This window comes from uncultured Thioclava sp. (genome assembly GCF_913064665.1).
GTDB classification, from domain to species: Bacteria; Pseudomonadota; Alphaproteobacteria; order Rhodobacterales; family Rhodobacteraceae; genus Thioclava; species Thioclava arctica.
In genome coordinates, this window is sequence record NZ_CAJYBT010000012.1 from 1 (window position 1) to 98169 (window position 98169).

General features: G+C 60.6%; 92 protein-coding genes and 3 tRNA genes. 51 read left to right on the forward strand and 44 right to left on the reverse strand.

What is annotated here, in order from left to right:
- From QZ571_RS06865 to QZ571_RS06875, 3 genes are all read right to left on the reverse strand, one after another.
- Positions 1 to 730, reverse strand: a 730-nt coding sequence (locus QZ571_RS06865) for a tyrosine-type recombinase/integrase (RefSeq protein ID WP_295532975.1), incomplete at its 3' end; no start/stop codon positions are given.
- Positions 727 to 2313: a tetratricopeptide repeat protein gene (locus QZ571_RS06870; protein WP_295532976.1), complete on the reverse strand. Its 1587-nt coding sequence runs from the start codon at positions 2311 to 2313 to the stop codon at positions 727 to 729. The genes QZ571_RS06870 and QZ571_RS06865, both read right to left, overlap by 4 nt.
- On the reverse strand, positions 2303 to 2467 hold the full coding sequence (locus QZ571_RS06875) for a hypothetical protein (RefSeq protein ID WP_295532977.1): 165 nt from the start codon (positions 2465 to 2467) through the stop codon (positions 2303 to 2305). The genes QZ571_RS06870 and QZ571_RS06875 overlap by 11 nt, the downstream gene beginning before the upstream one ends.
- Before the next feature lie 190 nt (positions 2468 to 2657).
- Between QZ571_RS06875 and QZ571_RS06880 the strand changes: the two genes are divergently transcribed.
- The 3 genes from QZ571_RS06880 to QZ571_RS06890 all read left to right on the forward strand — a co-directional run bounded on the left by QZ571_RS06880 (position 2658) and on the right by QZ571_RS06890 (position 4462).
- Complete coding sequence (locus tag QZ571_RS06880; protein ID WP_295532978.1) at positions 2658 to 3233, forward strand: shikimate kinase; 576 nt, start codon at positions 2658 to 2660, stop codon at positions 3231 to 3233.
- Positions 3226 to 4338, forward strand: a complete 1113-nt coding sequence (gene aroB, locus QZ571_RS06885; protein WP_295532979.1) for a 3-dehydroquinate synthase — start codon at positions 3226 to 3228, stop codon at positions 4336 to 4338. Before QZ571_RS06880 ends, aroB begins: the two co-directional genes overlap by 8 nt.
- Before the next feature lie 47 nt (positions 4339 to 4385).
- A tRNA-Arg gene (locus QZ571_RS06890) sits at positions 4386 to 4462 on the forward strand.
- Positions 4463 to 4587: 125 nt separating this feature from the next.
- Here the strand turns inward: QZ571_RS06890 and QZ571_RS06895 are convergent.
- Positions 4588 to 5322 (reverse strand): cyclic nucleotide-binding domain-containing protein, encoded by a 735-nt coding sequence (locus tag QZ571_RS06895; protein ID WP_295532980.1) that lies wholly within the window; start codon positions 5320 to 5322, stop codon positions 4588 to 4590.
- Between the two features lie 240 nt (positions 5323 to 5562).
- Between QZ571_RS06895 and QZ571_RS06900 the strand changes: the two genes are divergently transcribed.
- The 13 genes from QZ571_RS06900 to QZ571_RS06960 all read left to right on the forward strand — a co-directional run bounded on the left by QZ571_RS06900 (position 5563) and on the right by QZ571_RS06960 (position 21054).
- The gene (locus QZ571_RS06900; protein WP_295532981.1) at positions 5563 to 6927 is read left to right on the forward strand and encodes a nitrate/nitrite transporter; all 1365 of its coding nucleotides are present in this window, start codon (positions 5563 to 5565) and stop codon (positions 6925 to 6927) included.
- Between the two features lie 63 nt (positions 6928 to 6990).
- The gene (locus QZ571_RS06905; RefSeq protein WP_295532982.1) at positions 6991 to 8382 is read left to right on the forward strand and encodes a NarK family nitrate/nitrite MFS transporter; all 1392 of its coding nucleotides are present in this window, start codon (positions 6991 to 6993) and stop codon (positions 8380 to 8382) included.
- A gap of 67 nt (positions 8383 to 8449) precedes the next feature.
- Positions 8450 to 12178: a nitrate reductase subunit alpha gene (locus QZ571_RS06910; protein ID WP_295532983.1), complete on the forward strand. Its 3729-nt coding sequence runs from the start codon at positions 8450 to 8452 to the stop codon at positions 12176 to 12178.
- Positions 12175 to 13698, forward strand: a complete 1524-nt coding sequence (gene narH, locus QZ571_RS06915; protein WP_295532984.1) for a nitrate reductase subunit beta — start codon at positions 12175 to 12177, stop codon at positions 13696 to 13698. Before QZ571_RS06910 ends, narH begins: the two co-directional genes overlap by 4 nt.
- Positions 13695 to 14417, forward strand: a complete 723-nt coding sequence (gene narJ / locus QZ571_RS06920) for a nitrate reductase molybdenum cofactor assembly chaperone (RefSeq protein WP_295532985.1) — start codon at positions 13695 to 13697, stop codon at positions 14415 to 14417. The genes narH and narJ overlap by 4 nt, the downstream gene beginning before the upstream one ends.
- 11 nt (positions 14418 to 14428) lie before the next feature.
- Entirely contained in the window at positions 14429 to 15193 is a 765-nt protein-coding gene (gene narI / locus QZ571_RS06925) for a respiratory nitrate reductase subunit gamma (protein WP_295532986.1), read from the forward strand.
- A 4-nt stretch (positions 15194 to 15197) separates the two neighbouring features.
- Positions 15198 to 15995, forward strand: a complete 798-nt coding sequence (locus QZ571_RS06930; protein ID WP_295532987.1) for a peptidylprolyl isomerase — start codon at positions 15198 to 15200, stop codon at positions 15993 to 15995.
- Between the two features lie 3 nt (positions 15996 to 15998).
- Positions 15999 to 16619, forward strand: coding sequence for a carbonic anhydrase (locus tag QZ571_RS06935; protein ID WP_295532988.1), 621 nt, complete (start codon positions 15999 to 16001; stop codon positions 16617 to 16619).
- A gap of 40 nt (positions 16620 to 16659) precedes the next feature.
- On the forward strand, positions 16660 to 17202 hold the full coding sequence (locus QZ571_RS06940) for a DUF2478 domain-containing protein (protein ID WP_295532989.1): 543 nt from the start codon (positions 16660 to 16662) through the stop codon (positions 17200 to 17202).
- Positions 17203 to 17443: 241 nt separating this feature from the next.
- Complete coding sequence (locus QZ571_RS06945) at positions 17444 to 18058, forward strand: TetR/AcrR family transcriptional regulator (RefSeq protein ID WP_295532990.1); 615 nt, start codon at positions 17444 to 17446, stop codon at positions 18056 to 18058.
- A 62-nt stretch (positions 18059 to 18120) separates the two neighbouring features.
- Positions 18121 to 19209: an efflux RND transporter periplasmic adaptor subunit gene (locus tag QZ571_RS06950; protein WP_295532991.1), complete on the forward strand. Its 1089-nt coding sequence runs from the start codon at positions 18121 to 18123 to the stop codon at positions 19207 to 19209.
- A complete protein-coding gene (locus QZ571_RS06955) occupies positions 19206 to 20342 on the forward strand; it encodes an ABC transporter permease (RefSeq protein ID WP_295532992.1) in 1137 nt (378 codons plus the stop codon). Before QZ571_RS06950 ends, QZ571_RS06955 begins: the two co-directional genes overlap by 4 nt.
- 4 nt (positions 20343 to 20346) lie before the next feature.
- Positions 20347 to 21054: an ABC transporter ATP-binding protein gene (locus QZ571_RS06960; protein WP_295532993.1), complete on the forward strand. Its 708-nt coding sequence runs from the start codon at positions 20347 to 20349 to the stop codon at positions 21052 to 21054.
- Positions 21055 to 21276: 222 nt separating this feature from the next.
- On the opposite strand, the gene QZ571_RS06965 is transcribed toward QZ571_RS06960, so the two are convergent.
- The 5 genes from QZ571_RS06965 to QZ571_RS06985 all read right to left on the reverse strand — a co-directional run bounded on the left by QZ571_RS06965 (position 21277) and on the right by QZ571_RS06985 (position 25837).
- The gene (locus QZ571_RS06965; RefSeq protein ID WP_295532994.1) at positions 21277 to 22242 is read right to left on the reverse strand and encodes an FAD:protein FMN transferase; all 966 of its coding nucleotides are present in this window, start codon (positions 22240 to 22242) and stop codon (positions 21277 to 21279) included.
- Positions 22223 to 24430, reverse strand: a complete 2208-nt coding sequence (locus QZ571_RS06970) for a PepSY domain-containing protein (RefSeq protein ID WP_295532995.1) — start codon at positions 24428 to 24430, stop codon at positions 22223 to 22225. Before QZ571_RS06970 ends, QZ571_RS06965 begins: the two co-directional genes overlap by 20 nt.
- Positions 24431 to 24445: 15 nt before the next feature.
- Positions 24446 to 24916: a DUF2271 domain-containing protein gene (locus QZ571_RS06975; RefSeq protein ID WP_295532996.1), complete on the reverse strand. Its 471-nt coding sequence runs from the start codon at positions 24914 to 24916 to the stop codon at positions 24446 to 24448.
- Positions 24917 to 24937: 21 nt separating this feature from the next.
- Entirely contained in the window at positions 24938 to 25375 is a 438-nt protein-coding gene (locus QZ571_RS06980) for a hypothetical protein (RefSeq protein ID WP_295532997.1), read from the reverse strand.
- Between the two features lie 168 nt (positions 25376 to 25543).
- On the reverse strand, positions 25544 to 25837 hold the full coding sequence (locus tag QZ571_RS06985; protein WP_295532998.1) for a PepSY domain-containing protein: 294 nt from the start codon (positions 25835 to 25837) through the stop codon (positions 25544 to 25546).
- 136 nt (positions 25838 to 25973) lie between these two features.
- Here QZ571_RS06985 and QZ571_RS06990 point away from each other — a divergent pair, with 136 nt between their 5' ends.
- Positions 25974 to 26633 carry a response regulator transcription factor gene (locus QZ571_RS06990; RefSeq protein ID WP_295532999.1) on the forward strand — a complete coding sequence of 220 codons (660 nt, stop codon included), beginning with the start codon at positions 25974 to 25976 and terminating at the stop codon, positions 26631 to 26633.
- A complete protein-coding gene (locus QZ571_RS06995) occupies positions 26630 to 27967 on the forward strand; it encodes an ATP-binding protein (RefSeq protein WP_295533000.1) in 1338 nt (445 codons plus the stop codon). Before QZ571_RS06990 ends, QZ571_RS06995 begins: the two co-directional genes overlap by 4 nt.
- 45 nt (positions 27968 to 28012) lie before the next feature.
- On the opposite strand, the gene QZ571_RS07000 is transcribed toward QZ571_RS06995, so the two are convergent.
- Both QZ571_RS07000 and QZ571_RS07005 read right to left on the reverse strand, forming a co-directional pair.
- On the reverse strand, positions 28013 to 29491 hold the full coding sequence (locus QZ571_RS07000; RefSeq protein WP_295533001.1) for an NAD-dependent succinate-semialdehyde dehydrogenase: 1479 nt from the start codon (positions 29489 to 29491) through the stop codon (positions 28013 to 28015).
- A 1-nt stretch (position 29492) separates the two neighbouring features.
- A complete protein-coding gene (locus tag QZ571_RS07005) occupies positions 29493 to 30770 on the reverse strand; it encodes a 4-aminobutyrate--2-oxoglutarate transaminase (RefSeq protein ID WP_295533002.1) in 1278 nt (425 codons plus the stop codon).
- Between the two features lie 172 nt (positions 30771 to 30942).
- Here QZ571_RS07005 and QZ571_RS07010 point away from each other — a divergent pair, with 172 nt between their 5' ends.
- The 4 genes from QZ571_RS07010 (at position 30943) to QZ571_RS07025 (ending at position 33574) form a co-directional block, all read left to right on the forward strand.
- On the forward strand, positions 30943 to 31485 hold the full coding sequence (locus QZ571_RS07010) for a cupin domain-containing protein (protein ID WP_366929939.1): 543 nt from the start codon (positions 30943 to 30945) through the stop codon (positions 31483 to 31485).
- A 181-nt stretch (positions 31486 to 31666) separates the two neighbouring features.
- A complete protein-coding gene (locus QZ571_RS07015) occupies positions 31667 to 32431 on the forward strand; it encodes an ABC transporter ATP-binding protein (protein WP_295533004.1) in 765 nt (254 codons plus the stop codon).
- Positions 32406 to 33020: an energy-coupling factor transporter transmembrane protein EcfT gene (locus tag QZ571_RS07020; protein ID WP_295533005.1), complete on the forward strand. Its 615-nt coding sequence runs from the start codon at positions 32406 to 32408 to the stop codon at positions 33018 to 33020. The genes QZ571_RS07015 and QZ571_RS07020 overlap by 26 nt, the downstream gene beginning before the upstream one ends.
- Before the next feature lie 2 nt (positions 33021 to 33022).
- A complete protein-coding gene (locus QZ571_RS07025) occupies positions 33023 to 33574 on the forward strand; it encodes a biotin transporter BioY (protein ID WP_295533006.1) in 552 nt (183 codons plus the stop codon).
- A gap of 157 nt (positions 33575 to 33731) precedes the next feature.
- Here QZ571_RS07025 and nagA read toward each other — a convergent pair whose 3' ends face one another.
- From nagA to QZ571_RS07045, 4 genes are all read right to left on the reverse strand, one after another.
- Positions 33732 to 34877, reverse strand: coding sequence for an N-acetylglucosamine-6-phosphate deacetylase (nagA, locus tag QZ571_RS07030; protein WP_295533007.1), 1146 nt, complete (start codon positions 34875 to 34877; stop codon positions 33732 to 33734).
- Positions 34877 to 35908 (reverse strand): SIS domain-containing protein, encoded by a 1032-nt coding sequence (locus QZ571_RS07035; protein WP_295533008.1) that lies wholly within the window; start codon positions 35906 to 35908, stop codon positions 34877 to 34879. Before QZ571_RS07035 ends, nagA begins: the two co-directional genes overlap by 1 nt.
- Entirely contained in the window at positions 35905 to 36642 is a 738-nt protein-coding gene (locus tag QZ571_RS07040) for a GntR family transcriptional regulator (protein ID WP_295533065.1), read from the reverse strand. Before QZ571_RS07040 ends, QZ571_RS07035 begins: the two co-directional genes overlap by 4 nt.
- Positions 36643 to 36728: 86 nt before the next feature.
- Positions 36729 to 37574, reverse strand: coding sequence for a BadF/BadG/BcrA/BcrD ATPase family protein (locus QZ571_RS07045; protein WP_295533009.1), 846 nt, complete (start codon positions 37572 to 37574; stop codon positions 36729 to 36731).
- Between the two features lie 145 nt (positions 37575 to 37719).
- Here QZ571_RS07045 and QZ571_RS07050 point away from each other — a divergent pair, with 145 nt between their 5' ends.
- The 6 genes from QZ571_RS07050 (at position 37720) to QZ571_RS07075 (ending at position 43846) form a co-directional block, all read left to right on the forward strand.
- On the forward strand, positions 37720 to 38658 hold the full coding sequence (locus QZ571_RS07050; protein WP_295533010.1) for an N-acetylmuramic acid 6-phosphate etherase: 939 nt from the start codon (positions 37720 to 37722) through the stop codon (positions 38656 to 38658).
- 32 nt (positions 38659 to 38690) lie between these two features.
- Positions 38691 to 39944 carry an ABC transporter substrate-binding protein gene (locus tag QZ571_RS07055; protein WP_295533011.1) on the forward strand — a complete coding sequence of 418 codons (1254 nt, stop codon included), beginning with the start codon at positions 38691 to 38693 and terminating at the stop codon, positions 39942 to 39944.
- An 82-nt stretch (positions 39945 to 40026) separates the two neighbouring features.
- Positions 40027 to 40944: a carbohydrate ABC transporter permease gene (locus QZ571_RS07060; RefSeq protein ID WP_295533012.1), complete on the forward strand. Its 918-nt coding sequence runs from the start codon at positions 40027 to 40029 to the stop codon at positions 40942 to 40944.
- Positions 40945 to 40957: 13 nt separating this feature from the next.
- On the forward strand, positions 40958 to 41800 hold the full coding sequence (locus QZ571_RS07065) for a carbohydrate ABC transporter permease (protein ID WP_295533013.1): 843 nt from the start codon (positions 40958 to 40960) through the stop codon (positions 41798 to 41800).
- Positions 41797 to 42837 carry a Gfo/Idh/MocA family oxidoreductase gene (locus tag QZ571_RS07070; protein WP_295533014.1) on the forward strand — a complete coding sequence of 347 codons (1041 nt, stop codon included), beginning with the start codon at positions 41797 to 41799 and terminating at the stop codon, positions 42835 to 42837. Before QZ571_RS07065 ends, QZ571_RS07070 begins: the two co-directional genes overlap by 4 nt.
- Before the next feature lie 13 nt (positions 42838 to 42850).
- Positions 42851 to 43846 (forward strand): ABC transporter ATP-binding protein, encoded by a 996-nt coding sequence (locus QZ571_RS07075; protein WP_295533015.1) that lies wholly within the window; start codon positions 42851 to 42853, stop codon positions 43844 to 43846.
- Positions 43847 to 43928: 82 nt separating this feature from the next.
- Here the strand turns inward: QZ571_RS07075 and QZ571_RS07080 are convergent, their stop codons facing one another.
- From QZ571_RS07080 to iolD, 6 genes are all read right to left on the reverse strand, one after another.
- A complete protein-coding gene (locus QZ571_RS07080) occupies positions 43929 to 45662 on the reverse strand; it encodes an AMP-binding protein (protein WP_295533016.1) in 1734 nt (577 codons plus the stop codon).
- Between the two features lie 310 nt (positions 45663 to 45972).
- Entirely contained in the window at positions 45973 to 46974 is a 1002-nt protein-coding gene (gene iolG / locus QZ571_RS07085; protein ID WP_295533017.1) for an inositol 2-dehydrogenase, read from the reverse strand.
- 1 nt (position 46975) lies between these two features.
- A complete protein-coding gene (locus QZ571_RS07090; RefSeq protein ID WP_295533018.1) occupies positions 46976 to 47806 on the reverse strand; it encodes a class II fructose-bisphosphate aldolase in 831 nt (276 codons plus the stop codon).
- Complete coding sequence (locus tag QZ571_RS07095) at positions 47803 to 48645, reverse strand: 5-deoxy-glucuronate isomerase (RefSeq protein ID WP_295533019.1); 843 nt, start codon at positions 48643 to 48645, stop codon at positions 47803 to 47805. The genes QZ571_RS07090 and QZ571_RS07095 overlap by 4 nt, the downstream gene beginning before the upstream one ends.
- 12 nt (positions 48646 to 48657) lie before the next feature.
- Positions 48658 to 49635: a 5-dehydro-2-deoxygluconokinase gene (gene iolC, locus QZ571_RS07100; protein ID WP_295533020.1), complete on the reverse strand. Its 978-nt coding sequence runs from the start codon at positions 49633 to 49635 to the stop codon at positions 48658 to 48660.
- Entirely contained in the window at positions 49635 to 51503 is a 1869-nt protein-coding gene (gene iolD / locus QZ571_RS07105) for a 3D-(3,5/4)-trihydroxycyclohexane-1,2-dione acylhydrolase (decyclizing) (protein WP_295533021.1), read from the reverse strand. Before iolD ends, iolC begins: the two co-directional genes overlap by 1 nt.
- Before the next feature lie 129 nt (positions 51504 to 51632).
- Here iolD and QZ571_RS07110 point away from each other — a divergent pair, with 129 nt between their 5' ends.
- From QZ571_RS07110 to QZ571_RS07120, 3 genes are read left to right on the forward strand one after another with little or no spacing between them, the layout of a single operon-like run.
- Positions 51633 to 52742, forward strand: a complete 1110-nt coding sequence (locus QZ571_RS07110) for a Gfo/Idh/MocA family oxidoreductase (protein WP_295533022.1) — start codon at positions 51633 to 51635, stop codon at positions 52740 to 52742.
- 13 nt (positions 52743 to 52755) lie between these two features.
- Positions 52756 to 53649 (forward strand): TIM barrel protein, encoded by an 894-nt coding sequence (locus QZ571_RS07115; protein ID WP_295533023.1) that lies wholly within the window; start codon positions 52756 to 52758, stop codon positions 53647 to 53649.
- 12 nt (positions 53650 to 53661) lie between these two features.
- The gene (locus tag QZ571_RS07120) at positions 53662 to 54819 is read left to right on the forward strand and encodes a Gfo/Idh/MocA family oxidoreductase (protein ID WP_295533024.1); all 1158 of its coding nucleotides are present in this window, start codon (positions 53662 to 53664) and stop codon (positions 54817 to 54819) included.
- Here QZ571_RS07120 and QZ571_RS07125 read toward each other — a convergent pair.
- Positions 54816 to 55814: a LacI family DNA-binding transcriptional regulator gene (locus QZ571_RS07125; RefSeq protein WP_295533025.1), complete on the reverse strand. Its 999-nt coding sequence runs from the start codon at positions 55812 to 55814 to the stop codon at positions 54816 to 54818. The genes QZ571_RS07120 and QZ571_RS07125 overlap by 4 nt on opposite strands.
- Positions 55815 to 56001: 187 nt before the next feature.
- Between QZ571_RS07125 and QZ571_RS07130 the strand changes: the two genes are divergently transcribed.
- The 3 genes from QZ571_RS07130 to QZ571_RS07140 all read left to right on the forward strand — a co-directional run bounded on the left by QZ571_RS07130 (position 56002) and on the right by QZ571_RS07140 (position 58939).
- A complete protein-coding gene (locus QZ571_RS07130) occupies positions 56002 to 56952 on the forward strand; it encodes a sugar ABC transporter substrate-binding protein (RefSeq protein ID WP_295533026.1) in 951 nt (316 codons plus the stop codon).
- A gap of 78 nt (positions 56953 to 57030) precedes the next feature.
- Positions 57031 to 58152 carry an ABC transporter permease gene (locus QZ571_RS07135; RefSeq protein ID WP_295533027.1) on the forward strand — a complete coding sequence of 374 codons (1122 nt, stop codon included), beginning with the start codon at positions 57031 to 57033 and terminating at the stop codon, positions 58150 to 58152.
- A gap of 1 nt (position 58153) precedes the next feature.
- Positions 58154 to 58939 (forward strand): ATP-binding cassette domain-containing protein, encoded by a 786-nt coding sequence (locus QZ571_RS07140; RefSeq protein WP_295533028.1) that lies wholly within the window; start codon positions 58154 to 58156, stop codon positions 58937 to 58939.
- A gap of 380 nt (positions 58940 to 59319) precedes the next feature.
- Here the strand turns inward: QZ571_RS07140 and QZ571_RS07145 are convergent.
- The 11 genes from QZ571_RS07145 to QZ571_RS07195 form a co-directional block, all read right to left on the reverse strand.
- Positions 59320 to 59395, reverse strand: a tRNA-Phe gene (locus QZ571_RS07145).
- A 100-nt stretch (positions 59396 to 59495) separates the two neighbouring features.
- Complete coding sequence (yacG, locus tag QZ571_RS07150) at positions 59496 to 59687, reverse strand: DNA gyrase inhibitor YacG (RefSeq protein WP_295533029.1); 192 nt, start codon at positions 59685 to 59687, stop codon at positions 59496 to 59498.
- Entirely contained in the window at positions 59684 to 60718 is a 1035-nt protein-coding gene (locus QZ571_RS07155; protein WP_295533030.1) for a ribonuclease E/G, read from the reverse strand. The genes yacG and QZ571_RS07155 overlap by 4 nt, the downstream gene beginning before the upstream one ends.
- Complete coding sequence (locus QZ571_RS07160; RefSeq protein WP_295533031.1) at positions 60715 to 61287, reverse strand: nucleoside triphosphate pyrophosphatase; 573 nt, start codon at positions 61285 to 61287, stop codon at positions 60715 to 60717. The genes QZ571_RS07155 and QZ571_RS07160 overlap by 4 nt, the downstream gene beginning before the upstream one ends.
- Before the next feature lie 9 nt (positions 61288 to 61296).
- Positions 61297 to 61515 carry a translation initiation factor IF-1 gene (infA, locus tag QZ571_RS07165; RefSeq protein ID WP_010397442.1) on the reverse strand — a complete coding sequence of 73 codons (219 nt, stop codon included), beginning with the start codon at positions 61513 to 61515 and terminating at the stop codon, positions 61297 to 61299.
- A 214-nt stretch (positions 61516 to 61729) separates the two neighbouring features.
- Positions 61730 to 62182 carry a low molecular weight phosphatase family protein gene (locus tag QZ571_RS07170; protein ID WP_295533032.1) on the reverse strand — a complete coding sequence of 151 codons (453 nt, stop codon included), beginning with the start codon at positions 62180 to 62182 and terminating at the stop codon, positions 61730 to 61732.
- Between the two features lie 3 nt (positions 62183 to 62185).
- A complete protein-coding gene (locus QZ571_RS07175; protein ID WP_295533033.1) occupies positions 62186 to 62662 on the reverse strand; it encodes a UPF0262 family protein in 477 nt (158 codons plus the stop codon).
- On the reverse strand, positions 62662 to 63972 hold the full coding sequence (hisD, locus tag QZ571_RS07180; RefSeq protein WP_295533034.1) for a histidinol dehydrogenase: 1311 nt from the start codon (positions 63970 to 63972) through the stop codon (positions 62662 to 62664). The genes QZ571_RS07175 and hisD overlap by 1 nt, the downstream gene beginning before the upstream one ends.
- Positions 63973 to 64147: 175 nt before the next feature.
- Positions 64148 to 64624 carry a DUF2948 family protein gene (locus tag QZ571_RS07185; RefSeq protein ID WP_295533035.1) on the reverse strand — a complete coding sequence of 159 codons (477 nt, stop codon included), beginning with the start codon at positions 64622 to 64624 and terminating at the stop codon, positions 64148 to 64150.
- 52 nt (positions 64625 to 64676) lie between these two features.
- Positions 64677 to 65945, reverse strand: a complete 1269-nt coding sequence (murA, locus tag QZ571_RS07190) for a UDP-N-acetylglucosamine 1-carboxyvinyltransferase (RefSeq protein ID WP_295533036.1) — start codon at positions 65943 to 65945, stop codon at positions 64677 to 64679.
- Positions 65946 to 66116: a hypothetical protein gene (locus QZ571_RS07195; protein WP_295533037.1), complete on the reverse strand. Its 171-nt coding sequence runs from the start codon at positions 66114 to 66116 to the stop codon at positions 65946 to 65948. It abuts the gene before it with no gap.
- A gap of 118 nt (positions 66117 to 66234) precedes the next feature.
- Here QZ571_RS07195 and QZ571_RS07200 point away from each other — a divergent pair.
- From QZ571_RS07200 to QZ571_RS07250, 11 genes are all read left to right on the forward strand, one after another.
- Positions 66235 to 66309 (forward strand) — tRNA-Thr (locus tag QZ571_RS07200).
- A 32-nt stretch (positions 66310 to 66341) separates the two neighbouring features.
- Positions 66342 to 66578 (forward strand): hypothetical protein, encoded by a 237-nt coding sequence (locus QZ571_RS07205; protein WP_295533038.1) that lies wholly within the window; start codon positions 66342 to 66344, stop codon positions 66576 to 66578.
- A 387-nt stretch (positions 66579 to 66965) separates the two neighbouring features.
- Complete coding sequence (locus tag QZ571_RS07210) at positions 66966 to 68585, forward strand: peptide ABC transporter substrate-binding protein (protein WP_295533039.1); 1620 nt, start codon at positions 66966 to 66968, stop codon at positions 68583 to 68585.
- 67 nt (positions 68586 to 68652) lie between these two features.
- Positions 68653 to 69576, forward strand: coding sequence for an oligopeptide ABC transporter permease OppB (gene oppB, locus QZ571_RS07215; RefSeq protein ID WP_295533040.1), 924 nt, complete (start codon positions 68653 to 68655; stop codon positions 69574 to 69576).
- Position 69577: 1 nt separating this feature from the next.
- A complete protein-coding gene (locus tag QZ571_RS07220; protein ID WP_295533041.1) occupies positions 69578 to 70501 on the forward strand; it encodes an ABC transporter permease subunit in 924 nt (307 codons plus the stop codon).
- A 1-nt stretch (position 70502) separates the two neighbouring features.
- A complete protein-coding gene (locus tag QZ571_RS07225) occupies positions 70503 to 71471 on the forward strand; it encodes an oligopeptide/dipeptide ABC transporter ATP-binding protein (protein WP_295533042.1) in 969 nt (322 codons plus the stop codon).
- Positions 71468 to 72481, forward strand: a complete 1014-nt coding sequence (locus QZ571_RS07230) for an oligopeptide/dipeptide ABC transporter ATP-binding protein (RefSeq protein ID WP_295533043.1) — start codon at positions 71468 to 71470, stop codon at positions 72479 to 72481. The genes QZ571_RS07225 and QZ571_RS07230 overlap by 4 nt, the downstream gene beginning before the upstream one ends.
- Positions 72482 to 72627: 146 nt before the next feature.
- The gene (locus tag QZ571_RS07235) at positions 72628 to 74595 is read left to right on the forward strand and encodes a bifunctional 2',3'-cyclic-nucleotide 2'-phosphodiesterase/3'-nucleotidase (RefSeq protein WP_295533044.1); all 1968 of its coding nucleotides are present in this window, start codon (positions 72628 to 72630) and stop codon (positions 74593 to 74595) included.
- A 212-nt stretch (positions 74596 to 74807) separates the two neighbouring features.
- A complete protein-coding gene (locus tag QZ571_RS07240; protein ID WP_295533045.1) occupies positions 74808 to 75995 on the forward strand; it encodes an efflux RND transporter periplasmic adaptor subunit in 1188 nt (395 codons plus the stop codon).
- A gap of 7 nt (positions 75996 to 76002) precedes the next feature.
- Positions 76003 to 79104: an efflux RND transporter permease subunit gene (locus tag QZ571_RS07245; protein ID WP_295533046.1), complete on the forward strand. Its 3102-nt coding sequence runs from the start codon at positions 76003 to 76005 to the stop codon at positions 79102 to 79104.
- 109 nt (positions 79105 to 79213) lie between these two features.
- On the forward strand, positions 79214 to 82198 hold the full coding sequence (locus tag QZ571_RS07250) for a methyl-accepting chemotaxis protein (protein WP_295533047.1): 2985 nt from the start codon (positions 79214 to 79216) through the stop codon (positions 82196 to 82198).
- 326 nt (positions 82199 to 82524) lie between these two features.
- Here the strand turns inward: QZ571_RS07250 and ilvD are convergent, their stop codons facing one another.
- The 6 genes from ilvD to QZ571_RS07280 form a co-directional block, all read right to left on the reverse strand.
- Positions 82525 to 84360 (reverse strand): dihydroxy-acid dehydratase, encoded by a 1836-nt coding sequence (gene ilvD / locus QZ571_RS07255; RefSeq protein ID WP_295533048.1) that lies wholly within the window; start codon positions 84358 to 84360, stop codon positions 82525 to 82527.
- A gap of 98 nt (positions 84361 to 84458) precedes the next feature.
- The gene (locus tag QZ571_RS07260; protein WP_295533049.1) at positions 84459 to 84962 is read right to left on the reverse strand and encodes a gamma-glutamylcyclotransferase family protein; all 504 of its coding nucleotides are present in this window, start codon (positions 84960 to 84962) and stop codon (positions 84459 to 84461) included.
- 235 nt (positions 84963 to 85197) lie between these two features.
- On the reverse strand, positions 85198 to 85965 hold the full coding sequence (locus QZ571_RS07265) for a hypothetical protein (protein ID WP_295533050.1): 768 nt from the start codon (positions 85963 to 85965) through the stop codon (positions 85198 to 85200).
- Positions 85962 to 87917, reverse strand: coding sequence for a DNA topoisomerase IV subunit B (parE, locus tag QZ571_RS07270; RefSeq protein ID WP_295533051.1), 1956 nt, complete (start codon positions 87915 to 87917; stop codon positions 85962 to 85964). The genes QZ571_RS07265 and parE overlap by 4 nt, the downstream gene beginning before the upstream one ends.
- A 116-nt stretch (positions 87918 to 88033) precedes the next feature.
- The gene (locus tag QZ571_RS07275; protein ID WP_295533052.1) at positions 88034 to 88384 is read right to left on the reverse strand and encodes a hypothetical protein; all 351 of its coding nucleotides are present in this window, start codon (positions 88382 to 88384) and stop codon (positions 88034 to 88036) included.
- 204 nt (positions 88385 to 88588) lie between these two features.
- Entirely contained in the window at positions 88589 to 89248 is a 660-nt protein-coding gene (locus QZ571_RS07280) for a glutathione S-transferase family protein (RefSeq protein WP_295533053.1), read from the reverse strand.
- A 141-nt stretch (positions 89249 to 89389) separates the two neighbouring features.
- On the opposite strand from QZ571_RS07280, the gene ppk2 reads away from it, so the two are divergent.
- From ppk2 to QZ571_RS07305, 5 genes are all read left to right on the forward strand, one after another.
- The gene (gene ppk2 / locus QZ571_RS07285) at positions 89390 to 90421 is read left to right on the forward strand and encodes a polyphosphate kinase 2 (RefSeq protein WP_295533054.1); all 1032 of its coding nucleotides are present in this window, start codon (positions 89390 to 89392) and stop codon (positions 90419 to 90421) included.
- Between the two features lie 79 nt (positions 90422 to 90500).
- Complete coding sequence (locus QZ571_RS07290; RefSeq protein WP_295533055.1) at positions 90501 to 91100, forward strand: cyclopropane-fatty-acyl-phospholipid synthase family protein; 600 nt, start codon at positions 90501 to 90503, stop codon at positions 91098 to 91100.
- A 232-nt stretch (positions 91101 to 91332) separates the two neighbouring features.
- Complete coding sequence (locus QZ571_RS07295) at positions 91333 to 91779, forward strand: cytochrome c (protein ID WP_295533056.1); 447 nt, start codon at positions 91333 to 91335, stop codon at positions 91777 to 91779.
- A 15-nt stretch (positions 91780 to 91794) separates the two neighbouring features.
- The gene (locus QZ571_RS07300) at positions 91795 to 92388 is read left to right on the forward strand and encodes a cytochrome b/b6 domain-containing protein (protein ID WP_295533057.1); all 594 of its coding nucleotides are present in this window, start codon (positions 91795 to 91797) and stop codon (positions 92386 to 92388) included.
- Positions 92389 to 92463: 75 nt separating this feature from the next.
- Positions 92464 to 93828: an MATE family efflux transporter gene (locus QZ571_RS07305; protein WP_295533058.1), complete on the forward strand. Its 1365-nt coding sequence runs from the start codon at positions 92464 to 92466 to the stop codon at positions 93826 to 93828.
- Here the strand turns inward: QZ571_RS07305 and QZ571_RS07310 are convergent.
- The 4 genes from QZ571_RS07310 to QZ571_RS07325 form a co-directional block, all read right to left on the reverse strand.
- Entirely contained in the window at positions 93821 to 95032 is a 1212-nt protein-coding gene (locus tag QZ571_RS07310) for a UbiH/UbiF family hydroxylase (protein WP_295533059.1), read from the reverse strand. The two genes, QZ571_RS07305 and QZ571_RS07310, sit on opposite strands and share 8 nt — an antisense overlap.
- Before the next feature lie 106 nt (positions 95033 to 95138).
- Positions 95139 to 95321, reverse strand: a complete 183-nt coding sequence (locus QZ571_RS07315; RefSeq protein WP_295533060.1) for a hypothetical protein — start codon at positions 95319 to 95321, stop codon at positions 95139 to 95141.
- 195 nt (positions 95322 to 95516) lie between these two features.
- Positions 95517 to 95750 carry a hypothetical protein gene (locus QZ571_RS07320; protein ID WP_295533061.1) on the reverse strand — a complete coding sequence of 78 codons (234 nt, stop codon included), beginning with the start codon at positions 95748 to 95750 and terminating at the stop codon, positions 95517 to 95519.
- Positions 95751 to 95863: 113 nt separating this feature from the next.
- Positions 95864 to 96514 carry a pyrimidine 5'-nucleotidase gene (locus tag QZ571_RS07325; protein ID WP_295533062.1) on the reverse strand — a complete coding sequence of 217 codons (651 nt, stop codon included), beginning with the start codon at positions 96512 to 96514 and terminating at the stop codon, positions 95864 to 95866.
- Between the two features lie 95 nt (positions 96515 to 96609).
- Here QZ571_RS07325 and QZ571_RS07330 point away from each other — a divergent pair, with 95 nt between their 5' ends.
- Positions 96610 to 97263, forward strand: a complete 654-nt coding sequence (locus tag QZ571_RS07330; RefSeq protein WP_295533063.1) for a GntR family transcriptional regulator — start codon at positions 96610 to 96612, stop codon at positions 97261 to 97263.
- A gap of 7 nt (positions 97264 to 97270) precedes the next feature.
- Here the strand turns inward: QZ571_RS07330 and QZ571_RS07335 are convergent.
- Positions 97271 to 98169 (reverse strand): glycosyltransferase family 2 protein (locus tag QZ571_RS07335; protein ID WP_295533064.1); only part of this gene is annotated, 899 nt, incomplete at its 5' end.

Genomic DNA, 98169 nt, shown 5'->3' on the forward strand with positions numbered 1-98169 from the left:
CAATATCCGTGAGCAGCCGATGAAAGCCTGGCCGCGTCCGATGGCCCTCTTTGCCGCTTGAGGGGAACAAGAACCGCGACGGCGGGATGCGGCGTTTGACGCGTGCCTCTTCCTCGGCGGTGTCGCGAGCGCGCAGCCAGTCGGCCAGCGCCTCACGGGCAGGGGGCGAAAGCGGCACCATGCGCTCTTTGCCTCCCTTGCCGGAAATCAGCAACATCCGGGGATCGCCCCGCGCCGCCGCAACGGGCAGGCCGACCAACTCGCTGACCCGCATGCCAGTGGCGTATAGCAGTTCCATCAAGGCGCGGTTGCGGATCTGGTCGCGCAGCGAGCGGCCCTGATCGCGCGACGCTTCCAGCAGGGCTTCGACCTCGTCTATGCTCAGCGTTTTGGGTAAGCGCTGGGCCCGCCCCGGCCCGGAAATGCGGATCGCAGGGTCATCGCTGCGCCAGCCTTCCTCATAGGCAAAGCGAAACATTTGCCGGATCGCGCTAAGCCTGCGTGCGCGGGTTGATTTGGCCAACCCATCGGCCTCGCAGCGGATCAGGTAGGTCTCGATATCGCCGCGTTGCAGATCGGCCAGACACAGGGATTTGGCCTGCGTGAAGCCAAGGAAATCGGTCAGATCGCGCGCATAGCTTTCAATCGTGTTGCGTGCCGAACCGGCCTCGGCGGCTTGCGCCTCAAGGAAGGCGGGCAACCAATGGGGGTCGGGGGGCGCCTCACTCATCCGCGTCGATCCAGCACGATTAACTCAATCGCCGCGCGTCGCGCCGTCGATTCCAGCCCCGCCAGACGCAGCAATTTCAGCCCATCGACCAAGCGCGGATAATCTCCGCGCGCGCCCTGCGCCACATCGTCGATCGCATGCAACAGCGCCGCGCCCAGTTGATCGGGCAGTAGCCCTGCATAGCGCGCAGGCACCGCGCCGGGCGCTGTGTCAAAGACGTCCTTGAGCGCGCGGGTCAAATCATCTTGGGCGGGAATGCCGGCGGACTGACCCTTGGCAAACCCGCTCAGCAAGGCCGCATTCGCCCCGGTGCCAGAGCCATCATTCGCGATCTCTTCGTAATCCGGCGTCAAAAGTCCCAGATCATGGGCGATCCGACCTGCGTCTCCGGGCAGGTTCATCGCCGCCAATCGGGTGCCGTATAGCGTGCCCAACATGGGTTCCAGCTCTTGTTTGGACATTTCACGCCACGCGCGGGGCAGGGCCTTGGCCACCGCTGCGTTGTCCTGAGCGTTCATCGCCTTGTCCAGCGCCGTGATGGCACTGACCCGATCCCAAAGCGCGCCAGAGGCCGCAGCCTTGCGTTCGGTATAAAGCCCCAAAAGCCGGTTCGGGTCGATCACCCCGGCGCGCGCCAGACGCTCTGCTGCTTCAAGCTGCGCCTTCCAGCCGTTGTTTTCGGTCAGATCGGCATGCGCAAAGGCCAGCGGCAACATCGAGGTCGCAAGCGGCTGGCCAATCGCCTCCATCATTTTGAAGCTAAGCGGGGTCACCGGATCAGGGGGCGTCAGATCATCGGCACCATCAGCCAATTCGGGATCAAGAAATTGCGCGATCAATTCGGCCTGATCCTCTGGAATCTGTCCAAGCGCGCGGCCCGTGCCATAGGTCAGTTCGGCGGTGTCCCAATGGCCTGTGCGCGCCAGACAAAAAATGCGCGCCGGATATGAGGGCGCGATGGCGGGCGTGCGCTCCATCACGCGGCAGGCCTCGGTTTCATTGCCCAGCAACAGCGCGACGTCAAAGCGCCGCCGGAAAATCGCCGGATTGGTCGGGTCCGCCTGTTCCAGTAAGGCATGGGCTTGCTGCAACGCGCCCATATCCAGCAGGCGATCCACCCGCGCCAGAAACAGCATGTCGCGCTGGGCGGGTGTGGTGATCTGCGGTGGGTCCAATTCGGCCAATAGCAGCGTCATCAGCAGATCATGCAATGCGGGCAGGTTGTCATCAGGGGTGTTGCGCAGCGCCCGCGCCAGTTCGGGCGCAGGCGTGCTGCCCCAAAGATTGGCGGGCAAGCCGGTGCGGGCCTCTGACAATAGCCCCAGCCGATCCGCCGAGGGCGCATCGAGCGACAAAACCGAGATGTTTTCGATCCCGCCTGCGCCGGAAACGGGGGGGTGGGTGGAGGCGCCGGGGTGCACCGCTGCGGGCGTGACAACCGAACGCGACAGCCAGTCGATCGCTGAAAGCGGTTTCGTATCGCGCGCCTGAGCAGTTTGCGTTTGCGCGAGTGCTGGTGACGCCGCGGCGGCCCCGCCCAGCACCAGCGCAATCAGAAAAGCAAAACTGTGCTTAATTCCCACCCGTATCCCCGCCGCTGCCAAGGCCCCCCGGCAAGGTGACCTCGATGCGCTGTTGTTGCGCATCGGGTTTCATGTCGCCCAAGTAGGCATAGCCGATGATCCCGATCGCGCCGAGCACCAGAAGGATCACGACGAGCTTGAAGATACGCCCCATAGTCTCACTTTCAGCCGGATTGTGGCGCGTCCCGAAGCGGCGCGTCGTTCTTAGTTGCGGTTTCACATTGATCATATATGGCTTTTCAGGGAAGTTCACGCCATTCAAGGGGTCTCATTTCACGATTGTGCAAGGCTCCGCCGATGGGGCAAGGCGCAGGCCGGAACGGGATTGACACGAAGGAGCGGCAGTGACGGTGGATCAGCAGGGCTCTGGGGGCACGCTAAAGCGTTCTATTGTGCTTGTGGGCATGATGGGCTCGGGCAAGACAGCGGTGGGCACCGCGCTTGCGCGGATGTTAAATGTGCCATTTCTGGACAGTGATCACGAAATCGAGCGCGCCGCGCAAATGAGCGTTGCCGAGATTTTCGCCCGCGATGGCGAGCCATTTTTTCGGGCGCGCGAATCAGAGGTGCTTGAGCGGCTGCTGTCAGGGCCGCCCGGTGTGATCTCGACCGGAGGCGGGGCGTTTCTGGCCGAGTCGAACCGCGCATTGATCGCGCGGCTGGGCGTATCGATCTGGTTGCGCGCCGATCTGAATCTATTGTGGAACCGGGTGCGCCACAAAAACACCCGCCCGCTGTTGCGCACCGCTGACCCCAAGGCCACGCTGAGCGCGCTTTTAGAGGCCCGCGAGCCCCATTATTCCCAAGCCCAGCTTGTGGTTGAGGCAGAGCCCGAGTTGTCGATCACCGATATGGCCAAGAAAGTGGTTCAGGCAGTCAAACAAGTGGATGGGCTGATTGAGGAGAGAAACGATGCGTGAGATTGTGCCAGTCAGCTTGGGGGCGCGGTCCTATGAGGTGCGCATCGGCACTGGGTTGCTGGCCAATGCCGGGGCCGAGATTGCGCCGCTCTTGCGCCGCCCGCGCGTGGCTGTGGTTGCCGATGAAACGGTCGCCGACCTGCATCTAGACGCTTTGCGCGCCGGGCTTGGCGATATCGAGATGGTCGCGCTGCGTCTGCCCCCCGGCGAGGGCACGAAAAGCTGGCCGCATTTCACCCGCACCGTCGAATGGCTGCTGGAGCAAAAGGTCGAACGGCGCGATATCGTCATTGCGTTTGGTGGCGGTGTGATCGGCGATCTGGTGGGCTTTGCAGCGGCTGTTTTGCGCCGGGGCGTGCGCTTTGTGCAGATCCCGACGAGCCTGCTGGCACAGGTCGATAGCTCGGTCGGCGGCAAGACCGGGATCAATGCGCCCCAAGGCAAGAACCTGATCGGTGCGTTTCATCAACCCAGCCTCGTTCTGGCCGATCTTGAGGTGCTGGGCACGCTGAAGCCGCGCGATTTTCTGGCGGGCTATGGCGAGGTCGTGAAATACGGGCTGCTCGGCGATGCCGCGTTTTTCGATTGGCTCGAGGCCAACGCCCCCGCGATGGCGGCGGGCGATATGGCGGGGCGGATGCATGCGGTCAAACGCTCGGTGCAGATGAAGGCCGAGATCGTGGCGCGCGATGAGACCGAACAAGGCGACCGCGCGCTTCTCAATCTGGGTCACACCTTTTGTCACGCGCTCGAGGCCGCGACGGGCTACGGGGATCGGCTGCTGCATGGCGAAGGCGTGGCGATTGGTTGCGCGCTCGCCTTTGAGCTTAGCCAACGTCTGGGCCTGTGTTCGCAAGAGGCCCCCAGCCGCGTGCGCGCGCATCTGCGCACGATGGGGATGAAGGTTGATTTGGGCGATATTCCGGGCGACTTGCCGGGCACTGACGCGTTGATCGCGTTGATGGCGCAAGACAAGAAGGTCGAGGACGGCAAGCTGCGGTTTATCCTTGCGCGCGCAATTGGGCAAAGCTTTGTCAGCGCAGATGTGCCGCGTGATGTTCTGGCGGGCGTTCTGGACGATGCGCTGGCAACCCGCAGCGCCTGAGATTTTCCGTTGCGGCGCGCGCGTGGCTCGACTATATCCGCGCTCAGGCACCCATAGCTCAGCTGGATAGAGCGCTGCCCTCCGAAGGCAGAGGCCGTAGGTTCGAATCCTACTGGGTGCACCATTCTTTTCGATCGCTCATCTTGTGTGTTGCGCGTCTTGAATTAACGCATGCGTCCACACCTGCGTCGAAACGGTCTGCAAAACCAGGTGGCGATGCCATTTTGGGATCTGTTTAAATCCGCAAACCTATCCCGCGGGCGCTGACGCCTGAAGCGCGCAAGGCGTGTCGATCAAGTCAGTGGGCTTTGCCAAACCTTCCAGATCGCTTGGGTCTGCGATCGTCACACGGCTCCCGTCGATTGCGACCCCATAGGGTTTAAGCTGTCGGATCGCGCGGCTCAGGTTTTCAGGGGTCATCCCAAGATTTGAGGCGAGGCGGCGCTTCTCGAGTCCAAGCTCGAAACTCTCGAGGTTTCCGGCAAGTTTACGCGCGGACAAAAGATGGTTCGCCAGCCGTTCAAGCGAGCTGCGCAATTTCAGGTTCTTGGTGGCCATGATGTTGGCTCGATAACACTGGGCCAGCTCTGTCACGACCGCACGCGAAAAATCCGGGTCAAGATCGAACACCGCGCCGACGTCTTCAGAGGGAACCAGAATGATGCGCGATTTTTCAAGGGTGCGGGCCGACATAAGGTAGCGCGCACGTCGAATGGTGGCGGCAAGAATGAACGTCGAGGTTGGTTGAAGAACGGCCATAGTCGTCTCTCGCCCGTTCCAATTTGCGAACAACTCGACGGAGCCAGAGACCAGCACATGAAGAAAATCGCTCGTATCCCCTTCGGTAATCAATTCGATCATCGGCGGGAAATTTTGCACATAGGCACCGCGCATCAACAGAGAAAAGCGAGCGTCATCAAGGCCTGAGAACAGGTCGAGGGACCGGATCTCTTCCGATTCGCGATCGCTTGTGTGGATGACCATCATGTACCTCCGGCTGAAATTAGGCGCCTTTGACCAAACAAATGTCAAGCGCGCTATGGGTCGATTGCTATCGCTGGTTTGATCTGCGTTCCGTTTGGTTGTGATAAATGTAAGGCAATGAATTATTTATATAATTTGGTGAATTTCTTTGATTTGCATCAACATATCTGGCGAAGCAACGCTGTTGAGGTGGCCCCGGGTTAACCGGCGAAAGGTCGGTCCAAATCTTGGAGAGACATCATGCACACACTCGATGGCGTCACGCGCACGGAACAATACCGGGCCTTGGGCCTCAGTACCTTCGCCTTCACCGTCTGCTTTGCCGTCTGGACGATTTTTTCGATCATCGGCGTACGGATCAAACAGGAACTCGGTCTGAGTGACACCCAATTTGGCCTGCTGGTTGCAACGCCGGTTCTGACCGGTTCGATTAGTCGGATTTTTCTGGGCGTCTGGACCGAGCAATTCGGCGGACGGATCATGTTTCCGTTGCAGATGCTGATCACGGCCGTTGCCGTCTGGCTGCTGGCAACCGTCCATACCTATGAGATTTTCTTGCTGGCTGCGTTGGGGCTGGGGCTTGCGGGTGGCTCGTTTATCGTGGGCGTGGCCTATACGTCCCGTTGGTTTGAAAAAGAGCGTCAGGGCACGGCCTTGGGGATCTTTGGCGCAGGCAATGTGGGCGCTGCGGTGACGAACTTTGCCGCACCTTTTCTTGTGGTGGCTTTGGGTTGGCAAGGGACGGCCAAGGTCTACTCCATCGTGTTGGTCGTGACTGCCGTGCTGTTCTATCTACTCGCCAAGACCGATCCGGTTCAGACCGAGCGCAAGAAAACGGGTGCCAAGCCGGTCTCGGCAAGCGATCAGCTTGCACCACTCAAGGATATTCAGGTCTGGCGCTTTGCCACCTATTACTTCTTCGTCTTTGGTGGGTTTGTCGCGCTGGCCTCGTTTCTGCCGCGCTACTATGTTGGCGCTTACGGTTTGCCGCTGACCACAGCGGGCGTTTTCGCAGGGTTCTACTCGCTGCCCGGTTCGGTTTTCCGCGCCCTCGGGGGGTGGATGTCGGACAAATGGGGCGCGCGCTCTGTGATGTATCTGACGTTCCTCGTCTCGCTCGTGGTGCTGTTTATCATGAGTTACCCGGAAACGAGCTACACCGTATCTGGCATCCACGGGCCGATCACCTTCACCTTCGGGCTGAATGCGACGATGTTCATGGGAATGACGGTGCTGCTGGGGTTTGTAATGAGCCTCGGCAAGGCGGCGGTCTACAAACATATTCCGGTCTATTATCCCCATCACGTCGGTTCGGTTGGTGGCCTTGTGGGCATGATCGGCGGCCTTGGTGGATTTTTCCTGCCGATCTCGTTTGGCTTCCTGCTGGATTTGACCGGGGTCTGGACGGCGCCCTTCATGCTGATGTTCGTGCTGGTGCTGGTCTCGACGATCTGGATGCATGTCGCGATCCGGCGGATGGAGCATGCACGTCACCCGGGTCTGGCCGACGAAAAATACCTTTCAGACGTGCCCGAAGCCCCGCTTTCCCAAAGCCGTTCCGGTGCACGTGATGCCGGGCGCGCAATGCCGCAACCCGCGAAGTAACGAGTTTCCAGCGGGCCGCGCCCTGCGGCCTGCATCATCAAAGCACTCTATAGGAGCCGCATCATGGCGAGCACCAATCTCTCCCCGACAAATGGCCACGTCCTGACCGACTGGCATCCCGAAGACCCCGATTTCTGGACCACCCGCGGTCGCGCGATCGCGACCCGTAACCTGTGGATCTCGATCCCCGCGCTCTTGCTGGCCTTTTCGGTCTGGATGGTGTGGTCGGTGGTTGTCGCGAAACTGCCCTCAATCGGGTTTGACTACACGACCGATCAGCTGTTCTGGCTGGCGGCACTGCCCGGCCTGTCAGGCGCGACGCTGCGCATCTTTTACAGCTTCATGATCCCGATCTTTGGCGGGCGCAAATGGACGGCGCTGTCCACCGCGACCCTGTTGTTGCCCGCGCTTGGTATCGGTTTCGCGGTGCAGAACCCGAACACGCCCTATTCGATGTTCCTGATCCTCGCGCTGATGTGCGGCTTTGGCGGGGGCAACTTCGCCTCGTCGATGGCCAATATCGCCTATTTCTACCCGAAGGCGCAAAAGGGTAACGCGCTGGCGATGAATGCGGGGCTGGGCAACCTTGGGGTTTCGGTGATGCAGTTCGTCGTGCCGCTGGTCATCACCTTTGGGGTGTTCGGGGCCATCGGTGGCGCGCCGCAGCAGCTTGCCAATGGGGGCGAGTTGTTCATGCAAAACGCCGGGTTCATCTGGGTGCCCTTTATCGCCATCGCTGCCGTTGTGGCGTGGTTCGGGATGAATGACATTGCCTCGGCGACCGCGTCGTTCAAGACGCAGTCGGTGATTTTCGGGCGCTTCCATAACTGGGTGATGTCGTTTCTCTACACCGGGACATTCGGCAGCTTCATCGGCTATTCGGCGGGCTTCCCGCTGCTGATGAAAACTCAGTTTCCCGATGTGAACGTGCTGCAATACGCGTTCCTCGGTCCGCTTGTCGGCGCGCTAAGCCGCTCGGGCACGGGCTGGATTTCCGACCGTTTCGGCGGCGGGCGCGTCACGCTGTGGACCTTTATGGGAATGATCATTGCGGTCTGGGGTGTGTTGCAATTCCTGCCCTCTGGCGCGGATGCCGGGAATTTCTGGGGCTTCTTTGCCTGCTTCATGGTGCTGTTCTTCCTGACCGGTGTGGGCAACGCCTCGACCTTCCAGATGATCCCCACGATCATGCGCCAAGAAGTGCCGCGCTTGAACCCCGGGCTCGATCCGAAGGCTACGTTGAAGCAGTCTGAAATGGAGAGCGCAGGGATCATCGCCTTCACCTCCGCAATCGCGGCCTATGGCGCCTTTTTCATCCCCAAGGCCTACGGCATTTCGATCGATTACACGGGCGCGCCCAACGCCGCGCTGTGGGGCTTTATGATCTTCTACGCGATCTGCGTGGTGGTGACTTGGTTCTTTTACAGCCGCAAGGGCGCCCCGGCTCCCTGCTGACATCCTGTGACGCGCGCCCCGGCGTCTCGTGGCGCGCGCCCTTATCCTGTTCCCGAGGAGACGAGATATGAGCAACCTGCTCGATAGATTGAACTTTTTCCAGTCCAGCGAACTGGAGCAATTTTCCAATGGTCACGGCCATGTCACCCGTGAGAACCGCGACTGGGAGGACACGTATCGCAACCGCTGGCGGCACGACAAAATCGTGCGCTCGACGCATGGTGTGAACTGCACCGGGTCGTGTAGCTGGAAGATCTACGTGAAATCCGGGATCGTCACTTGGGAGACGCAACAGACCGACTATCCGCGCACTCGCCCCGGCTTGCCCAACCATGAACCGCGCGGTTGCTCGCGCGGGGCAAGCTATAGCTGGTATCTTTATAGTGCGGCACGTCTCAAGCACCCGATGGTGCGCGGTCGCCTGATGCGGATGTGGCGCGAGAAGCGCAAGACATTGGCCCCGATTGCGGCCTGGGAGGCGATCCAAAGCGATCCGATCCTGCGTGCGGAATACACCAAGACCCGCGGCAAGGGCGGGTTCGTGCGCGCAAGCTGGGATGAGGCGACCGAAATCGCCGCCGCCGCCAATGCCTATACCGCCAAGAAATACGGCCCCGACCGGGTGTTCGGGTTCTCACCGATCCCGGCAATGTCGATGGTGTCTTACGCGGCGGGCGCGCGTTACCTGTCGCTGATGGGTGGCTCGGTGCTGTCGTTTTACGACTGGTATTGCGACCTACCGCCAGCCAGCCCGCAGACTTGGGGCGAGCAGACCGACGTGCCGGAATCAGCCGATTGGTTCAACGCGGGCTTCTTGCTGATCTGGGGGTCGAACGTGCCTCAGACCCGCACGCCGGACGCGCATTTCTACACCGAAGCGCGCTATCGCGGCACCAAGTCAGCGGTGATCTGCCCCGATTATTCCGAAGCGTCGAAATTCGGCGATATCTGGCTGAACCCGAAACAGGGCACCGATAGCGCGCTGGCGATGGCAATGGGCCATGTGATCTTGCGCGAGTATCACCTTGATCGTCAGACCGAATATTTCGAAGATTATGTGCGGCGCTATTCCGACATGCCGATGCTGGTGGTGTTGGACAAAAAAGGTGACCGGCTTATCCCCGGCAAGCAATTGCGCGCCTCTGATCTGGCTGACGGGCTGGGCGAGGCGAACAATCCCGAATGGAAAACGGTCGCCTTTGATGAGACCAGCGGCCAGATGGTCGCGCCCAATGGCTCGATCGGGTTTCGCTGGGGCGAAAAGGGCAAGTGGAACCTTGAAGAGCGTGCGGATAAAGCCAACGTAAAGTTGCAGCTCAGCCAAATTCTTGAGGGCCAACACGATGCCGTCGTCGGTGTCGATTTCCCTTATTTCGGCGGCGCGGCCAGCGAGAACTTTGTCAAATGCGAACACCCCGAGGTGCTGACTCGCAACGTTCCTGTGCGTCGCGTCACGCTGGCGGATGGCCGCGAGGCGATGGTGGCCACGGTGTTCGACCTGCTTTGCGCCAATTACGGTCTGGACCGTGGCTTGGGAGGCAAATGGGTCAGCCATGATTTCAACGAGGATCTCCCCTACACCCCGAAATGGGCCGAGAAGATCACCGGCGTGAAGGCCGAAAAGATCATCGCCGTCGCGCGTGAATTCGCGGGCAATGCCGAGAAGACCAATGGCAAGTCGATGGTGATCCTTGGGGCCGGTATCAACCACTGGTATCACATGGACATGGCCTATCGCGGCATCATCAACATGCTGGTGATGTGCGGTTGTGTTGGCCAGGAAGGTGGCGGCTGGAGCCACTATGTGGGTCAGGAAAAGCTGCGCCCGCAGACCGGCTGGTTGCCGCTGGCTTTCGCGCTGGATTGGTCACGCCCGCCGCGCCAGATGAACGGCACTTCGGCGTTCTACGCCCATTCCGATCAGTGGCGTTATGAGACGTTGAGCGCGAGTGAAATCCTCTCGCCGACCGCGCCTGAGGGCGATTGGAACATCTCGCTGATCGATTACAACGTGCGCGCAGAACGCATGGGCTGGCTGCCCTCGGCACCCCAGCTCAAGACCAACCCGCTAGAGGTTGCGAAGGCTGCGAAAGCCGCGGGCGTCGATCCCAAAGAGTATGTGGTCGACAAGCTGAAATCGGGCGAATTGCAGATGTCGTGCGAAGACCCGGATGCGCCCGAGAACTGGATGCGCAACCTTTATGTCTGGCGTTCCAACTTGCTGGGGTCCTCCGGCAAGGGGCACGAATATTTCGTGAAACACCTGCTGGGCACCGACAGCGGCATCATGGGCAAGGATCTGGGCGAAGAAGGCCGCGCCAAGCCCAAAGAGGTCGCTTGGCACGACAAGGCCCCCGAGGGCAAACTCGACCTGTTGGTGTGCATCGACTTCCGGATGTCCACCACGGCGGTCTACTCCGATGTCGTGCTGCCCACGGCAAGCTGGTATGAGAAGAACGACCTCAACACCTCGGATATGCACCCGTTCATCCACCCGCTGCAGGCGGCGGTGGACCCGGCCTACGAGTCGAAATCGGATTGGGAAATCTTCAAGGCGATCGCCAAGAAGTTCCAAGAGGTTTCGAAAGGTGTGCTCGGTGTTGAGACCGATATCGTTCAGGCACCAATCCTGCATGATACGGCGGGCGAGTTGGCCCAGTCCGACGTGCTGGATTGGAAGAAGGGCGAGTGTGAGATGCTGCCGGGCAAAACCGCGCCCAATTATGTCACGGTCGAACGCGACTATACCGCGATCTATGACCGCTACATCGCCGTTGGTCCGTTGCTCGACAAGCTGGGCAATGGCGGCAAGGGGATCGGCTGGGATACCAAGCACGAGGTCGAAGAACTGCGCCAACTCAACGGTGTCTGGGAGGATGGTCCCGCGAAAGGCTGCCCCAAGATTGTTACCGATATTGATGCAGCTGAAATGATCTTGATGCTCGCGCCCGAGACCAATGGCGACGTTGCCGTGAAAGCGTGGGGAGAGCTTGAGAAACCCACGGGTCGTGAACACGCCCATCTTGCGAAGGGGCAGGAACACGTCAAGATCCGGTTCCGCGACATCGCCGCTCAGCCGCGCAAGATCATCTCGTCACCGACATGGTCAGGCATCGAGAGCGACGAGGTCTGCTATAATGCCGGTTATACCAACGTGCATGAGCTGATCCCGTGGCGCACCCTGTCGGGTCGCCAGCAACTGTATCAGGATCACCTGTGGATGCGCGCGTTTGGTGAGGGTTTCGTGTCTTATCGCCCGCCGGTTGATCTGAAAACGGTGACCAAGGACGTGATCGACGGCGATGAAAAGCATGTCGTGCTGAACTTCATCACGCCGCACCAGAAATGGGGCATCCACTCGACCTATACCGACAACCTGCTGATGCTGACGCTCAACCGTGGCGGGCCGGTGGTCTGGATTTCGGAAATCGATGCCGCCAAGGCGGGAATTGTCGATAACGACTGGATCGAGGCCTACAACGCCAACGGTGCGCTGACGGCGCGGGCGGTGGTGTCGCAGCGGATCAAGGAAGGCTCGGTCTTCATGTATCACGCGCAAGAAAAGATCATGAACACGCCGGGATCGCAGAAGACCGGACTACGCGGGGGGATTCACAACTCGGTCACCCGCACCACGCTCAAACCGACCCACATGATCGGCGGCTACGCCCAGCTTTCCTATGGCTTCAACTACTATGGCACCGTCGGCGCCAACCGCGACGAATTCGTCATCGTCCGCAAAATGCACAAAGTCGACTGGCTTGACGAGCCCGCTACCCAGGAGGCGGCCCAATGAGAGTACGCGCACAAATCGGCATGGTGCTGAACCTCGATAAATGCATCGGGTGCCACACCTGCTCTGTGACCTGCAAGAACGTCTGGACCAGCCGCGACGGCGTTGAATACGCATGGTTCAACAACGTGGAAACCAAGCCCGGGCTTGGCTATCCGACCGATTGGGAGAACCAGAAACGCTGGAATGGCGGCTGGAAACGCACCCGCAGCGGCAAGCTGATCCCGCGGCAGGGCTCGAAATGGCGGATCGTGGCGAATATCTTTGCCAACCCCGATCTGCCTGAAATCGACGACTATTATGAACCGTTCGATTTCGACTACGAGCATCTGGCCAACGCCCCCGAAATGAAGGCGTTTCCGACCGCGCGCCCGCGCTCCAAGATCACCGGCGAGCGGATGGAGAAGATCGAGAAGGGGCCGAACTGGGAAGAAATTCTGGGTGGCGAATTTTCCAAACGCTCGGGGGATTATAACTTCGAGGGCATCCAGAAAGAGATCTACGGCGAATACGAAAACACCTTCATGATGTATCTGCCGCGCCTGTGTGAGCATTGCCTCAACCCGGCTTGCGCGGCGTCCTGTCCTTCCGGCGCGATCTACAAGCGCGAGGAAGACGGCATCGTGCTGATCGACCAAGAGAAATGCCGTGGCTGGCGGATGTGCGTGTCCGGCTGCCCCTACAAGAAGGTCTATTACAACTGGTCGACTGGCAAATCCGAGAAATGCACGCTGTGCTATCCGCGCATTGAATCGGGCAATCCGACCGTGTGTTCGGAAACCTGCGTCGGGCGCATCCGCTATCTTGGCGTGATGTTGTATGACGCCGACAAGATCGAAGAAGCGGCCAACGCACCTGAAGAGAACCAACTCTACAACGCGCAGCTCGGGGTGTTCCTTGATCCCAGCGATCCGGTGGTGATCGAGGCGGCGCGTGCCGATGGTGTGCCCGAAGACTGGATCAAATCCGCCCAAGCCAGCCCGATCTGGAAGATGGCGATGGACTGGAAGGTCGCCTTCCCGCTGCATCCCGAATATCGCACGCTGCCGATGGTTTGGTATATCCCGCCGCTCTCGCCGATCCAGAACGCGGCAGAGGCCGGGGCGATCGGCATGGATGGGGCGATGCCCGATGTGCGCAACCTGCGCATCCCGCTGCGCTACCTCGCCAATATGCTGACGGCGGGCGACGAAGAGCCGATTGCCACTGCGCTTGAACGGATGCTGGCGATGCGCGCCTATATGCGTGCCAAGACCGTGGACGGGGTGATCGACGAAGGGATCGCCGCGCGTGTCGGGCTATCTCCGGCGATGATCGAGGACATGTATAAAATCATGGCGCTTGCCGATTACGAGGACCGTTTCGTGATCCCGACCACGCATCGCGAACAGGTCGAGGTCGCCTATGACATTCGCACCGGCGAGGGCTTTACCGATTGCAACAGCTGCTCGACGGGGATGTCGAAAGGCTCGCTGTTTGGCGGCCAGAAACGACCGCTGAAAATGCCCCAGGAGGTGCAATGATGGACGCCGTTTTACAAGATCGCACACTCAAGGCGCTGTCGCTTTTGCTGTGCTACCCCACGGCCGAGTTGCAAGGCGCGATGTCGGAAATCGGCGGTGTTCTGGCCGCCGAGACCCGGCTGACCGCAGCGGCGCGCAGGGATTTGCGCCCGTTGGTAGATGCCCTCGCGACGCGCGATCTCTTTGATCTGGAGGAAGAGTTCGTGATGCTGTTCGATCGCTCGAAAAGCCTGTCGCTCAACCTCTTTGAGCATGTTCACGGTGAAAGCCGTGATCGCGGCGGCGCGATGGTCGATCTGCTGGAAACCTACCGCGCCGCTGGCTTTGAACCGGCAACGACCGAGTTGCCCGACCACCTGCCAGTGCTGCTGGAATTCCTTGCGACCCGCCCCGCCGGGGAGGCGCGCGATATGCTGGCGGATGCGGCCCATATCTTGGCCGCAGTGGCGCAGCGCCTTGAGCAACGACAAAGCACCTATGCCGGAGTCTTTACGGCATTGGTGCAGCTTGCCAAGGCCGAGGTCGACGAAGACGCGGTTGCCGAGATTCTCGCGCGGCCTGATCCGGACCCGACCGATCTGGAGGCGCTCGACAAGATTTGGGAAGAGACCGAAGTCACCTTTGGCCCCGACCCGAATTCTGGCTGCCCGCAGGTGCGCGACATGCTTGCGCAGATGGACACACCCAAACCCCGCCCGGCCGATACCGCGGCTGAATAACGGAGGCTCAGATGAATACGTTTCTCTTCTTGATCTATCCCTATATCGCGTTGTCGGTGTTGTTTCTCGGCTCGATCGCGCGCTATGACCGTGACCCTTTCACCTGGAAAAGCTCATCGAGCCAGTTGCTACGCGGCAAACAGTTCCGAATCGGCTCGATCCTGTTCCATGTTGGCATCCTGACGATCTTTTTTGGCCATCTCGTGGGGCTTTTCACGCCGCTGCCATTGCTTGCCGCCTTGGGTGTCAGTCACGAAGCCAAGCAGATCCTTGCGATGGTTGTCGGGGGTGTTGCGGGTCTCGCGGCGATCATTGGCGGTGCCATGCTGTTTCACCGTCGCTGGACCGACCCGCGCATTCGTATCAACTCTTCGTTTGCCGATATCGCCATCTTGGGGCTGTTGCTGGCGCAGCTGCTGTTGGGGCTGTTCACGATCTTTATCTCCGCGCAGCATCTTGATGGCGAAGAAATGGTCAAGTTCATGCATTGGGCGCAGGGCATTGTGATCTTTCACCCCGTTCCTGTGGATCAGATTTCCAGCGTCTCGATTATCTTCAAGCTGCATATCTTCATGGGGTTGACGATCTTCCTGCTGGTCCCGTTCACGCGGCTCGTTCATATCGCCTCGGGGTTCTTTGCGCCGATGCGATATTTCTTACGCCCGGGCTATCAAATCGTGCGGACGCGTCGCACCAAACCGCTGCCGCCGCGCTCTGACTCGGATATCACGCAAGCGCGTATTGCGGCGGCCAAACGGCCCTCAGCGGCGGAGTAAAACCATGAACAAGCCACTGTTTCCCGATGTCGTGGTGAATGGTCAGATCATTCCCTCGACCGCGATTGCCGCCGAAACCCAAAACCACGAGGGGCCGCGCGATAAGCCCGGCATCGCGTGGCGCAAGGCGGCCAATGCGCTGGCGGTGCGCGCGCTGCTACTTCAAGAGGCGGCGCGGCGCGGGATCGATCCCGATCCCCAAGAGGTCGGCCCCGGTCAGACCGAAACCGAGGACGAGGCGCTGATCCGCGGTCTTCTGGAGGCGGCAATTGACGTGCCCGCCCCCAGTGAGGAAACGATCCGCCTTGAATGGGAGCGCGACCCAACGCGCTTTCGTGCGCCCCCGCTGTGGGAGGCGGCCCATATTCTGGTGGCCTGCGATCCGCGCCAAGAGGATATCCGTGACATTGCTGAAAAGCGTGCGCGCGATCTGGCGGCAAAGGTCATCGCCAAACCCAAAAGCTTTGCGCATGTGGCGAAGGAAAACAGTGATTGTTCGTCGCGCGGCGAAGGCGGGTTTTTGGGGCAGCTTGGGCCGGGCGATACCGTGCCCGAATTCGAGGCAGTGCTGCGCCGCCTGAACGTGGGCGAAATCACCGCCGAGCCGGTTCTTAGTCGCTTTGGCTGGCATATCATCCGTCTTGATGCCGCAGCCGAGGGCGTGCCGTTACCCTATGACGCCGTGCGTCCGCGCATTGCCGAGGCGATGGAAAAGGCCGCCTGGACTGTTGGCGCGCGCGATTTCATTGCTGAATTGGCCGCCGCAGCCGAAATTTCGGGTGCAGAATTGCGCACGGGGTGAGGGATGCTGAGTGACCTGTTCTCGCGCAACCGCGTTTGGTCGCAACAGCGTAAAGCCGAGGAGCCGGGCTATTTTGATCGCCTTGCTTCTCGGCAAAACCCGGAATTTTTCTGGATCGGATGTTCGGATAGTCGGGTGCCTGCGAATGTCGTGGCGGGTCTTGATCCAGGCGAGGTGTTCGTGCAGCGCAATGTCGCCAATATCGTTCACTCCAGCGACATGAACCTGCTCAGCGCGCTGGAATTTGCGCTTGAATCGCTGCATATCCGTGAGGTCATTGTGTGTGGCCATTACGGGTGCGGAGGCGTGCGTGCGGCCACTGAGGACATGCTGGGCGGGTTGACCGATCACTGGCTGGAACCGATCCGACGCTTGGCGCGGGCTTACGCGATTGATCTTGGGCAGCTGCCCGAGATCGAGGCGCGCCGCGATCGCTTGGCCGAGCTGAACGTGGTCGAGGGCGTGCGCCGTATCGCCGAAACCCCGATCCTGCAACGTGCTTGGGCGGCGGGTCACGGGGTCAAGGTGCACGGGCTGATTTACGGGCTCAAGGACGGGGTGCTGAGCGATCTTGACTGCACGATCACCCGCGCGAGCGTCTTCTCGGATGCGCCAGAGGGCTGAGCGGATGCTGCAAATGCAAAAAGTGGAAAGGACGCCTGTGATGTTTCCGATTGCAACGGTCAGTTGCCCCGGCAGAGGTGACGCGGATTTGCTGCTCAGCCGGTTTGCGCAGTATTTGATCGCTTCAGGGCTGCGGGTCTGTGGCACGGTTCAGATCAATACCGAACGCGCGAAATCGCATGCCTGCGACATGGATATTCAGGTGCTGCCCGATGGGCCGGTGTTGCGGATCTCGCAGGCGCTTGGGGCTGGGTCGCGTGGCTGCCGGCTTGATCCGGCCGCACTGGAAACGGCTGTGCATGCGGTCTCTGACAGGCTTGAGGGGGCGGATGTTCTCATCATTAATAAATTTGGGAAGATGGAGGCCGAGGGACGTGGGTTTCGCGCGGTTATGGCCGAATCGGTGGCGCTGGGCATTCCGATCTTGACCGGATTGAATGGGCTGAACGAGGCCGCATTCGCGCAGTTTGCAGATGGTTATGCGCAAGCATTAGCCCCTGAGATGGGGGCGCTGTGTCATTGGCTCGACAGCTTCCAGTCGATAGCGATTTCGGCGGGGCGCACAGAGCAGATGACGATTTAACGGCTGAAACTGGATCAAAGCTGACCTGATCGCGGATCAGACTCACGCATCGTCCGTTAGCCGTTTCGGTGCAATTTTTCGCGGGCCTCTTAACGCGTGCAATATAACCACGCCCTGTTTGTCAGTCGCAGGCCTTCACCCCCCTCAACGTAGTTTCTACATCTAAGCTTCCCTTGACATTCAGATTGGATTTCGCCAATTAGTAAGTGAGTAATAACTAACTAGTGAAGGGCGGTCCCCTATGCTCGTGCGCAAGTCCGCAAATGAACGCAAATCCGAGATCGTGACCGCCATGCTGCGCCTTGCAGACGAATTAGGCCCCGACCGTCTGACCACGCAATCCGTCGCCGATGCTGTCGGTGTTACGCAGCCCGCGATCTTTCGCCATTTCGCGACCAAGCAAGACCTGTGGCTGGCAGTGGCCGAGATGATTTCAGATCACCTGACAACGGCGTGGGCCGAGGCGTTGGGAACGTCTTACGATCCGATATCGCGCATCAAAGCCTTGATCCTCGTGCAGTTGCGCCAGATCGAGGCGATGCCCGCCATTCCATCGATTCTGTTTTCGCGCGAACTGCAGGTTGAGAACGACAGTTTGCGCACTTCAGTTCAGGGGTTGATGACCCAACTGATTGGGTTGCTGCAAACTGAACTGCTTGCGGGGCAGGCGGCGGGTGTCTTCAATCCCGCTTTGTCGCCCAAGGATGGGGCGCTTTTGCTGATTTCTTTGGTGCAGGGCCTGACGATCCGCTGGACGTTGGGAAAACGCGATTTCGCCTTGGTACCAGAGGGGCGGCGCTTGCTGGATGCGCAGTTGGGCCTGTTGCGAAACACACAAGCTGAGCTATCCCAATGACGCGTCGCAGGATTTTAGGGCTCGCGATTGCCGCAGTCCTCGTTTTCGCCGGATGGTTCATCTTGACCGAACGCCCGATCAGCGTCACTGCCGCCAATGTCGAAAAAGACGTGCCCGTGCGGGTCTACGGCTTGGGCACGATTGAGGCGCGGATCGTTTCGGATTTGGGCTTTGAGGTGGGCGCAGCATTGACCCATCTTTACGCCGATAATGGGGATAGCGTCGTAGCCGGACAAGTTCTGGCCCGTCTGAGCTCCGAGGAACAACAAGCGAGAGTCGCGCGCGCAGAGGCCGCAGTTGCGGCGGCTGCCGCCACGCTTGGCAAGGCTGAGGCGAATGAGATCCGCGCACGCGCGATCCTCACTCAGCGCGAGGCGACGAATGCGCGTCAGCAGGCCCTAGTTGGACGCAGCACTGTATCGACCCAAGCCGCCGAGGAGTCACAAAGCGATGTGGCGGTGGCGGCAGCCGATTTGACGGTCGCGCAAAGCGACATCGAAGTCGCGCGCTCGTTGCTCAGTGACGCCAAAGCTGCGCTGCAATACGAACGGGTGTTGCTTGATCAACACGAGCTACGGGCCCCCTTCGATGGGGTCGTCGTCGAACGTCATGCCGAGGCGGGAACCGTGGTCAATGCCGGTGAGCCGATCTTTACCTTGATGGATCCTGCAACCGTTTGGACGCTCGCTTATGTGGATGAGGCCCGCGCCGGGGCGCTCGCCATCGGACAAAGCGCTGACGTGCGGTTGCGTTCGCTGCCCCATCAGGTGTTTCACGGAAAAATCGCGCGGATCGGTATCGAAAGCGACCGTGTGAACGAAGAACGCCGGGTCTGGATCTCATGTGAGCAATGTCCCACGCAAGTCTTTCTCGGAGAGCAGGCAGAAGTGCAGATCACGGTTGCCAAACTGGCCGAGGCATTGCTGATCCCTGAGATCGCGATAACCGGGTTTGACGGCGACACCGGGCGTCTCTGGATTGCGCAAGATGGCCGCGCGCATCAGGTGACCGCCAGCTTCGGGCACCGCACCGAGGACGCGCGCGTCGAGTTGCTCAGCGAACTCCCCAAGGGCGCACGCGTCATTGTAAGACCGCTCAAAGGGTTGTCAGAGGGCCGCTTGGTGCGCGTCGCTGAAGGGGATGCGTCATGAACCTTGCGTATCGTGACGTGCGTCACAACCTTTTCCGTTTCGTTCTGACCTGTTTGGGGCTGAGCCTTTTGATGGCGGTCGTGCTGGCAATGATCGGCATCTACAACGGTCTGGTTGCAGATGCGCTCAATATCGTGAAGGCACCCAAAGCGGATCTTTGGGTCGTTGAGGCTGGCACGCAGGGGCCGTTTGCCGAGGCGTCCAGTATTCCCAGTGAAACACGCAACGCCATTGCGCGACTGCATGGCGTGGCGGCGGCGGGCAGTTTGACCTATCAGACCGTCGAGGCACCCTTCCGGGGGGACACCTTGCGGCTTTATGTCATTGGGTATGAGCCAGGTTATCCCGGTGGTCCCGAGATCATTTCTGAGGGGCGATCGATTGAGAAATCTCATTTCGAGATCGTCGTCGACGACAAATCCGGCCTGAAAGTTGGCGATGTGATCCGGCTGGGACGGAACCCGTTTACTGTGGTCGGGCTGGTCAAAGACACGATGAATTCAGGGGGCGATCCGGCAGTGTTCATCACGTTGCGTGATGCGCAGGTGCTGCAAACGCAACTGGCCCCTGCTGCGCAACGCGTGCAGGTCGCGCGCGATCAGGGCGTTTTCAAAACGCAAGACAATGTCGCGGCGGTCATTGCCAAGCTGGAACCCGACGCAGACCCCCAAGCCGTGGCGCAAACAGTGCGGCAGTGGAAACATCTCTCGGCGCTGACCCAAGGCGATCAGGAATCCATTTTGCTGCTCTCTGTGGTGGACCGCGCAAAGCGTCAGATCGGCTTGTTTCTGGGTATTCTTCTGACGGTTTCAGCCGTGGTGATTGCGCTGATTATTTACACCATGACGATGGAAAAGCTCAAACAAATCGCGACGTTGAAGCTGATAGGAGCGCCTGATCGCACCATCGTGGGCTTGATCGTGCAGCAATCTGTGGCGCTTGGCGCGGTCGGCTGGAGCTTTGGCTTGGTCCTCATACTGCTTGTCAAAGACTATTTTCCACGCCGCGTCGTGCTGGAACCGATCAACGCTGCGGCCCTTGCCGGAATCATTCTGGTGGTATGCATCGCGGCAAGTGGCCTTGGCGTGCGTGCCGCGCTTAAGGTTGATCCGGCAACGGCGATCGGAGGGTAGGGGGATGACCGTGGATACGCGCCGCGTGATCGTTAATGTTGCGAATGTCTCCAAGCACTATGGCGAAGGTGATGCACGAGTTGACGCTTTGAAAAGCGTTGATCTGTCGGTGCATGCGGGCGAGGTGGTGGCGCTGCTGGGGCCTTCGGGATCGGGCAAGACGACGCTGTTGAATATCATCGGCTGCATCATCGACCCGAGTGCGGGCAAGGTCATTCTGGATGACGAGCTGGTGTATGATGACCGTTGGCTGCGCGGCGATTTGCGCAAGCTTCGGCTCGACAAGATCGGGTTTATCTTTCAGTTCCACAATTTGCTGCCCTTCCTGAACGCGCAAGACAACGTGGCTCTGGTGTTGAAGCTGGCGGGCAAATCCTCAGCCGAGGCCCAAAGGCGCGCCCTTGAATTGCTCGACTATCTGGAGGTGGGACATCGCAAGGATGCCATGCCAGCCCTTCTGTCAGGCGGCGAGGCGCAACGCGTGGCGATCGCGCGTGCCTTGGCCAATAGCCCGCGCATCATTCTGGCCGATGAGCCCACAGCCGCGCTTGACAGCAAGCGCGCGGGAGTCGTGATGGATCTGCTGCGCAAACTTGCCGCCGAGCATGATGCCTGCATCATCGCCGTGACCCATGACGAGAAGATCTACGACCGTTTTGATAAGGTCTTCCATCTGCGTGATGGGCAGCTTGATCGGGGGGAGGCGATGTGAAGATAGTATCAATCTCAGACACCTCCCCCCTCAAAGCCGGGGTAGGCGTCTTGCGGTCCTTTCAGCACCCTCGGGACGCGGCTGTCGCAACGGATAGTGGGCGTTCATGACTGTCGTTGTTGGGTGGCCGAACCACGCTGCTTTGAATTTGCACGGCATCGTCCTGCCACACGAAATCGCCGAGGCGACGAGGGAGCTATCCCTTTCCGACGTCATCATACCCTATTCCCGGCCGCTGGATTTGCCTCGGTTTCCTTCCCGCGTGTCGGAATGGTCCGTCTTGAAGCGGTCTTTTTCTGACAAGAACACGGCCTCAACACCCAATCGATCAGCCAGGTCGCGCCCTGCGGCCTCGCCCAGGACCATGAACGCGCTGGCCAGTGCATCGGCCTCGACGCAGCTTGACGCCAGAACGGTAACCGAGGCGGGGCCGTCGATCAGCGGCGCGCCGCGCGCGGGGTCCATCGTGTGGCCCAACCGCTGCGCACCGACCTGCACCCAATGGCGGTAGTCGCCCGAGGTCGCAATCGCCGTGTCGCACAGCTCAAAGACGGAATGCACGGCGCGGATGTCCGGGTCGGGACGTTCCAGCGCCACGCTCCAGCCGCGCCCCTTGGGGCCATTCCCAAGCGCGCGCAATTCGCCGTCGATCGCGGCCAGCGCGTTGGGAATGCCCTGCGCGCCCAGCACCTCGGTCAACCGGTCCACGCCATAGCCCTTGGCGATGCCCGACAGATCCAGCGTCATCTCGCCATGTTTGCGTGCGCGCAGATTGGCGCAATCCAACTCCAGCGTGGTGAAACTTGGCTGGCGTTTGCGCGCCAACGCGGCGCGGATCGCCTGCGCGTCTGCCGGGGCGGGGCCAAAGCCCCAAGCGGCAATCGCATCGCCCATCGCGATCTCGAATGCGCCATCGCTGAGCCGCCCTATCTTTAGCGCCGTGTCCAGAACCGCCATCAGTTGCGCGGGCAGGTCCACCCATGACCCAAGGGGGGCCGCGTTCAGGCGCATCAGATCGCTCTCAGCGCGCCAAGTCGACATTTGCGCATCGACCTGCGCAACCGCCTGTTGCAGGGCGTCTTGCAGCCCATCGCGGTCCTCGGGAGCGGTGGGCGTCACAACCGACCAGCGCGTGCCCATCGTGGCACCGTTCAGCGCAAATCGGTCTTTAGTAGACGTCTTCGGCATATCGTCCCTCGGCTTTGAGCGTGGCGGGGCTTTGCCCGCTCGCGGACAGCATTTCGGCTAAGGTTTCGCGCACGCCCGCCGCCATTTCGCGCCCACCACACACCATAATCTGCGCGCCGCCCGTCAGCAGTTGCAGTATTCGACCGGCGTTGATTTTAAGGCTGTCTTGCACATAGTGATGCGGCTCTTGGCGGGAATAGGCGGTTGTCAGGGTCGCAAGCTGCCCCGCGCTCTGCCAGTTGAGCAGTTCCTCATCATAAAGCAAATCGCTGGTTGGCGTGCGTGCGCCAAAGAACAGGTGCATCGGGCGGCGCTTGTGATTGGCGCGCACGAATCCGGCCAAGGGGCCAATCCCGGTGCCCGCGCCGATCAAGATCACGGGGGCGCGTCCGGGGGCGGGGCGAAAATCGGGGTTGCGGCGCAAGAAGGCGGCGACACTCTCGCCCGAGGTCATCGTCGTCAACTGCCCCGAGCACAGCCCACCCTCATGCTGGCGCACGCAAATCTCGATGAACCCATCCGCGCGCGATGACGCCAGCGAATAAAACCGTGGCACGGTCGAGCCTTTCGGCACAATGCCCAACAGATCGCCCGCCTCGAACCGGGCAAAACCCTGAGAGGTCAGGCGTTGCCACAGGCTGCGCGGGGGCAGGGCAAAGCGCAGAATGGCGGTGGGGGCGCCCACGGCCTTGCCGTAATCGCGCCGCTGGATCAGGCGCAGCGCCTCGGTGCGCGGTACTTCGGGAAGATGCGACAGCTCAAGCGGCAGACCAAGGGCCGCGCCAAGATCATGCCCCCAACGCGCGAAATCTTGCGGCGATTGGCGGTCCACCGTGGCCAAGGGGAGCAACTCGGGCCAGCCGATATCTTGCGCCGCGCGCGCCAAATCCTGCGCAAAGCCGCAAAACTGCGGAAAAGAGCGATCGCCAAAGCCCAGGATGGTGAGCGGCGCGTGCGGGGCTGCGGGCAATGCGCGGATCCGCTCGATCACGCCGCGTGCCGCACTTGGGGGGGCGCCCTCGCCATAGGTTGCGGCCAAGATGATGAAGCGTTTGGCGTGGCTATAGCGTTTCGGGTCAAACTGGCTCAGCGGGGCGACATGGACGCCCTGACGCTGCGCCTTGAGCGCGTCACGCAGGGTGCGCGCAAACCCCCAGCTTGTGCCCCCTTCCGAGGCGACAAGCACGACCGTCTCGGCGCTGCCTGCGGCTGTGTTGCCCTTGATCCGGCTGGCCTTGCCGCGCTGTGCCAGCCATTGCACGACCCCTGTCAGCGCAAGCGTCGGCACACTCAGCGCCATCAGGCCAAGGATCAGCCCCAGCACAGATGCGCCGCGCCCGGTGTGCAACAACATGATAATGTTGGAAATGCGCGTCCAGATGCCGGGCGTGGCCGAAGACAGCACCTTGCCCGTGCCCGGATCGACCAATGCGGTGCCACCATCCGTCTTGAGAGTATAGACATCGGTGGGATCGCTGGGCGAGGGCAGCGAGAGTTTTTCCAGCGCGGAAACCTTTGTGCTTGCTAGGATCGGTATTTGCGCAACCGGCAGCGCGGTCCCCCCCGGCGTGGCGCTGGCAAAACTGGGCAGCGCGCTGTCATCGGGGATCATCGAAAACGTCAGCGCGGTCAGCCAGAGCGCCGTCAGCGAGGACAACACCAAGCCCCCGACCGCAAAGCGCGCCAGTTCCACATGGATGCGTCCGGGCCACGGGCCACGGGTGGGCCCGAACCAACGCCGCCAGCCGCCCATCCGGCGCGCCACCAGCGCCGCGCCCGACAGCGTCAGCACCAGCATTGCCACCGCGCCCGCTGCCGTTACCCACCGCCCGGCATTACCCAGAAACAGCGAGCGATGCAGATCGGTCAGCCACAGCTCCACCCGCGACGGATCGGCTGACCCGGCATCCTTGCCCGTTGCCGGGTCGATTACGGCCGCACCCGGCGCACCCGCCTTGAACCAATAGGCCTCGATCTGGCCCGATGGCGTGCGCCGGATCTGCTCAAGCCCCGGATGATTGACCGCGACCTGTTGGGTCAGCGCCGCGACCGTCAAATCCGCCGAGGCCTGAGGGGCCCTCAGATGATCAAGCGCGGGAAAGACCGAAAGCGCGGCCCCGCTGAGCGACACGACAATCACAAGCAGGGCCGCGATCAGACCGGGCCAGCGGTGGGTTAGACGCAACATGCGATATCCTCTGGATCACTCGGTAATGGTCAGGCTCTTGATGTAGCGGCGCCCGCCAATGGCTTTGCCAAGATTGGCCTTGCTCAAGGGCACCACGATTTCCTTGGGGCTTTCGGGCATGTTCTCGACCGCCGCATCGACATGCAGAACATAGCCCGCATCAAACAGCGCATCTTGTAGATCAAGCGTCACCTTGACCGAACGCCCGGAGCCGACCGAGGCCCCGGTTATGCCCGAAACTTGCGCGGCATCCCCGCCCGTTGCCTGATACCAGCCGCTGAGGTGGCGGTAGTAGCGCGCATTGCCTCCCGCCATCCACAGGCTGCCGACATAGGCCCCATTCGCGTTCGTCACATACATCGCGAAATAGGCGTTATTGCCATAATAGTTGGTCATCTGGGTGCTAAAGGTGACAGGGCGCGCAGAGGCGAGACCGGGCACGGTGAGCGCGGTTGTCAGCGCCAAAGTGGTCATCAGAGTTTTCATCGGTGTCTCCTGGCTGCGCGATCAGTTCGCTTGAACTTGCGGCGGGGTGGCGTTGTTGAACAAACCGTTCGCAGGCGGTGGCGCGGTGCCAGCGGGCGCGGGGTTCATGGCTTTGCTGCCCATGCCGCCGTCATCGTCATCTTCGTCGTCGTTTTCATCGTCGTGATGTTTCTTACGGCTCTTGAACCAGTGCTCGTCGCTATCGTTATCAGCGAGCACGATATGGGCGGCGGGCGCGTCGGTTTGTGCGCTGGTAATCGCGGCAGGGCTGGTTACGACCTGCGCAGAGCCGACCAGTGCAGACCCTACCAACGCAGCCGTGCTGGATGTCGATTGCATCAGCGTCGCCGTGGGCGTGACAGTGACGTCAGGTGCAGGGATCGGGGCTGCGGACAATGCGCCAAAGACGCTTGTGCCGACAGCGGCGGTCAGGGCGAGAAGGGCAAATGCGGATTTCATGGACGATTTCCTTTGTCTGTGGCGTTTCCTTGGGCCGACCATGAGGGCTGAGTCTGATCGGAGCCTGAAGCGTTGCGCCGCAGCGCTTCAGGTTCGTGTCAGGTGGGCGCGTCGATCACAAACTTGGGGGTAAATCGACGCGCCCTGCCCCGGGGAACGGGCCCGGGATCAGTCGTCGTCCTGGCGCTCTGGCTCCAAGACGCGCAACGTGCCGGGATCGAGGCGCAGCTCAACCCGGTTGCCTTTTGCGTCACGCGCTTTGACCTCGTAGCAGCCATCGTCGATCTTGATACGGCGTACTGTCAGGCCGCGCTTTTGCATCAGCGCATTGACCGCTGCTATCGGTTGCCAATCTGCCATCGGGACGCGGCAATCATGCTCAGAGGCCAGCGCAGCCGTGCCCATGCCCGTGGCAAGAACCAAGGGCAGGGCAAGACGACGAAGACGAAAAAGACGCGGCATGAAGGGCTCCGGTTCAGGTCGGTTGACGCTGATGTGGCGCATGAAGCTGACGCCAACCTGAAGCGGGGGGCGCGTCGGGTTCAGCTTGCGGTCAGCTTGGCACACGATAACCTGTACCGGCCGCTTGGAGAGTTGAATGCGCATTTTGCTAATCGAAGATGATAGCGTGCTTGGCTCTGCCGTGCGCGACCAGATCGCAGCCGATGGACATTCGGTCGATTGGATGAAGCGGCTCGATGAGGCGGGCGATGCGATGGCGGTGGCGGTCTTTGACCTTGTGCTGCTTGATCTGATGCTGCCCGACGGGCTCGGGATTGGCTTTCTGCGCAAGCTGCGTGCGCGCGGCGATGTCACCCCGGTGATCATCATGACCGCGCTTGATCAGGTGTCTGACCGGATCGACGGGCTGAATGCGGGCGCGGATGATTATCTGGTCAAACCCTTTGATCTGGAAGAACTTTCGGCCCGTATCGGTTCTGTTGCGCGCCGCTATGCGGGCAATCCCAACCCGACGATCACGCATGGCCCGCTTGAGATTGATCTGGCGGCGCGCACGATCTACCGCGATGGCAATCCGGTCGCGCTGACGGCGCGCGAATGGGTGCTGTTTGAGGCCTTTCTGAGCCGCCCTGACCAGTTATTGTCCAAAAAACAGCTTGAAGAGCGGTTCTATTCCTTTGACGCCGAGATCGAGAGCAACACCGTCGAGGTGCATGTCAGCCGCCTGCGCAAGAAACTGGGGGCAGGTGTGATCGTGACCGAACGCGGGCTTGGTTATCGGTTGGGCCGACGATGAGGTGGCCGCACTCGCTCCAGATCAGGCTGGGTCTTGCGGTGGGGGTGGTTGTGACCCTGCTTTGGGTCGCGAGTGCGTTGGTGACAGCGCAACTGATGCGCGGCGAGATGAACGAGGTGTTCGATTCTGCGTTGCAAGAGACTGCGCAACGGATTTTGCCGCTTGCGGTTGGGCAAATCCTTGGCCGTGAGGGTGTGACGGGGGCGCAGACCGTGCCGATAGTTCGCCCCCATGAAGAGCATTTCACCTATGTCGTGCGCGATGCGTCGGGCACTGTTTTGCTGCAGTCGCATATGGCGCAGCCCGCGCTGTTTCCTCCCTATTCGGGGCCCGGATTTTACGACACGCCCAAGCTGCGCATCTATTCCGATTCAGCGCTGCGTGGCAGTATCACGATCTCGGTCGCCGAACCGCGCACGCATCGCGATAACGCCGCGCATGAGGTGCAGATGGGGCTATTGGCGCCGCTGGGGCTGATCATTCCGTTGTCGCTTGGGGCGATTGCGCTGGTGTTGGGGCTGGGCTTTACCCCGCTGCGCCGGTTCCGGTTACGCTTGGCGGCGCGCGGAGCGGCGGATCTTTCTGCGGTGGAGACCCGCGATCTGCCCGCCGAGGTGCAGCCTTTGGGCGAGACGCTGAACGCGCTGTTAGCCCGGCTGGATGCGGCGTTTCAGGCCGAACGCCATTTTGCGGCCAATGCCGCACATGAGTTGCGCACGCCGCTGGCCGGGGCCATCGCGCAGACGCAGCGGTTGCGCTCAGAGACGACAGACCCCGCAAGCGCCGCGCGTGCTGGCGAGATCGAGGCCGGGTTAAAGCGGCTCACCCGGCTGTCCGAGGGGTTGATGCAACTGGCACGTGCCGAGGGCGGCAAGCTGCGCAATGAGGATATGCGCGATCTGCGCCCGATCCTGCGCTTGATGGCCGAGGACACTGCGCGTCTTGCCGGGGCGCCGCCGGTTCAGCTTGAGCTGCCCGAGACTGAGGTGCGCTCTGATCTTGATCCCGACATCTTCGGCATCTTGTGTCGCAACCTGATCGAGAACGCGCTACGCCACGGCACGCCGGGCGCGCCGGTGGTGGTGCGCCTGACGCAGGCCGGTCTGCTATCGGTTGAGAATGATTGTGACCCGCTGCCCGCCGAGGTGCTGGCCCAGCTTGGCAACCGGTTTGAGCGCGCGCCCGGATCGGGTGTTGGCAGCGGTTTGGGGCTTGCCATTGTGCACGCGATCATGGAGCGCGCGGGCGGCACGTTTGATGTAAAATCCCCCGCGCCGGGGCGCGAGCGCGGCTTTGTTGCGCGCGCCGATCTGCCGCTGCGCCTGCACCACTAGATACGCGGGGTGCAGGCGCTTGCGAGCCGTCTTATTCTGGCGCGCTTAGCTGATCCCGCCGATGCAGACGTTCTTGATTTCGAGGAAATCCTCGATCCCGTATTTTGAGCCTTCCCGGCCAAGACCGGATTGCTTGATGCCGCCAAACGGGGCGACCTCGGTTGAGATCAGGCCGGTATTCACCCCGACCATCCCGCTTTCCAAGGCTTCGGCCACGCGCCACACACGCGCCAGATCCCGGCTGTAGAAATACGAAGCAAGCCCGAATTCGCTGTCATTGGCCAGTGCGATCACTTCGCTCTCGGTCGTGAAGGGCACAAGGGCGGCCAGCGGGCCAAAGGTTTCCTCGTGACAGACGGACATGTCTCGGGTCACGTTGCGCATGACGGTCGGCGCAAAGAATGTGCCCCCCAAATTAGAGCGCGTGCCCCCGGTTGTCACCTCGGCGCCTTTTGCCAAAGCATCCGAAATATGCGCTTCGACTTTCGCGACTGCGGCCTCGTTGATCAGGGGGCCGGTGGTTACGCCTTCGTCAAAGCCGTTGCCCACGGACAGATCGCGCACCTTGATTTTGAGCTTTTCGGCGAAGGCGTCATAGACCCCGGCCTGCACATAGATGCGGTTCGCGCAAACGCAGGTTTGCCCATTATTGCGGAACTTGGCGATCATTGTGCCTTCGACCGCCGCGTCCAGATCCGCGTCATCAAAGACGATGAAAGGCGCGTTGCCGCCCAGTTCCAACGACATTTTTTTGATTGTGCTGGCGCATTGCTCCATCAGGATTTTGCCAACGCGGGTCGAGCCGGTAAAGGTGATCTTGCGCACTTTGGGATTGGCGCAAAGCTCGAGTCCCACGCCCGAGGCGTCGGTTGATGGGATCACGTTGAACACACCGGCGGGAATGCCCGCGCGATGTGCCAGCACCGCCATTGCCAGCGCGGAAAGCGGGGTCAATTCAGAAGGGCGCGCCACAAAAGTGCAGCCTGCCGCCAGCGCCGGGCCAACTTTGCGCGCGATCATCGCATTGGGAAAGTTCCACGGCGTGATCGAGCCGACAACCCCCACGGGCTGCTTGAGCACCATGATGCGTTTATCGCGCTGGTGGCCGGGAATGACATCGCCATAAACGCGTTTGGCCTCTTCGGCGAACCATTCGATGAAGGACGCGCCATACAGGATCTCGCCGCGCGCCTCGGGCCAGGGCTTGCCCATTTCGGCCGTCAGGATCGTTGCCAGATCATCGGCGTTCTCGACTATCAGATCGTGCCAGCGCCGCAGGATCGCGCCACGCTCTTTGCCGGTCTGCGCCGCCCAAGCAGGGCCGGCGGCATAGGCTGCGTCAATCGCGCCTGCAGTCTCGGTCACCGACAGGTCGGCAACCTCTGCCACCAGCGCGCCGGTGGCAGGATCGTAAACGCCAAAGCGGGTATCGCCTGCGTGCCACGTGCCGTTCACATAGGCCCGCGTTTCCAGCAGCGAGGGGTCTTTCAGCGACAAAGCACGCGGCGTGAGATCAAGCGTCATGTCAGGCACCTTTCACGGCGTCGATCGACGCTTCCAGAATATCCATGGCCTCGGCGAACACCTCATCAGGGATGGTGAGCGGCGCGAGGAAACGGATCACGTTGCCATACACACCGCAGGTCAACAGAACGAGCCCGCGCTCCAGCGCTTCGGCGCGAATGGCGTTGGCCATCTCGGGGTTGGGGGCTGAGCCATCTGCGGTGTTGAACTCGGCTGCGATCATGAAGCCGGGGCCGCGCACATCGACGATTTCGGGCACCCGCGAGCGGATCTCATTCAGCCGCTGTTTCAGGCGAGACCCCAGCGCGTTGGCGCGGTTGCACAGGTCTTCTTCCTCGATCACGTCAAGCACGGCATTGGCCGCAGCGATGCCCAGCGGGTTGCCACCATAGGTGCCCCCCAGACCGCCCGGTTGTGCGGCATCCATAATCTCGGCGCGCCCGGTGACCGCCGCCAGCGGCAGACCGCCCGCAAGACCCTTGGCCATGGTCGTGAGGTCGGGCACCACGTCATAGCCCTCCATCGCGAACAGGTTGCCAGTGCGCGCAAAGCCGGTCTGGATTTCATCGGCAATCATCAGGATGCCATACTCGTCACATAGCGCGCGCAGGGCGCGCATCAGTTCGGCCGGTGCGGGGTAGAACCCGCCTTCGCCCTGAACGGGTTCCACAATGATTGCAGCCACGCGATCGGGGTCCAGATCGGCCTTGAACAGCTTTTGAATGCCCGAAAGCGTGTCTTCGGTGCTGGTTCCGTGCAGTTCAATCGGGAACGGGACGTGATACACATCGGGCATCATCGCGCCGAAGTTTTTCTTATAGGGGGCAACCTTGCCGGTCAGGCTCATGCCCATGAATGTGCGGCCATGGAACGCACCGCCAAAGGCGATGATGGCGGGGCGGCGGGTGGCGGCGCGCGCGATCTTGATAGCGTTCTCGACGGCCTCGGCACCGGTGGTCACGAAGACGGTTTTTTTCGCGAAGTCGCCCGGCACTTTTTCGTTCAGCCGCTCGGCAAGCCGGATGTAGTTTTCATAGGGCAGGACCTGGTGGCAGGTATGGGTGAACGCCTCGGTCTGAGTGCGCACCGCTGCCATCACCTTGGGGTGGCAATGGCCTGTGTTGACCACGGCAATCCCGGCCGCAAAGTCGATATAGCGCCGACCTTCGACGTCCCAGACTTCTGAACCAGAGGCGCGTTCGACATAGATTTGAGTCTGCATTCCAACACCCACCGAAATGGCGGCATCGCGGCGTTTGGAAATCTCTGCGTTTTTCATCTGGTGGTTCCTCTGGGAAAGGCATGAGCGCCCGGTGAGTCGATCTTTGCACGATAAAGCGTCGAGGGAACTAAAATAGTCTGTTTCTTTTGTGCGCTAACTTGCTGTAATAATTGGGATGGAATTATTATGATGGTGAATAATGAACAATCCAAACGCCGCGCAGGAAGACATCGAGATCGGACAGCGTTTGCGCTTCATGCGCGAGCGTGCCGGATTGTCGCAACGCGAGCTGGCCAAGAAGACCGGGGTGCCGAATTCGACGATCTCCTTGATCGAGTCGGGCAAGATGAATCCGTCTGTCGGGGCGCTGCGCCGTGTCTTGATCGGCATCCCGATCAGCCTGTCGGAATTCTTCGCGTTTCAGCCCGATCCCGAGAAGGTCAGCTTTTATGCCGCAGGCGATCTCAGCGAGATTGGCAAGGGCAAGCTGTCGCTCAAGCAGGTCGGGTCAAGCCTGTTCGGGCGGGCGTTGATGATCTTGTATGAAACCTATGACCTTGGGGCGGATACGGGCCGGGTCATGTATGGCCATGAGGGCGAAGAGGGGGGCATTGTTCTTGCGGGGCGTGTCGAGATCACGGTGGGTGCACAACGCAAAATCCTTGGCCCGGGGGATGCCTATTATTTTGACAGCCGTGCGCCGCATCGCTTTCGTCAGGTCGGCCCGGAAAAAAGTATCATCGTCAGCGCCTGCACGCCGCCAACCTTTTGAGCGGCGTCGCGGGTGCGGCTCTGCGTCAAGGACCTGTCTGAAGAGCGGGCTTGCGTATCGGGCGTCAAAACGGGATGAGCCTTGCGTAAATCAGTGCGTGCAGGCAGATGGTGCGTAGAAATGCGTTGCAGATGACGTTGGGAGCGTGTCGCAACCGAAAAACCCGGATTGGGGCGGGAGAATGACGTTGAACCGCATGACGGCCAAGCAGATGCAAGAGGCACCCGAGGCGCAGCTGACCCTTGCCGATGTCTCGGTGCGCATCGAAGAGCGCCCCGTGCTGAACCAACTCAGCCTCGATGTCTCGTTTCGTCGCCTTGGAATTGTCGGGCGCAACGGCTCAGGGAAATCCACCTTTGCACGCCTGCTTGCCGGGTTGATTGCGCCGCAGGACGGGCTGGTGCGTCTGAACGGAGTCGATGTTTTCGGGGATCGCCGCGCGGCGCTACGAGAAGTCGGGATTTTGTTTCAAAATCCCGATCACCAGATCATTTTTCCCACCGTTCTTGAGGAGGTCGCCTTTGGCCTTGCGCAACTCGGGCGCAAAGCAAAGCAGGCCGAACGCGACGCCCATGAAATCCTCGCGCGGTTCCAGAAATCGCAATGGGCGCAGATGCCGATTTCAACGCTCTCACATGGGCAGAAACACCTTGTCTGTCTGATGTCCATCGTTGCGATGTCCCCCAAGGTGGTGGTGCTGGACGAACCTTTCGCGGGGCTCGATATGCCCACGAAAGCGCAGCTAAGCCGCTATCTGCAACTGTTTGGCGGCACGGTAATTCACATCTCGCATGACCCCAAAGATCTGGCAGACTGCGAGACGGTCCTGTGGTTGGAAAAGGGGCAGATTGCGCGTGCCGGTGCCGCGCCGGATGTTCTGAACAACTATCTTGAGGCAATGACCAAGCTGGGAGAAGGTGATGATATCTCTGACCTCTCCCGTTAGAACGCGCGCCCATGATATGCCTGCGGCGCTCAAGCTGGGGCTGTTGTTTCTGGCCACGGTGATCTTGGCGAGCACGTCAAACCTGTGGTTTCACGGCGCGGTTTTTCTGGCCACGGTGATCTTGTATCTGCTTCCGGGCTGGCTGTTTTTCAGCGTGGGCCTGCGGCGGCTTTTCATTCTTTGGCCCTTCGTCGTGGTTGTTCTGGCATGGCACATCTGGAGCGGCGCGACGACTGCGGGGCTTGTCATCGTTTTGCGCATGATGAGCGCTGTGGCGCTTGCCAATCTGGTGACGATGACCACGCGTCTGAGTGACATGATGGCGGTGGTGCACAGGCTCACGGCGCCCTTCGCGCGATTTGGCTTGAACCTGCGCGCGCTCGAAATTTGCATCGCCCTTGTGATCCGCATGATCCCCGTTTTGGCGCAAAAGGGACAGTTGCTATCGCAAAGCTGGCGCGCGCGCTCGACGCGAAAGCCGCGCTGGCGCATTGTTTTACCGCTTGCGCTATGCGCACTTGAGGATGCGGATCACGTAGCAGAAGCCCTTCGCGCCCGCGGTGGGTTGATCGACTTGCAGGAGAGATGAGAATGGAAAAGACTGTCGCCAATGTGGCGTTATTTGCGGCGCTGATCGCAGTTCTGGGGTTGGTGCCCAATATCACGCTTGGATTTGGCGTGCCGATCACGGCGCAAAGTCTGGGTGTCATGCTATGCGGCACGGTTTTGGGCGCACGGCGCGGGGCGATGGCGGTGCTTGTCTTCTTGCTGCTTGTCGCGCTTGGCTTGCCGCTTTTGTCTGGCGGACGTGGTGGGCTTGGAGTCTTTGCGGGGCCGACCTCGGGCTTTTTGTTTGGCTGGGTCGTGGCGGCCTTTGTCACCGGCTTGATCGTTGAGAAGTGGCGCGGCGCGCCCTTGGTGCTTGTGGCGAGCGTGGCCTCGATCATCGGGGGAATTGCTGTGCTTTATGCCTTTGGGATCGTTGGTATGTCCCTCGTGCTTGGCAAAACCATTTCGGAAGCGACGCTTTTGGTGTTGGCGTTTATTCCGGGGGACATCGCCAAAGCCATCGTGGCCGGACTGTTGACCGCATCACTGGCGCGCGCCCGCCCAAGCAGTCTTTTGTCGCGTCAGGCGCGATAAAGCGGCGGAAGATTTGGGGCCAGTTGAGGTGCGATCGGTGGGCCGAGCGCACCTCTCACCACCCGGAATGCTTAGCTGACAACTCCAGCTTCAAAGGATGCCGTTGTCAGGGGCAGAGCAATCACAGACTCGGCGGCAGATGCACACCCTCAGCCCGTCACAAGGGTGCGCCGCCGTGCCAGCTTTGCCGCAGTTTCAGCCCGTCATCCAGATGCACGAAATGCGCTGCGGCCCACGGGCGCAAAGTGCCGCAGGATGCACTTAGCCCGATGCAATCGGCGGGGGCCCGTGTCGCCATACCAAGCGCCGTAACCAGATCAAGCCCGATCCGGTGATGCATGTTTGAAATGGCCTGTGGCAGGGTCACATCGGCACCGGCCAACGTCCCGTCGGCCAGCGTCAGCCGCCCGTCACGGCGTTCGATCCAGCGATCATTCAATGTGAAACCAGACAGATCTGTCCCCGCCACCGCCATCGCATCTGTCACCAGAAACAGCCGCTCTGGCGCCCTTTTGGCCCGCAGCGCGACTCCCAGCGCGGGAGCCGAGACATGGACGAGATCCGCGATAATCCCGGCCGCCACGCCGCTGTCGAGGGCCGCGCCCACCAGCCCCGGCGCGCGATGGCCAAGCTGGCTCATGGCATTGTAGAGATGGGTCACGCAACGCGCCCCCGCGCCAAATGCCGCCATGGCTGTGTCGTAGCTGCAATTGGAATGGCCAAGGCTCACGATCACCCCGGCGCGCGTCAGTGCTGCGATTTGATCGGGGCGTACCGTTTCCGGGGCCAGCGTCACCATCAGCGCGGGCATCTGCCGCGCTGCGGCGCAGATCATGTCCAGATCGACCTGTTGCATCGGGCGGATTAGCTCGGGCGCATGCGCCCCCTTGCGGTTCGGGTCAAGATGCGGCCCCTCAAGATGCAGCCCCAAGAACCCCGGAACCTGCGTCCGCGCAGCCGCGATCCCGGCCTGCAACACCGCGCCCACCGTCTCGCGCGTGGAGGTGATCAGCGTCGGAAGTAACCCTGCCGTGCCCAGCCGCAGATGCGCGTTGCAAATGGTGCGGATCTCGGTCGTGGCATCGCCTGCGCCCAGCATCACCCCGCCACCGCCATTGACCTGCAGGTCCAGCAGCCCCGGCGCGAGGATACCGCCAGCCAGAGCCACATGCTGGCCCGCAGGCGTGGCGGCGGCGGGCATGATCGCTGCGATGCGATCCTCTTTGATCACCAGCACATGATCGCAAAACATCGTGGCACCGTCAAAAATCCGCGCACCAGAATAGACCGTAAGCTGCGTCATCACACGGTCTCCGTGACCTTGCGCAGATGCGGCGGCGTGTCGGGATGGAAACCGCGCCGCCGTGACAGAGCCTCGACAAAGGCATAGAAACTCACCACCGGCACCAGTGGCGCGACCAGCGGATGCAAACCGCTCACCGAAGGTAGGATCACCGCCCCCGCGGTCTTGCCCGGCGCAGTTAGGAACACATCCGCCCCTTGCGCGACCAGCCGCTCGGCCGTTGCCTCGAGCCGGTCGAGGGCCGCATCTTCCACCGCCAGCGCCAACACTGGAAACCCTGCCTGCACGATGGCAGCGGGCCCGTGCAGCACCTCGGCTGCCGAGAAGCTCTCGGCGTGGAGCCCCGAGGTTTCCTTGAATTTCAGCGCCATTTCGTTGGCGATGGCAAAACCGGGGCCGCGCCCGAGCACGTAAAGCGACTGGCTGCGCACCAGCCGATCCGAAAGAGGCGTCCAGTCGCAGGAAATCGCGCGCTCGAATACGTCGGGCAGCCCGGCCAGCGCTGTGCCCAGTGCTGCGTCCTGACGCCATTCTGCCAGCAGCGATAGCCCCGCGACGATTGAGGTCACGAAGCTCTTCGTCGCCGCGACCGAGCGTTCCGGTCCCGCGCGCAACGCCAGCGAATGATCGGCAGCCTCGGCCATCGGCGACGCGCCGTCATTGGTGATGGCGCAGGTCAGTGCGCCGCCCGTCTTTGCCGCGCGCAACAATTCGACAATGTCGGGGCTGCGACCCGATTGCGAAATCCCGATGCAGCCCATGCCACCCAGTCGCAGCTGCGCTCCGTAGATCGAGGCGACCGAGGGTCCGACCGAGGCCACCGGCACGCCCGCCGCCAGTTCGATGGCATATTTCAGATAGGTCGCGGCATGATCCGACGAGCCTCGCGCCACCGTCACGATGCAATGGGGATCAAGCGCACGCAGCGCCTCTCCGGCAAGCGCGCGCTCCGCTGAACCTTGCTCCAGAAGCCTGCGCGTGGCCTGCGGGATCTCTTCGATCTCGCGCCGCATCAACGTCTTTTCCGTCATGTGCCATTCCTTTCCGGTGCCGTTGACAGCAGCAATTCCGCTGTAAAATCATAAGCATCACCGCGATAGATCGAGCGCGTGATCTCCGCTACCCGCCCGGATGGCAGATATGAGACCCGCTCGATCTGCAGGCCCGCAGCCCCTTCGGGCGATTCAAGAAGTGCGGCGGTCTCGGCGTCGATATTGGTCGCCGAGATGCGCTGCACCGCGCGCACCGGGCGCATTCCGCGCGAGCCAAGATATTCATAAAGCGAGTCCCCGACCGCGCCTGGATCGGGCAGGATCGTCTCGGGCAGCGCGGCCCGCTCAATCGCCAGTGGCACCCCGTCCGAAAGACGCACCCGCGCCAGCCGCGCGACCCTTTCATGCGCCTTCAGGCCCAGCACCATCACCTCATCCGTCGACGGTCGCACCAAGGCGCGCTCCAGCCAGATCGCACGGGTCTCGCGGCCCCGTCGCGCCATGTCCTCGGTAAAGGAGTTAAGCTGCGAGAGCGCCATCTCCACCTTCTCGACCCGCGGCGCCACGAAGGTCCCCGAGCCACGCCGCTGCACCAATTTGCCCGCCGCGACCAGTTGCTCGACCGCTTTGCGCACCGTCACTCGCGACAGGCCCGACATCGCGGCGATATCACGCTCGGCTGGCAGGCTCTCGCCCGGGCGCAACGCACCGCTCTCGATCGCCTCGGTGATGCGCGCGCGCAATTGCAGATAAAGCGGGCCAGCGCCGGGCATATCGAACCCCTCGGCGGAAAAGATCCGCGCGCTGACATCGCCCAACTCCGGCGCTTTCATGCCCTGATCACTCATGTGCTTATCACTCATGTCACGCCCCCCGCGCGCGCCAGCATCAGCGCCCCGTCAAGCCCGGTTCCGCGCGGTTCAAGTAAATCGACGCCCAGTCGATCACCCAGACGCGCGGCAAAGATCGGGCCGAGCCCGCCTGTGAAACAGACCGGAAGCCGCGCTGCTTCGGGTTGCAAATGTTCGATCCGGCGCAGCACCCAAGCCTCGGCTTCGGCCAATAGCGCCTGAACTGCAGAATCCTCGGGTCGTTCGAGCATACGGCGCGCGTGCTGGGCGAAATCGACAGGGCGCGCCGAGGCCGCAAATCCCGCCATGGCTTCGGCCCCGCCCATATCGTCCAGCAGGTCGCGCAGGAATGGCGTCATCTCGATCAACCCGTCATGCGCCCAAAGCGCGCGGCTCATCATCGCGCGCCCCAGCCAAGCGCCGCTGCCCTCGTCCCCAACCGCAAGCCCCCAGCCGCCCGTCATCCGCAGATCGCCTTTCACGCGCCGGGCAAAGACTGATCCGGTTCCAAGCGCCGCGACGATCCCGTCGCGCCCGGCCAGCGCACCTTCGGCCGCCGTTTGCGCGTCCCACAGGACGCGCGCGCTGGCAAAGGGCAACTGTGCGGCCAACGTCTGCGCGGCTGCGGCCAGATTGCCGCCCGCTAGACCCAGCACGGCGTGCAGATCCTCAGGTTTGCCCGCATCGCCAAGCGCCATGCGCGCCGCTGTCAGGATATTGGCGCATGCGCCTTCGGGGTCTGACACGATATTGGCCGGACCGGCCTCACCGCGTCCGATCACGTGACCGGCATCGTCGCCGATTACCGCGCGACACCCGCTACCACCGCCATCGATTCCCAGAAATATGCGCATGCGCCCTCCATTGAGCGAGACCATACCAAATGAATACCATTTCGCAAGATGGATGAGGTGCATCGGGTGAATTTCACAAAATTCTCCTTTCATCTGGACAATTGGTATTATTTTGGCATCATTCGCCACCAAGGGGGAGATTCGCATGACCGCACAGCCTGCCAGCGCGCGCCATACCGAAGACCGGCACGAAGGATCGGCCGGGCTTCACGCATTGCCGCCGCGCGAGGTGATGGCGCGGCTGCTTTCGGCTCAGCTTGACTCGCTCGGTGCGCTGCAATTTGAGCTGCCCGCTCTTGCGGATGCCGCCGCGCGCGCGGCGCAAGCGTTGCAGGCGGGCGGCAAGCTTGCTTATGCGGGCGCGGGCAGTTCGGGGTTGATGGCGATGGCCGATTGTCTTGAACTCGCGGGCACTTACGGCATCGCGCCCGCGCGCACGCCGATTTTGTTCGCGGGCGGCACAGCGTCCCTGTCGCACATGATCGGCGCGGTCGAGGATGATCCCGAATTGGCCCGCGCCGATCTTGCAACTGCTGCGCTTGGCCCTTCGGATGCGGTGATCTGTGTCTCGGCGTCGGGGCGCACGCCTTATACGCTTGTCGTGGCCGAGGGGGCGCAGGCCGCCGGTGCCAGCGTGATCGGAATTGCGAATGTCGTGGGCTCGCCGCTGTTGGAGCGCGCCGATATCGCCATCGCCCTAGAGACCGGGGCGGAGTTGGTTTCGGGATCGACCCGGATGGCGGCGGGCAGCGCGCAGAAGATCGCGCTTAACATGATATCCACCCAGATCGGGCTGCTGCTCGGCCATGTTCATGACGGCTACATGGTCAATCTCACGGCCGATAACGCGAAGCTGCGCGCCCGCGCCACCGGCATGGTGGCCGCGATCGCGGGCACCCCGCCCGAGGTCGCGGCGCACGCGCTTGATCTGGCAGGCGGCGCGGTCAAACCGGCGGTGCTGATCGCGACCGGGGCCAGCCCGGAGCTGGCGCAAGACCTGCTAGCGGCAAGCGGCGGGCATCTTGCGGCAGCGCTTGACCGTCTAAAACTCAAACTAGAGGCCGCAAAGGCCCAATCCATTTAAAGGGCCTATTGGCCCGCAACCCGGAGGTAACTATGAAATCCTACGCAATCGCAGCTATTTTGCTGGGCACGGCACTGGCTGGCAACGCAGCACTGGCCGAGACCACGATCACCATCGAGAGTTGGCGCAATGACGACCTGCCCATCTGGCAGAAAGAGATCATTCCCGCCTTCGAGAAAGACCATCCAGATATCAAGGTGGTCTTCGCCCCCTCTGCGCCCACCGAATACAATGCCGCGCTGAACTCCAAGCTTGACGCGGGCACAGCGGGCGACCTGATTACCTGTCGGCCCTATGACGCCTCGCTGGCGCTGTACAAGAAGGGCCAGCTTGCCGATCTGAGCGACATGGCCGAGATGAAGAACTTCCCCGAGGTGGCCAAATCCGCGTGGCAGACCGATGACGGGGCCCATACGTTCTGCATGCCGATGGCCTCGGTGATTCACGGATTCATCTATAACAAGGATGCCTTCGACGAACTGGGCATCACCCCGCCCAAGACGGTGGACGAATTCTATGCCGACCTCGACAAGATCAAAGCCGATGGCAGCTATATTCCGCTCGACATGGGAACCCATGACCAGTGGGAAGCCGCGACGATGGGCTATCAGAATATCGGCCCGACCTATTGGAAGGGCGAAGAGGGCCGCAAGGCACTGATCGCGGGCACCCAAAAGCTGACCGATCCCGATTGGGTCGAACCGCTCAAGCAACTCGCGAAATGGTCGAACTACCTTGGCGACGGCTATCAGGCGCAGACCTATCCTGACAGCCAGAACCTGTTCACGCTGGGCCGCGCAGCGATCTATCCTGCTGGCTCGTGGGAGATTCCGGGCTTTGAGGCGCAGGCCGATTTCAAGATGGGGGCCTTCGCGCCGCCGGTGCAGAAAGTTGGCGACACCTGCTACATCTCGGACCAGCCCGACCATGCGATGGGGCTCAACGCGGCGAGCAAGAACAAGGACGCGGCGATGACCTTCTTGCAATGGCTGGGTGGTCAGGACTTCGCGCAGATCTATGCGAACTCTCTTCCCGGTTTCTTCGCGCTGAATTCGGCCCCGGTCGATCTGAAAGATCCGCTCGCGCAGGAGTTCCTGAGCTGGCGCAAGGATTGCAAATCGACGATCCGCTCGACCTATCAGATCCTTTCGCGCGGCACGCCGAACCTGGAGAACGCGACCTGGGCGGCGTCGGCCAATGTGATGAACGGCACCCAGACGCCCGAAGAGGCAGCCGCCGATCTGCAAAAGGATCTGGCGAGCTGGTATAAGCCGCAGCAAAACTGAGCCGAACCGGGCGGGCGGCATGTGCCCGCTCGCCCGGTCCCCGCGCCGTTTTCCAATCATCGAAACCGAAAGGGCTGAGCTGATGTCCGAGCGCACGCCATTCCGCTGGCATATCGCGGTATTTCTTGCCCCGGCGGTGGTGATTTACACGCTGGTGATGATCATCCCCCTTTTCGCGACCCTTGATCTGTCGCTGTATTCCGCGACAGAGACGGGCACGAAATTCGTCGGTTTGGAGAATTTCCGCACGCTGTTCGGCGATGCGCACTGGGCCGAGCAGTTTTGGAATGCGTTTTGGAACAATGTCTGGTTCTTCCTGATCAACATGGCGGTTCAGAACCCCGTCGGGATCGCGCTGGCGGCGCTTTTGTCGCTGCCCCGGTTGCGCTTTGCCGCGCTTTATCGTTCGGCCATCTTCGTGCCCACGATCCTGAGTTTCGTGATTGTCGGCTTCGTTTGGAAGCTGATCCTGTCGCCAATCTGGGGCATCGCGCCCTCGATGCTGGCCGCAATCGGACTGCGTCATCTTTTTGAGCCGTGGCTCGGGCAAGAGACAACCGCGCTGACCACCGTTGCGCTGATCTCGGTCTGGCAGTTCATTGGCATTCCGATGATGCTGATCTATGCCGCGCTGCTGTCGATCCCCGAAGAGGTGATCGAGGCCGCCGAGGTCGACGGTATCACCGGGATGGCACAGTTCTGGAAGATCAAGCTACCGTTGATCCTGCCCTCAATCGGGATCATCTCAATCCTGACCTTCGTGGGCAATTTCAACGCGTTCGATCTGATCTATGTCGCGCAGGGCGCGCTGGCCGGCCCAGATTTCTCAACCGATATTCTGGGCACGTTCATGTATCGCACCTTTTTCGGCTTCCAGCTCCAGCTTGGCGATCCGAACATGGGCGCGACCATTGCCTCGGTGATGTTCTTCATCATCCTGATCGGCGTGTGTCTTTACCTGTTCGGCATCCAGCGGCGGCTGCGTCGCTACCAGTTCTGAGGAGCGACGAGCCATGAGCATAAGCGCAAGAACCTCAATGCCGCGGACGGTGGCGGTGCACACCGCGCTGATCCTTTACACGCTGATCGCATTATTCCCGGTCTTCGTGATCCTGATCAACTCGATGAAGTCTCGCAAGGCGATCTTCCGTGAGCCGCTGGCCCTGCCGGGCCCCGACACGTTCGATCTTGTCGGGTTCCAGACGGTGCTCACTCAGGGCAATTTCCCGCTTTATTTCGGCAATTCCATGATCGTGACGGTGGTGTCTCTGGCGCTGGTGCTGGTCTTCGGGGCGATGGCGGCCTTTGCGCTGTCGGAATATCGCTTTCGGGGCAATTTTTTGATGGGGCTTTACCTTGCCATCGGCATCATGATCCCGATCCGGCTGGGCACGGTGGCGATCCTGAAGCTGATGGCGGCGGCGCATCTGACAAACACGCTGACTTCGCTGATCCTGGTCTATACGGCGCAGGGCCTGCCGCTGGCGATCTTCATCCTGTCGGAATTCATGCGCACGGTGTCGGACGACCTCAAGAATGCGGGTCGGATCGACGGGCTGAGCGAATATTGGATCTTCTTCACCCTCGTGCTGCCGCTGGTGCGCCCCGCAATGGCGACGGTGGCGGTGTTCACGATGATCCCGATCTGGAACGATCTGTGGTTCCCGCTGATCCTTGCGCCCTCGGAATCCACCAAGACCGTCACCTTGGGCGCGCAGACCTTTATCGGCCAATATGTCACCAACTGGAATGCGGTTCTGGCCTCGCTGTCTTTGGCGATCTTGCCGGTGCTGGTGCTGTACATGATCTTCTCACGGCAACTGATCCGTGGGATCACCTCGGGAGCGGTTAAATGAGTATTCGAAGCCTCGTTGTCGGCCTTGGTAATATGGGGCTGTCGCATGCGCTGGCCTATCATGCGAACCCGGAGTTCGAGGTGGTGGGGCTGGTCAACCGCTCCGCGCCCGCTTTGCCCGATGCGCTGACTGGCTATCCGCTGAGCCACGATTTCGCAGCCGCACTGGCCGAGCTGAAGCCGGATCTGGTGGCCATCGCCACCTATTCGGACAGTCATGCGGATCTGGCCGTCGCGGCGATGCAAGCAGGCGCGCATGTCTTCGTCGAAAAGCCGCTCGCCACCACGGTGGAGGATGCGCTGAGGGTCGCGCGCACGGCTCGCGATACGGGCCGCAAATGCGTCGTGGGCTATATCCTGCGCCATCATCCAAGCTGGCAGCGGCTGATCTCGGAGGCGCGGGATCTGGGCGCGCCCTATGTGTTTCGGTTCAATCTCAACCAGCAATCCACCGGCCCGACATGGGAAGTGCATAAGGCGCTGATGCAGTCCACCCCGCCCATCGTCGATTGCGGCGTTCATTATGTCGATGTGATGCTGCAAATCACCGATGCCCGCCCCCGCGAGGTGCGTGGCATGGGGGTGCGGCTGTCGAGTGAGATCGCAGAGGATATGTATAATTACGGCCATTTTCAGGTGCTTTTCGAGGATGGCTCGACCGGCTGGTATGAGGCCGGCTGGGGACCAATGATCTCGGACACGGCGTTTTTCGTGAAAGATGTCGTCAGCCCCAATGGCGCGGTTTCGATCCGGATGCCTGAAAGTGCGAAATCCGATGATATCGAGACCCATACCAAGACGTCTACTTTGCGACTGCACCGTGTGGGGCAGCCCGATCAGGGTATTTCGATGGCGGATGAACCGGGTCATCAGGCGCTCTGCGATCGCGAAGCGGCATTTGTTGCGCGCGCCATCGCCGAGGATCTCGACCTTTCGCGCCACCTGAACGAGGCGGTGACATCGCTCGCCGTCTGCCTTGCCGCTGATGACAGCGTGCGCTCGGGGCGCGCGGTCACGCTTGACCCGATCCAGATTTGAAGGAGACCCGCGTATGGGTTCGCTGACACTTAGCAACGTGACCAAGAGCTTCGGCAAGACCGAGGTGATCAAGGGCGTCGATCTTGAGGTGCAGGACGGCGAGTTCTGCGTCTTCGTCGGCCCCTCGGGGTGCGGGAAATCCACCCTGCTGCGGATGATCGCGGGGCTTGAGGACGTGACCTCGGGCGATGTGATGATCGACGGCAAACGGGTCAACCTGCTGCCGCCGAGCAAGCGCGAGATCGCGATGGTGTTTCAAAGCTACGCGCTTTATCCGCATCTCAACGTGCGCGACAATATGGGGCTGGCGATGAAACGCGCCGGGGCCAGCAAGGCCGAAGTCACGCAGGCGGTGACCAATTCGGCGCAGATGCTGTCGCTCGAAACGCTGCTGGATCGTCGCCCGGCCGAACTGTCGGGTGGGCAGCGCCAGCGCGTCGCCATCGGTCGCGCCATCGTGCGCCGCCCCAAGCTGTTCCTGTTTGACGAGCCGCTGTCCAACCTTGACGCGGCGCTGCGCGTGGCCACCCGGATCGAGATCGCACGACTGCATTACGAACTGGGCGCAACGATGGTCTATGTCACCCATGATCAGGTCGAGGCGATGACACTGGCGGACCGGATCGTGGTGCTCAATGCGGGCAAGGTGGCGCAGGTCGGGCGCCCGATGGAGCTATATAACGATCCGGCCAACACCTTCGTTGCCGGGTTCATCGGCTCGCCGCAGATGAATTTCCTCAAGGCTGGCGCGCTGGGGCTGCAAGGCGAGACGGTGGGTATCCGCCCCGAGCATCTTGTTATCGGCGACAGCGGCGAGATCGACGGCACGATTAGCCATGTCGAGCATCTCGGCGGCGAGACCAATGTATATGTCAAAACCGGGCCGCACGGGCTGTTGACGGTGCGGCTGTTTGGCGAGCATGATTTCGATATCGACGCTGGCGTGAAAATCAGCCCCGACCCGGCGCGGCGTTTTCACTTCGACGCCGAAGGCCAGCGGATGCGTTAAAGGCGCATATCCCAAAGCGCGACCAACTTGGCTTTGCTGCTCCGCGCCCGAGCCTCATATCGTCGGACGCGGAGCGGACAGGTCAGGCGGTTTGCTCCACCTCCAAGCCCAATTCCTCGATCATCGCATCGCGCATGACGAATTTCTGAGGCTTGCCCGAGACCGTCATCGGCAAGTCGTCCTTGAACCGGATCACCGCAGGCACTTTGAAATGGGCGATCTGGTCACGACAGAAATCCTTGATGTCATCTCCGCAAAGCACAGCCCCGGCGCGCGCCACGATCCAGGCGGCAACGATCTCTCCATATTTGTGATCGGGAATGCCAAAAACCTGCACCTGACTGATATCGGGATGGGTGTAGAGAAACTCCTCGATCTCGCGCGGATAGACATTTTCGCCGCCACGCAGGATCATATCCTTTACCCGGCCCGTGATGTTGCAGTAACCCTCGGCGTCGATCCGCGCGAGATCGCCGGTTTGCATCCAGCCCTCGGCATCCAGCGCTTCGGCGGTGCGCTCGGCTTCGTCCCAATAGCCGCACATAACCGAATAACCGCGCGTCAGCAGCTGCCCCTGCTCGCCGACATTGGCGAGAGAGCCGTCCTCGCGCACGATCTTCACCTCCAGATGCGGCTGAACTTGCCCGACCGACGTGACCCGCTTTTCCAAGGGCGTATCGGTGGCCGATTGGAACGAAACCGGGCTCGTCTCGGTCATGCCATAAGCGATCGTCACTTCAGACATGTGCATCTTGGATTGCGCCTGCTTCATCACCTCAATCGGGCAGGGGGCCCCCGCCATGATGCCGGTGCGCAGCGATGAAAGATCGTGTTGCGCAAAGCCCGGATGTTCGAGCATCGCCACAAACATGGTGGGCACGCCGTAAAGCGCGGTGCAGCGTTCGGCTGCGACACAAGTTAGCGTCGCTTGGGCGTCAAACCCCTCGTCAGGCACGACAATGGTTGCCCCCTTGGTCACGCAGCCCAGCGTGCCCATCACCATTCCGAAGCAATGATAAAAGGGCACCGGGATGCAGATCCGGTCAGCCTCGGTCGCGTTCATCGCGTTGGTCACGAAATGCGCGTTGTTTATGATGTTGCGATGCGTCAGCGTCGCCCCTTTGGGCGCACCTGTTGTGCCGGACGTGAACTGAATGTTGATCGGCTCATTGCGATCAAGCCGCTCGGTTATGGCGTCAAGTTCGCTTCGGTCATAGTCGTCGCCCATCGCCTCAACATCCGCAAAGCGGTAGCAGCCGGGATGATGCGCCGCGCCCAACACAATCACATCGCGCAGATCGGGCAGCTTGCGACATTCGAGTTGCCCGGGTTGTGAGCGCGCAAGTTCCGGGGAAAGCCCATTGATCATCGCCACATAGTCAGAGCTTTTGAACGTCTCTGCCAGCACCAGCGCGCGACAGCCCGTCTTTCTCAGCGCGAATTCCAGCTCGTGAAGGCGATAGGCCGGGTTGATATTGACGAGGATCACGCCGATCCGGGCAGTCGCAAGTTGCGTCAGGACCCACTCTGAACGGTTGGGCGCCCAAATCCCAAGCCGGTCGCCATGCCCCAGACCAAGCCGCAACAATCCCGAAGCGAGCCGATCAATCCGCGTCGAAAACTCTGCCCAAGTCCATCTGACGCCCTCTGCGGCAAACACAACCGCTTCGCGCTCGGGCCAGAGATTGGCGGTCCGGATCAGCACCGCCGGAATTGTGTCTTCGATCAATGGGGTATCGGTTGGCCCTGCGACATGGGCCAAGCCGCGTTGCGGGATGACGCCACAGCGTTGGCTCCCGTTGCTATCAGTCTGCATGATTTCCTCCTCTTGCGCCCTATCGCCAGTTCAGCAAACCGACGACCCTCCAAGGGCTGCCCACATTAAATGAACAATGGTTCAATTCTTGCAAGACTCAGATCGTGAGACAAGGATTTCATGGCGAGGTCGCGAAAGCGTGTTCAAGCCCGCGCAAGCGCGCCACGTTAGGAAGCGAGCGCGCTTGATCATGCGTGGAGGTCAAATGGTCGCCCTGAGGGTGAGCATCGCCATGCCCGGGGATCGCTGCAAAAGGGGCATCACCGGGCAGCCGGTTATAAGGTCAACCTATCGGGTGTCAGGTTGGTTTTCAGCCCTCATTTGCCAACGAGACTGGTCGTCCCTGTGCCAAAGACAAAGCGGCTGCATCGGCCAGTTCTTGCGCGCGCAGCCCATCGAGAATGCCGGGCGTAATCGAGCCGCCCTCGCTCACCGCATGCAGGAAATAGGCCATCTCGGCACGATAGGCGGCGGCGTAGCGTTCTAGGAAAAAATGCTGTGCGGGGGCTTTGCGAAAGCCCGCATCGGTTGCGATCTCGACCGTGTTTTCAAGCATGTTTTCTGCGCGTAACATGCCGCGCGCGCCATGCACCTCAATGCGTTGATCATAGCCATAGCTGGCACGGCGCGAATTCGAAATCTGGCAGATCTTGCCCGAGGCCGTTGTCAAAACCACCGCCGCTGTGTCGACATCCCCAGCAGCCCCAATCGCGGGATCAACGAGTGCCGCGCCCGTGGCATAGACCGAGACCGGTTCGTCCCCGCACAGCAGAAACCGCGCCATGTCGAGATCATGGATCATCATATCGCGAAACAGCCCGCCCGAGCTTTGGATATAGCTGATCGGCGGCGGTGCGGGGTCGCGCGACAGGATCGTCACGATCTCGACTGCGCCGATTTCGTCAGCCGCGATCCGGGCTTGCAGATTGGCGAAATTCGGATCGAAACGGCGGTTGAAGGCGGTCAGGAAGGGCACGCCCGCGCGCTCCACGGCCTTGATGCAATCCTTGATGCGCGCAGCCGACATATCCACTGGTTTTTCGCAAAATATCGCCTTGCCCGCAGCGGCGGCGGCATGGATCAGATCGTAATGCGTGTCAGTCGGCGTGCCAATCACCACGGCATCGACGTCACTGCTTTCGATCAGCTCTAACGACCCCATCACGCGAGCCCCGCTGCGCGCGGCCAGCACCGCAGCCGGTTCGGGAAACGCATCCGCGACGGCTGTGATCCTTGCGCCGTCGATCTGACGGATTGAACCGGCATGGACCTGACCGATCCGTCCACATCCCAAAATCCCGATATTGAGCATTCTACTCTCCCTTGAACGCTTGCAGCACCTGACGCGTGGCTGCGACCAGAGGTTCATGCGTTTCCTTCAAAATCTGTACCCGATCAAAGCGGTCCGGATCGGCATTGACCGCGTGTCGCAGTGCAGCGCCAAAGGCCATGCGCAGCTCGGTTCCGATATTGAACTTGCAGATTTTCGAGCCGCGCGCCAGCGCCCGGCGCTGCGCCACCGGCACGCCCGAGCCGCCATGGATCACCAGCGGCACCTCGGTCAGGGCCTCAATGGCGCGGATGCGGGACTCATCCAGCCCGCCCTCTTTACCCTGCTGCAAATGCACATTGCCCACAGAAATCGCCATCGCATCGACGCCTGTTTCGCGGGCGAAACGCGCGGCTTCGTCTGGGTCGGTGCCGGCTGATCCTTCGCCGCCCGAATACCCGACAAAGCCGATCTCTCCCTCGCAGGAGACGCCCGTCGCATGGGCCAATTCCGCGATTGCCGCCGTCTCGTCGATATTTTGCGCCAGCGGCTTTCGTGAGCCGTCAAACATCACCGAGGTGAAGCCGCACTCAATGGCCTCCTTGCACTCCTCAAAGGTGTAGCCGTGATCGAGATGGGCGACGACGGGCACGCTGGCCCCCTCGGCCAAGTAGCGAAACATCTGGCCGAGAATCGGCAGCGGCGTGTGGGCGCGGCACGATGGCCCGGCTTGCAGGATCACCGCAACGCCCTCGGCCTCGGCGGCGGCGACATAGGCGCGCATATCCTCCCAGCCCAGCGTGACCAATCCGGCCACCGCATGGTGCTGGCGCAGCGCGGGCTGCAAGACATCGGCAAGGGTTACAAGGCTCATTTGAACTTTGCCACCATATCCATGATTCCCGGAATGGTGTGCAGTTGGGCGGCATGGGTGGGTTGGAAATACTGCTTCAGGCTGCGCTGGCTCAGCCCGCCAAGGATGGTGAAGTAATACATCTCGTAGCCCGGCAGCACGGCGCAGGGGTGATAGCCCTTATCGATCAGGATCGTCGAGCGATCCATGATATGATAGGCATCGCCCGGCTTGTTATCCTCGCGCTGCAGCATCTGTAGCCCCGAGCCGTAATCGGGGCGGAAGCGGAAGTTGTAGGTCTCGTCATGGCGCGTCTCGTCGGGCAGACGGTCAGTGTCATGCTTGTGGCTTGGGAAACCAGACCAGCCGCCTTGCCCCACGGTGTACAGCTCACTCACCAGCAGACGACCGACCTTGTCGTGATGCTTGCTGCCAAGGATATGCTTGATCTTGCGATGGGTTTTGGTGTCATCCGAGCCGTATTGCACCTTATCAAGCGCATCGGCGCGCACATCGAAGGGTTCAAGCACCTTGTCGTATTTCGCCCCTGCGATGAAGGTCTCCGTGCTGTCGGTAAGACAGGTGATGCGCACGCGGGCGCCGACGGGAACGTAAACGCCCTCGGGCTCGCCATCCCAGACATCCACGGTGCGGTTGCCGATCCCTTCATACACTGCGCCTTCGACATCCACATCGACCGTGCCGGTGGCGGGCACCACGCAGGTTTCATAGCCGGGCACGGCATAGTCGAAACTCTCGCCCTTCTTCAGCTTGATGATGTTGAAATAGTTCAGCGGGACGAGGTCGTGATCGACATCCACGATGGGCTTGTTCTGGTTGTCATGGGGCGCGATATGCATGGCGTCTCCTATTCAGCTTTGTGTTGGGCCGGGATGGGTGGCGAGATAGGCATCCAGCTCGGGTGTGTCGGGCATGGCGGGGGCGCAGCCGGGTCGCGACACGACGATCGAGGCGCAGGCCGAACCGCGCAGCACCGCCTCGCCCAAGGGGCGCCCCCGTGAGAGCGCGTCGAGGAACCCGGCCATGAAGCTGTCGCCCGCCCCGGTGGGTTTGAGCGCGGTGGTGGGGAAGATGCCGCTGCGCAGCGCTGCGCCATCGGCAAACGTGACCGAGCCTTGCGGCCCCATCTTATAAACCACGATCGCCGCACCCGAGCCCGCCAGGTCGCGCGCCTTGTCCATGCCCTGCGCGATCCCACCAGCCATGAAGCCGAACTCTTCGTCATTGCCCACGATCACGTCAGACAGCGCTGCGGCGCGCGAAAGAACGTCTTGCGCGACCTGCGGAGAAGGCCAGCTATAGGGGCGGTAATCGACATCGAAAATGATCGCCAGCCCGGCCGCGCGCGCCATTTCAAACGCCCGAAACGCGGCACTGCGCGAGGGTTCAGCGGCAAAGATGGTGCCCGCCGAGACCAGCGCGCCATAGCGCGAGAAATTCACCGCCTCGACATCGGCCAGGCTCATTTGGAAATCGGCGGCATTGTTGCGATAGATGACGCTTTGATGCTCTTGCATGCGCGTTTCATAGAGAGCCAGAGAGGTGCGTTGCTCGCCCCGGATGCGCTTCACCAGCGAACGGTCCACGTCATAGGCATCAAGCTGAGCCTCGCAATACCAGCCCACCGCGTCATCGGACACGCAGGTCATCAACGCCGCCTTGCAGCCCAGCTTGACCAGCCCCGCCGCAATATTAGCCGCACTGCCGCCCATCGCGACCATCATGGTTTGGGCCTCGCGCAGACGCGCGCCGGGCGGGTCCGGTGTCAGGTCCATGCCCACCCGGCCGAGCACGAGGAAATCGCGCTTGGCGATTGCGGCGAGCACCATCACACGCCCTGCCGCTGTTTGTGGCGACTGGATTCCCAGTCCTCATGCGCGTCGCGCACCTTCGCGCTGTCAGACACTTGCGGCGTGCCGACCTCCCACCAAGCATGGCCTTGCGTGGTCCAGCCCTCGTAAGGATCGACATCCATCACGATCACATAGGTTTTCTCCGAGGCCTTGGCGCGCCGAAAGGCCTCGGCTAGATCGGCGGGGTTGGCGACTTTTTCTGCCGCCGCCCCCATCGCCGTCGCATGGGCCACGAAATCAACGCCGAACGGTTCGGGGATGGTCGGACAATCGGCAAGCAGGTTGTTGAAGCTCTCGTTGCCGGTGTTGTTTTGCAGCTTGTTGATCACCGCAAAGCCGCCATTGTCCAGCACCAGCACGATCAGCTTTTTCTGGCTGAGGACCGAGGAATAAATATCGGAATTCAGCATCATGTAGGACCCGTCGCCGCAGAAAGTGATGACGTCCTGATCGGGTTCCCGTTCGGCCTGCGCGATGCGAGCGCCCCAAGCGCCTGCGATTTCGTAGCCCATGCAGGAAAAGCCGAATTCCACATCGACCGTGCCGGTATCCAGCGTACGCCAATTCGCCGTGACTTCGGCAGGCAGCCCGCCAGCAGCGGCCACCACACGGTCGCGCGGATCGCAGAGCGCATTCACCACGCCAATCGCCTGCGCATAGGAATTGGGGCGATTGCCGGCGGCAACGTTCTTGGCAACATACGCATCCCAAGTCTTGCGCTCATCCTGCGCCCCGCTGACCCACTTGGGGGGCGCAGTATAATCGAGCGCCTCTGCCAGCGCCGCAAGCGAAACGCGCGCATCGCCCACCACCGGCAGGGAGAAATGCTTCATCGCGTCATGGCGCGCGGCGTTGATCGCAATGATCTGCGCATCCTGCGCAAAGGCGGTCCACGACCCGGTTGTGAAATCTTGCAAGCGCGTGCCGATGGCAAGGATCACATCGGCCTGCTCGGCAATCGCGTTGGCGCTGTCTGATCCCGTCACCCCGATCGGTCCGATATTGAGCGGATGCGTGGCCGTCAGATTGGCGCGCCCGGCGATGGTTTCGACCACGGGGATCTGGTGGGTCTCGGCGAATTGGGTCAACGCTTCGACCGCGCGGGAATATTGCACCCCGCCGCCTGCGATGATCATCGGGCGCTTTGCCGTTTTCAGCAGCGCCACCGCATCCGCGATTTCGGCGGGGTCGGGGGCCTGACGGCGGATGCGATGAACCTTCTTGGCAAAGAATGGGGCCGGATAGTCATAGCTCCAGCCCTGCACATCCTGTGGCAGCCCTAAGAAAGCCGGGCCGCAATCTGCTGGGTCCAGCATCGTGGCTAGCGCATTGGGCAGCGATTGCAGGATTTGCGCCGGGTGACAGATGCGGTCCCAGTAGCGCACGACCGGCTTGAACGCGTCATTCACCCCGAAGGTCGGGTCGGAAAAATTCTCCATCTGCTGCAAGACCGGGTCGGGCAGGCGGGTGATGAACGTATCGCCACACAGCAACAGCATCGGCAGCCGATTGGCATGGGCCAAAGCCGCCGCCGTCAGTAGATTCGAGGTGCCCGGCCCGGCACTCGCGGTGCAAAACATAAAACGCTGACGCAGCCATTGCTTGGCATAGCCCGCCGCCGCGAACCCCATGCTCTGCTCATTCTGGCCGCGATAAAGCGGCAACGCGTCCTGCACCCCGTGCAGCGCCTCACCCAAGCACGTCACATTGCCATGGCCGAAAATGCCAAAACCCCCGCCGCACAGGCGCAGCTCTTGCCCGTCGATCTCGATGAACTGATTGGAAAGCCAGCGGATGATCGCTTGGGCGGTGGTCAGGCGAATTGTGTCTGTCGGCGTTGTCATGTCAGCGCGAACCTCTTTGTCGGGAAAATTCGGACGGATGCCGAACACAGCTTGCGGGGTTACGATTCTCAGGATACAACTTTTGCAACCGGTTGCAAATTGTAATTCAAGATCTCGGAGGAGGTTGCGGTGTCTCGGATCGGGATTGGTATTCTGGGCGGGGGCTATATGGGTAAGGCCCATGCGGTAGCGATGTCCGCCGTCGGGGCGGTGTTCGACCCTGCTCTGCGCCCGCATTTGGAAATGGTCTGTGCCTCAAGCGCGCAAAGTGCTGAACGCTATCGCACTGCCTATGGGTTCGCACGCGCCACCGATGATTGGCGCGTGCTGGTCAACGACCCGGCTGTGCAGGCGGTGATCATCGCCAGTCCGCAAGAGACCCATCGCGACGTGGCACTGGCCGCGTTTGCGCTGGGCAAGCCGGTGTTTTGCGAGAAACCGCTGGGTGCGTCACTGCAAGACAGCGCCGAGATGGTGGCTGCCGCCGAAGCCTCGGGCGTGGCGAATATGGTCGGGTTCAACTATATCCGCACCCCCGCCAGCCAGTTCGCGCGCGAGCTGATTGCGCGCGGCGAGATTGGCGAGATTACCTGGTTTCGCGCCGAGCATACCGAGGATTTCTACGCCGACCCGCAGGCCCCGGCGAGTTGGCGTACGCAAGGCGCGGCCAATGGCACGATGGGCGATCTGGCGCCGCATATCCTCAACGCCGCGCTGGCGCTGATCGGGCCGATTGCGCGCGTCATGGCCGAAATTGAGACCGTTCACACTACCCGCCCCGGGGGTCGCGTCGACAATGACGATCACGCCCAGATGATGTGCCGCTTTGAAAATGGCGCGATGGGGCAGATCTATGTCTCGCGCATCGCGACGGGGCGAAAGATGGGCTATGCCTATGAAATCACCGGCACAAAAGGCGCGATCCGGTTCGATCAAGAAGACCAGAACGCGCTGTGGCTGTATCGGGCCGAGGGGCCCGAGGCCACGCGCGGCTTCACCAAGATCCTGACGGGCCCCGCCCATCCCGATTACGCCGCCTTCTGCCAAGGCCCCGGCCACGGCACCGGCTATCAGGACCAGATCATCATCGAGGCGCGCGACTTTTTAAGCGCCATCGCGACGGGGGCGCCGGTCTGGCCGACCTTTCGCGACGGGCATGAGGTGAACCGGGTGATCGCTGCCGCAATGGCCTCGACGCGCGCGCAAAAATGGCAAGATATCGCGACATTTTCCGGATAGGAGAGGCAAGAGAATGGCTATTAGAATTGGCAATGCGCCCTGTTCATGGGGTGTCGAATTCGCGCAGGACCCGCGCAATCCGAGTTGGCAATCGGTGCTGCAGGATTGCGCCGATGCGGGCTATAAGGGGATCGAGCTTGGCCCCGTCGGCTTCATGCCCGAAGACCCCGCCATTCTGGGCGAAGCGCTGGCGAAGCATGACCTTGAGTTGATCGGCGGCGTGGTGTTTCGCGCCTTTCACGACCCCGCGCAATGGGACGATGTGCTTGATGGCACGCATCGCACCTGCAAGGCGTTGCAGGCCCATGGCGCGCGCCATCTGGTGCTGATCGATTCCATCTCACCGCGCCGCGCGCCCACTGCCGGGCGCGCCGCTGAGGCCGAGCAGATGGACGCTTCCGAATGGACTGCCTATCGCGACCGGATCGCGCAGGCGGCAAGGATCGGGGCGCAAGACTATGGGTTGACGGTGGGCATTCACGCCCATGCTGCGGGCTTTATGGATTTCGAACCCGAACTGGAACGCCTGCTTGATGAGGTCGATGAAGATATCTTGAAAATCTGCTTCGATACCGGGCACCATTCCTATGCGGGCTATGATCCGGTGGCCTTCATGAAGCGCCATATCGACCGCATCTCTTACATGCATTTCAAGGATATCGACCCGCAGGTCAAAGCCCGCGCTGTGGCACAGCGCACCGGGTTTTACGACGCCTGCGGTCAGGGGATTTTCTGCAATCTCGGGCAGGGCGATGTCGATTTTCCCGCTGTGCGGCAAGTGCTGCTGGACGCGGGGTTCGAGGGCTGGTGCACGGTCGAGCAGGATTGCGACCCGCTGCTGGACCCGGACCCCGTTGGCGACGCCAAAAAGAACCGGGAATATCTTGAATCCATTGGATTTAACTGAGGAGCGCGCGTGATGGCAAAACTGAAATGGGGCATGATCGGGGGCGGCGAAGGCAGCCAGATCGGGCCAGCGCACCGCCTTGGCGCAGGGCTGGATGGGGCGTACGAGTTCAGCGCGGGTGCGCTGGATCATCGCCCCGAGGCCGGGCGTGAGTATGGGCAGCGGCTGGGACTGGCCGCCGATCGCGCCTATGGAGATTGGCGCGAGATGCTGGAGGGCGAGCGCGCGCGCGAAGACCGCGTCGATCTGGTCACCGTCGCCACTCCCAACGCGACGCATTTCGAAATCACCAAAGGGTTTCTCGAAGCGGGCTTTCACGTGCTGTGCGAAAAGCCGATGACGATGACGGTCGAGCAAGGCGAAGAGATCGTCAACCTCGCGCGCGAGACCGGCAAAATCTGCGCGGTGAATTACGGCTATAGCGGCTATTCGCTGGTGCGCCACATGCGCGCGATGGTGGCGCGCGGCGATCTGGGGCAAATCCGTCTGGTCAAGGCCGAGTTCGCCCATGGCCATCACGCCGATGCCGCCGATGCCGACAATCCGCGGGTGCGCTGGCGCTATGATCCCGCGCAGGCGGGCGTGTCGGCGCAGTTTGCCGATTGCGGTATTCACGCGCTGCACATGGCGAGCTTCGTGATCGGACAAGAGGCGCGGATGCTCTCGGCTGATACGGTCAGCTGCATTGCCAGTCGCACGCTGGAAGATGACGCGATGGTCAATCTGCGCTTTGACGGGGGCGCGGTCGGGCGGCTCTGGACCAGCTCGATCGCGATCGGGCGTCAGCACGGGCTGACCTTGCAAGTCTTTGGCGAGAAGGGCGGTTTGCGATGGGCGCAGGAACAGCCCAACCAGCTATATTGGATGCCCTTGGGCGAGCGTCTGCAGGTGATCGAACGCGGAGAGGCCAATCTGTCCCCCGAGGCCGATCGCACCAGCCGCGTCACGATTGGCCATGCCGAGGGGATGCCGCTTGCCTTCGCCAATATCTATGCCGATCTGGCCGAGGCCATCCGCGCCGAGAAAGAGGGCCGTACGATGGACCCCGCAGCTAACCTGTATCCGCGCGCCGAAGATGGTTTGCGCTCGATGGCGGCAGTGTTCGCTGTGGCGCAAAGCGGTCACGCCGAGGGTGTCTGGGTCGATGCACGCCCGCCGATGTTTCGCTAAGTGAGCGGGCGCAATGTCGCCCGCTCAATCACGCTGCAGGGGAAGATTCGCGCCTCTGGATAGCGGTCGGGTTCGTTCAGCATCGCCACCATGAGTTCAATCGTGGAGGCGATGATCTGGCGGATCGGCTGGCGGATCGTCGTGAGGTTGATGTTCTCCCAGCGCGCCATTTCCATGTCGTTGAGCCCGATGATCCCGATATCGCCGGGCACATCCAGCCCGCTTTCGCGGATCGCGGATAGCACACCGATGGATAGGACGTCATCGCCGCAGAAATAGGCCTCGGCAGGGCGCGCACGCAGCAGGCGCAGCATTTCGCGCCGACCTGCGTCAAACGAATAGTCGTCGGCAAAGGAATAGCTGGTCTTGATCGCGCGATGCGCCGAAAGTTCGGTCATGAAGCCGCTATAGCGATCCTGCGTTGAGGTCGCTCCTTCGGGCCCGCCCAGAAAGGCGACATCGCGATAGCCATGCGCGATCAACGTGCGCGCCGCCATCCGCCCGCATTCCACGTTGTCGATCCCCACGACATGCACCTGCGGTGCCGCCGAAGCCCGCCCGAACGCATGCACCACCGGAATGCCGACATCGCGAAACGCCTTGGCAAAGCCGGGCGGCAAGGTCGAAGACGCCACCACCACCCCATCGACCGAATATTGCCGCAACATGCGCACCGAGGCCTCGGGGTCGGTCTCATCCGAGAGATTCACCAATAGCGGGCGCAAGCCGCGATCCTGCAGGCCGCGAGTGAACAGGTCGAACACTTCCAGAAAGATCGGGTTGTGAAAGTTGTTCGACACCAGCCCGATCAGCTTGGTGCGTCCGGTGGTCAGCGACGAGGCCAGCGCGTTGGGGCTATAGCCCAGCTCGCGCGCTGCCTTCTCGACCTTGCGCCGCATCTTGTCCGAAACCGAGGCCCCTTGCGTGAACACGCGCGACACCGCCGAGCGCGAAACCCCGGCGCGTTGTGCAACCTCTTTCAACGTAACGGCCATTCCGGTCTGCTCCCTTTTCGCGTGTTGCGCGGTTTCTAGCGCGTATCGCAACTCTGCACAGCTTGAAAGAGTGCGATCATTTTTGCAACCGGTTGCAAAAATGATGCCGACATGCTTTACTCCGACTCGGAGGGGCAAAGGCGAGACGCGCATTTGCCGGGAGACAGTCAATTTTTGGGAGGAAATCATGACGTCACTGATGAAACATCTGGCGCTGGCGGCTGTGGTCGCAGCAGCGCCCCTGATGGCGGCCACTACGGCCTCGGCAGAGGGTGAGAAATACATTCTCGTCAGTCACGCCCCCGACAGCGACAGCTGGTGGAACACGATTAAGAATGGCCTTGCTCTGGCGGGCAAGCAGATGGATGTGCAGGTCGAATATCGCAATCCGCCGACGGGTGACTTGGCCGATATGGCGCGCATCATCGAGCAGGCCGCCGCCTCGCACCCGACCGGCATCATCACCACCTTGGCCGATTACGACGTGCTTTCGGGACCAATCCGAAATGCCGTAGATTCAGGTATTGATGTGGTTATCATCAATTCCGGTACGCCCCAGCAGGCGCGCGATCTGGGCGCGCTGATGTATGTCGGCCAACCGGAATATGACGCAGGGCTCGCCGCCGGGCAGCGCGCCAAGGCCGATGGCGTGAAAAGCTTTCTCTGCGTGAACCACTATATCAGCTCGCCCTCCTCGACCGAACGCTGCCAGGGCTTTGCCGATGGGCTGGGGGTCGAACTGGGCAACCAGATGATCGATTCCGGGCAAGACCCGTCCGAGATCAAAAACAAGGTGCTGGCCTATCTTTCGGCCAATCCCGATACCGATGCCGTGCTGACGCTTGGCCCGACCTCTGCCGACCCGACCATTCAGGCGCTCGAAGAGAACGGCATGGCGGGCGACATCTATTTCGGCACCTTCGATCTGGGTGAGGAAATCGTTAAGGCGATCAAGGCAGGCATCATCAATTGGGGCATCGACCAGCAGCCCTTCTTGCAGGCCTATCTGCCGGTGGTCGTGATGACGAACTATCACCGCTACGGCGTTCTGCCCGGCAATAATATCAACTCCGGCCCCGGCTTTGTGACCGCCGATGGTTTGGAAATGGTCGAGAAATTCGCCGGCGAGTACCGCTGATCTGATGTGAATCCGGGGCGGTCGTTGCGCATTGGCCGCCCCCTCTCTCTTTTCTCTTTCTCGGAGCCTCAACGCGCCATGTCACACGCCCACACCCAATTGCCCGATGACGAGAGGATCAAGTCGCGCTCGCGTCTACGCGAAGCCCTGATCCGCCCCGAACTCGGCGGCATCGTTGGCACCATCGTCGTCTTTGCCCTGTTCGCGGTTTTCGCCTTTGATAGCGGCATGTTCAAAAGCCAAGGCATCATGAACTGGAGCCAGGTCTCGGCGCAATTCATGATTATCGCGGTGGGCGCCTGCCTGCTGATGATCGCGGGCGAGTTCGACCTCTCCGTGGGGTCGATGATCGGCTTTTCGGGCATGATGATCGCGATGTTCTCTGTCACTCTGGGCTGGCCTGTCTGGCTGGCGATTCTCGTGACCTTTGTGCTGGCGCTGGCGATTGGGGCGCTCAACGGCTTTATCGTGGTGCGCACTGGGCTGCCCAGTTTTATCGTGACGCTGGCCTCGCTGTTCATCCTGCGCGGCTTTACGATTTATTTCCCCCAAACGATTGAGCGCAAGACCATCATCGGCGGCGTTTCCGAGGTCGCGCAGGGCGATTGGCTCGCGGCGGTGTTTGGCGGCAAGATTCTTACGGGTCTGTTTACTTGGCTGGGCAATGCCGGGCTGATCGCCACATTTGATCGCGGCCTGCGCAAGGGCCAGCCGGTCGTTGATGGCGTGCCGATGCTGATCGTCTGGGCGCTGGTTCTGGTGGTGATCGGTCATATCGTGCTGACGCGCACGCGGTTCGGCAACTGGATCTTTGCCAGTGGCGGCGATGCGCAAGCGGCGCGCTATGCCGGTGTGCCGGTGAACCGCGTCAAGATTTCGATGTTCATGTTCACCGCCTTCTGCGCCACCGTCTTTGCCACTTGCCAAGTGATGGAGTTCGGCTCGGCCGGGGCGGATCGCGGCTTGCTGAAAGAATTCGAGGCGATCATCGCCGTGGTGATTGGCGGCGCCCTTCTGACGGGCGGCTATGGCAGCGTCATCGGTGCCGCGCTTGGTGCGCTGATCTTTGGCGTCGTGCAGCAGGGGCTGTTCTTTGCCGGTGTCGAAAGCTCACTATTCCGGGTGTTTCTGGGCGTCATTCTGCTGTGCGCGGTGATCCTGAACACCTATGTCCGTCGCCTGATTACCGGGGAGAGATAAGATGAACCCGCATGCTCCCATCATCCAGATGAAGAATATCGAAAAGCATTTCGGCTCGGTGATCGCGCTGGCCGGGGTCTCGCTTGAGGTCTTTCCCGGCGAATGTCATTGCCTGCTGGGCGATAACGGCGCGGGTAAATCGACCTTCATCAAGACCATGTCCGGGGTGCATAAGCCCACCAAGGGCGAGATCCTGTTCGAGGGCAAACCGCTGCATTTCGACCGCCCGCGCGATGCGATCAATGCGGGAATCGCGACCGTCTACCAAGACCTCGCGATGATCCCGCTAATGTCGGTCAGTCGCAATTTCTTCATGGGAAACGAGCCTTTGCGCAAGGTCGGGCCGCTCAAATTCTTTGACCACGAGCACGCCAATTCGGTGACCATGGAAGAGATGCGCCGCATGGGCATCAATCTGCGCGGACCCGATCAGGCGGTGGGCACGCTGTCAGGCGGCGAGCGCCAGACGGTGGCGATTGCGCGCGCGGTGCATTTCGGCGCGAAGGTGCTGATATTGGATGAGCCGACCTCGGCGCTTGGGGTGCGCCAGACTGCGAATGTGCTTTCAACCATCGACAAGGTGCGCAAGCAAGGCATCGCGGTGGTGTTCATCACCCATAACGTGCGCCACGCGATGGCGGTGGCCGACCGCTTTACCGTGCTTAATCGCGGCAAGACCTTGGGCACCGCGCAGCGCGGCCAGATCACGCCCGAGGAGTTGCAGGATCTCATGGCTGGCGGTCAGGAACTGGTTGAGCTGGAAGGCAGCCTTGGTGGCACCGTCTGAGGGAGAGCGCTTTCGTCGTTCGCGCTAAAGCCTAAGGCAAGTCCGGCCCGGTTCCTTCAAAGCCCTATCCAAACACCTGCGCGACCCACCGGAGCCGATTAGGCCCAAGCTCTCTTCTCACCTGAGGATCAGAACCCGTTCAGGAATGCGCCGGGTGCCATGCCGGTTTCTGCATTTCTCAAGCTGCTCCAGCTTGGGTCCATCGGTGAGGCGACCTTTCCGAAAGATTCGCCTGCAACGCCCGCATCCTGCGACAAAAGGCTCGACGACTAGGTTTCGGAAAATACGCCCCTGTATGCCCCAAAGGGGCTTTCGACGACCAAACGCTAAAACCCGGCTCAGCGACCAGATAAGTATTTTTTATTTTCTGGAGATTTAAGTGGTGCCCGAAGGCGGACTCGAACCACCGACACGCGGATTTTCAATCCGCTGCTCTACCAACTGAGCTATTCGGGCACTCTGGCCTTACGGCCTTGCTGGGCGGTTACTAAATCAGGGCGGGGAAGCTGTCCAGAGGGATTTATCAGAAAAATGAACGCCAGCGCCACCGCGCCCGTTAGTGCGGCTTTTGCGCGCCGCCCTGCAAGTCGTCTGGATTGATGGGCGCGTGTTCTTCTTCCTCGACGGCGTCGCCGGGAATGACGTAGGACCCGTTCAGCCAACGCGCCAAATCCACATCCGCGCAGCGTTTTGAGCAGAACGGGCGGTATTTCGGATCAGATTCTTTCGCGCAGATCGGACAGCTCACACCACATCTCCCAGCAGAGAGCTTAGAGCAACACGGTCGCGCTTGCGCTGCAACTCGAAATTTCCAAGCGGTGTCCAGCCAGCCAACGAGGCCTCGGCCTCACCTTTGAACGAGGTGCGTAGCTGTTGTTCAAGCGGCTGGCGATCGCGTTTGGGCATTGGGGCGAAATCGACGGTGACCTGCCCTCCCAGTCCACGCAGGCGCAACTGGCGCGGCAGGGCCCGCGCGGCGGCGATATTGGCCTTGAGCCCCGCTGCCGGCGACGTGTCATTGCCGGTATTCACATCCACAGCAATCAGTGCGCGGGTGGGTTCGATCATCATATGCGCGCCCCAGTCCAATTCGACGCGCGGCTGCAACAGCGCCTCGATCGCGTCGGTCGCGCCATGATCGTCAAAGCCGCCCTCAACCACCTCATCTGGTGCCGGATCAGCCCAGTCGCGCCACGCCTCTTCATGCGGGCTGGGCGCATCGACCAGCAATTCAGGCGCGCCCGAGAGATCGGCCATCACAGCCTCCGACAGGGTGCGCATCGCAGCGATATCCTCGGCGATGTCAGTCGCGTCGGCATGCGCAGCGACCGAGCGCAGGATCAACCCGGCCTGCGCGCCCGACATTTCCGCCTCGGCCAAAGATTGCAGGCTGGCGCGCAAGTCTTCGTCGCGAATTCGGCGTGAGATATTCAGTCCGGGCGCGCCGGGGGTGACAATCGCGTGGCGCGATTTGAACAAGACCCGCAGCGTGACGGGCAGCGCCTTGCCGGGCTCGCTCCCGCCCGAGACCTGAACGATCACGGTTTGGCCCGGGCTCAGCCCCTTCACCTCGCGCAGAAAGCCGCGCGCGCCTTGGGGTAGGTCGACGAACACTCCGCCTTGCCCCTTCATCTGGCGCCCGATCACGCCACGGCAGATCGCGCCGGGGGCCAGCGCCACGCCCGGATCAATCAGCACATCTTCCAACTGCCCATCCACCATCAACGCAGCCGCCTCACGGCCCGCGATTTGATCCAGCAGAATGACCCGTCCAATCATGCCCATTCTCCCTTGATGCCAGCAGCGGCCAACAATGTTGCGGTTTCGCTTAATGGCAGGCCGACGACGCCCGTGTAGCTGCCTTGCAGCCACGGCACGAACGCCCCGCCAAGGCCCTGAATGGCATAGCCACCCGCCTTGCCACGCCATTCGCCACTGGCCAGATAGCCATTCACGTCTTCATTGCTGAGCGGTTTGAACTTGACCACCGTATCGACCAGCCGCTCGCGCAGGCCAGACGCGCTGCGCACAGCGATCGCTGTCAGTACATGATGACGTCGACCCGACAGGAGCCACAGAAACTCTGCCGCCTGCTTTTCGTCATCGGGTTTGCCCAGAATGCGGCGGCCACAGGTCACGGTGGTATCGGCACTCAGGATCACCTCATCAGCGGCCATCTCAAGCGCCATCGCCTTTTCGCGCGCCATGCGCGTCACATAATCGCGCGGCGACTCCCCCTTGGCGGGGGTCTCGTCGATTTCGGCAGGGCGCAGGGCGGCAGGCTCCAGACCCAATTGGGCCAAAAGCTCCCGCCGACGCGGACTTGCCGATCCCAGAATAAGTTTCAACAGATCCGCTTACTTGAAACGGTAGTTGATGCGACCCTTCGTCAGGTCATAGGTGTTCATTTCCACCTGTACCTTGTCGCCTGCAAGAACGCGGATGCGGTTCTTGCGCATTTTGCCTGCCATATGCGCGATGATCTCATGGCCGTTTTCCAGCTCGACCCGAAATGTCGCGTTAGGCAGGAGTTCCTTAACGACACCGGGAAATTCGAGCATTTCTTCCTTGGCCATGGTCACTCCGTATTTGAAAACCCGCAGATTGTGCGGGCGAGCGTTAAATGCGCCCGCAAGCGCAAAATTTCAAGCGTAATGTCTAGCAGGAGCGGGCTTTTCCCTCACGGAGTTGACCATTTGGGTGAGAATTGCACCCCAGAGCCTGCACAGACAGGGGTTTGCGGGCGCAAGGGCTGTGGCAGATCGGCCTGAAACGCGCCTGAGTCGCAGCTTACAGCCTGGGCGCGCCAAACCTGGCAACTAGGTGGCCTCTGATCTGGTCGCGCGTGTCACGATAAGCCGCCAGTTTGGCGTCGCGACTCTCGCCAATGCCGGTAGGGTCAAGAATCGGCCAATATTCCACATCAAGGTGGAAAAACCGCGTGAATTCTAATGCTTGACGCTGAGACGCGGGCGAGAGCGCGACGACCAGATCAAACGCCGACAGATCATCGCCCCATTCCTGCAATTCGCTAAACGAGCGCGACCGATGCCGCACCAGATCGACCCCGATCTCGGACATTACCGCGATTGTGAAACCGTCGATCTCAAGATCCGCCTTCACGCCCACGGATTGGACGTAAACATCGGTGCCGTAGAATTTCTTCATCATGCCTTCGGCCATTGGCGAGCGTGTCGCATTATGGTCGCAGGCAAAAAGCACCGAGGAGGGAAGATCGCCCATCCGTTACCTCGGCGCCAGAACAGCGACAAGGGTGAATAATCGACGCGCGGTGTCGATATCGAGCTCGACCTTGCCTTCAAGGCGCTCTTGCAAGATCCGCGCCCCTTCGTTGTGAATGCCCCGGCGCGCCATGTCGATCGCCTCAATCTGGCTGGGCGGCAGTTTCTTAACGGCTTCGAAATAGCTTTCGCAGATCTGGAAATAGTCCTTCACCGCTTGGCGAAACGGGCCAAATGACAGGTGAAATTCGGCAACTTTAACCCCCGTCTCGGTTTGCGTATCAAACACCAGCCGCCGGTCGCGTACCCCAAGGTTCAGTGCGAAGGGCCCGGACGGTGCGGGCTGTCCATCGCGACCGGGCAGGATAAAGCTGTTATCCTCAAGCAGGTCATAGACCGCGACTTTGCGCTCTTGCTCGATCTCGGGCGAGGGGGCGGGCAAGCCGCCAGTGTCCAGCACAAGCTGGCTGATCCGGGCCATCAGAGATCTCCTTTGTTGAGCGCATCCAGACGCGCGCGCACACTCAACCCATGCGCTTCGAGGCTTTCCGAAATCGCCAATGTCTCGGCCGCCGGGCCAATCGCCTTGAGCGCACCGGGCGTCATTTTGGCCAGCGTGGTGCGTTTGAGGAAGTCCAGCACCGACAAGCCGCTGGAAAACCGCGCCGAACGCGCCGTGGGCAAAACATGGTTTGGCCCGCCGATATAATCGCCGATCGCCTCGGGGGTATAGGCGCCCAGAAAGATCGCGCCGGCATGGGTGATCTGTTCGGCCAGCGCATCTGGGTCGGCGACGCATAGCTCCAGATGTTCGGGCGCAACCCTATTTGACAAAGTTGCTGCCTCGTCCAGATCGCGCGCCACGATGACCGCGCCGAAATCGCGCCAGCTTGCGCCTGCGATCTTGCGTCGCTCCAGCGTTTGCAGGCGCGCCTCGACGGCCTTCGTCACCGCTTGGCCAAAGGCTGCATCGGTGGTGATCAAGATCGCTTGCGCGCTTTCGTCATGTTCAGCTTGGCTAAGCAGGTCAAGCGCGATCCAGTCGGGATCGCCTGTGCCATCCGCGATCACCAGAATTTCCGACGGTCCCGCGATCATGTCGATGCCGACACGTCCAAAGACCCGCCGCTTGGCAGCCGCAACAAAAGCATTGCCCGGCCCGGTGATCTTATCCACCGGCACGATGGTTTCAGTGCCATAGGCTAGGGCCGCAATCGCCTGCGCGCCGCCCACCCGATAAACGGTATCGACGCCCGCGATCTGCGCCGCCAGCAACACCAGCGGATTAACCACCCCGCCGGGCGTCGGGCAGGCAACGACCAGCCGTTTTACCCCGGCCACCTTGGCGGGAATTGCATTCATCAGAACCGAGGACGGATAGCTTGCCAACCCGCCGGGCACATACAGCCCCGCCGCGCTGACCGGCCCCCAGCGCCAGCCCAATTCCGCGCCAGCGGCATCGGTCCAGCGCTGATCCTCGGGCATTTGGCGGGCGTGATAGGCGCGGATGCGTTCTGCGGCGAGTTCCAGCGCGGCGCGCTCGGCCGCGGGGACCTTGGCAATCTGCGCGGCAATCTCGTCAGGCGAAAACGCCAGCGTTTCAGCCGTCAGATCAAGACGGTCGAATTTCGCCGTCAACTCAATCAACGCCGCATCGCCGCGCGCACGCACATCCGCGATAATAGCGGCCACAACCGCGTCGACATCAGGGCTGTCTTCACGCTTCATGCCCAAAAGCTCGGTGAAGCGGGCCTCAAACCCCTCCGCGCGCGTGTCAAGAAACTGCACCATCACTCGACTCCTTGTCCGCCATCGGAATTAGACAGTCTGGCCCGCCCCCGCAAGCGCCGCTCCGGCTTTCGGGGTGTTTTCGCATTTCATCTGGCTCGAAATACTCCCCGCGGAGCGTCCAGCAGAAGGTTCGGGAGCCTCCGGCGGGAGTATTTCGTGCTAGATGAAGCCGGTGTCAGTCAGGATGACGCGGCGCTTTGCCCGAGGGGGCGCGGTAGGGGCGTTCGACATCGCGCAAATCGACATCGAGACATTCGACATCGGCCGCAATTGCCCCATCGCCAGCCAGCGTGAAAACGACCCGTCCCGCCCCGTCTTGCGCAGGCTCAAAGGCGATATCAAGGAGCGAGAGCACGACGTCTTGATCGCCGCGATCAATTCCCTGACTCGCGACATGGGTGACATCAGAGACCACGAGAAGCGCGCGCACGCGTTCGTAGGGGCGTCCTTCGGCCTCGGCCTGTGCCTTGTCTTCCCAACGAAAGCGGTTGATCAGCAATGCCAACCGGCGTGCTTTGGCCTCCCACACGATCTCGGTGATCGGCAGAACGGCGTCTTGCACCAACGCGGCCATCACCGACAGATCGGCCTGCGTTTCGGCGCGCAGGGATATTGCGCCTTCGCCACCCTCGTCGAATTTCGCATCTACCATCATGTTCCCTTTATGCGCTGCGGCAGTTTTGCGTTTCACCTGCGCGAAACGATCACTCGCCTTTAACTCGCTCGATATGTGCACCGACCGCGCTGAGCTTGTCTTCAACTCTCTCATAGCCGCGATCGAGGTGATAGACCCGGCTGACCATCGTTTCGCCTTCTGCCGCCAACCCTGCGAGAATCAGCGAAACCGAGGCACGCAAATCCGTCGCCATCACCCGCGCGCCGCGCAGCTTGTCGACGCCATGCACTGTTGCGTGCCCGCCATGCACCTCAATATTCGCGCCCATGCGCAGCAATTCGGGGGCGTGCATGAAGCGATTCTCGAAGATCTTTTCTTCCAGAACGCTGGTGCCTTCGGCGGTACACAAAAGCGCCATCATCTGCGCCTGCAAATCGGTGGGGAAGCCGGGGAAGGGCTCGGTCACCACATCGACGGCGCGGATGCGGCCGTTCTTACGACTCACCTTGATGCCCGCTTTGGTCTGCTCGACCGAAACGCCCGCGGCATCGAGACGCTCGCAGAAGCTTTCGATCAGTTCGATTCGCCCGCCAAGACATTCCACCTCGCCGCCGCAGATTGCGGGGTCGAGCATATAGGTGCCCAGTTCAATCCGATCAGCGACCACCGGGTGGGTTGCGCCGTGCAGCCTGTCCACGCCCTGAATTTCGATCGTTCCGGTGCCGTCGCCCTCAATTTGCGCGCCCATCGCCCGCAGGCAATCGGCCAGATCGACAATCTCGGGTTCGCGGGCGGCATTTTTCAGCACCGAGGTGCCCTTCGCCAGCGTGGCCGCCATCAAAAAGTTTTCCGTCGCGCCCACCGAGGCAAAGCGCATTTCATGCACCGCGCCCTTTAGCCCGCCTTGCGTTTTGGCGTGCAGATAACCGTCGCGCAACTCAATCTGCGCCCCCAAGGCGGTCAACGCATCGACGTGAATATCCATTGGACGCGCGCCAATCGCGCAACCACCGGGCAGGGACACCACCGCATGGCCCAGCCGCGCCAGCAACGGTCCAAGCACCAGATTCGAGGCGCGCATCTTGCGTACGATGTCGTAATCGGCGACCGGATTGATCTCGCCATGGCACGAAGCGGCCAGAACTTTGCCCTCTTGCAGTGCCGTCACCTCGGCGCCGAGAGAGGCCAGCAATTCGGTCATCGTGCGGATATCGCTGAGGCGTGGCGCGTTGGTCAGCGTCAGCGGCTCTTCACTGAGCAACGTGGCTGGCATCAGCGCCAAACAGGCGTTCTTGGCCCCCGCGATCGGAATTTGCCCCTTGAGCGGGCCATTGCCGCGCACGATGATACTGTCCATTCAACTGCCCTCGTTCTTATCATTTTGCGACGTCGCCGCATCGTTCTTGCGCGCGCGCGCCTGTGCCTTGCGCTTTTGTAGGTTGGCGCGCAAGGCCTCGGCCAGGCGCTCTTCCCGGCTGGGTTTGGGTGCGCGCTTGGCCCCGGACGTTTCGCTATAATCCTGTGTCATGGCGCCTCGTTTACCCTGCAAGGCAAATCCTGTCGAGAGAGAGGGCAGATTTGCCCTTGCACCATGGCGCGATTGCGTCTAAATCCCCGCCCACGGTCGGAAACGACGCTGTAACGGCGCTGTGGTAGCTCAGTGGTAGAGCACTCCCTTGGTAAGGGAGAGGTCGAGAGTTCAATCCTCTCTCACAGCACCATTCACCCCCCTGATATTAGAGAAAGCTCTTGATTGCAGGGGCTTGGTGCCGTTCTGGTTGCTGGGTATGGCGCCAGAATTGGGGGGCGTGGCGGTAAAGCGGCGCTGCTGGAAAGTCAAAAACGGCTGCTCCTGCGCGCGGGCATCTATTCTGGTGGCTCTTTGGCGGTAAGGCGTGGTTTTCCAGCATTTTCCCTGATCGCGACCGAGGTGACGGCTGTGATCTGTTTTTATGATCGACGATGCCTGACGGGCGCTGACAGCAAGTAATCGGGTAATGATGCGCGCTTGCAGATGATGATGCCGCTTCAGTCTGTCTTCTCTGGGGCAGCCTTATGACCACCAGAATGGATAGCGTCATCAGCCGAGGGGGATGGTATGCTGCACCAGAGTTTGAAATATTCCGTCAAAGTCAGCGAAGTACCCACCGATGGCCCGGCATTTCATTGCTCGACCAGCCGCATTTGCGCAAGTTTTGGGAAAAGTTTTGCCTTTGTTCGCGCGCCGCTCTCACATGAATGTTACAAGCGCAACGTCAGTCTTGCTCTCTTATCCATGATCGCTCTTGATGACGCATCAACGAGAAAGCCGGACTGTTGCAGGGTCTAGAATTTGGACATTGCGCGCAAAGCCGGACCCTGAATCTGGAGGTATTCCTTGAAACCACTCATCGCGATTTCCGCCATAGCCCTTATGTTGGGCGGCGCAGCACCCGTTTTTGCCCAGTCTAGCCATGTTCCCGCTGGCACCAAGCTCGCCAAGGATCAAAGCTTCACCTATTGGTTGCAAGATGACCTCAAGACGCTGGATCCCGATCTGAGCACATCCAAGGACGGCAATGACGTTCTTCAGCAGATGTTCGACGGGCTGTATCAGCAAGATGATCACGGCAATCTTGTGCCCGCTATGGCAGAAAGCTTTGACGTCTCTGATGACAAGCTGACCTATACGTTCCATCTGCGCGACGAGAAATGGTCCAATGGCGATCCGGTCACGGCGCAGGACTTTGTCTACGCCTGGCAGCGCCTTGCCGATCCCAAGACCGCTTCGGAATACGCGTGGTATATTGAACTGATGCAGGTCAAGAACGCGCATGACGTGATTCAGGGCGACAAGCCGGTGAGCGATCTGGGCGTGAAGGCGCTGGATGCCCACACGCTGCAGGTCACGCTGGAAACGCCGATCCCGTATTTCCGCCAGATGCTGGTGCTGTCCTCAACCTTCCCGGTGCCCGAGAAGGTGGTGAAGGAATATGGTTCCGACTGGACCAAGCCCGAGCATATGGTTTCGAACGGTGCCTACACGCTGAAAAGCTGGAAGATCGGCGAAAGCATCGAGATGACCAAGAACGACAAGTATTGGGATGCGGCGAACACGACGCTGACCGATCTGAAGTTCATCCCGATCCAAGACCTCAATCAGGCGTTGACGCGCTATCAGGCGGGCGAGCTGGACTTTGTGCAGACCCCGGCTGGTCAATATCCGCGCCTCAAGGATGAATATCCCGATCAGGCGCATGCTCCGCCGCGTTCCTGTGTCTATGCCTATCGCTTCAATGTCGGCCCGAACGGCCCGGAGGCGCTGAAGGATGTGAAGGTGCGGCAGGCGCTGTCATATGGGATCAACCGCGACATCATCATCGACAAGATCCTCAAGGGTGGGCAGAAGCCGGCCTATAGCTGGACCCATTGGGCGACCGCAGGCTTCAAGGCCCCCGACATCGCCTATGCGAAATGGACCGATAAAGAGCGCATGGATAAGGCCCGCGAGCTGCTGAAAGAGGCAGGCTATGGCCCCGATCACCCGCTCAAGCTGCGCATCATGTATAACACCTCGTCCGATCACAAAAAGATCGCGATCGCGGTGCAGCAGTTCTGGAAACAGCTGGGCGTCGAAGCCACGCTCGAGAATTTCGAGTGGAAAGTCTATCTCGACAAGCTCAACACGCAGCATGATTTCGACGTGGCGCGCACGGCTTGGTGTGCGGACTATAACGAGGCCTCGACCTATCTCGACGTGAACACCTCGTGGTCGGATCAGAACTCGGGTCAGTGGTCGAACGCTGAGTACGACAAGCTGATGAAGGACTCCAAGACCGCAGCCGATCCGCAGGCCGATTACACCAAGGCCGAGCAGATTCTGGCCACCGACATGCCGCTGGCACCGATCTATGACTATTCGCTGCCGATGCTGCTGAACGCGCATATCAAGGGCTACCCGTTCGATAACGTGCAGCTCAACTGGTACGCGAAAAACATGTATCGCACAGCCAAGTAAGCTGAGCATCAGGAAACAGGGCGGGCCACATGTTTGGCCCGCCCGATGAATTTCCGAGGTAACCTTCATGATCGTCTACATTCTCAAGCGTCTGGCCATTGCGGTGCCGACGCTGCTGGTGCTCATCATCGCGAGTTTCTTGCTGATGCATGCGGCTCCCGGCGGGCCCTTCACTTCCGAGCGACAAGTGCCCCCGGAAGTGCTCGCTAATCTCAATGCGAAATACGGGCTGGATCAGCCGCTGTGGAAACAGATTGCCACCTACCTGTCCAACGTGGTGATGCATTTCGATTTCGGGCCGTCCTTCACCTACAAGGACCGTTCGGTCAATGACATCATCGCCCAAGGCTTTCCGGTCACGCTGACCTACGGGTCGCTCAGCTTTATCGCGGCTGTGCTGGTGGGCGTTTCGCTGGGGGTGACGGCGGCGATCAAGCGCAACTCGTGGCTCGATTATTTCGCCGTGGGGATTTCGATCGGGGCGCAGGTGCTGCCGAACTTCGTGATGGCGCCGATCCTGGTGCTGATTTTCACGCTCACGCTGCATTGGTTGCCCGGTGGCGGTTGGAGCTTTGACGATCCGCGCTTTTGGATCATGCCGGTGGTGGCGCTCTCGACCTCGTATATGGCCTCGATCGCGCGGATCACGCGCAGCTCGATGCTGGAGGTGTTGAATTCCAACCACATCCGCACCGCGCGCGCCAAAGGGCTGCCATCGCGCAAGATCATTCTGCGCCACGCGCTGAAACCTGCCTTGTTGCCGGTGATCTCGTATTTGGGCCCGGCCTTCGTGTCGATGATCACCGGGTCGGTCATTGTGGATGTGTATTTCACCACTGGCGGGATCGGCAAGAGTTTCGTCGATAGCGCGCTCAATCGCGATTACGCGGTGATGATGGGAATCACGATCCTGCTGGGCACGCTGACCATCCTGTTCAACCTTGTCGTCGATATCATCTACGGATGGATCGACCCGAAAATCCGGTATTGATATGGTCATAGATCAAAGCAAGATGGCCTCTCTGGCCGAGGCGACCTCGCGCGAGGATGTGGCGGGGCGTTCGCTTTGGGCCGATGCGCGCAGGCGGTTCTTTCACAATAAGGCAGCGATTTTTGGGTTGGGGCTGTTGATCTTCGTTGTGCTGTTTGCGCTATTTGGCAACTGGATCGCGGCGTGGAACAATTCCGACATTGATTACAACGTGATGGGCGATGTGACCTTGTCGGGGCCGTCTTTTGCCAATGGCCATTATTTCGGCGTTGACGATCTGGGGCGCGATCTGTTTGCCCGCACCGTTCAGGGCACTCAGATCTCCCTGCTTGTGGGGGTGATCGGCTCGCTCATCGCGGTGGTTGTGGGCACGGTTTACGGCGCGGTTTCGGGCTATTTCGGAGGCCGCGTTGATGGGTTCATGATGCGCCTTGTCGATATCTTGCTGGCGATCCCTTACATGTTCGTGCTGATCTTGCTGCTGGTGATCTATGGCCGCTCGATCGGGATGCTGTTTGTCGGGGTTGGCCTGATTTCATGGCTTGAGATGTCGCGCATCGTGCGCGGGCAGACCCTGACGTTGAAGAACCGCGAATATGTCGAGGCCGCGCGCGCCATCGGGGTGCCCGCCCTTACCATCATTCGCCGCCATATCCTGCCCAACCTTGTGGGCGTGGTGGTGGTGTTTGCGACGCTTCTGGTGCCGCTGATGATCCTGACCGAAAGCTTCATCTCGTTCCTCGGGCTGGGCGTGCAAGAGCCACAGACCTCGCTCGGCGCGCTGATCTCGGAAGGGGCGGGGACGATGAATTACGGCACGCTTTGGCAGCTCGCCTTTCCGCTGTTTTTCTTCATCATCACCCTGTTTGGGTTTTATTTCGTAGGGGACGGGCTGCGCGATGCGCTTGACCCGAAGGAGCGCTGATATGGCTTTGTTGGATGTGCGCGATCTGAACGTGCGTTTCGCCACCCAAGAGGGCGCAGTGCATGCGGTCAACGGGGTGAGTTTCGCGCTGGAGGCGGGCGAGACGTTGGGCATCGTGGGCGAAAGTGGTTCGGGCAAATCGCAGCTCGCGTTTTCGATTCTCGGGCTTTTGGCGGCCAATGGGCGCGCCAGCGGCTCGGTCGCGTTCGAGGGCCGTGAGATTTTGAACCTGCCCGAAGCGCAGCTCAACAAAATCCGCGCCGATCGGATTGCGATGGTGTTTCAAGACCCGATGACCGCGCTCAACCCCTATATGCGGATTTCGGACCAGATGGCTGAGACGCTGATGCAGCACAAAGGTCTGTCCAAGCGCGATGCTGTGGCGCAGGCGGTGGTGATGCTGGATGCGGTGAAAATCCCCGATGCCAAGAACCGGGTGCGACTGTTCCCGCATGAGTTCTCGGGCGGGATGCGCCAGCGCGTGATGATCGCGATGGCGTTGCTGTGCAAACCCGATGTGCTGATCGCGGATGAACCGACCACTGCGCTGGATGTGACGGTGCAGGCGCAGATCATGGACCTGCTGGGCGAGCTGCGGCGCGAGTTGGGCATGGCGACGGTGTTGATCACCCACGATCTGGGCGTCGTTGCTGGCTTTTGCGAGCGCGCGATCGTCATGTATGGCGGCCAAGTGATGGAGCAATCGCCGATTGACCCGCTGTTTGCGCAGCCCACGCATCCTTACACGCGCGGGCTTCTAGCGGCCCTTCCGCGGCTGGATGCCAATAGCACGATGACTCCGATCCGGGGCAATCCGCCCAACATGACCGGCGCGCCGACCGGCTGCCCGTTCTGTCCGCGTTGCGATTTCGTGGAAGACATCTGCGCGGTGAAAATGCCCCCGCTCACTACGTTCGCGGCAGGGCGCGCGCGCGCCTGTCACCGCCCCATTGAGGAGGTCGCCGCATGAGTGCGCCACTGATTGAGGCCCGTGATCTGCGGGTGACGTTCGACATTCGCCGCGCCTCGGATCTGCCGTGGACCACGCCGCCACAGCTGCGTGCCGTGAACGGTGTCAGCTTTGCGCTGGAGGAAGGCAAAACGCTGGGCATCGTGGGTGAAAGCGGATGTGGCAAGTCTACGCTCGCGCGCGCTTTGATCCGGATGTTGCCCGCCGAGGGGCAGGTAATCTGGCAAGGCGAGACCGATCTGGTGCCGCTGGGTCCGCGCGCGATGCTGAAGCACCGCGCTGATATTCAGATGATCTTTCAAGACCCTCTGGCGTCGCTTGATCCGCGTATGACCGTGGGGGAAATCATCGCCGAGCCGCTGCGCACGCATCGCCCCAAGATGGGCCGCAAAGAGCGGCGCGAAAAGGTGCGCGCGGTGATGGAAAAGGTCGGGTTGCTGCCCAACCAGATCAATCGCTACCCGCATGAGTTTTCGGGCGGTCAGTGTCAGCGCATCGGGATTGCGCGCGCGCTGGTGGTCGAGCCGAAACTGCTGATCTGCGATGAGCCCGTCTCGGCGCTGGATGTGTCGATTCAGGCGCAGGTGATCGCGCTCCTCGAAGATCTGCGCCGCGATCTGGGCCTGACGATCATTTTCATCGCCCATGATTTGTCGGTGGGGCGCCATGTCTGCGACGAGGTGATGGTGCGCTATCTGGGCGCAATGATGGAGGCGGGGCCGACCGAGAAACTGTTCACCGCGCCCCAGCATCCCTACACGCAGGCGCTGCTATCGGCCGTGCCGATCCCCGATCCGGTGGTGGAGCGCGCCAAGAAACTGATCGCGCTTGAGGGCGATTTGCCAAGCCCCCTCAATCCGCCTTCGGGGTGCCCGCTGCGTACGCGCTGTGCGCGCGCAACCGAGATTTGCGCGACCACCCCGCCTACCGCGACGATTGAGGGGCGCGAGGTGTTTTGCCATCACCCCGGCCCTGCGCCCGAGTTGCAGGCAATCTTGGAACATGACTGAGAAAACGACGCGGGCGGTCTAACCACCGCCCGCTCACGCCGATTTGTGCCACGCGACAGAACAGGGTTTGTCCGAACGGTCAAAACGCTGTTACGATCCTGCGATAGAGCGCTTCGACAAGAAGCCATTTCTCGGAGGTCATCCCAATGTCGTTGTTTTCACGCCGCCAATTTCTGCTTACCAGCACCGCCGCGAGCGGCCTGGTTCTGGTGCACCCGTTCACCGCAAAGGCGGCTGCGGGGCAGGCCCATCTGCGCTTGCTGTGCACGACAGATATTCACTGCCATATCCGCCCCTATGATTACTACGCCGACAAGCCAGTCGATACGGTGGGTCTGTCGCGCACCGCTACCTTGATCGAGGGCGTGCGTGCCGAAGCCGCCAATACGATGACGTTCGACAATGGCGACTACATGCAGGGCAACCCGATGGCCGACTACATCGCCTATTCCAAGGGGATGAAAGAGGGCGACACCCATCCCGTCATCGCGGCAATGAATGCGTTGGGCTATGATTGTGGCACGCTGGGCAATCACGAATTCAACTACGGCATGGATTTTCTGGTCAAGGTGAATGCCAAGGCGGGCTTCCCGATGGTCTGTGCGAACTTTGCCCATAAGCTGGGGACGAACCCGCGCGACGATGATTTGTACATGCTGCCCTACACCATTCTGGACAAGGAACTGGTGGATGGCGCGGGCAATAAGCAGCCCATTAAGGTCGGCGTCATTGGCTTTGTGCCGCCCCAGATCATGCAATGGGACCGCAGCCATCTTGAGGGGAACTACAACACCCGCGACATCGTAGAGGCCGCCCGTGCCTGGGTGCCCCAAATGCGCGATGACGGTGCAGATATTATTGTGGCGCTGGCCCATACGGGCATTGATGCCGGGCCCCAAAGCGACGGGATGGAGAACGCGGCCCTCTATCTGGCTGGTGTCGATGGGATCGACGTGGTGATCACGGGTCACCAGCACCTGAACTTCCCCGGCAAGGACTTTGAGGGCCCCGGCATCGACAATGACATGGGCACTTTGATGGGCAAGCCGGCGGTGCAGGCGGGGTTCTGGGGGAACCATATGGGCCTGATCGACCTGATGCTGGAACAAGACGGCGGCACGTGGAAGATCGCGACACATACCTCTGAAATCCGCCCGATCTTCAAACGCGGCGAGGATCGCTCGATCACGCCACTGACCGACGATTATGGCCCCGTTCTGCACAGCTCGGATCAGGTGCATGAGGCGACGCTGCAATATGTCCGCGCCAAGGTGGGCGAGACCACCGCGCCGCTTTATTCCTACTTCGCGTTGGTGGCGGATGATCCTTCGGTGCAGATCGTGTCCAACGCGCAGCTTTGGTATGTCAAACAACTGCTAGAGGGCACGCCCGAGGGCAAGCTGCCGCTTCTCTCGGCAGCGGCCCCGTTCAAGGCGGGCGGGCGCGGCGGCCCGGAATATTACACCGATGTTCCCAAAGGCCCGATCGCGATCAAGAACGTGGCGGATCTGTATCTCTATCCCAACACGCTGCAGGCGGTGAAGGTGACCGGCGCGCAGGTCAAGGATTGGCTGGAACGCTCGGCGGGGATGTTCAACCAAGTGGCGGCGGGCGCAAAAGATGTGGCCCTGCTCAACCCGGATTTCCCCAGCTACAATTTCGATGTGATCGATGGGGTGACCTATCAGATCGACATCACGCAGCCTTCGAAATTCGGTAAGGACGGTGATGTGGTGAACCCCGATACGAACCGCATCGTCAATCTGCAATTTGGCGGCAAGCCGATTGACCCTGCGGCCGAGTTCGTGATCGCCACGAACAACTATCGCGCCTCGGGTGGGGGGCAGTTCCCCGGTGCTGATGGCTCGACCGTGATCTATCGCGCACCCGATACCAACCGCGATGTGATCGTGCGCTACATTCACGACAAGGGGACGATCAGCCCGCAGGCAGATGCCAACTGGTCGTTTGCTCCGGCGGGTGGTGCGACGGTTTTGTTTGAAACCGGCCCCAAGGCGCAGGCCTATCTCGAAGATGTGAAGTCGCGCGGACTTAAGATCGAACCTGCCGATGGGGGCGAGGGTGGCTTTGCGCGCTACCGAATTACGATCTAAAATATATGAAATCAATGACTTGAAGGGGCGCATTGCGCTCCTTCTTGCGTTTGGCCTACATGCGTTCGCTCAAATAGGATCGGTAGCAATCTGGCGGCGGAAGTTGCGCGTACTATCGTAAGAATAGCGTGCAAGGCCAGTATCATATTGGCGCAGACAGGGAGTGTGAGTGGATGGTGACCGCCTTGAGGCACGCGCGTGGCATCGCACTGATGGCTGCACTGACGATAGTGGCGACGCAGGCGATGGCGCAGGGCTTTCCGGGGTCTGGCAGGGGCGGACCGACCGAGGTCGGGGTGATGGCGCTCAAGACGCAGGATGTGCCCTATATCGTGACCTTGCCGGGGCGCGCAGTCGCCTATGAGCAGACCGATATTCGCCCCCGCGTCAACGGCCAGATCAAATCCATCGATTATGATGCCGGTCATCGGGTGAAGACGGGCGATGCGCTGTTTCACATCGACGATGACACCTATCAGGCCGCGCTGAGTGCCGCACAGGCAGAGCAGGCCAGCGCACAAGCCAATGTCCAAGCCGCTCAAGCCCAGGTGGATCGCTATACTAAGCTGGAAAAGACCTCTATTTCGGTCAGCGATCTGGAAACGGCGAAGGTGACGCTGGCGCAGGCCAAGGCCGCGCAGTTGCAAGCCAAGGCCGATCTGCAAACCGCGCAGCTTGATCTGGACCGCACAGTGATCCGCGCGCCGATTGATGGAATTCCCGATGTGGCGCAGGTCTCGGTCGGCTCGCTTGTGACGGCCAATCAAACCACCGCGCTCACTACGGTGACGCGGCTGGACCCGATTTATGTCGATGTCTCTGAAAGCTCGGCGCGGATCATGAAAGTGCGCCAGCGCATCGACAAGGGCACGCTGACGCGCGGCGCGCAGTTGAAAGTGTCGCTGCTGCTGGAAACCGGGGAAGATTACGACCGCACCGGCACGCTGATCAGCCCCGGTGCCACGGTTTCCGCGACAACCGGGACGGTTGATTTTCGCTTCCGGTTCGACAATCCGAACCGGATGATCCTGCCCGGCCAGTTCCTGCGCGCCAAGATCACCTTGGGCAATACGCAAGCGATCCTTGTGCCCCAGCGCGCGACCACGCGTCAGGGGGATGGCTCGCTTACGGCGTTTGTGGCCAGCGATGGCAAGGCCAAGAAGGTCACGCTGACCACTGCAGGCACCTATCAAAATGCCTGGATCGTGACCGATGGGATCAAAAGCGGGGAAGCGGTGATCCTAGATGGGCTCAAGAATCTGCGCGATGGCGCCGAGGTGAAAACCGTGCCCGTGACGATCAATGCGCAAGGGGTGGTGAAGGACGCAACGCCCAACAGCCCTGACGCCTCAGCCAATGGCGCTACCGCCACCCCGGCCAGCGTCGCAAAAAGCGAGTGATCCCAATATGATCCGCTTTTTCATTCACCGTCCGGTCTTTGCCATCGTTCTGGCGTTGGTGACCATTTTGGCGGGCGGTTATGCGGTGACGCAGCTGCCTGTGTCGCAATATCCCGAGGTCGCGCCCACCACGATCCGCATTTCGGCCAGCTATTCGGGGGCTACGGCGCAGGCGGTCGAGAACTCTGTCACCACGCCGATTGAGGACTCTCTGACGGGTCTTGACGGCATGCTCTACATGGAGAGCCGGTCCAATCAAGGATCGTCGCGCGTGACACTGACCTTTGATAGCTCGATCACGCCGATTGATGCCGAAAACGAGGTCCAGACCAAGATCCGCCAAATCGAAAGTCAGCTGCCCGATGCGGTGCAGACTTCGGGGGTGAACGTGTCGCGCTCTGCCTCGGACATCTTGATGGTGGGCGCGCTCGTCTCCAGCGATGGCAAATATTCGACGGTCGAGCTGGGCAACATTCTGGATACCGAGGTCAAGGGCTCGGTCGAGCGCACAGCGGGCGTGGGTGGGCTGAATATCTTTGGCTCGGGCTTTGCGATGCGAGTCTGGCTTGATCCTTATAAACTTGAGCAATATCAACTCACGGCGAATGACGTCACTACCGCAGTGAAGGCGCAAAACACGACCGTCTCAGTCGGCTCGCTGGGCGATCTGCCCACCACGCAGGGCCAGCAATTCACCGCCACGATCACCGCACAAAGTCAGCTTACCTCGGTCGATCAGTTTGAAAAGATTCTGCTCAAGACCGAAAGCGACGGCTCGGCGGTGTATCTGGGCGATGTGGCGCGTATCGAAATCGGGCAACAGGATTACGGCACCAATTCCAAGTTCAACGGGATGAATGCGTCGGGGTTTGGGGTCAACCTTGCCAGTGGGGCCAACGCGGTGGATACGGCGGCGGCGGTGCGCGCAACGCTTGATCGGCTCGCTCCCTCACTGCCAGCGGGCGTGAGTTTTCAGATTGCCTATGACACCTCGCCCTTCGTGAAATTGTCGATTGAGAAGGTCTATCACACGCTGGCCGAAGCGATCCTTCTGGTGTTGCTGGTGATCTTGATCTTCCTGCAGAAATGGCGCGCCACGCTGATCCCGATCGTGGCCGTTCCTGTCGTTTTGATGGGCACTTTCGCGGTGCTGCTGGTGGCGGGCTATTCGATCAACACCCTCACGATGTTCGCTATGGTGCTGGCGATTGGTTTGCTGGTCGATGACGCCATCGTTGTGGTGGAAAACGTCGAGCGGGTGATGGAGGAAGAAGGCCTGAGCCCGATGCAGGCGACCGAAAAGAGCATGAGCCAGATCACCGGAGCGCTGGTCGGGGTGGCGCTGGTGCTGTCGGCGGTATTCCTACCAATGGCGTTTTTCCCCGGCTCCACGGGGGTGATCTATCGGCAATTCTCGGTCACCATCATTACGGCGATGGTGCTGTCAGCCGTGGTGGCCCTGATCTTGACGCCCGCCTTGGCCGCCAAGCTGTTGCGCCCTGCAAAGGGGCGCCCGATTGCGCCGGCGCGCGTCTTCAACACCGGGTTTGGCAAGGTGCGGGGCGGCTATGTGGCGGCGGTCAAACGCATCTTGCGCAAGCCCTTCTTGATGGCTCTGGTGCTTGTGGTGGTTCTGGCGGCGGCGTGGGGCGTGACACAGCGCCTGCCATCTTCGTTCCTGCCCAAAGAGGACCAAGGCGTGATGATGGTGATCGTGAACCTGTCGGATGGTTCGACGACGGCGCAAACATCCGATGTCGTCGATCAGATTACCCATTATTTGCTGACGCAGGAAAAAGCCGACGTGACCTCGGTTTTCGCGACATTGGGCTTTGCCTATGGCGGTTCGGGTCAGAACACCGCGATGGTTTTTGCCAAGCTCAAGGATTTCAGCCAGCGAAGCGGAATCCAACAAGGCGTCGCGGCGATTGCGGCGCGGGGCAATGCCCATTTTGCGGGGCTGCGCGCCGGGCAGGTATTCTTTGTGCAGCCGTCCTCGATCCGCGGTCTTGGCAATACGTCGGGCTTCCAGATGTATCTGGTCGATCAGTCGAATGCGGGCACGGCTGCGCTGAGTGCGGCGGCCGATACGCTTGTGACCGAGGCCAAGGCGGATCCCCGCCTGACCAATGTGCGGGTGCGTGGGGCCGATGACAATGCCGCGTTGCAACTCAATATCGACCAGCAAAAGGCCGAGAGCTTTGGGCTATCCCTGAGCGATCTCAATTCGATGCTGTCGGTGATTTTCTCGGGGCGGAACGTCAATGACTTTGATCTCAACGGCAATTTGCGCCCGGTGATCGTGCAGGCCGACGCGCCTTACCGGATGCAGCCGGGCGATATTGACACTTGGTATGCGCGCAATTCCGGCGGCGAGATGGTGCCGTTTTCGGCCTTCGCAAGCACCAAATGGGTGTCGATCGCGCCGCAACTGTCGCGCTATAATGCCACCAATGCGATCGAGATTTCCGGCCAGTCCTCGCAAAGCACCAGTTCGGGGGCGGCGATGGATGCGATGCAGGAACTGGTCAGCAACCTGCCGGGCGGCTATGGGCTGGCGTGGACGGGTCTCAGCTATCAGGAGCGCCAATCAGGCAATCAGGCCCCCTTCCTTTATGCGCTTTCGGTGCTGGTGGTCTTTCTCTGCCTCGCGGCGCTGTATGAAAGTTGGTCGATCCCGCTTTCGGTCATGCTGGCCGTGCCAGTGGGCGTTTTGGGGGCGTTGGCGGCGGCGTGGGTGTCGGGGCAGGCCAATGACGTCTATTTCAAAGTTGGCATCCTTACGACCATCGGGCTGGCGGCGAAAAACGCCATTCTGATTGTGGAATTTGCCCGCAATCTTGAAGCTGAGGGGCGCGAGTTGATCGAGGCGACGCTGGAAGCCGCGCGGTTGCGATTGCGTCCGATTTTAATGACATCACTGGCCTTTATGCTGGGGGTCTTGCCTTTGGCTATTGCCACCGGGGCAGGGGCGTCTGCACAAAAGGCGATTGGGATCGGCGTGCTGGGCGGTATGGCTGCAGCTACGTTTATCGGCGTGTTCATGGTCCCTGCGTTTTATGTGCTGGTGCGCAAGCTGACGCCGAAAGGGAAGCCGCAGGTAAAGTAGGCTTGTTTGCTGCAGAATTGCTTCACAGGGTTGGATTGAACCGACTGTTAATCATTCGCGCGTAAAGGTGAGACATCCTGTCTTGTCTCTACGTGCGAGGACCATTCCTGTGTCGAACCCGATCAACAATATTCGCATCACGCTGAAACTGCCGGTGATTATCGTATTGCTTACGATTGGCGCGATTGCGGCCACCGCCATGGCGGCTTATCGCAGTTCCTCTGCCACAATTATCGAAGAGGCACATTTACGCTTTTCGGCGATCTCAAATGCGCGCGAAGGGGCACTGGAAGCGGTGCTTGAAGTGGTAGATCACGACCTGCATGCGCAATCGAAAAACCCGCTTATGGCCGAGGCGATTACCGGGTTTTCAGCGGCGTTCAAGCAATATGATGAACCGCTGCGCGATTTGCAAAAGCTCTATGTCGAGGACAATCCCAACCCGCTGGGCAAAAAAGATGATCTTGTAAGCGCGGGGGATGAAACCGCCTATGATCACTTGCATGCACGGTTTCACCGCGCCCTCGATGCCGCGCAGAACGACAAGGGCTATTACGACATTTACCTCATCAACACTGAGGGTGACGTCATCTACACCGTGTTCAAAGAATTGGACTACGCGACCAATCTTTTGACGGGCGCTTATAAGGATACAGGCCTTGCCAAGGTATTTCGCGAGGCGCTGGCGACCAAGGGCGATCAAGTCGCTTTTGATGATTTTCAAGCCTATGCGGCCAGTCACGGTGCGCCAGCTGCGTTCATGGCGCGGCCGGTTATGGATGATGCTGGCAAACGTGTTGGTGTGCTGGCCTATCAAATTCCGATCGACGGGCTCAATGCTGCGGTGAACGACTTTTCTGATCTGGGTTTAAGTGGTGATGCCTATCTGGCCGGGTACGATGGGCTGATGCACACAGATAGCGCTAAATCGAAGACGCAAGATATCCTTGTCACAAAGGTCGATAATCCGGCTGTGAAAGCCGCCCTGTCAGGCAAGACCGGGTTTCTCGAAGCGACGGATCGGTTTGGAAATCTAAGCTTGATGCATTATCAGCCCATCGACATCTACGGCATGCGATCAGCGTTGATCGTCAAGGAAGATCTGGCCGAGGTGCTTGCACCCGTTCGGACAATGCGCAATCAAATCATGATCATTGGCGGTGTGATCGCGGCAATTGCAGCGCTGATTGCAGTGCTGATGTCGCGTTCAATCGCGTTGCCTCTGTCGCGTGTTGGCACGGCAATGCTTTCGATCTCGGAAAAGCACTATGATGTCGCATTCCCGGCAAGTGCGCGCGGCGATGAAATCGGCAAAATCTCCAAAACTCTCGAGATATTCCGCGATAAGATGAAAGCAGCCGACGCTATGGCACGTGAAGCAGCGTTCAAGAGTGCCGCCTTCTCTGATAACTCTTCTGCATTGATGATGGTCGATGAAGACTTCAACATTCTCTATGTCAACCAAGCGATGAGCGATCTTGTGCGTGAACGCGCGGTCGATTTCGACACCGTTCAAAAGGGTTTGGACGGCGAAAATTTCATCGGTATGAATATGGATCAGTTCCATGTGCTGCCGGAAAAGGCACGCGCGCGGCTTGCGAACCCTGCAAATCTTCCATTTCAGACCTATTTGAAGCTGGGGAACAGCTATTTCTCCTTGGCGGTCTCGTCGGCGAATGATGAAGACGGAGAACATGTCGGCTTCGTGGTTGAGTGGAAAAACCAAACTCGGACCCTGCGTGAGGCCTCAATCTTCAAGGCGCTGGACACAGGACAAATTCGACTGGAAATTTCGCCCGATGCTAAATTGGTATTCGTCAATCAAATGATGTGCAATTTGACCGGGATGGAACTTCGTCATTTCTTGGGGCGGGATATCGAAGAGGTGGTGAAATACGAGCCGCCCTACGGTCAGCCTGACCGCAGCTTCACCGATTTGATTGCTTCGGGCGAGACAGTGACGGGCGTGTTCCACATTCAGCATGATGAGGGAACATTGCTCGCCGATGCCAGCCTCAGCCCGATGATTGATCCTTTCGGTAAACTTTCGGGGCTTGTGTTAATCGGAAATGACGTCACCGAAAGCCGGGCTTCTTTGGATAAGGCGAGGAATGAGCGTGCGCGTTCAAGCCGTGAGCAATCCCTCGTCGTCGAAGAATTGAGACGGGCCCTTGGCCAGCTCTCAGAGGGGGATCTGACAACGCGCATCGACGTGCAATTTGGCGAAAGCTATGAAGAATTGCGCTCTGACTTCAACGCTGCATCAGGCAAGCTGAATGCGGCGGTGGGTGACATCATTGCCAATGCAATCTCGATTCGCGGCGAAACGCAGGAAATCAGTACCGCTGCGGGCTCTCTCGCCAAGCGTACCGAAACGCAGGCCGCTACGCTTGAGCAAACTGCCGCTGCTCTTGATCAACTTACCGCCTCAGTGCAATCGGCGGCCGATGGGGCCAAGCAAGCCAGTGCAATGGTGGTTGAGGCGCAAAGCAACGCCCATTCTAGCGAAGGCGTGGTGCGTGAGGCGGTCAACGCAATGGATGAAATCGCCGACAGTTCGCAACAGATTTCGCGCATTTCCGGCGTCATCGATGAGATCGCGTTCCAGACCAATCTTCTTGCGTTGAACGCAGGTGTCGAGGCCGCCCGCGCGGGCGAGGCAGGGCGCGGCTTTGCCGTTGTCGCTTCTGAGGTGCGTGCATTGGCGCAGCGCTCTTCGGATGCCGCCCGCGAGATCAATGACTTGATTGATCGCTCTAGCGCGCAGATTGGCCAGGGCGTCGGCTTGGTTAGCAAGGCTGGGGAGGTGCTCCATTCGATCATGGATGCGGTCAATAGCATTTCGGGTAAGGTGCAGGAAATGGCGCAAGGGACAACCGAACAAAGTCAGGGGCTGCGAGAGATCAATACCGCCGTGAACCAACTCGATCAGGTCACCCAGCAAAATGCTGCGATGTTCGAAGAGACTTCGGCGGCAAGCGCCAAGCTGTTGGAATCAACAACAGAACTGACTGAAACCGTGGGGCAATTTACGACCGGAAAGCTGGCGAATGTGGCGCAAACAAATTTGGATCCACAGGCGCTGGCAAGCTAGAGAGGCACGTTGACCAGATCGAACCGTCGTGACTTTTGCGCAGCCAAAACCCCGTATCGGTCTGCTAGGGATGACGCCGGGGTGCTTCCAAAGGGGCGCCAACCTTCGAAGAAATAGTATTTAAGTGCGGATATTTCGTATCGTTGTATGGACGCATTTCCGCGCGAACGCAGCCGAGGGAGTTGCGTTTGTTCCGGAGGAAAACTTTCTTGGAAAAACGTATGCTTTTTGAACAAACAGACGAAACGTGAGCCGTTCCATCTCCTGAGAGGAGATGGAACGGCCGGCCCCGAAGGGCGCGGTCGTTAACTTTTAAGGCATAGAGTTCACTCAGGCAGGATACGCACGCCGCCCTTGGCTGCAGAACTGGCCAGCAACGCGTAGGCCTTGAGCGCAGTCGAAACAGCGCGCTTGCGCGGCGCCGCAGGTTTCCAAGGCAGCGGCCCTTTGGCCGCGCGGCGCGCAGCCAGCGTCGCCTCATCGACGGCCAGATGAATCGTACGACCAGGAATATCGATCTCGATCGTATCGCCGCTTTCCACCAGCCCAATCAGCCCGCCCTCTTCGGCCTCGGGACTGACATGGCCAATGGACAGACCCGAGGTGCCTCCCGAGAACCGCCCATCCGTCAACAGCGCGCATTTTGCCCCCAACCCTTTGGATTTCAAATAAGAGGTCGGATAGAGCATCTCTTGCATGCCCGGCCCGCCACGTGGCCCCTCATAGCGGATGACGACTACGTCGCCCTCAACAACTTTGCCCGTCAGAATGGCCGAAACTGCATCGTCTTGGCTTTCGTAGACCTTGGCTGGGCCTGAGAATTTCAGGATCGAGTCATCTACACCTGCGGTTTTCACGATGCAGCCCTGGGTCGCGATATTGCCCGACAGAACGGCCAAGCCGCCATCTTTGGAAAACGCATGTTCGGCCGAACGGATCACGCCCGCTTTGCGATCACGATCCGTTTCCTTGTAGCGATTTTGCGTCGAGAAGGCCTGTGTTGTGCGCACGCCGCCGGGCGCTGCGCGATAAAACGCATCGACCGCATCGTCATTGGCGCTCACGACATCCCATTTCGCCAATGCTTCGCCCATCGTCTCGGAATGGACAGTGCGCGTGTTTTCGTGGATCAGGCCTGCGCGGTTCATCTCGCCCAGAATGCCCATGATGCCACCGGCGCGGTGAACGTCTTCCATGTGAACATCTTGCTTGGCAGGCGCGACCTTGCACAAGACGGGAACCTTGCGCGACAGCCGGTCGATATCGTCCATCGTGAAATCAACCTCACCTTCATGGGCGATCGCCAGCAGGTGCAACACGGTATTGGTGGACCCGCCCATCGCGATATCGAGGCTCATCGCGTTCTCAAAGGCCTCGAAGGTGGCGATCTCGCGCGGCAGCAGGCCCTTGTCTTCCAACTCATAGTGACGACGCGTAATCTCGACGATCTTGCGGCCGGCCTCAAGGAACAGCTCCTTGCGATCGGCATGGGTCGCCAGCATCGAGCCATTGCCCGGCAGCGCCAGACCCAGCGCCTCGGCCAGACAGTTCATCGAGTTGGCCGTGAACATCCCCGAGCAAGACCCGCAGGTTGGGCAGGCATTGGCCTCCATCTCGGCAACTTGCGCATCGGTGTATTTGTCGTCCGCCGCGATCACCATCGCATCGACCAGATCTACGGCGCGCTCGAGATCGTCAATCGTGACCTTGCCCGCCTCCATCGGCCCACCGGAGACGAAGATCACTGGAATGTTCAGGCGCATCGCCGCCATCATCATGCCAGGGGTGATCTTGTCGCAATTGGAAATGCACACCATCGCATCGGCACAATGCGCATTAACCATATATTCAACCGAATCCGCGATGATCTCGCGCGAGGGCAGCGAATAAAGCATCCCGTCATGGCCCATCGCGATGCCGTCATCGACCGCGATGGTGTTGAATTCCTTGGCAACCCCGCCCGCGTTTTCAATTTCGCGGGCGACCATCTGGCCCAGATCTTTGAGGTGGACGTGACCGGGCACGAATTGCGTGAACGAGTTCACAACGGCGATGATCGGCTTGCCGAAATCGTCGTCGGTCATGCCTGTGGCGCGCCACAGGCCCCGCGCGCCTGCCATATTGCGCCCATGGGTGGATTTGCGGGAACGATAATAGGCCATGGATTTTTCCGTTTCTGTCGCGCCCGGGTGAGTGCGGGCAATTTCCTGTCGTCGATCTCAATATAGCATGCCAAAAGCGTTGAACAGGCCCCGACAGATCAGAGAGCGGTGCGCCAATCTGCATATCCCGCTCGCATCAGAGCATCGCGTGCTGTCTGGAAGGCCGGGCGGTCGGCTTGTGGATCGGGCAGGGGGGCGATGTGGGCAAGATCGTCCAGTGCCAGCCCATGTTCGCGCCGCCCCGCCCGGATCAGTGCAAGATACCATGCGAAAGGCGCAAGGCCGTCGGCGCGGATCAGCGCGCGATACGTGAAGGCGCGGGGGCCAGCGCTTAGTGTGAGTTCAATTTTCTCGTAATGCTTGCCCGCCCCTTCGGCGTCGTCCAGCGCAGGAATATCGGTGGGCGCGATATCATAGAGCACCCCCACGGCGCCCCCTCTGCCCGGCGTGATCGTCGCCTTGCCCGACCCATCGCGCCCGCGTTTCGAGAAATCGAGGCTGTGCCCGGGAACCCGCGTCGTCCCGATCACGCGCGCCGAGGGGCAACGGGCGGCGAGTCGTGAGGTGAGCAGGTTGGAGCCGTAGGCGAGGTAGCAGGGCATCTGGTCACATTAGCGATGCATCTAGCGCGCGGGAAGGGAGGAGGCGGCTTTAGGTGCGCGTTCGGTTCTTGGCAATAAGGGCTGCGCCCGATCCTGGGTGGGCGCTTCGCAACAGTGGTTCAAGTTGCTTTATTTCTCAATTCCGTTGGGCGGCCGTGCGATGTGAAGCGGTACAAAAGCGCCCTCCCGGGGGGAGGGTCGGGCGCTGCCCGAGCTGGTCGCCCGGGCGGAACCTTTAATCCATGGCTTTCACAATGAGTTTTGCGATTTGCTGCCGACTCAGGAAATGAAAAAGACTGCGTGTCGCATTCGTAATAATCCCTGCAAAAAAAACTTTTGGCTTCAGATCGAGTAGTTGAACGCCAAATACTGGCCCTCCACTCATACCGACTGGATCGAATTCCAGCGATGGTTGCGGGCGAAATGCCAGCCTGTTGGGAAGGTAAGGAGTGGATTGCTCTCCTCCCACGCCATAGGGAGCTGCTTCATAGCTCGAAACGTCGAAATCGATCGTATTTATGTGACCCGGGTATCCTATAGCAAAGATGATCTGAGGCTCGGGCAATCTTTCGATGGAGAGTTCTTGGTCGAGCCTGTACCATGAGTGTGATGGAAGGCTCCTTGATCGCACCGTATCAGTAAATTCGAACACGACCGCATCAAGGTCTGTTCCCTGCTCTCTATTGTTCTGAAAAATCGCAGAGTGAGAGGTCGCGAATCTCGAAGTCGAGGAGTTGTGAATGCATAATTGGTTGAAGTCGTAACGATTAATTCTGAGTTGATGATCAGTGGTGATAGCGAAGTAGCGATCTCCTACACGCACTCTCGTAAGTGAACCTGCTTTCGAAACGTCGAAGGGTTCGAAGCCGTTTGTGTGAAAAAGTGCAGGTTCTGCAAAACGCCTAAGATGCTCCCCCAAAGAGTTCGCAGGAATAAGGAGACCGGTGACCTCTACAGCTGTATGCAGCTTACTTCCGAGGATCGTTTCTAGATTTATGTTCAAACATCCAGCTCCTCCACGAACTGCGCGTTCTCGGAAATATACTGGAAACGCAGCTCGGGTTTCTTGCCCATCAGGCGTTCGACAAGATCGTCGGTCTCGCCGGGCATGTCATCATGCAGGGTGACGCGGATTAGCTTGCGGGTTTCGGGGTTCATTGTGGTGTCTTTCAGGTCTTTGGCATCCATCTCGCCAAGCCCTTTAAACCGCTGCACGTCAATTTTCCCTTTGCCGCCCAGACCTTTAGCCATCATCTCATCTTTTTCTGCGTCATCCGAGACATACAGCCGTTTCGCCCCTTGGGTCAGACGATAGAGCGGTGGGCAGGCTAGATAGAGGTGGCCCTGATCAATCATCGGGCGCATCTGGGTGAAGAAAAACGTCATCAGCAGGGCCGCGATATGCGCGCCGTCAACATCCGCGTCGGTCATGATGATGATCTTGTCATAGCGCAGATCGTCGATGTTGAACCGCGTTCCCAGCCCGACACCCAAAGCCTGCGTCAGGTCGCTGATCTCTTGGTTGGAGCCAAGTTTCGAACTCGCCGCGCCCAGCACGTTCAGGATCTTGCCGCGCAGCGGCAGCAGTGCCTGATTCTTGCGGTCGCGTGCCATCTTGGCCGATCCACCTGCCGAGTCGCCCTCGACGATGAACAGCTCGGTATTCGCGCGGTTGGTGGCCGAACAATCGACCAGCTTGCCGGGCAGGCGCAGCTTTTTGGTGGCGGTTTTGCGTTGCGTTTCCTTTTCCTGACGGCGTTTCAGCCGCTCTTCCGAGCGCAGCACAAGGAAATCAAGAATCGCACCGGCGGATTTCGTGTCCGAGGCCAGCCAGTTGTCGAAGTGGTCGCGCACCGCACCTTCGACAAGACGGTGAGCCTCAACCGTAGCCAGCCGGTCTTTGGTTTGGCCGACGAATTCCGGTTCGCGGATGAAACAGCTGACCAGCGCGCAGCCGCCTGTGATCAGGTCTTCGCGCGTGATCTGGCTGGCTTTTTTATTGTTCACCAACTCGCCATAGGCGCGAATCCCCTTGAGAATCGCCGCCCAGAACCCGGCTTCGTGGGTGCCGCCCTCGGGCGTGGGCACGGTATTACAGTAAGATTGGATGAAGCCATCGCGCGACGGCGTCCAGTTGATCGCCCATTCGACTTGTCCGGGCACGCCGAATTTTTCCTGAAACTTCACCTTTCCGGCGAAGGGGCGATCGGCATAGGTGCTGGCGCCGCCGAGGGTCTCGGTCAGGTAATCCGACAAGCCACCCGGGAAATGGAACACGGCCTCGGCGGGGGTTTCACCATCGTCGATTTCGGTCTTCCAGCGAATTTCAACGCCCGAGAACAGATAGGCCTTGGAGCGCACCATTTTCATCATGCGCGCGGGCTTGAAGCGGTGATGACCAAAGATTTGCGCATCCGCATGGAAGGTGGTGGTGGTGCCGCGCCGGTTGGGGGCGGCGCCGATCTTTTGCACCGGGCCTTCGGGGATGCCGCGCGAAAAGCGTTGCTCGTAAAGCTCTTTGTTTTTGGCAACTTGCACGATCATCACATCTGACAGCGCGTTCACAACCGAGGCCCCAACGCCATGCAAACCGCCCGAGGTTTCATAGGCATCGCCCGAGAATTTCCCGCCCGCATGTAGCGTGCACAAGATCACCTCAAGCGCGGATTTGCCGGGGAATTTCGGGTGGGGATCAATCGGGATGCCACGGCCATTGTCGCGCACGACAACGGAATAATCGGCCAGCAATTCGACCTCGATGCGCGTGGCATGGCCGGCAACCGCCTCATCCATCGAGTTATCAAGAACCTCGGCCACAAGATGGTGTAGCGCGCGCTCATCCGTGCCGCCGATATACATGCCGGGGCGTTTGCGGACTGGCTCCAGTCCTTCGAGTACCTCAATCGAAGAGGCGTCGTAGCTATCGGTTTTGGGCGTCAGGAGATCGTCGGCCATGCTCGCATCCTCTTGTGGTTTGTTACACCACAGATACAGCAGGTAGGGGCGGGGGGGCAAGAACACCCCTCCGCCCCTTTCTCACCGCAGGCCCCACACCCGCGGATCAAAGACGCTTAGGTGATACTCGTCATTAGCAGCATCGACCCCACAGCCATGGCTATTCCGAGCACCTCTCGCACGGCAGGTTGCCCGCCGAACAAAAGCACACCAATCGTCACAAGCGCCAACATCGTGAAAAGCGATGCAGAAGCCGTATCTTGCGCCAAGGAGACATGGCGCAACGCAAGAACCCAAGCTGCCGCGGCAGCGGCAAAGACCATGGTGCCGAGGAAGATAAACGGCCCATGCAGGGCAACGCGCCTGCCAGACACTGGACGCATGAGACGCTCGCTTGCAATCACCCCAAGTACCGCAAGCAGGCAAATCCCATATGCCAGAAGGCCCAACATCACCGAACTCTGCATCTTTTCACTCCCTCACACTGACGTAAGGGAAGCACGTTCACCAAGCGGAATCCGAGCGGGTTGCGGAAATCCTGACTGACGGTTCCGGAGAACCTGACTAAAAAGTTAGGTTTGGCATGAGCAAATGCCCAATGGCTGGGCAATGCCTATGGTCAAGACGCGGTCAGGTCGCGAATCGCCCCGCGAGACCGGTTCGATTCGCGTTCAAACCGGCTCGGCTTGAAACTGCGCCCACATCGCGCGAAACCCTGCGCGGGCGTGGCACAGCTTGAGCCATTGAGCGAGGCGCGGGTAGGCGTCGAGGAACGCTGCGTGATCGGTTCCGTAGCGCAGAATCTCGGCCGTATTGATATCGGCAACGGTGAAACGCCCGCCAACCATGTGGCTGTGATCTGCGAGATGGGCCTCTAGCGCCTCCAGCGGACGCGCAAGCTTGGCGGTCAGATTTGCAATTTCACGCGCACCAGCGTCGGTGTCTTGCTCTTTGCGCCGATACACAAAGCTCAGCGCAAGCGAATCTGCCTCAATCCAAGTGGCAGCGAACAGGGCCCATTGCTCCATCAGGGCAAGTTCGCGTTCATTGGCGGGGGCCAACGGGCCGCCTGCCTTGCGCGCCAGATGCAGGTTGATCGCCAGCGATTCCGACAAGATCAGCCCATCGTCTTCCAGTACCGGGATCGCGCCCATCGGAGAGAGGCGGCGAAACTCGGGGGAGCGGGTGTTGAGCGCGGCATCAGGGGCCAGCGGATCCTTGAAACGGTTGGCTTGCACCACGCGCTTGAGCTTGAAGGGCAGCTTGGTCTCTTCGAGCAGCCAAAGTGTGCGGCTCGCGCGAGAATGGTAGTTTCCGTAAACTGTAAGCATCTGACCCTCCGCTATCAGGCGATATGGCGGTTTTTCTGGGCGAATGAAAAGCCCCCTCAGCGCCTTCTTGACTCGTATCAAGGCAGATCACGCGGCTTTGTTCTAGGCTAGAAACGGTTTTGATCAGTAGGGATATGTGTGATGAATAAAACGGTAATCGGTTCAACAGAGCAAAAGACCCAAGCCAAGGCGGAGTCGCAATCGACGGCGCAAGTGGTGGTCGAAAAACCTGCTGACCCCAGCGATCCGCATCCTGCGATTGCGCCGGGAGACGCGGCGACACAAGGTCCGCAAAGCTTTCCGCGCGTTGATCCGAATGCCGTTCGGCTGGCTTTTGAGACGGGAAGATACCCCTATCGGAGTCGGATGCGCCGCGCCCAATACGAGCGCGAGAAAGCGCAGATTCAGGCCGAGTTGCTGAAGGTTCAGAAATGGGCGCTTGAGACGGGCCAGAAATTCGTGATCCTGTTCGAAGGCCGCGACGCTGCGGGCAAGGGCGGCACGATCAAACGCTTTACCGAACATCTCAATCCGCGCTTTGCCCGTGTGGTGGCCCTGAATAAGCCGACCGAAGAAGAGCGCGGGCAATGGTATTTTCAGCGCTATATCAGCCATCTTCCGACGGCCGGAGAGATGACGTTTTATGATCGCAGTTGGTATAATCGCGCGGGCGTGGAGCGGGTGATGGGCTTTTGCTCGCCCTCGGAATATCTTGAGTTCATGCGCCAGACCCCGGAACTGGAGCGGATGTTTGTGCGCTCGGGGATACGGCTTTACAAATATTGGTTCTCGGTGACGCAGAACGAACAGCGCGCCCGTTTCAAATCACGCGAAACCGACCCGCTGAAGCGCTGGAAGCTTTCGCCAATCGACCTTGCGAGCCTTGGAAAATGGGACGATTACACCGAGGCGAAAGAAGCGATGTTCTTTTACACCGACACCGCCGATGCGCCGTGGACCATCGTGAAATCGAACGACAAGAAACGGGCGCGGCTCAACTGCATGCGTCATTTCCTGTCAACGCTCGATTATCCCGATAAAGACTACGAAGTCGCGTCGGGGCCTGACCCGCTGATCGTTGGCCATGCCAGTCATGTGGTTCAATCTGCCGATCATATTTTTGGCACTTCGCTGCATCCCGATCAGCGCAAGCGGGCTAAACCTGCGGGCTAATCACGTCTATGCGTCCCGTGCACGGGTTGCCGCGCCCGAATTGCGGCCCATGTCTTGAGGTCGCAAGCAGGAGAACATGATGAGCTGGAACGCACGCTTCGCAGGTGAGGATTATGTGTACGGCAAGGCGCCCGCTGCTTTCGTGGCGGCGCAGGCGTGGCGCATCGCGCCGGGCGCCAAGATGCTATCGATTGCCGAAGGAGAGGGGCGCAATTCGGTGTTTCTGGCCGAGCAAGGTGTGGTGATGACCGCGCTTGAGCAGGCCTCGAATGCACGGGCCAAGGCGCTTCATCTGGCGCAAGAGCGCGGGGTCACTCTGACGTTCATCGACGCGGATTTACGCGGCTATGACTGGCCCGAAGCCGAGTATGACGCGGTGCTTGCCTGTTTCATTCAGTTTGCAGACCCAGCGTTTCGTGCCGAGATCTTCGATGGCATCGCGCGCGCACTCAAGCCGGGCGGAATCGTCTTGATCCACGGGTTTGCCAAACGCCAGCCTAGCTACGGCAGCGGTGGGCCCGGCGTGGTTGAGCAACTGTATGATCTGGACCTATTGCGCGCCGCGTTTCCGGGATGGGAGCTGTTGCATCAGGCCGATTACGATGGCGATCTTGACGAGGGGGAGGGCCATTCTGGCCGTGCCGCACTGGTCGATTTTGTGGCGCGCAAACCCGCTTGATCCGATTCAGGGGGGCAAGCAACTTGTTAATACGGTCACGCGCTGCGAATCCGTTGCGCGATGGCCGGAAATTTGTCGATTGGGCGGAAAGTCGCGTAAAATCAAAGAGTTTGCGCCGGCGTCAGCACGTCGCATGTGCTTTTATGCACAAATGTTATGTCTTGGGCGTTTCACGTGTTCGTGTAACATGTGAAATGAGAACAGTCTGAATTTTCAGTATTTGGAGACTAAGATGCGTAAGACCCTCCTTGCCCTTTGTTTCGTTCTGCCCGCCGGTATGGTTGCGGCACAATCACCCGAAGATGCGGTGAAGGCCCGTCAGGGCTATTTTGATTTGCTTGGTGCGCAAATGGCGGTGCTGGCGCCGATGGCGCAGGGCAAAATGGATTTCGATGCCGCCAAAGCCAAAGTCGCTGCTGACAACCTCGCAGCGCTTGCCAAGGTTGATGTCTCGCCGCTGTTCGTGCCGGGCACCTCGACCGATGATCTGGGTGACGCGACCCGCGCACTTCCCGCGATCTGGGAAAAGGGCGATGATTTCATGGCCAAAGCCACAGCGATGCACGAAGCGGCCGCCGCCATGCCTGAAGCTGCGGGCAGCCTTGAGACGCTGCAAGTTGCGGTCGGCCAACTGGGCGGTTCTTGCAAAGGCTGCCACGACAACTTCCGCGCGAAGTAAGCAGGACCAGAGCACATGCGTGACACCACCTCCCCCAAGACCCGTGTGATCAAAGTCTGGGACCCGGTTGTTCGCTCTTTCCACTGGCTTTTGGTGCTGGCATTTGCTGGCGCCTGGGGCTTGGGGGAATGGGGGCCGAACCAGATGACGTGGCATTTCTATTTTGGCTACGTGATTGCAGGATTGGTGGGGGTGCGTCTGATCTGGGGGTTTGTGGGCACGCGCAATGCGCGCTTCACAAGCTTCTTGTTCGGGCCGGGCAAGGTGGTGGCCTATTTGCGCCATCTGCCCTCACGCGACCCCTCGCATTGGATCGGCCACAACCCGATGGGGGGCTGGTCGGTTTTTCTGATGCTGGCGCTGCTGATCGCGCAAGTCGCGACCGGGATGATGTCGGACCCCAAGGATTACATCAATGTCGGCCCCTTGGCGCAATATGTGCCCAGCGACATCAGCGATCTATCGGTGAAGCTGCACCATATCCTTTCGACCTTGCTGCTGATCGTGGTCGGCATGCATATCGCGGCGATCCTGTTTTACCGCCGTTGGAAGGGGGAGAACCTTGTCACCCCCATGATCACCGGCAAGAAGGTGATCGAAGAAGACTGAGCTGCCCTTGACCGATCCGGCGCGCGCGTCTAGCGAACCGGGATGCGTGTCCAAGCCCCAATCTCTGCAAGCCCGATGCCAATTACGCGCCATTTGCGCGCGATCCTTGGGCTTGGCTTGCCGCTGATTGGCTCCAACCTTGCGCAGATGCTGCTCAATGTGACCGATACGGTGATGGTGGGCTGGTATGGGATCGAGTCGCTGGCGGCGCTGGTTCTTGGCTCGTCCTTTTTCTTTTCGCTTTTCATGCTGGGCAATGGCATTGCGCTGGCGGTGATGGGCCGGGTCTCGGCCAGCCTTGGCGCGGACGACGAGGTGCAGGCGCGGCGCGACACGCGGATGGGGATATGGCTGTCGATCCTATATGGCATCTCGGTGCTGCCGGTGACGTGGTATTCGGGGCCGATCCTGCAGGCGCTGGGCCAAGAGCCCCAGATTGCCAGTCTCGCACAGGACTATCTGCGCATTCTCGGCTTTGCGCTGGCACCTGCGCTGGCGATGATGGTGTTGCGCTCATATCTGTCCGCTCAAGAGCGCACGCAGGTCTTGCTTTGGATCACGCTGGCTGGGGTTGGGGTCAATATCTTGCTGAATTGGTTGCTGATTTTCGGCAATTTCGGCCTGCCGGAACTGGGCGTGCGCGGTGCGGCGATTGCCTCGCTCACCGTCACCTGCCTCAGCCTTGTGGCGCAGGCGATCTATGCCGCGCGCGCCCCCGGTCTGACCCATATCGCGCTGTTCGCGCGATTTTGGCGCCCCGATTGGGAGGCGTTCTGGCTGGTGCTGAAAATGGGCCTGCCGGTGGGGCTGACCTCGGTGGCGGAAGGCTCGATGTTTCAGGCCTCGGCGCTGATGATGGGCTGGATCGGCACGGTTGAGCTGGCGGCCCATGGCATCGCGCTGCAAATCACCTCGATTGCGTTCATGGTTCATGTTGGGTTGTCCAACGCGGCGACGGTGCGTGCGGGGCGGGCACATGGTGCGCGTAACCCGCGATTGCTGAGCGACGGGGCGATGGTGGTGATCGGATTGTCGCTGGGGTTCGGCTTGGCAACGGTGGTGCTGTTTGTTGCGTTCGGCGCGCCGATGACGGCGCTGTTTCTGGATCGCGCCAATCCGTCAAGCGCACAGATTATCCGCATCTGTGTGCGATTTTTGATGGTTGCGGCGGTGTTTCAGTTGTTCGATCTGATGCAGGTGATGGCGCTGGGCCTGTTGCGCGGCGTGCAGGACACCCGTGTGCCGATGGGGATGGCTGTGCTCAGCTATTGGCTGATCGGTATTCCGGCTAGCTATGTTCTGGCCTTTCCGCTGGGATTTGGCGGGGTCGGGCTATGGCTTGGACTGGTGCTGGGGCTGGCCTGCGCAGGCGCGCTGATGATGCGCCGGTTCTGGCGTGGGCCTTGGCTGCGCGCGGTTGCGACGACCGGCGCTACCTGATCCCCAGCCCCGCGCGCATCAAGGATTTGCGCACCGGGCCCAGCGAATACAGCGCGCCCAGAACGCCCGCGCGCAGATCACGCAACGGGCGGGCCTGCACCATTGAAGCCCGGTTGAGAGCATCAATCCCGATTTCGCGCGCTTTCACCTCGGGCCAGCGACGGCGGTGATAGGCCTCCAGCATCGCGGGTTCTCCCAGATGCGCGGGGTCGCGGTCACACAGATCAAGCAGATACGCCAGATCGGCAAGGCTCATGTTCAGCCCCTGCGCCCCGATCGGCGGGATGACATGGGCGGCCTCGGCGATCAGGGCCACGCGCTGGGCACTGAAGCGGCGAGCAATCTGCGTCATCATCGGCCAGACCGAGCGGCGTGTTTCCAGTTTCAGCGGCCCCAGGATACCGGTCGAGCGTTCGAGCATCGCAGCCTCGAACTCTGCGACGGGCAAGGCGGCCAGACGTTCAGCTTCGGCCCCGCGCTCCATCCAGACGATGGCCGATGAGGGCACGCCGTTGCGATCAGGCAGTGGCACCAGCGTGAAGGGCCCGCCCGTGCGGTGAATTTCGGTGGAGACATTGCCATGCGGGATCGGGTGGGTGACGGCAAAGGCCAGCGCCTTTTGACCGTAGCGCGTGGTCTTGACGGGAATGCCCGCCGCTTCGCGGATGAACGAGTTGCGACCGTCGGCGGCAACCACCAGTTTCGCCTGCACATGACTACCATCCGAGAGCGTCACCTCGGCGCCGCTTTCGCGTGTCAGCAATCCGGTCGTGGCGACGCCGGGGCGGAAATCAACCTGCGGAATTTCCGCAAGCCGCGTCACCAATTCACGGCGCAGCAGCCAATTCGGAAAGTTCCAGCCGAAGGGTTCATCGGACAGATCGGAGGCATCGAAATCGCGCGTCAGACGCGCCTCGGATTTCTCGCCCCCTGCGTCGATGATGCGCATGATTTGCAACGGCGCGGCATGCGGGGCCAATCGAGACCAAAGCCCAGCGGCCTCAAGCAGCTTGCGCGAGGGATGCAGAAACGCCGTGGTGCGCATATCCGCGCCCTCTGCCCCCTCTGAGGTGACGGGGGGCGTGGGATCGACGCAGATCGTGGTAAACCCCGCCGCGCCAAAGGCCGCAGCCGCCGCCAGACCCGCGACACCGCCGCCGGAAATCAAGATATCGGTTTGCTGAATGTCGGTTGCCTGTGACATGGTGTGCCCTCGTCTGATGCGCACCCAATTTGCCCTGATTGGGCCGCGTTCGCAATCGCTGAAAGCCGCCCGCAGGCAGCCGTTGCTGCGACCTCGTGTGTTTGGCTTAGCTGAATGAGATTCCGACAAGCACGACGAAGACCACGAAGGTCATCGCGATCATCCAGACCGTTGTGCCCAAAAGGCCAAACAGCAGCGTGCCGAAAACCAACCCGGCCACGATCAGCGCCGCGAGAAGATAAAGCGACAGCGCGCCTTTGTTGGACTGCGGGGTGATGGCTGCGTTCATGGGGGCCTCCGAGGGCTATGATACATCAAACATACGTCTTGAATGCATATTATAGTACCACAATTACGCGCCCGTGACCATCACCTAGACTGTCGCAGGATCAGGTCATAACAAACACGGCCGCGAACGCTGGTTCGGGCCGTGCCTACAATAGGATAGGGACATTTCTGCCTAGGCAGTGCCCAAATGGGTTGGTCAACCGCCAGCCGTCATCACGACGAGCAGTGCCAGCATGATCCAAGTGGCACCAACCGCCCAAAGGATCAGGCCACCAAGGCCCATGGTCAGGGTCAAGCCTGCCGCCAAAGCGACCACAAGAAAGGCGATCAGATACATCGTGCGCGGCGCGATCTGCGTTTTGGGATCGGCATGGTCGTGGGTGTCGGCAACATAGGCCGTTGCGCCGGAATCGGCGGTCATCATGGTCATTGTCGAATCTCCCTTCGCTATCTCCCTGATAGCCCGTTCGGATTTAACGGGCGATGAACATTTTTTACAGGGCACAGCGCGTGCCATAATGTCGCAGTTTCAGACAGTCGCAGTCACTTCTGCATTAGCTCTGCCAGGAAGGCCGCCAAATCATCCGTGTGATGGTGGATATGATCGGCCGGTTCAGGCGCGGGCGCGACATGCACGGTGCGCATTCCCAGCGCATGAGGGTGGCGTAGATTGCGCGGATCATCTTCGAACATCGCGCCTGTCACGGGGCTGATTCCGGCTTTGGCAAACACGGTATCAAAGGCGCGCGCCGAGGGTTTGGGATGAAATTCGGCATGTTCCACACCATAAATCCCGTCAAACAGCCCCGACAGCCCGCGCGCCGCCAGAACCCTGTCCGCATAGGGGGCCGAGCCATTGGTGAATACGATCCGACGACCGGGAAGTGCTGCAATACCCGCGCGCAACGCCGGGTCTGGCGTGAGATGATCCAGCGAAATCTCGTGTACCTCGGTCAGATAGGGCGCGGGATCGACGTCATGCTCATGCATCAGCCCGGCGAGCGTGGTGCCGTAAAGCTGCCAGTAATGGCCGCGCAGGTGATCGGCATGGGCGCGATCAACCCCCAATGCGCGCATCACGAAATCGGTCATCTTCACTTCGATCTGATCAAAGAGGCGCGCCGAGGGCGGATATAGCGTGTTGTCGAGGTCAAAGACCCAGTCGGTCACTTGGGAGAAATCATGTGTGCTCATGGCGCGCACGCTAGGCCGGGGCGCGCGCAGGTGCAATCTGCTTGTCATGCCCCCCCGCGCGTGCCTAATCTGACGCAAGATGCAAGGCAGGACAGATGCAAAAAGACGCCTACACTCTGATACTCGAAGCGATCGACGAGGGGATTTATCGGCCCGGCAACCGTTTGGTTGAGTCCGAATTGGCAGATCGATTCGGTGTCTCGCGTACGCCGGTGCGCGAAGCATTGCAGCGCCTTGAGACGCAGCAGATGTTGGCGCGCGATGGCCGCTCGCTGATCGTGGCATCGCTGGATCACAATCAACTCGCCGAGCTTTACGTTGTGCGCGCCGAGCTAGAGGCGCTGGCGGCACGACTGGCGGCCAAACACGCTGCCCCCGAAGAGGTGCGCGTGCTCCAAAACATGATTGATGAGGATCGCGGCCAGTTGAACAGCCCCGAGGCGCTGAGCCGGGCCAATCGGCGCTTTCATCACCAGATCCATCTGGCGTCGCATAACCGCTATCTCGTGCAGCAGCTCGATCTGGTGCATCGCTCGATGGCGCTTTTGGCGACCACCTCGCTGGCGGTGAAAGGGCGGGGCGCGGCGGCGCTTGATGAACATCAGGCGATCATTGATGCGATCCGCGAGGGCGACGAAGAGGCTGCGGCGGCAGCCCTTCGCGCCCATATCTCGCTTGCCTTTGAAACCCGTCTCAAGCTGGACGCGGCGGGACATGGCACGGCTGGCCATTGGGCCGAAGCACTGTAACCAAGCGTCAGTCGATCAAGGGCGCGCGCGGGGTGCGTGGGGCTGGCTGCGTCAGGATGGCGCTGGCCTTGGTGATGGCCGGGATCAGGCTTGTTGGGGTCGGGCCGCTGCGCTGTTCGCTTTGGATATGCGCGGTGTCAAAGATGCCGTGATGGGTTTTGTCCCAATAAAATGGCATCGTGATGACCTCATAGATCGCTTTCCAACCTGCCAGCGCGCCCAGTGGAAAATACAGATGCAGCGAGGGCACCCATTTGATGAGATGGCGATGGTCTTCATGGCGCACGGACCACATTCCAGCCGCGATATTGAGCAGCTCCGAGAGCACGAACAGCGCCATCATTGGCCAGAACAAACTTGCCGGCATGTTCGAAGCGATCGGGTGCCATAGCCCGAACAACGTGATCCAGAAGCTCCACAGAACCGGGGCGAGTATGTATTGCGACAGCGAGCCAAGGATCAGGATTTGCACGCCGATGAACCGCTTAGTGCCAAGATCGCGCCAAAGCTGCAGCGGATTGCGCATATGCACCGACCACGTCATCGCATAGCCCTTGAGCCAACGTGAACGCTGCTTGACCCACGGAATCGTGCGGCAATTGGCCTCTTCATAGGTGACGGCGGGGATCAGTTCGGTGCGATAGCCATGGCGTGCCAAACGTACGCCCAGATCGGCGTCTTCGGTCACGTTATGGGCGTCCCAACCGCCAAGTTTCTCGAGCGCGTCGCGGCGGAAAAACAGCGTTGTCCCACCCAAAGGCACCACGAAGCCCAGCCGCGCCAGACCCGGCAGAAACATGCGAAACCAGGTCGCATATTCGATGGTGAAACAGCGCGAGAGCCAGTTGGTTCGCGGGTTATAGTAATCGATGACGCCTTGCAGGCCGTCCACCTCACGCGGGGCCC

Excerpts from the sequence above, each read along its gene's own strand:
- aroB (WP_295532979.1), top strand. The coding sequence starts at position 3,226 with ATGCGTGAGATTGTGCCAGTCAGCTTGGGGGCGCGGTCCTATGAGGTG.
- narH (WP_295532984.1), top strand. The coding sequence starts at position 12,175 with ATGAGAGTACGCGCACAAATCGGCATGGTGCTGAACCTCGATAAATGC.
- QZ571_RS07130 (WP_295533026.1), top strand. The coding sequence starts at position 56,002 with ATGACGTCACTGATGAAACATCTGGCGCTGGCGGCTGTGGTCGCAGCA.
- QZ571_RS07040 (WP_295533065.1), bottom strand. The coding sequence starts at position 36,642 with ATGCCCGGCGCTGGCCCGCTTTATCTGCAATTGCGCGCGCGCATCACC.
- QZ571_RS06935 (WP_295532988.1), top strand. The coding sequence starts at position 15,999 with ATGCTGAGTGACCTGTTCTCGCGCAACCGCGTTTGGTCGCAACAGCGT.
- QZ571_RS07260 (WP_295533049.1), bottom strand. The coding sequence starts at position 84,962 with ATGCCCTGCTACCTCGCCTACGGCTCCAACCTGCTCACCTCACGACTC.
- iolC (WP_295533020.1), bottom strand. The coding sequence starts at position 49,635 with ATGGTGCTCGCCGCAATCGCCAAGCGCGATTTCCTCGTGCTCGGCCGG.
- QZ571_RS06960 (WP_295532993.1), top strand. The coding sequence starts at position 20,347 with ATGACCGTGGATACGCGCCGCGTGATCGTTAATGTTGCGAATGTCTCC.
- QZ571_RS07305 (WP_295533058.1), top strand. The coding sequence starts at position 92,464 with ATGCCAATTACGCGCCATTTGCGCGCGATCCTTGGGCTTGGCTTGCCG.
- QZ571_RS07065 (WP_295533013.1), top strand. The coding sequence starts at position 40,958 with ATGAGCATAAGCGCAAGAACCTCAATGCCGCGGACGGTGGCGGTGCAC.
- QZ571_RS07135 (WP_295533027.1), top strand. The coding sequence starts at position 57,031 with ATGTCACACGCCCACACCCAATTGCCCGATGACGAGAGGATCAAGTCG.
- QZ571_RS06940 (WP_295532989.1), top strand. The coding sequence starts at position 16,660 with ATGTTTCCGATTGCAACGGTCAGTTGCCCCGGCAGAGGTGACGCGGAT.
- narI (WP_295532986.1), top strand. The coding sequence starts at position 14,429 with ATGAATACGTTTCTCTTCTTGATCTATCCCTATATCGCGTTGTCGGTG.
- QZ571_RS07095 (WP_295533019.1), bottom strand. The coding sequence starts at position 48,645 with ATGCATATCGCGCCCCATGACAACCAGAACAAGCCCATCGTGGATGTC.
- QZ571_RS07125 (WP_295533025.1), bottom strand. The coding sequence starts at position 55,814 with ATGGCCGTTACGTTGAAAGAGGTTGCACAACGCGCCGGGGTTTCGCGC.
- QZ571_RS07275 (WP_295533052.1), bottom strand. The coding sequence starts at position 88,384 with ATGCAGAGTTCGGTGATGTTGGGCCTTCTGGCATATGGGATTTGCCTG.
- QZ571_RS06910 (WP_295532983.1), top strand. The coding sequence starts at position 8,450 with ATGAGCAACCTGCTCGATAGATTGAACTTTTTCCAGTCCAGCGAACTG.
- parE (WP_295533051.1), bottom strand. The coding sequence starts at position 87,917 with ATGGCCGACGATCTCCTGACGCCCAAAACCGATAGCTACGACGCCTCT.
- hisD (WP_295533034.1), bottom strand. The coding sequence starts at position 63,972 with ATGGTGCAGTTTCTTGACACGCGCGCGGAGGGGTTTGAGGCCCGCTTC.
- QZ571_RS07005 (WP_295533002.1), bottom strand. The coding sequence starts at position 30,770 with ATGAAAAACGCAGAGATTTCCAAACGCCGCGATGCCGCCATTTCGGTG.
- QZ571_RS06980 (WP_295532997.1), bottom strand. The coding sequence starts at position 25,375 with ATGAAATCCGCATTTGCCCTTCTCGCCCTGACCGCCGCTGTCGGCACA.
- QZ571_RS06955 (WP_295532992.1), top strand. The coding sequence starts at position 19,206 with ATGAACCTTGCGTATCGTGACGTGCGTCACAACCTTTTCCGTTTCGTT.
- QZ571_RS07290 (WP_295533055.1), top strand. The coding sequence starts at position 90,501 with ATGAGCTGGAACGCACGCTTCGCAGGTGAGGATTATGTGTACGGCAAG.
- QZ571_RS07045 (WP_295533009.1), bottom strand. The coding sequence starts at position 37,574 with ATGCGCATATTTCTGGGAATCGATGGCGGTGGTAGCGGGTGTCGCGCG.
- QZ571_RS07120 (WP_295533024.1), top strand. The coding sequence starts at position 53,662 with ATGGCAAAACTGAAATGGGGCATGATCGGGGGCGGCGAAGGCAGCCAG.
- QZ571_RS06970 (WP_295532995.1), bottom strand. The coding sequence starts at position 24,430 with ATGTTGCGTCTAACCCACCGCTGGCCCGGTCTGATCGCGGCCCTGCTT.
- QZ571_RS07175 (WP_295533033.1), bottom strand. The coding sequence starts at position 62,662 with ATGGCCCGGATCAGCCAGCTTGTGCTGGACACTGGCGGCTTGCCCGCC.
- QZ571_RS07020 (WP_295533005.1), top strand. The coding sequence starts at position 32,406 with ATGATATCTCTGACCTCTCCCGTTAGAACGCGCGCCCATGATATGCCT.
- QZ571_RS07320 (WP_295533061.1), bottom strand. The coding sequence starts at position 95,750 with ATGACCATGATGACCGCCGATTCCGGCGCAACGGCCTATGTTGCCGAC.
- narJ (WP_295532985.1), top strand. The coding sequence starts at position 13,695 with ATGATGGACGCCGTTTTACAAGATCGCACACTCAAGGCGCTGTCGCTT.
- QZ571_RS07185 (WP_295533035.1), bottom strand. The coding sequence starts at position 64,624 with ATGGTAGATGCGAAATTCGACGAGGGTGGCGAAGGCGCAATATCCCTG.
- QZ571_RS07280 (WP_295533053.1), bottom strand. The coding sequence starts at position 89,248 with ATGCTTACAGTTTACGGAAACTACCATTCTCGCGCGAGCCGCACACTT.
- QZ571_RS07300 (WP_295533057.1), top strand. The coding sequence starts at position 91,795 with ATGCGTGACACCACCTCCCCCAAGACCCGTGTGATCAAAGTCTGGGAC.
- QZ571_RS07295 (WP_295533056.1), top strand. The coding sequence starts at position 91,333 with ATGCGTAAGACCCTCCTTGCCCTTTGTTTCGTTCTGCCCGCCGGTATG.
- QZ571_RS07220 (WP_295533041.1), top strand. The coding sequence starts at position 69,578 with ATGGTCATAGATCAAAGCAAGATGGCCTCTCTGGCCGAGGCGACCTCG.
- QZ571_RS06900 (WP_295532981.1), top strand. The coding sequence starts at position 5,563 with ATGCACACACTCGATGGCGTCACGCGCACGGAACAATACCGGGCCTTG.
- QZ571_RS07310 (WP_295533059.1), bottom strand. The coding sequence starts at position 95,032 with ATGTCACAGGCAACCGACATTCAGCAAACCGATATCTTGATTTCCGGC.
- nagA (WP_295533007.1), bottom strand. The coding sequence starts at position 34,877 with ATGACGCAGCTTACGGTCTATTCTGGTGCGCGGATTTTTGACGGTGCC.
- QZ571_RS07240 (WP_295533045.1), top strand. The coding sequence starts at position 74,808 with ATGGCTGCACTGACGATAGTGGCGACGCAGGCGATGGCGCAGGGCTTT.
- QZ571_RS07235 (WP_295533044.1), top strand. The coding sequence starts at position 72,628 with ATGTCGTTGTTTTCACGCCGCCAATTTCTGCTTACCAGCACCGCCGCG.
- QZ571_RS06945 (WP_295532990.1), top strand. The coding sequence starts at position 17,444 with ATGCTCGTGCGCAAGTCCGCAAATGAACGCAAATCCGAGATCGTGACC.
- iolG (WP_295533017.1), bottom strand. The coding sequence starts at position 46,974 with ATGCTCAATATCGGGATTTTGGGATGTGGACGGATCGGTCAGGTCCAT.
- QZ571_RS07070 (WP_295533014.1), top strand. The coding sequence starts at position 41,797 with ATGAGTATTCGAAGCCTCGTTGTCGGCCTTGGTAATATGGGGCTGTCG.
- infA (WP_010397442.1), bottom strand. The coding sequence starts at position 61,515 with ATGGCCAAGGAAGAAATGCTCGAATTTCCCGGTGTCGTTAAGGAACTC.
- QZ571_RS06965 (WP_295532994.1), bottom strand. The coding sequence starts at position 22,242 with ATGCCGAAGACGTCTACTAAAGACCGATTTGCGCTGAACGGTGCCACG.
- QZ571_RS06905 (WP_295532982.1), top strand. The coding sequence starts at position 6,991 with ATGGCGAGCACCAATCTCTCCCCGACAAATGGCCACGTCCTGACCGAC.
- QZ571_RS07080 (WP_295533016.1), bottom strand. The coding sequence starts at position 45,662 with ATGCAGACTGATAGCAACGGGAGCCAACGCTGTGGCGTCATCCCGCAA.
- QZ571_RS07140 (WP_295533028.1), top strand. The coding sequence starts at position 58,154 with ATGAACCCGCATGCTCCCATCATCCAGATGAAGAATATCGAAAAGCAT.
- QZ571_RS07230 (WP_295533043.1), top strand. The coding sequence starts at position 71,468 with ATGAGTGCGCCACTGATTGAGGCCCGTGATCTGCGGGTGACGTTCGAC.
- QZ571_RS07075 (WP_295533015.1), top strand. The coding sequence starts at position 42,851 with ATGGGTTCGCTGACACTTAGCAACGTGACCAAGAGCTTCGGCAAGACC.
- oppB (WP_295533040.1), top strand. The coding sequence starts at position 68,653 with ATGATCGTCTACATTCTCAAGCGTCTGGCCATTGCGGTGCCGACGCTG.
- QZ571_RS07245 (WP_295533046.1), top strand. The coding sequence starts at position 76,003 with ATGATCCGCTTTTTCATTCACCGTCCGGTCTTTGCCATCGTTCTGGCG.
- QZ571_RS07015 (WP_295533004.1), top strand. The coding sequence starts at position 31,667 with ATGACGTTGAACCGCATGACGGCCAAGCAGATGCAAGAGGCACCCGAG.
- QZ571_RS07315 (WP_295533060.1), bottom strand. The coding sequence starts at position 95,321 with ATGAACGCAGCCATCACCCCGCAGTCCAACAAAGGCGCGCTGTCGCTT.
- QZ571_RS07225 (WP_295533042.1), top strand. The coding sequence starts at position 70,503 with ATGGCTTTGTTGGATGTGCGCGATCTGAACGTGCGTTTCGCCACCCAA.
- murA (WP_295533036.1), bottom strand. The coding sequence starts at position 65,945 with ATGGACAGTATCATCGTGCGCGGCAATGGCCCGCTCAAGGGGCAAATT.
- QZ571_RS06985 (WP_295532998.1), bottom strand. The coding sequence starts at position 25,837 with ATGCCGCGTCTTTTTCGTCTTCGTCGTCTTGCCCTGCCCTTGGTTCTT.
- QZ571_RS07170 (WP_295533032.1), bottom strand. The coding sequence starts at position 62,182 with ATGGGCGATCTTCCCTCCTCGGTGCTTTTTGCCTGCGACCATAATGCG.
- QZ571_RS06895 (WP_295532980.1), bottom strand. The coding sequence starts at position 5,322 with ATGGTCATCCACACAAGCGATCGCGAATCGGAAGAGATCCGGTCCCTC.
- QZ571_RS07050 (WP_295533010.1), top strand. The coding sequence starts at position 37,720 with ATGACCGCACAGCCTGCCAGCGCGCGCCATACCGAAGACCGGCACGAA.
- QZ571_RS07155 (WP_295533030.1), bottom strand. The coding sequence starts at position 60,718 with ATGATTGGACGGGTCATTCTGCTGGATCAAATCGCGGGCCGTGAGGCG.
- QZ571_RS07060 (WP_295533012.1), top strand. The coding sequence starts at position 40,027 with ATGTCCGAGCGCACGCCATTCCGCTGGCATATCGCGGTATTTCTTGCC.
- QZ571_RS06930 (WP_295532987.1), top strand. The coding sequence starts at position 15,198 with ATGAACAAGCCACTGTTTCCCGATGTCGTGGTGAATGGTCAGATCATT.
- QZ571_RS07000 (WP_295533001.1), bottom strand. The coding sequence starts at position 29,491 with ATGACGCTTGATCTCACGCCGCGTGCTTTGTCGCTGAAAGACCCCTCG.
- QZ571_RS07055 (WP_295533011.1), top strand. The coding sequence starts at position 38,691 with ATGAAATCCTACGCAATCGCAGCTATTTTGCTGGGCACGGCACTGGCT.
- QZ571_RS07090 (WP_295533018.1), bottom strand. The coding sequence starts at position 47,806 with ATGAGCCTTGTAACCCTTGCCGATGTCTTGCAGCCCGCGCTGCGCCAG.
- QZ571_RS07025 (WP_295533006.1), top strand. The coding sequence starts at position 33,023 with ATGGAAAAGACTGTCGCCAATGTGGCGTTATTTGCGGCGCTGATCGCA.
- QZ571_RS07325 (WP_295533062.1), bottom strand. The coding sequence starts at position 96,514 with ATGAGCACACATGATTTCTCCCAAGTGACCGACTGGGTCTTTGACCTC.
- ppk2 (WP_295533054.1), top strand. The coding sequence starts at position 89,390 with ATGAATAAAACGGTAATCGGTTCAACAGAGCAAAAGACCCAAGCCAAG.
- iolD (WP_295533021.1), bottom strand. The coding sequence starts at position 51,503 with ATGACAACGCCGACAGACACAATTCGCCTGACCACCGCCCAAGCGATC.
- QZ571_RS06990 (WP_295532999.1), top strand. The coding sequence starts at position 25,974 with ATGCGCATTTTGCTAATCGAAGATGATAGCGTGCTTGGCTCTGCCGTG.
- QZ571_RS07330 (WP_295533063.1), top strand. The coding sequence starts at position 96,610 with ATGCAAAAAGACGCCTACACTCTGATACTCGAAGCGATCGACGAGGGG.
- QZ571_RS06995 (WP_295533000.1), top strand. The coding sequence starts at position 26,630 with ATGAGGTGGCCGCACTCGCTCCAGATCAGGCTGGGTCTTGCGGTGGGG.
- QZ571_RS07115 (WP_295533023.1), top strand. The coding sequence starts at position 52,756 with ATGGCTATTAGAATTGGCAATGCGCCCTGTTCATGGGGTGTCGAATTC.
- ilvD (WP_295533048.1), bottom strand. The coding sequence starts at position 84,360 with ATGGCCTATTATCGTTCCCGCAAATCCACCCATGGGCGCAATATGGCA.
- QZ571_RS07035 (WP_295533008.1), bottom strand. The coding sequence starts at position 35,908 with ATGACGGAAAAGACGTTGATGCGGCGCGAGATCGAAGAGATCCCGCAG.
- QZ571_RS06875 (WP_295532977.1), bottom strand. The coding sequence starts at position 2,467 with ATGGGGCGTATCTTCAAGCTCGTCGTGATCCTTCTGGTGCTCGGCGCG.
- QZ571_RS06975 (WP_295532996.1), bottom strand. The coding sequence starts at position 24,916 with ATGAAAACTCTGATGACCACTTTGGCGCTGACAACCGCGCTCACCGTG.
- QZ571_RS07195 (WP_295533037.1), bottom strand. The coding sequence starts at position 66,116 with ATGACACAGGATTATAGCGAAACGTCCGGGGCCAAGCGCGCACCCAAA.